Source organism: Pseudogemmobacter hezensis (genome assembly GCF_013155295.1).
GTDB classification, from domain to species: domain Bacteria; phylum Pseudomonadota; class Alphaproteobacteria; order Rhodobacterales; family Rhodobacteraceae; genus Pseudogemmobacter; species Pseudogemmobacter hezensis.
This window is the reverse complement of the sequence record NZ_JABJXT010000009.1, coordinates 114,482-201,239: the sequence shown is the minus strand read 5'-3', so window position 1 is coordinate 201,239 and position 86,758 is coordinate 114,482. Positions and strand designations below refer to the sequence as shown.

Below are 86,758 nucleotides of genomic sequence, written 5' to 3'. Positions count from 1 at the left end.
CTTCATTGTCGAGAACCAAGCGCACAGCGCGCTCGCGAACCTCAGCGGAAAACTTGTTCGTCGTCTTGCTCATGATGCTCCATCCTACTCAGGAGTTGGAGCCTCCGGCAAACCCGGTGCGGTTCAGTTGATAGATCACCTCTTCTCTGAGGCTGATTATCGCCGACTCTATGTGGAAATCGATGCTGAAAACCAAGCATCGGTGAGACTCATCGAACGCCTGGGTTTTGTCCGGGAAGGTTACCTGCGCCAGCACGAAGTGACGCACAAGGGGCTGTGTGATATGCTCATTTATGGCCTTCTGCGTAACGAGTGGTTGGCAATGAAAGGTTAACCCTCGAATGGCAGCTTTGCGGGACGAAGCAGACGGTCAGCGTTCAGTAGTCATTCAAAAATCGCGTGAGATCCGTGTTCGATATCGTCAAGAATTCTGGGTACTTCGTCGGCATCTGATCATATGTCCCAGACCATGTTAGATGCAGACAGAACACGTTCTGTCTGTCTTCAGGATCGAGAACCAGAACATCATCGTTCGCGCTACATTGCGCAATCACAACAAGCCTTTCCGAGACAGAGAAGAGAGGGTGCTGTGGACCGATTTCTCTTTTCAACTCCCTGGCTATGAGCTTTGACGCGACTTCGTCCGGGTAGAACCAGTCGCTGTTTTCAGGAATGCTTGGAAGCTCAAACGTCATTGTACGTTCCCACTCGTGGTGATCTGGCGCTGCTCTTATCACAAGTGACCGCTAAGGGCTCAAAGCGTCGAAGGGCCACCACATACAGATAAAGCCTCCCAGAACAGGAGGCTTTAACGTGTTTGATGGGTTTCAACGTGTCAGGCCCCGAGGCCTGGGCCCGCGCGCTCAGCCCTTCGCGTTCACCAGCGTATAGGTGCCCTGCCCCGAGAGGATGGTGCGGAAGCCGCCCGGCTCGTCGAGCGAGAATACGATGATCGGCAGGTCGTTGTCACGGGCCAGCGCAATCGCGGTCGCATCCATCACGCCGAGATGTTTCTCCAGCGCCTCGTCGTAAGAAACGGTCTCGTAGCGTTTGGCGTCAGAGTGTTTTTTCGGGTCTTTGTCATAAACGCCGTCGACCTTGGTGCCCTTGAACACCGCCTCACAGCCCATCTCATTGGCACGCAGCGTCGCCGCCGTGTCGGTGGTGAAATAGGGGTTTCCGGTGCCGGCGGCGAAGATGCAGACGCGTTTTTTCTCAAGGTGGCGCACGGCGCGGCGGCGGATATAGGGCTCGCAGACCTGATCCATCGGGATGGCCGAGATCACGCGGGTGAAAACGCCGATCTGCTCCAGCGCCGATTGCATGGCCAGCGCGTTCATCACGGTGGCGAGCATCCCCATATAGTCGGCGGTCGTGCGCTCCATCCCTTGTGCGGATCCGGCGAGGCCGCGGAAGATATTGCCGCCGCCGATCACCATACAGATCTCGACGCCCAGCTCCTGGACGGCTTTCACCTCTTGCGCGATGCGGGCGACGGTGGGCGGGTTCAGGCCAAAGCCCTGATCCCCCATCAGCGCCTCGCCCGAGATTTTCAGCATCACCCGCGAGTATTTAACGCCCGAGCCTGACATAGCTGATCCTGACACGGGTCCACCCGTAACTATCCCGGAAGCGGGCTTTGTGCTTGCGCTGGACATGGGAATCCCCTGGTCTTGTTCTGATTTTGAAATTGCGTGCAAAATGGTCGAAAAGCGGGGCGGGATCAACCGCTGATCTGCCGGGTAACCGCGCAAAACCGAAGCGCGGCGAAACCCCGCACACGGCCCCTCCATCGCCTCTTGCATCGCCTGCCGCATGGGGCGAAATCACTAGGACGCAGCAGCCAGATCATAGCCAGGACCGGGACCGACAACAGTGACAGACATAAGCGGGATCTCACGCGAATTGCCGGTGCTGATCGCAGGCCCGACCGCCAGCGGCAAATCCACCCTGGCGATGGAGATCGCGGCACGTGACGGGCGCGTGATCGTCAATGCCGATGCGCTGCAGGTCTATCAGTGCTGGCGGGTGCTGACCGCCCGCCCCTCGCTGGCCGATGAGGCCCAGGCACCGCATCTTCTTTATGGTCATATCGCGCCCGCGCAGGACTACTCGGTCGGCCACTGGCTGCGCGAGATCACCGCGCTGATGGAGCGGCCGATGGTGATCGTCGGCGGCACCGGGCTTTACTTTATGGCGCTGACCGAGGGGCTGGCAGAGGTGCCGCCCGTGCCGCCAGAGGTTCGGGCCGAGGCCGATCTTTTGCGCCAGCGGGACTATGCCGCAATGCTGGCGGGCCTTGATCCGCAGACCGCCGCCCGCATCGATCTGAACAATCCCGTCCGGGTGCAGCGCGCATGGGAGGTCTTGCGCAGTACCGGGCGCGGCCTGGCCGAATGGCAGGCCCGGACAGGCCCGGCGCTGATCCCGCGCCAGCGCGCCGAGGCGCTGGTGATCCGCCCGGAAACCGACTGGCTGAACGCGCGGATCGACAGGCGCTTTGATCTGATGCTGGCTGAGGGCGCCCTGGCCGAGGCCGAAGCGATGCGCGAAACATGGGAGCCTGGCCGCCCCTGGGCAAAGGCCATCGGCGCCCCCGAGCTGATCGCCCATCTTGAGGGCCATATGCCACTGGATCAGGCCGTCGCCAGCGCCAAACTGGCCAGCCGCCAATATGCCAAACGCCAGCGCAGCTGGTTTCGCAGCCGGATGCAGGACTGGCGGGCGATCAGCCTGCCCTGACGCCACTCGCCCCGGGGAATGGAACCAGGGGTGACGCGCAGGGCCAGGGACAGCGCCGGGGCCTGCACCGGGGCCTGCACCGGGACCCGCGCTGAAGGATGGATAACCGCTTTCAGGCGCAAAGATCCCAGCCGGGCTGGGCGGCGAAAAATTAACCTCAATGCCACATTTTTGCTTTTGAATTAACCGGGGCGGTGCTTACGCTGCAGCCATCGGCAGAAAAGATAAGAAGCAATGCAAGACTTTACCGCGATCTCCAACCTTCGTGTCCTCGCCATTCCGCGGCTTGCTGCCGCTGGCCGCTGGCGGGTAGAGGCGATGCGTTCCCTGTCTGAACCCTGCCTTTTGTGGTTCACCAAAGGCCAGGGCCGCATCACGGTCCAGGGGACGACGCGCGGCTATACCGCACATAATGTGGTCTTCATCCCGCCGGGCGTGATGCATGGCTTTGACGCGGGCCCCTCGGTTTTCGGCACGGCGGTGTTCTTTGGCCGCAACAGCACGCTGCCTTTGCCCGCCCAGCCGCAGCATCTGCGCATCCGCGAATCACACGCTCAGCATGAGATCAACACGCTGCTTGATTCGATCACCCGTGAGATGAACTCTGACATTCCGGCCCATGATCGGGCCACTTCGCATTATGTCGGGCTGCTTGGGGTGTGGCTTGAGCGCCAGATCAACCGCGCCGAGCCTGAGACTTTGCATCACGACGCCCCCCGCCGCCTGGCGGCCCGCTATGCGACCCTGCTGGAGCGTGAATTCCGCTCTGGCCTGGGGGTGGCCGATTTTGCGGCAAAGCTGAATGTGACGCCGACCCATCTCAGCCGCTGCTGCAAACAGGCCTGCGGCAAGCCTGCATCGGTGCTGCTGCAGGACCGCCGGATCTTCGAGGCGCAGCGGCTGCTGGCTGAAACGAAAATCCCGGTCGGCCATATCGCGGCCAGCCTGGGCTTTGCCTCGCCCGCCTATTTCACCCGCGCCTTCCACCATCTGACGGGGAAATCGCCGACCGCCTTCAGACGGGCGGCCTGACTGCCAGCCTGACAGCCCGCAAACAACCGGGTGAAATGGCTGGTCGATTGCGATCAGCCGCTGATCTGGCGGGCCAGGCGTGCGGCATTTGCCTTTGTGCGCCTGCGCACCGGGCGCAGCGCCGCCTCGGCCATGGCTGTGGGCGAGGCCCCTTTCATTGCAGCCGTCATCACCGCGACATGGGCCTCCTGCAAAGCCGCCAGCTTTTCAGAGATCATCCGCGCATTCTCATCGGGTGAGACGGGCCAGATCCCCATCATCCCGGCCATGCGCATGGCAATCACCGCCTGGGCCTCGGCCAGCATGACCGAACTGCGAAGCCCCAGCCGCATCATCTGCGACGGGCTGGGTGGCATGAAGGGAAACATTCCGGCTACCTCTTGCGATCTGCCGCAGGGGGCCACAGCGGCAAAAAGCCAGCGGCCTGCGTGCAAAGATGCAATCTAGACGCATGTTAGCGGGTGACAAGCGGCCAGACGCAAAAAAACGGGGGGAATTTTCATCCCCCCCGCGCATCTGTCGCAAATCTGCGCCGCATCGGGCGTCTTAACGCATCGTGCCAAAACTCTGTGCAGCAGCAGGCTGTCTCAACCTCAGCCTCAGATCAGAGCGCCTCGCCCTCGGCGGCATAGGTCACGCGCCCGCCGCAGATGGTCAGCGCAACCTGCACCGCGCCCAGCTGATCGGGGGGCACCGTCTCGGGGTCGGCCTGCAGCAGCACCAGATCCGCCGCCAGCCCCGGCACCAGACGCCCGGTGATATGGTCGGTATGCGCAGCCCAGGCCCCGCCCGCCGTATAGGCATGCAGCGTTTCCTCAAGGCTGAGGCGCTCATCGGTGCAATCCTCGCTGAACGGCACCCGCGTCACCGCCGCCTGGACCGAGCGCATCACCGCCACATCCGTCACCGCCCAGTCAGAGGCATAGGCGATCGGCGCGCCATTCTCTTTCAGCGTTTTATGCAGATAGGCATCGGGCCAGCGGGCAGCGCCAATATTGGTCAGCGTCGGCTCCATGCCGAAATCCATCGCGCCCGGCGGATGCGAGGGCTGCAGGCTGGCCACGATCCCCAGCACGCCCAGACGCGGCACATCGGCGCGGTCGATCAGCTCGATATGTTCAATGCGGTGGCGCGAGTCGCGCTTGCCGTTTTGCAGCTGCGCGACCTCATAACCGTCGATCACCGTGCGCACCGCGCCATCGCCAATCGCATGAACGGCGATCTGCAGCCCGCGGCGGTCGATCTCGGCGGCCAGCGGATTGAAGACCTCAGGCGGGAAGAGCGCCACCGATTTATGGCCGGGGATCAGCGGATAGTCGTTGATCATATAGGCGGTGCCGGAATCCAGCACCCCGTCCATGAACATCTTCACAAAGCCCGAACTCAGCCATTCGTCGTTGAAGCTGGTGGTCATCTCAACCGCGCGGTCAAGCTGGGCATGATCCATATTCGGCTTGTAATGGAAGGGCACTTTGACGCGGGCGATCAGCCGGCCCTCATCCTGCAGCTCGCGCAGGCATTCCAGCGTATAGCGATTGCCATCCATCATCACCATCGAAGTGATGCCGTATTTCGCGCAATGCTTCAGCCCGATCTCGAACTGATCCTTGTCCTGATCACGCTCGGCCTGGCTGGGTTTGGGATCGGGCTCGCCCCCGGTCGCAATGCCAAGGTTCAGCCGCCCGCGCCCGGCCAGCGCTACGATCCGGCTGAAGGCCTCAAATTCCAACAGCTCGCCGGTGGCCAGGCCGTCTTCGCCCATAACCACCTCATGGCCGGGCGAGGTTTCATAGCCGTTCAGCGTATCGGAAAGCTGCAGCGCCAGCGTATTGGCCCAGATGGTGTGATGGTCATGCGAGGTCATCGCAATCGGGCGGTCAGAGATGATGCGGTCAAGGTCATGGCGGGTCACGCCGCCCTCGATCATTGCATAATCGGCACCCTGCCCCATCAGGAACGGCAAATCCGGGTTGGCAGCCGCATAGGCCTGGAAGGCATCGCGCAGCGCGTCAAAGCCATGCACCTTGCCCAGCTGCAGATCGTAAAGCTCTGATCCGCCCAGCCCCAGATGCAGATGGCTTTCGACAAAGCCCGGCAAAAGCATCCGCCCACCCGCATCGACCACTTTCGTCGCGGGCCCTTTGCGGGTGATGACATCAGAGTTGCTGCCCACCGCCAGGATACGGCCTGCGGCAATCGCCACCGCCTCGGCACGGGGCTGGGCCTCATCCATGGTCAGGACTTTGGCATTGATGAAAATCAGATCGGCAGACATTTCGCTGGCTCCATGCGGCAGAAAGGCGGCCCGCTGCGGGCCGCCCTGGTCGGTTTATGCGCCTGTCGCGCCCCCAGGGGCGCGGGGGCGCTTATTTCATCAGCTCGGTCCAGATCGCGGTCATATATTCCTGGGCCTTGGGCGAGCAGGTCTGCAGGAAATGACCCGCCTTCATTGCCTCGGCCGGGATCTCGATCTCGGGCGCGCCTTTCATCTCTTCGGGCAGGAAAGGCTCGGATCCGGTGATGCCATTTGCGTATTTCGCATAGGCCGAGATCAGCGCGGCGTTTTCCGGTTCCATGATGAAGTTCAGGAAGTTATAGGCGCCCTCGGGGTTTTTCGCATCCGAGAGGATCGCAACCGAATCCATGAACAGCGGGAAGCCCTCTTTCGGATAGCCGAAATGCACATCCGGGTTGTTGATGCGCGAGCGCAGCGCCGCCCCGTTCCAGTAGACAGTCGCGCCCCAGTCATTGCTCGACATCTTTTCGGTCGCGCCGTAATCCATCGCGATCCAGTCCGGCTTGGCGGCGATCAGCGCGTCACGCACCTGTTTCAGCACCACCGGATCCTCGGAACAGGTCTCGCCGCCGAAATACCAGACCGCCATATTGACGATATCGTTCATCTCTGGCGTGACGTTGATCTTGCCTTTCAGCTCGTCCGGCACATCCAGCCACAGGGCCGAGGTGTTGATATCGCCGTCATAGACGGTTTTATTGACCATGATGCCGGTCGAGCCCCATTGCCACGGAACCGAGTTCTTGCGACCCGGATCCCATTCGACATCCTGCCATTCGGGGGCGATATTGCCGATATTCGACAGTTTCGAATGGTCGAGGTCAATGACCAGCCCCTCTTCGACGAAAATCGGCAGGTAGTTGGCCGAGGGAACCACCATGTCAAAGCCGTGGCCACCGGCGCGGATCTTGGCCAGCGCAGTGTCATTCGCGTCATAATCGGTGACGGTGACCTTGATGCCGGTTTCCGCCTCGAATTTCTTCAGCAGCTCGGGGTTGGTATAGTCACCCCAGTTGTAAAGCTGCAGCTCTTTGTCATTGGCGGCAGCAAAGCTGGCGGTGGCACAAAGCAGCGCCACTGTTCCCAGAAGTTTTTTCATCATCATCTCCCTGTAGAGGCTGTGTTTCCCGGCCTTATGGCCCGGTTTTTCTGTGGTTTAGTTTTTCTTGCGATTGATAAGCGAGAACCCGATCAGCAACAGAACAGTCAGCACCAGAAGCCCGGTCGAGATCGCATTGACCTCTGGCGTCAGCGTGCGACGCAACTGACCCAGCATATAGGTCGGCAGCGTATCCTGGCCTGCGGATTTGACAAACTCGGTGATCACCACGTCATCCAGGCTGATCACGAAAGCCAGCATCGCGCCTGCCGCAATACCCGGTGCCAGCAAAGGCAGCGTGACAAAGCGGAAGGTTTGCCAGGGATTGGCGTAAAGATCCGCCGCCGCCGATTCCAGCGAGAGGTCCATCCCCTCCAGCCGCGCGCGGATCGGCAGATAGGCGAAAGGCACACAAAAGGCCGAATGCGCCAGGATCAGATACCAAAGCCCCTGATAGCCGGTATAGGCCTTGATCACCCCGAACAGGATCATCAGCGCCACCGCGGTCACGATCTCTGGCACCATCAGCGGCTGGTTGATGAAAGCATAGATCGCGGTCTGGCCCCGAAAGGCTTTGCGCCTGGTGGTGGCCAGCGCCGCCATGGTTGCAACCACAGTTGCGATGAAACTGGCCGAGATGGCGATCTGCAATGACCGAAGCGCGGCAGCCTGAACCTGATCATTCTCCCATGCGTCGATATACCAGCGCCAGGAAAAGCCCTGCCATACCGAAAGCGTGCTGCCCGCATTGAACGAGTAAAAGACCAGCGTGCAGATCGGCAGATAAAGCGCCACAAAAACCAGCACAGCGGTGGTGGCAAAGCCAGGCAGGCGCGAAACCTCGAATGTTTTGTCAGCCATGGCTCTTGCCCCCTTTGGTGGCGGTGCGGACATAAAGGATCATCGCCAGCATCACCACCAGCAAGAGCGCCATCGAAAGCGCCGCACCCAGCGGCCAGTTGCGGCCCTGGCCGAATTGCAGCTCGATGAAATTGCCGATCATCATATTCTTGCCGCCCCCCAGCACGCGCGGCGTGACATAGGCCCCAAGCGACGGGATGAACACAAGGATCGAGCCCGCAATGATCCCCGGCTTCACAATCGGCAGCACCACATGGCGCAAGACCTGCAGGCGGCTGGCATAGAGGTCATAGCCCGCCTCCAGCAGCCGCATGTCAAAGCGGTCGATGGCGGCAAAAAGCGGCAGCACCATCAGCGGCAGATAGACATAGGCCATGCCGATCAGCACCGCCGTATCGGTATTCATAAGGCGGATCGGCGCGGAAATCAGCCCGATCCCTATCAGGGCTTTGTTCAGCAGACCTTCGTTGCGGATGATCTCTGTGATCGCAAAGGTGCGGATCAAAAGGTTGGTCCAGAAGGGGATGGTGATCAGGAACAGCCAGAAAGCGCGGGCTTTCGGCGGCCTTGTGGCGATGAACCAGGCGGTCGGAAAGCCCACCGCAAAGGTGATCAGCGTGGTCAGCAGCGAGATTTTGACCGAGCGCCAGAAGATCGTCAGATGCGCATCGGCCAAAACCAGATTGCCGTCATTGAAGATGTCGCGGGTGTAAAGAACGCCCAGCCAGGCCTCGGTCGAAAACTCCCACACGACGCCGCCGGTGGGGCCTTTGGTCAGGAAGGAATAGACCAGAACAATCAGCAAAGGGCCCGCTGCGGCGCAAAACAGCAAGATCAGCGCAGGGGCCGAAAGCGCCCAGGCATTGCGCGTCGAGCGGGCTTCAAGCAGGCGTTCGGCCTCGCTTTGGCCGGTGATAGCAGCCCCCGGTGTAGCAGCCATGACTCAGTCCTCCAGCAAGAGAACAGAGCCGGGCGCAAAGCGGATGCCGACTTTCGCGCCCTTTGCGATGCTGGCCTCGCCCGAGACGCCCGATTGCACGCAGGCCTCGATCTCGGATCCGTCCGGCAGCGCCAGCTGATAGTTCATATCGGTGCCGAAATAGACAGAGCCCAGTACCTCGGCCGGGATCGCGCCTGCCTCATCGGCCGCGGTGATCGTCACATGCTCGGGGCGCACCGCGAGCGTAACCGGACCGGACTTGCCCGCCGTATCTGCCGCGATCACCTGCCCCGAGGCCAGCTTGCCACCACCCGCCACCGCTGTGGCATTCAGGAAGTTGGTCTCGCCGATGAAAGAGGCGACAAAGCGGTTGCGCGGCTTTGTATAGATCTCACGCGGCGCGCCCAGCTGCTGGATCCTGCCCGCCGACATGACGGCGATGCGGTCTGACATGGTCAGCGCCTCTTCCTGGTCATGGGTGACGAAAACAAAGGTGATGCCGGTCTCGGTCTGCAGGCGCTTCAGCTCGACCTGCATCTCTTTGCGCAGCTTCAGATCCAGCGCGGAAAGCGGCTCATCCAGCAAGAGAACCTTCGGCCTTGGCGCCAGAGCGCGGGCCAGAGCAACCCGCTGTTGCTGGCCACCAGACAGCTGGCTGGTCTTGCGCCCGGCCATGGCCTCAAGTTTAACAAGCGCCAGCATCTCTTTGACAGTGCTGTCAATTTCAGCCTTGGCCACGCCCTTCATCTTCAGCCCAAAGCCGATATTCTCGGCCACGCTGAGATGCGGGAACAGCGCATAGGACTGGAAGACCGTATTCACCGCCCGCTGGTTTGGCGGCTGGCCGGTCACATCCTGACCATCAATCAGGATCTGCCCCGAGGACGGCATCTCAAACCCCGCAATCAGCCGCAAAAGCGTGGTCTTGCCACAGCCCGAGGGCCCCAGCAGCGTGAAAAACTCGCCGGTTTTGATTTCAACGCTGACATTGTCCAGCGCCCTGACCACGGTTTCGCCCTGACCGAAAGCCTTGATCACGTCTTTTGCCATAATGGCTGCAGTTTCCGTCAAACCAGCACCCCTGTGGTATGTTCGTCTTTTCGATTATTTTGATCATATTGTGAGAAGGCGGATCGGATGAGCAAGGAAAATCGCGGGTTGTGCCACATTTTCATCCATCATCTGCCCAATGCGCAGGCAATCAATGCCAAAACAGGGCAAAAGCACTGAATAGCAGGGTGTCCGGGCGGCGGGGCCACGCTTGCACGCCCAGCCCGCAGATATGCGGGGCAAAACTATACCCGGCTGCGGCAGATGCGCCTATTCGCGTTCGGGCGGCTTTCATCCGGCTGTATCTGATCCGCCAGAGGCCTGGTCCCCATTCCCTGGCAGGCGGCGATCGATCAGCGCGAAAAGCAGCGGGGCTGCGACGATCACGATGATGATTCTGACAACATGATGCAGCGCGACAAAGGCGACATCGGCATGGATCGCCAGCGCGATCAGCCCCATCTCGGTCAGCCCGCCCGGTGCCAGCGCCAGCATCGCCTGGGCGGGGCTGGTTCCGGTCAGAGCCTCCATCAACAGGCTGAACCCCAGGGCCACCGCCAGCACCAGAACCGTCGAGCCAAGGCTAAGCAGCCCCGCCCGCCGCAGCGCCACCACCGGCACGCCGCGAAACCTGCAGCCCAGCACGGTGCCCAGCAAGACCTGCGCCGCATTGACCAGAATGGCTGGCGGCGCTGCCTCGGAAATACCCGACAGATGCAGCGCGGCAGAAAGCGCCATCGGGCCCAGAAAACTGGGCGCAGGCCAGCGCAGACGATGGCCGATCAGGCTGCCCAGCACCGCCGCCACCAGCAAAAGCCCCGCCTCATGCCAGGCCGGAAAATCCCCCAGAGCACTGGCCCCCTGCCCGCCGACATCATGACCCAGGATCACCCGAAACCAGAGTGCTATCAGCGCGATAGTCACCACGATACGCAGGCTGTGAGCCAGGATCACAGGCTCTGGCCGGGCCCCTTTTGCCTCGGCCAGCTCGATCATTTCCGACAGGCCGCCCGGCATTCCGGCAAAAAACGCCGTGCGCCAGTCATAGCCGCCAAGATAGCGATACCAGGGCACAGTGATCAGCCCGATCACCAGCAGATAAAGCAGCAAAAGCGACAGGGTGCCGATCCAGGTGATCGCATGGCCCAGCACCTCGGGCGAAAAACGCGAACCCAGCAGCACCCCGATCACCGCAACCACCGCCGGGCGCATCATCCCCGGCCCATTCAGCGGCACGCCAGACACAGAGGCGATCATGGTGGAAAACAGCGCCCCCAGCATCCAGGGCAGGGGCAGGCCAAGCGCCCAGAAAACGCCGCCCCCCGCTGCTCCGAGGGCGATGGCGGGCAAGGTGGACAGGATGGCTTTCACTTACACAGGTCCGGCAGATGAAAAGGCAGATCAGGCCGCAGGCCCGGGCTGGCGGTTGTCAAAAGCGCGGGTGCAGGCCCAGGGCGCCAGGCCTGCCCGCAAAACGCACACAGAACCGCACGCAGGCTTGTGCCCGAAATCCTCAGCCACGGCGGATGGCAGCAACGGCAGAAGTCAGCTCATCCGGGGTGACGACGCGCGGAAAAAGGTTCAGCCCGACCAGATAGGCAGGCGTGCCCGGCAGCTGGAAGTAATCGGCCTGGGCGAGATTGCGGCTGATCAGCCCGTGCCACTTGTCTTGTTCTCGCGCAAAGGCCGCCAGCGCCGCCTCGGGATCGACACCGGCGGCACGCACCGCCTGATCCATCCCGGCCGCATCGACGCGCCGCCCTTTTCCGGCCATCAGCGCCTCATTGACCTGGGCATAACGCCCCAGCGAAACCGAGCCCAGGCCCAGCTGCACCCCGCGCAATGAAGTTTCCCCGAAAATCGGGAAGTCCTTCATGACGAGGCGCAGATTGCCGTCGCGCCGCACCAGATCCAGGAGGGCCGGGTGACCCTCGCGGCAAAAGGGGCATTGATAGTCGAAATACTCGACAATGGTGACATCGCCATCAGGGTTGCCCAGCACGGGCTGATCGGGGTCATGGGTGATGTCGCGCGGCGCCTCGCCCGGGATCATATCATCCGCCGCACCCTCAGCCTGCGCAACGGAGGGATGGGCCAGCAACAGCCCGCCCACCATTCCCACACCCATCCCTGCCCCAAGGCCTTTCAGGATCAGATCACGCCTTTGCATGGCTTTCTCCGTTTCGGCCCCGGACCTGCGCGGCTTAGTTCTGGCTGCTGGTATAGGGGCTGGTATAGGGGCTATCGGGGAAGCCGCCCGGATAGGCATAATTGCCCGAGGCCGCATCACCGGCATTCAGAGGCGCGGCGGAAACCGCGGTCGGATCCATGGTGGCAGGTGACGCGCCGCCGGCAAAAGAGGCCCCGCTATACGGCGTGGTCGTCGGCACAAAGGCCCCGAATGCGCCCGCGCTTTGTTCAGGCGACAGCACCAGAACCCTTGCGCCCCTCTGATAGGTGGCCGCCAGGTGGATCGCATCCTGATTGTACATGCGGATACAGCCCGCTGAGGTCGCATGACCGACCGAGGCCACCTCATTGGTGCCGTGAATGCGGTAATAGGTGTCGCGCCCGCCCCGGAACAGATAGATCGCACGCGCCCCCAGCGGGTTTTGCAGCCCGCCCGGCAGGCCGCCGGCATAGGCCGCATACATATCGGGACGGTCGCGGATCATATTGTCGGTCGGCCGCCAGCTGGGCCAGTTCCGCGCGTATTGAGCGACCGCCTCACCTTCGAACGACCGCCCCTGATCGCCAACCGCCACCCGGTAGCGCCGCGCCCGGTTGTTGCCCAGAATGAAATAGAGATAGCGCTGCCAGGGATCGACGATGATCGAGCCGGGCGGCTCGGTGATCGCCAGGTCCACTTCGCTGCGCACATTCTCAGGGATCAGATAGCGCGGCGGCACGGCCGGAATGGAAAAGCCATCGTCTTCGACAGCGGCATACATGGCCAGCACTTCGGGCGGCACATTGGCAGCCGGATCGGGCTGCACGGCGGAATCAGGAACCCGTGGTCCGCAAGCCGAGACGAGGCCCGACAATGTCATCAAAAGCGCCGTACGCCGGCCGACCACTACATCCATTCCACTGTCCTTTCGCGCCGGTGAAAGCCTGGTCTGACCCGGATCTGGCAGGATCCCGGGCTGCAATCCACCGACAATGCGCACTTCCCCAAAGGCCATACAGGATCTGCAAGCCATTGGCGTCATGCGCCATGATCCGCAGCCGCTGGTCAAGCCCCGCTCTTACACAGCTGCGCGAGAAAATGAAAGATCAGCGCCCTGCCCCCGGCAGCAGACCGCCTTTGCCCAGGGTTTGCGCCTGAGAAACAACCCGCAGCACGGATCACCTGCCCGCCCTGCAGATGAGGAGCGCCCCGGATAAAAGGGGCGCGGCGGCATTTCCCGCGCTGGATCATGGGGGCGCAGCGCTGATTCTGCCGGTCACAGGGCGCTGCCCCGCAGCCAGAAAACACCCCGGGCGAAACGTCACCCGGGGTGTTGCAAGGGGATACTCATCAGGCCCCAGGTCATGTGCTGGCCAGAATACCGGCGCGGCCAGAACACCGGCGGGACCAGAACCCCGGCTCGGCCAAAACACCGGCGGGGCCAAGGCATAAGCCGGGCCGGGGCCCGCTATATGCTCAGCCCAACACGCCACTGATCAATGCAGCGGCGACCAGGAGCACCAGAACCGAGGCCCCGATCAGGACATATTTCTCCAGGGGCGTTATCGGCTCTTCCTGAACCTGCGCTGAGACCACCCTGTCCTCGCCGGAAATCCAGGCCAGAATGGCGGGATCGAAACCGTTATAGATCATGGCTTTCTCCTTATCTTTCTGAGGTGTTCACGTCCTGCCAGGCTGCGGCCGGATTGGCGCTGAGGAAGGCGAATGCACCTTTCGGCGTCACCGTCAGCACCAGCACCGCAGCCATTGCGGTTGCCGCCAGCACCATTGCCCCCCGCCGTGGGGCCTGCGCGGCCGTCCGCCGTGCCACCTGCACGGAAGCATAGCGGGCCGGGCGACCGCCTTGGGCAGAGTGGCCTGCGGCAGGATGGTCACCGGGCGCGCGGGCAGCGCCTGGCTGCGATATGCCAATCGTCATGCCACAGCCCCTCTGGCGCCGCCAAAGCCGCGGCTATCGCTCCACCGCTCGGCACCGTCCCGCCCGGCCTGTCCTGGCGCCCTTCCCAGATGTGCTGCCGCCAGCCCGGCACTTGCAATGGCCGCCGGATAAGGGGCCTGCGCCTCGGCCAGCAGCTGGTTGCGCAGCTGACGCCCCTCTTCCCAGGGGCCAAACCCTGCCGCCGCATTCATATGGCCAACAAAGCCCAGATCCACGAGGTCCGCGCCCCAGGCCCGCGACAGCTGCGCGGCACGGGCAAAACTCATCCAGGGATCATTGCGGCTGGCCGCGACGATCACCGGCAGATCCAGCACAGCCTCAGGGATCGGGCCGAAGTGACCAATCCGATCCGCCCCCGCCGTTTCCGCCGGCGTCACCAGCAGCGCCCCCGCCACCCGCAGATGCGGCCATTGCGTCAGCACTCGCGAGATCAGCACCGCCCCCAGCGAGTGGCCGACAAGCACACAGTCAGGATGCGCCAGAATCATCGAGGCCAGTTCGACCTCCCAGACCGCCGCAACGGGGCGATGGGGATCGGACAGTTCAACCGTCAGCGCATGCGGGTCACGCGCCGCCCACCAATGTTGCCAATGCGGGGCGGCGGATCCGTCAAGGCCCGGAACGATAAGCGTATTGATCATTCTCCTGGTCCTTTCCTGCGGGTTGCAGAGATCAGCGACAGGCCGCCCTGCACCATCATCCCTGACGCCCTGCGCGGTTCACTGCGACAGAGATCAGGGCCTGATCAGCGCGGCCTGCAAGAAAAGACTATATGATTTATCGTGATTGAGATTCTAAAGACGGACCCCGGAACAGAATAGGATTCCCCCCTTGCACCGTCGTCAGCGCCGCTTTGCCCCGATCAGGCTACTGCCCCTTTGCGCAGAACCAGGCCCGCCGTCACGCGTCGCCGGGCGCAAAAGCCTGGGCATCTGCGCCATGATCATGATCGCAAAGCCGATGGTCGCCCAGCACCTCGATCACCCGGCAATCCCCGATCGTGCCATGGGCGCATTGGATCAGCATCCGCTCCAGCTCGGCCTCAAGGGCCTGCAGCCGCGAGATCCGCGCCCGCACCGCGGTCAGCTGCTGGCGGGCAATGCCATCCGCTGCGGCACATGATTGCCCCGGCTGATCTGACAGCGACAGCAGATCGCGGATCGCCTCAAGCGGGAAGCCAAGATCGCGCGAATGGCGGATGAAGCGCAGCCGATCCTCGGCGGCCTTGCCATAAAGCCGCTGATTTCCGGCAGAGCGCTCTGCCTCGGGCAGCATGCCGATCTGCTCATAATAACGGATGGTCGGCACCTTAACCCCGGTGCGCTGGCCCAGTTTTCCAATCGTCAGCATGATCGCCTCATATCTATACCTCTAAACGATATAGATATTGAGAGACGACAGACAAGACCCAGCCCCTCTGCCGGCTGTCTGCGGGGGCTGTATACCCGGTTTATTGCAACGCGCAGAGATACTTCTTTCCCGTGAAACTTATATGCGTTATATTTTCACCAGAAAGGACATATCATGCTCGCATTTCCGGCCTTCGCAATGGAGATCCCTGACCGCAGCCAGGTGCTGACCCGGGCCGCGCTGCGCTCGGCAGAGCGGCTTGGCCTGACTGCGCGGCAGTTTGCGCGGGTCATCGGCCTGTCGGAACCCAGCGTCTCGCGGCTGAAAAAGGGCATGGCTGGCATCGAAGAGGGCAGCAAAGCCTGGGAGCTGTCTGCGCTGCTGGTGCGGCTGTTTCGCGCGCTTGATGCGATTACCGGCGGCGATGAGGCGGTGGCGCGGGCCTGGATGGTGGCCGACAATCTGGCGCTGGGGGGCATCCCGGCAGAGAAAATCACATCGGTTCAGGGGCTTGTCGATGTCTGCACCTATCTCGACACCCGCCGCGCCCGGCTTTGAACTTACCGCCTGGAGCGGGCGGGCATGGCGTCTGGTCGAGGCGCAGCATCTGGTCTCGACGCTGAAGCTGGTCGACAGCCTGGCCGAACAGGCCATGCTTGAGGATATTCTTGAGACGACCAAGCCCGTTATGCCCGCCGCCTGCCAGGGGCTTGATTACCTGCTGGCGACGCCGTTTCGCTATCGCCCCTATCCGCATGGCTCGCGGTTTCGCCGCGCCGGGCTGACGCCTGGCGTCTGGTATGGGGCGGAAAAGGTGCAGACCGCGCTGGCCGAGATGGTCTTCTACCGTTTCCTCTTTTACGCCGAAAGCCCACAGACCCCCTTCCCCGATGGCCCCGCCGAATATACCGCCTTTGCGGCAAAACTGGCGACCGAACGCGCGCTGGATCTGACCACCGGGCCGCTGGCGGATGATCCGCGCTTTACGCATCTGAGCGATTACAGTCATTGCCAGGATCTGGCTGAGAGTGTTCGCGCCGCAGAGGGTGAGGTGATCCGCTACAGATCGCTGCGCGACCCGAAGGGCGATGCCAATCTGGCGGTGCTGAGCTGCACGGCCTTTGCGGCACCGGGTGTGCAGGACCGCCAGACCTGGCGCATCCGCCTTAGCGCAAGCGGCGCGATGGCGCTGCGCGAACATCCCCGCCAGGGCATCGACTACCCGCGCGACACCTTCAGCGCCGACCCCAGACTTGCCGTCATGAAATGGGACAGGCCCCGCGCGCGCTGAGGCCTGTCCAGAAGCGCATGCGCCCGCCGCTTATGCGGTGGCGCGTTTGGGCAGCACCCAGCCCGGGCGTGGGAAATGGCAGGTATAGCCATTCGGCTGACGCTCAAGATAGTCCTGATGCTCGGGCTCAGCCTCCCAGAAATCCGCGACGCGCTCGACCTCGGTCACCACAGGGCCGGGCCACAGACCCGAGGCATCGACATCTTTGATGGTGTCGATTGCGGTGGCCCGCTGCCCCTCATTCCCCCAGTAAATCGCCGAGCGGTAGCTGGGGCCGAGGTCATTGCCCTGGCGGTCAGGCGTGGTCGGGTCATGGATCTGGAAGAAAAACTCCAGCAGCTGGCGATAGCTGAGGCGGGCGGGATCAAAGATCACCTCGATCGCCTCGGCATGGCGGCCGTGGTTGCGATAGGTGGCATTGGGCACCTCGCCGCCGGTATAGCCGACGCGGGTGTCGATCACGCCAGGCAGGCGGCGGATCAGTTGCTGCATGCCCCAAAAGCAGCCCCCGGCAAGAACGGCACGTTCGGTTGTCATCGTGAATTCTCCTCTCTCAGAGGTTCAGGCTATCGGTGGTTCAGAGTATTGGTCAGTTCAGCGCCCCACACCGGGTTCAGGCTATCGGCATCCGCGTCTCGGCCATGGCAGCAAGCCAGCTGGCGCCATAGGGTGCGGCCTCATCGTCGAAGTCATAGCCCGCGTGGTGCAAAGGCGCGGTATTGCCATTGCCGAGGAAGATATAGGCCCCGGGCCGCGCCTGTAACATATAGCTGAAATCCTCAGCCGCCATCAAAGGAGCGACTGCCTCATCTACATTGGCACTGATCTGGCGAGCGGCAAGGGCGGCATAGCCGGTATTTGCCGCGTTGTTTTCGGTTACCGGATAGCCGCGGCGGAAATCAATCGCCACGCTTGCGCCATAGGTCGCAGCGACGCCCTCACAGATCTGGCGCAGACGGGCCTCGGCCATCTGGCGCACCTCTTCGTTCAGCGTGCGGATGGTGCCGCGCATCCGCACCTCTTGCGCCAGCACGTTATAGGCGCTGCTGTCGCTGGCAATCGTCGAGACAGAGACCACCGCCGATTGCAGCGGATCGGTATTGCGCGAGACGATGCTTTGCAGCGCCACCACCAGATGCGCCGCGACAAGCGTGGTATCAATCGCCTCATGGGGTTTGGCGGCATGGCCGCCGCGCCCGGTCAGGGTGATCGCAAACTCATCCGAGGCCGCCATGATCGCGCCGGGGCGAATGGCGAAATTGCCAACCGCGAGGCCGGGCATATTGTGCATGCCGTAGACCTCCTGGATGTTCCACCGCTCCATCAACCCGTCTTTGACCATGGCGAGGCCACCGCCGCCGCCCTCTTCGGCGGGCTGGAAGATGCAGATGACGGTGCCGTCGAAATTGCGGGTCTCGGCCAGGTATTTCGCCGCGCCCAGCAGCATGGCGGTATGGCCGTCATGGCCGCAGGCATGCATGATGCCGGGTGTCTCTGACGCGTAATCAACGCCGGTCTGTTCATGGATCGGCAGCGCATCCATATCGGCACGCAGGCCAATGACGCGGCCCTGGCTGTCCTGGCGGCCACGGATCACCGCCACCACGCCAGAGCGGCCAATCCCCTCGGTCACCTCATCGCAGCCAAAGGCGCGGCACAGCTCGGCCACGCGCGCGGCGGTGCGCGGCAGCTCATAGTTCAGCTCTGGGTGGCGGTGGAAATCCTGACGCCAGGCTTTGATCTCGGGGGCCAGTTCGGCGAAACGGTTTCTGACGGGCATAAGGCTCTCCTTCAGGGGCGAAACTGAACCTCTGAGGGGCGAAGGGCAAGCCCCCCTTATGCGCAGCACCCTGCCCTGGTGCGGAATGCGATGAATATCGAGGCGCTAAAGGCCGAGGGGCGCTAAAGGCTGCCGGCACTAAAGGCTGAGGGTCGTTAAAGGCTGGGGCCAGGCACCAGGACCGAGCCATCGCTGAAACGCGACAGCCGGAAGCGGCGCATGTCATGGCCGATTTCCTCGCCCAGCGTCAGGCTGGCGATCACCCGCCCCATGCCCGGCCCGATGCCGAAACCATGGCCGCAAAGCCCGGTGGCGATGATCAGCCCCGGCAGCTTTGGCGTGCGGTCGATGATCGGCACGATATCGGGCATGGTCTCAATCATGCCAGCCCAGGTGGCGGTCAGCCGTGGCTTGCCGATTTGCGGGAAGGCGGCGGCAAAGCGGTTTTGCATCCGTTCAAGCGCGCGCATATTCGGGCGCGGGTTCAGGATGCGCAGATTTTCAAAGGGCGAGACGCGATCGCCATCCAGCCTGCGCGGCGTGGACCAGGCATCGGGGAAGCCTTTGGGCGCCATTGGCCGCATCGCAGTTTGCCCGAAGGTGCGCCCCAGCAGCGGCCAATAGCTGCGCAACTCGCGGAAGGCATCGGGGCCGATGTAGAAATCGTTATGATCACCGGGGGCCAGCGTATAGCCGCCATCGGCGCGGCGGCGAAAGGCGAAATGGCGATCAACCGCAGCGCCCTGAAAAAGATCGGGCAAGGGCCCGGTCGCGGCGACAGAGGACAGCACCGAAAGCTGCGGAATGCTGACGCCATGGGCGCGCAGGAAAAGCCGGGACCATGCGCCTGCCGCGACGATCACCTGATCGCAGGCGATCCGCCCAGCCTCGGTCACCACGCCAGCAACCCGCCCGGCGGCCAGATCCAGACAGCGCACCGCGCAATGCTCACGGATCACCACCCCATCTGCCGCTGCCAGATCGGCGAAAAGCGACACCGCCGCCCAGGGCTCTGCCCGCGCATCAGAGGCCGTCCACAGCCCCCCGACCCAGCCCGCCTGTGACGTGGGCACAAGATCCGCCACCTCGCGCGCCGAAAGCATCCGGCTGTCAACGCCAGAGCCCGCGACCGAATCAAGCCAGGCCTGAAAGCCCGCCATATCGGCCTCCTGGTTGGCGAGATAAAGGACACCGCTTTGCCGAAAGCCCAGCCGCTCGCCCGTGCCAGAGGCGGATCCCGCCCCTGCCCCCGCGCCCAGTTCGGCCGCCAGCCCGCGCCAGAGCGCCAGGCTTTCCATCATGATCGGCAGCTCGGCCGGGTCACGGCCCTGCTGGCGGATCCAGCCCCAGTTGCGGCTGGATTGCTCGCCCGCGATCAGGCCCTTTTCGCAAAGAACCACCCGCTGGCCCTTTTTCGCAAGCGCCCGCGCCGTCATCACCCCGATGATGCCGCCACCGATCACCACCGTATCGCAGGCAGCAGGCAACACGGCCTGATGGCGCGGCAGAATGCCGTCATGAATGGGAAATGTCATAATTCGTCCCGCAACCCCAAGCGCTGTAAATCCCAAGTGCCGCAGATCAGGCAGCCGCCCCTAGTGGAAGCTTTTCCTGATCCGCCGCACCGCCAGCCAGACCAGCCCCAGCACTGGCAAAACCAGCCCCGCAGTCAACATCTCTTTCGACAGCCCCGCCATTATTCCCAGAGGATAAAGCGCATAAGAGGCCAGGCTGACCGCGTAATAGCTGATCGCCACCACCGAGAGCCCCTCAACCGTATGCTGCAAACGCAGCGCCAGATCGGCGCGGCGATCCATGCTTTCCAGAAGGCTTTGGTTCTGGGCGGCGCGATCAACATCGACGCGGGTGCGCAGCAGCTCGGCGGCGCGTTCGGCCCGCGTCGACAGCGTATCCAGCCGCACTGCCGCCGATTTCACCGTGCGCATCGCCGGATCATAGCGACGCATCATGAACTCGCCAAAGGTCTGCCGCCCTTCCAGCCGCTCTTCGCGCAAGACCTGGATGCGCTGATGCAGGATCGCCTCATAGGCCTGGGTCGCGCCAAAACGAAACGAGACCCGCACCGCCTGGCGCTCCAGCTCGGAAGAGATCGACAGCAGATCATGCAGCGCCGCCTCGGGCGCAGGCCCATTGCCGCCCGAGCTATCGAGCCCAGAGATCAGCGCCGAAAGACGCGGGTCCAGGCGATTCAGCTCTGCCGCGAGCTCTCGCGCCCGGATAAGCCCCAGCATTGAGACCGCGCGATAAACCTCAATCTCGCAGAGCCTTTGCACGATGCGCCCGACCCGCCTGCGCCCGGTGCCAGGGCGCACGAAGACCGCGAACCGCATATTCCCGGCCGGATCGATGCGGAAATCCCCCGCGATCACCGCCGCCCCATCGACCACTGTCGACAAAGCCAGGCTTTCGGGCACGAACCATTCCTCGGCCCGCGCATAGATGTCCTCTTTGCTGTCCGGCATCGTCTCAATCCGGATCAGGACCGAGGCAATGCGCCCGCCCGGCGCGGATGAGATCCAGTCCTCGGGAAACACTTCGGTCTCGACCGGGTCAAAGGGCCGCGCCGAGACGCCGGGCGTAAAGGCCGAATAGGTCACAAACTCGGTATGGCTTTCCCATTTCAGCTCTGAGCGGCCCAGGCTGCCCGAGAAATGCGTAGCCTCAGGCTGCGGATGGGCAGCACCATTGCGATCCAGCAGATCCAGCAGATGCGCGCGGTCGCGGCTGCGGTCACGGCCCGCCGCGTCCACAGGCTCTTTGAAGGCCATCATCACGGCGGTACAGGGCAGATCCAGCGCCGGAAAGGGCCGCGCATGCAGCTCATTCACCGTAGCATAGCGAAGCGGGTGGTCAGAAACAGGAGGCATGGTCACTCGCCATGGTTGCGATTTCATCGGGTTACGCCCGACCCCGGGGATGAGGCCAGCACAAAGCCCGCATACCAGGGTATGCGGGCAATCTGTTGCAACAAAGACAATGCGGGGGGACGTTCAGCGCGACATTCAGCCGCGGATCGTGCCATCCCCGGTCACCAGATATTTGAAACTGCACAATTGTTCGGCACCGACCGGACCACGCGCATGCATCTTCCCGGTGGCAATGCCGATCTCGCCGCCCATCCCGAACTCGCCCCCATCAGCGAATTGGGTCGAGGCATTGCGCATCAGGATCGCCGAATCGAGGCGCTGAAAGAAGCGGGCTGCCACCGCATCATCCTCGGTCAGCACAGATTCGGTGTGGTTCGAGCCATAGCGGCGAATATGCGCAATCGCCCCGTCAACGCCATCGACGATCTTCGCCGCGATGATCATATCAAGATATTCGCGCCCGAAATCATCGGCTTGCGCAGGAATGGTGCCGGGGATCGTCAGCAGATCGCCCTCGGTGCGCACCTCAACCCCCGCGGCCAGCAGATCCTCGATCAGCACCCCACCATGTTTGTCGTAAAACGCCCGGTCGATCAGCAGGCACTCGGCAGAGCCGCAGATCCCGGTGCGCCGGGTCTTGGCGTTCAGCACCACGCGCCGCGCTTTCTCCAGATCGGCCGCGCCATCGGCATAGACGTGGCAGATGCCTTCCAGATGCGCGAATACCGGCACCCGCGCCTCGGCCTGGACCAGACCGACCAGGCCCTTGCCGCCCCGCGGCACGATCACATCGATATAATCAACCGCCGTCAGCATGGCCTGAACCATGGCCCGGTCGCGCACGGGAACCAGCTGGATCGCAGCCTCGGGCAGGCCAGCGGTGCGCAGCCCCTCAACCATGGCCCCATGGATCGCCGCTGACGAATGAAAGCTTTCCGACCCACCGCGCAGGATCACCGCATTCCCGGCCTTCAGGCACAGCGCCCCGGCATCCGCCGTCACATTCGGACGGCTTTCATAAATCACGCCCACCACGCCCAAAGGCGTCGCCACCCGCTGGATGTGCAGACCATTGGGGCGATCCCATTCTGCCAGCACCCGCCCGACGGGATCGGGCTGGTCTGCGACATCGCGCAAAGCGCCCGCGATTGCCGCAACCCTGCCCGCATCAAGGCGCAGGCGATCCAGCATCGCAGGCGACAATCCCTTGCTTTCAGCGAATGCAATATCCTGCTGATTGGCCTCAAGAATTAGATCCGAGCGCGCCTCAACGGCCTCCGCCGCCCTGCGCAGCGCAAGGGCCTTCTGCTCTGGTGGGGCGAAAGCCAGCTCTGCCGCCGCATCGCGTGCAGCAGTTCCAATTCGCACCATCAAATCGGAAAACTGACCGTCCATAGCCTCACCCATTTCTGCGCCCCCTGCGCCCATTCATCTGTCCGAAAATATCCCGGGGGTTCCGGGGGCTGGCCCCCGGCGCCCGGAACCTGGCGCCCGACCAGATCACAGCACCATATCGTCGCGGTGCACCAGCGCCGCCCGGCCCTGATAGCCCAAAATCGCCTCTATCTCACCCGAGCGGTGGCCGGCAATCGCCCGCGCCTCATCCGATGTATAGCGAATAAGCCCTTTTCCAAGTGCCTCACCGGCAGGCCCCAGGATTCCCACCGGCTCGCCCCGGCCAAAGCGGCCCTCAACGGCGACCACGCCCGCAGGCAGCAGGCTTTTGCCCTGGCGCAGCGCTGTGACCGCGCCCGCATCAACCCGGATCCGGCCCTTTTCCTTCATCGCATTGATCCAGCGCTTCCGCGCGGCCTGAGGGTCGGCCTCAGCCACAAACCAGGTGCGATTCGCGCCCTCGGCCAGCGCTTTCAGCGGCCGCAGGGGCGAGCCCTCCATGATCGCCATGGCACAGCCGCCCGCAACAGCGGTCCTGGCGGCCATCAGCTTGGTTTTCATACCGCCCTTTGACAGACCCGAGATCGGATCCCCGGCCATCGCCTCTATCTCGGGCGTGATGTGATCGACCAGATCGAAACGATGCGCGGTCGGATCCTCTTTCGGATTGGCGGAATAGAAGCCATCGACATCCGACAGAAGGATCAGCTGATCCGCCCCCGCCGTCACCGCAATCTGCGCGGCCAGCCGGTCATTGTCGCCAAACCGGATCTCATCGGTGGCAACTGTGTCGTTTTCATTGACAATCGGCACCACGCCCAAGCCCAGCAATGTCTCCATCGTGGCGCGGCTGTTCAGATAGCGACGGCGGTCGGTGGTATCTTCCAGCGTGACCAGAATCTGCGCGGTGGTGATGCCATGCGGCGCCAGCACCTCTTCATAGGCGCGCGCCAGCCGGATCTGCCCCACCGCCGCCGCCGCCTGCGCCTGTTCCAGCGAGAGTTCTCCCGAGGCAGGCAGGCCCAGCACCATCCGCCCCAAAGCAATCGAGCCCGAGGAGACCAGCACCACCTGGGTGCCGCGCACCCGCGCCTCGGCCACATCCAGCGCCAGCGCCGAAAGCCAAGCCTGACGCAGCCCCTTTGCCCGGTCAACCAGCAGGGCCGAGCCGATCTTGATCACCAGCCGCCGTGCCGCCCGCACATCGGGGGCCTGCAGCATCGCTGCCTGGTTCAGGGCTGCCACGGCCCGGCTTCCTCTTCTTCAACCCCGGTCATGCGGATCTCGGCCATCAGGCCCCGCAGCACCTCGGAAATACCTTTTTGCGCCGCGCCAGAGATCACATAGACCGGGCCGCCAGAGGCTTTCTCCAGCGCCCTCCGCCGATCGGTGATCTGCTTGGCATCCATCGCATCGGTCTTGTTCAGCGCCAGAATGCGGGGTTTATCGCCCAGGATCTCGGAATAGGCCTCAAGCTCTTTCACAATGGTGCGGTAGTCTTTGGTGATCGTCGAGGATGTGCCATCGACCAGATGCAAAAGCACCTTGCAGCGCTCGACATGGGCGAGGAACTGCATCCCCAGCCCGCGCCCCTCTGACGCACCTTCAATCAGGCCCGGAATATCGGCCATCACAAATTCACGCCCGTCGATCCCCACCACGCCCAGGTTCGGCACCAGCGTCGTAAACGGATAATCAGCGATCTTGGGCCGCGCATTTGACACAGCCGCCAGAAAGGTCGACTTGCCAGCATTCGGCAGCCCCACCAGGCCCGCATCGGCGATCAGTTTCAGCCGCAGCCAGATCGTGCGCTCAACCCCTGGGATGCCAGGATTGGCCCGGTTGGGCGAGCGGTTGGTTGAGGATTTGAACTGCAGGTTGCCCCAGCCGCCATTGCCGCCCTGGGCCAGCAAAACCCGCTGGCCGGGCTCGGTCAGATCGGCGATCACCGTTTCCTCATCCTCATCAAGGATCTCGGTGCCCAGCGGCACTTTCAGCGTGATATCATCACCCGATTTGCCGGTTTTCTGGCTGCCCATGCCATGCTGGCCATTCTTAGCAAAGAAGTGCTGCTGATAACGGTAGTCGATCAGCGTGTTCAGCCCCTCGACCGCCTCGGCCCAGACCGAGCCGCCCCGCCCACCATCGCCGCCATCCGGCCCGCCGAATTCGATGAATTTCTCACGCCGGAACGAGACGCATCCTGCGCCACCGCCGCCCGAGCGGATATAGACTTTGGTCAGATCGAGAAATTTCATCGCAGCTTCTTTCCGAACCGCCGCATCGCGGCCACTCCCCGGCGATAAAGGAAAAGCGCCCCCACCTCAAGCAAGGCAAAAGCCGAAACCCGCGCCCCGCCCTTTCATCTGTCAAAAAATATCCCGGGGGAGAGGCCCGCCCGGGCCTCGGGGGCAGAGCCCCCTAACCAGCCCTCGGGGGCAGAGCCCCCAACCAACCCTCTGTGGCAGAGCCCCCCAATCAATCCCCCTCGGCAAGGCCCCCTCGGCAAGGCCCCTGCAGCAAGGCCCCCGCCCCCATCAGCCAGCCGGAACCCAGATCACATCAGAGATCCGCACCGCGCCCATCGCCAGCATCACCAGCCGGTCAAATCCAAGCGCACAGCCCGCCGCCGGTGGCATCAGCGACAGCGCGCTAAGGAAATCCTCATCAATCGGATAGCGCTCGCCATAAAGACGCGCCTTGATCTCCATCTCTTCCTCAAAACGCAGCCGCTGCTCGGCGGGATCGGTCAGCTCGCCAAAGCCATTGGCCAGCTCAACCCCGCAGGCATAGACCTCAAAGCGCTCGGCAAGTCGCGGATCGCCCGGCACACGCCGCGCCAGCGCCGCCTCAGAGGCCGGATAAAGATCCAGCACCGTCAGCTGCCCCATGCCCAGATGCGGCTCAACCCGCTCTGAGAGCACCCGGCTGAACAGATCCGACCAGCTCTCGCCCGGCATATGCCGGATCCCCGCCTGATCCATCTGCCCCGCCAGCGCCGCCGCATCGGTCACGCCTGCGGCATCCATCGTCGCCAGAAGATCGATCCCGGCATGGCGCGAAAAGGCTTCAGTCACCGAAATCCGCTGATAAGGCAGCGCCGGATCACAGTCCTTGCCGCGAAAATGAAAGCGCCGCCCATCCGCCGCCAGCCGCACCCAGGCGGCGATATCCTCCATCAGCCGGGTGTAATCCTCGCCGACACGATACCATTCCAGCATGGTGAACTCGGGCTCATGCAGGGGGCCGCGCTCACGGTTGCGCCAGACGTGCGAGAAGGCATGGATCCGCGTCTCCCCTGCCGCCAGCAGCCGCTTCATCGCAAATTCGGGCGAGGTGTGCAGATACATCTCGCGCCCCTGCCCGTCATCGCCGATTGCGGTGGTGCGAAAGGCATGCAGATGCGCCTCATTGCCGGGGCTGACCTGCAGGGCGGCGGGATCAACCTCGATAAAGCCCTGATCGGCCAGCCAGCCCCGGATCTGCGCCTGGATCCGGTTGCGCCCCAAAAGCAGCGCCCGCCGGTCCGCGTGACGCGAGGGCTGCCACCACTGATCTGCAGGCCCACGCCTGTCGCTGGCGCGGGCTGTTGGGGCCAGAGTGGCGGCCTGAGACGGGGTCTGATCGGTTTCGCGGCTCATTCTGGGCATTCCTGCTGGAAATCTGTCAAATCATGCGCTATGTGGCGCGGCAATCGCCACTCAGCAAGGCCCCGCGCCCTGCCCCCTGGCGCATCCGCATATCAAAGGATCACCACCCGTGAAAGTCATCGCCTCGTCGCTTCGCAAGGGCAATGTTGTTGAAGTGGACGGCAAGCTCTATGCCGTTCTCTCGGCCGAAACCTACCGCCCGGGCAAGGGCACGCCGACCACCTCTGTCGATATGCGCCGCATCTCGGACGGGGTGAAGGTCTCGGAACGCTGGAAAACCACCGACCAGGTCGAAAAGGCCACCGTGGATGAGCGCGACTATGACTTCCTCTATGAGGACAGCGAGGGCTTCCACTTCATGCAGCCCGAAAGCTATGAGCAGGTCGTGGTGACCGCTGACGTCATGGGCGACAGCAAGGTCTATCTGACCGAAGGCATGCGCTGCTATCTGAAAACCTTCGACGGCGCGCCGATCGCCATCGAAGTGCCGCAAAAGATCACCGTCGAGATCGCTGAGACCGAGCCGGTCGTCAAAGGCCAGACGGCCTCTTCGTCCTATAAGCCCGCGCTGACCACCTCGGGCCTGCGCGTCATGGTTCCCGCCCATATCGGCGCTGAAACCCGCATCGTCATCAATACCGATGACAATTCCTATGTGGAACGCGCCAAGGACTGACGCTCTGGGCTGTGGCTCTGGCCGCAGCTGTTCGGCACTGATAAGAAAAGGGCATGGCCGCCGGTCATGCCCTTTTTCATTCGCAGATCACCCCTTTGAAATGCCCTTCACTGCAAGGATCTTCCGATGACACGCCCCCCCTATCGCTGGCCCGATCCTGACCGCGACTATGCCAATGGCGATTTCATCGAAGGGGCCGATCTTTATGCGCAACGCTGGAAAGATCAGGCCCGCGCCTTCCGCGAAAGCCAGGGCGCACGGGCGACGGCGGGGCTGCGCTACGGTCAGGCAGAGCGCAATCTCTATGACCTGTTCCTTCCCGAGGGCGAGGCGAAGGGCACGGCTCTCTTCATCCATGGCGGCTGGTGGCTGGCCTTTGGCCGCGAATACTGGTCGCATCTGGCGGCAGGCCCGCTGGCGCATGGCTGGCGGGTGGTCATGCCATCCTATACGCTGGCCCCTCAGGCAAGGATCTCTGAAATCACCGCCGAAATGGTGCGCCTGACACGGCTGCTGCTGCGCGACTTTGCCGGCCCGCTGATCGCCACCGGCCATTCGGCGGGCGGCCATCTGGCGGCGCGGCTGGTGTGCAAGGACAATGACCTGCCCCTGGCCCGCGTGGTGCCGATCTCACCGCTGACCGAACTGGGCCCGGTGCTGGCGCTGCAAACCAATCAGACGCTGCAACTGACCGAGGCAGAGGCAGCCCGCGAAAGCCCGGCCCGCCATGCGCTGCGCCCCGGCACCAAAGCCCATATCCATATCGGCGCCGATGAGCGCCCGGCCTTCCTCGCTCAGGCGCGGATCCTGTCCGAGGAATGGGTCTGCCCCTGGAGCGCCGCCCCCGGCCGCCACCATTTCGATGTGATAGACGATCTGGCCGATCCGGGCTCCAGCCTGACAAACACGCTGCTTGCGCTGTAAAAACACCCGGCCAAAATCACCCGGCCAAAACACCTGGCCCGATCCACCGCCGCAGGAGGACAATATGCGCTATATTCTGGCCATTGATCAGGGGACGACCTCTTCCCGGGCGATCCTTTTCGACGAAAGCCTCACCCCTGTCGCCAGCGCAGGCCAGGAGATCACCCAGCATTTCCCCGCCCCCGGCCAGGTCGAGCATGACCCGGGCGATCTGTGGTCCTCGGTGCTGACCACCTGCCGGGCAGCCATCGCCAAAGCCGGGATCACGCCCAGCCAGATCGCCGCCATCGGCATCACCAATCAGCGCGAAACCACCCTTTTGTGGGACCGCGCCAGCGGCCGCCCCTTGCACAACGCGATCGTCTGGCAGGACCGCCGCACCGCAGATATCTGCAATGACCTGCGCGAGGCCGGGCATGAGCCGATGATCCAGGCCAAAAGCGGCCTGCTGGCTGATCCCTATTTCTCGGGCACCAAACTGAAATATCTGCTCGACACCATCCCCGGCGCGCGTGCGCGGGCAGAGCGCGGCGAGCTGGCCTTTGGCACCGTCGACAGCTGGCTGATCTGGAACCTGACCGCAGGCCGTGTGCATGCAACCGATGCCACCAATGCCTCGCGCAGCATGCTGCTGAATATCCGTGAAAACCGTTGGGATCCGGGGCTTTGCGATCTGCTCGGCATTCCCGCGGCACTTTTGCCCCAGGTGCAGGACTGTGCGGCTGACTACGGTGTGACCGACCCCGATCTCTTTGGCGCGGCGATCCCGATCCTTGCCGTCGCGGGCGATCAGCAGGCGGCGATGCTGGGCCAGGCCTGCTTTCAGCCGGGCATGATGAAGGCCACCTATGGCACCGGATGTTTCGCACTGCTGAACACGGGCGAGCGCTGCGTGGCCTCGGAAAACCGCCTGCTGACAACCATCGCATGGCGGCTGCAGGGGCGCACGACCTATGCGCTGGAGGGCTCGATCTTCATCGCGGGCGCGGTGGTGCAATGGCTGCGCGATGGGCTGCAGATCATCCCCGATGCCGCCAGCGCCGAGGCGCTTGCCCTGACCGCAGACCCCGCCCAGGAGGTGGTGCTGGTGCCCGCTTTCACCGGGCTGGGCGCGCCCTATTGGCGGCCCGACTGCCGGGGCGCGGTCTTTGGCCTGACCCGCAGCTCAGGCCAGGCCGAGATGGCCCGCGCCGCCCTCGAATCCGTCGGCTATCAGACCCGCGATCTGATCACCGCGATGCGTCGTGATATGGGGGGCGAAAGCGGTGGCAGCCTGCGCGTCGATGGCGGCATGAGCGCGTCAGACTGGACCATGCAGTTCCTGGCCGACATGATCGAACAGAGGGTCGAGCGCCCGCCCCTGACCGAGGCCACAGCACTCGGCGTGGCGATGCTTGCCGCGCTGCAGGCCGGGATCATCGCCGATCTGGACGCATGTGCCGCCGCCCGCCCGGCCGCCCGCTGCTTCACCCCGCAGATGTCCGCGCCCGAGCGTGAGGCGAAATATGCCCGCTGGTCCCGCGCCGTCACCGCAACACTCGCCTATTGAGGCCCCCGATGCAGTATCAGATCGAAGCGCCGCAGCGCATCCTCTTTGGCCGTGGCCAGGCCGCCCGCGCCCCCGCCCTGATAAGGGCCTTCGGCCCGCGCGGGCTGATCGTGCATGGCGCAAATCCGGCCCGCGCCGCCTGGCTGATCAGCGCCCTGCAGGGCTGCGAGCTGGCCACCCAGGCCATCGGCTCTGAACCAACGCTTGCCGATCTGACCGCCGCCCTGGATGCAGCCCGCCCGCATCGTCCCGACTGGGTGGCAGCCATCGGCGGCGGCGCGGCGCTGGATCTGGGCAAAGCGCTGGCCGCTCTGATCCCCGCGCCAGCGTGCCCGATGGACCATCTTGAAGTGGTCGGGCGCGGCCTGCCACTGACCGCAGCCCCCCTTCCCTTTATCGCGCTGCCGACCACCGCAGGCACCGGGGCCGAGGTCACCAAAAACGCAGTGATCGGCGTGCCGGATCATGGCCGCAAAGTCTCGCTGCGCGACCCCGCAATGCTGGCGCGGGTGGCCATCATCGATCCCGCGCTGACCGATTTCTGCCCACGCGAAGTGACGCTGACCTCAGGCCTCGACGCCATCACCCAGGTGATCGAGCCCTTCCTGTCCTCAAAAGCAACGCCCTATACCGATGCGATTACCCGCCCGGCACTTGCCCTCGGCCTGCCCGCGCTGATGCAGCTGATGAAGGGCGAGGACGCAAATGCCCGAGACACCATCGCCCATGTCAGCCTGACCGGCGGGCTGGCGCTGGCCAATGGCGGGCTTGGCGCGGTGCATGGTCTGGCGGGGGTGATTGGCGGCCGCCTCAACGCCCCGCATGGCGCGATCTGCGGCGCATTGCTGGGCCCGACGCTGCGCGCGAATGCGACTGCCACCGGGGGCACCCCTTTCGCCCCTCGCATGACCGAGGCTCTCAATGCCCTCGCCCCTGCCCTTGGCTGCACCGCCAAAGACACGCCCGAAGCCCTGAGCCAATGGGCCCATTCCGCAGGGCTGCCGCGCCTGAATTCCTTTGGCCTCAGCGCAGACCAGATCCCCGACATCGCAGCCGCCTCTGCGGCTTCCAGCTCGATGAAGGGCAACCCGGTGCCGCTGCCACCGCAAATCCTGGAAACCATTCTGCGCGCGGCTCTCTGATTTCATCTGTCCTTAAATTTCCCGGGGGCGCGGGGGCAGAGCCCCCGCTGCCGCGAATGAAAATGGCCGCCCCGAAGGGCGGCCATTTTCATTCGCAACACCTTTGCAACACCAAAGATCAGTCGATCAGCGGCAACAGCTGATCAATCGACTTCTTCGCATCACCATAGAACATCCGCGTATTGTCCTTGTAGAACAGCGGGTTCTCGATCCCGGAATAGCCGGTCCCCTGGCCGCGTTTCGACACAAACACCTGCCGCGCTTTCCAGACCTCAAGGACAGGCATGCCCGCGATGGGCGAGTTCGGATCTTCCTGCGCCGCCGGGTTCACGATGTCATTCGAACCGATAATGATCACCACGTCGGTCTCGGGGAAGTCCTCATTGATCTCGTCCATTTCCAGAACGATGTCATAGGGAACCTTCGCCTCAGCCAGCAGCACGTTCATATGCCCCGGCAGACGCCCTGCGACCGGGTGAATGGCGAAACGCACATTCTTGCCCTTGGCCCGCAGTTTCCGCGTCAGCTCGGACACCGATTGCTGGGCTTGCGCCACCGCCATGCCGTAGCCCGGCACGATGATCACCGAATCCGCGTCATTCAGCGCCGAGGCCACACCATCGGCATCAATCGCCACCTGCTCACCCGAGATCTCCATCGCCGGGCCGGTGGTGCCACCGAAGCCGCCCAGGATTACCGAGATGAACGAGCGGTTCATCGCCTTACACATGATGTAGCTCAGGATCGCACCAGACGAACCCACAAGCGCACCGACCACGATCAAAAGATCATTCGACAGCGAGAAACCAATCGCCGCCGCCGCCCAGCCGGAATAGCTGTTCAGCATCGAGACAACGACCGGCATATCGGCGCCGCCGATACCCATGATCAGGTGATAACCGATGAAGAGCGCCGCAATGGTCATCACCGCCAGCGCCCAGACCGAGCCCGTCTGCAGATAGACCGCCAGCATCACCAGCGAGAGCGCCGCAGCCGAGGCATTCAGCACATGACCGCCCGGCAGCTTTGCCGCTTTGCCATCGACCTTGCCCGCCAGTTTCCCAAAGGCAATGACCGAACCCGTAAAGGTGACCGCACCGATAAAGATCCCGAGGAAGGTCTCAACGCGCAGGATCGCAATCTCGGCCCCGGTCTTTTTCACAAGGCTGAGGAGGAAGTCAGACGGTGCCGTGCCAACCATCGCATGCAGCTCGGCCACCGCATTGGCATCACCCGATTTCGCGGCCTCAACCAAAAGCCCGAACATCTGCGGAAAGACCGTGTCGCCACCGGCAAGCATGCCGCTAAACTTCTGAAGCGCCGCATCCTTGATCGCAATCGCATGGCCCAGCTCGATATGGGTGTTAAAGCCGATGAACACCGCTGCCAGACCAACCAGGCTGTGCATCGCCGCCACCAGCTGCGGCATCTCGGTCATCTGAACACGGGTCGCAACAACCCAGCCGCCAACGCCGCCCACCAGGATCAGCAGGACGGAAAGCCACCAAAGCCCCGCGCCCGCGCCGCCCAGCGTGGCGACAATCGCCAGCGCCATGCCCGCAATCCCATACCAGACCGCGCGTTTCGCGCTTTCCTGATTGGACAGACCGCCCAGCGAGAGGATGAAAAGAACAGCCGCGACAACATAAGCGGCAGTCGTGAATCCAAGAGACATCTGTTTCCCCTCTCTCTTACGACTTCTGGAACATGGCGAGCATGCGCCGTGTCACGAGGAAACCACCGAAGATATTCACCCCGGCCATCAGCACCGAAAGCGCCCCCAGCACGATCACCAGCCAGTTGCCCGAGCCGATCTGCAGCAGCGCGCCCAGGATGATGATCGAGGAAATCGCATTGGTGATCGCCATCAGCGGCGTATGCAGCGAATGCGCCACATTCCAGATCACCTGGAAGCCGATGAAGCAGCTGAGCACGAAGACGATGAAGTGTGACATGAAGCTTGCAGGCGCGAAAAGACCCGCCAGCAGCAACAGCCCGCCCGAGATGGCGATCAGCGCCACCTGATTGCGGGTTTGTGCTTTGAAAGCAGCGGTTTCGGCGGCTTTCTTCTCTTCCGCTGTCAGCTCTTTCGCGGCCTCTTTCGGCTTTTGCGCCGCAATCGCCTGGATTTTCGGCGGCGGTGGCGGATAGGTGATCTCACCCGCTTTGGTCACCGTCGCGCCACGGATCACGTCATCTTCCATATTATGGTTGATGACGCCGTCTTTACCCGGTGTAAGATCGGCCAGCATGTGGCGGATATTGTTCGAATAAAGGTTCGAGGCCTGGGTCGCCATCCGCGAAGGGAAGTCGGTATAGCCAACAATCGTCACGCCGTTGTCGGTGACGATCTTCTGGTCAGGCACGGTCAGATCGCAGTTGCCGCCACGCTCGGCCGCAAGGTCGATGATGACCGAGCCGCGCTTCATCAGCCCGACCATGTCTTCGGTCCAGAGCTTCGGCGCCGGACGGCCCGGGATCAGCGCGGTGGTGATGACGATGTCAATCTCCGGTGCCAACTCGCGGAACTTCTTCAGCTGCGCTTCGCGGAACTCAGGCGAGGACGGCGCCGCATAGCCGCCGGTCGCCGCGCCATCGGTCTGGGTCTCGGTGAAATCGAGGAACACAAATTCCGCGCCCATCGAGTTGATCTGCTCGGCCACTTCGGGGCGCACATCAAAGGCATAGGTGATCGCACCCAGCGAAACGCTGGCACCGATCGCCGCCAGACCCGCGACGCCCGCGCCCACCACCAGCACCCTGGCCGGCGGCACCTTGCCCGCTGCCGTCACCTGGCCGGTGAAAAAGCGCGGGAAGTTGTTCGCGGCCTCGATCACGGCGCGATAGCCCGCGATATTGGCCATGGAGGACAGCGCGTCCATCTTCTGCGCCCGGCTGATGCGCGGCACCATATCCATGGCGACAGCGGTCACGCCTTTGGCTTTCGCCTGTTCCAGCAGCTCGGGGTTCTGGGCGGGCCAGAAGAACGAGATCAGCGTCTCGCCCTCATGCAGCAGATCCAGTTCCGCAGGCTCTGGCCCGCGCACCTTCACCACCACATCGGCCGCATCCGCGACCTCTTTCGCCGAGGCCAGAACGGTAACGCCAGCGGCAGTATAGGCCGCATCGGTATAGCCCGCATTCGCGCCGGCCCCCGCCTCGATCAGGCAGCTATGGCCCAGCTTTTGCAGCTGCAGCGCGGAATCCGGTGTCATAGCGACACGGTTTTCCCCCGCGAAGGTTTCTTTTATGGCACCAATCTTCAAAACAGCGTTTCCCCCTTCATCTGAGCAGGCGTGCCCCCGCATAACATCACGCACGAAAATTACACCACATCATTTCACATGAGAATTTTCTTGCGCGACACTTTGGCGCAGGATCACGAATACGTAATCTCGGGCGGACAATTCCCTCAGCCACCGGAAAGTGCAAGCGCTTTGCGACACTTTCGGGGTTAAAAACGCCCGCCGCTTTGGGCGGCCCCCGGCTGTTTGCGCTATCATCGGTGTCAGGGGCCAGGGCGCACCGCCAAGACCGCGCTCTCTGGCGCTTGCTGCTGCGACGTGCAAAGTTTGCGGGCAGAAACAGCCTGGGCCAGATCCTGCCCCCAATCACGATCACCGCCCGCACGATCAGCGCCGAAACGATCCGCGCCCGCATCAGACGGGCCCAGAAGCCAGCACCACCAAAGGGAGACCCGCATGAGCACCGATTTCAAAGCAACAAAGGCGATGTTCGACCTGCCAGAGGGGCTGATCTATCTGGACGGCAACTCTCTGGGCCCGCTTCCGAAGACCGTGGCCCCCCGGGTGGCGCAGACCATCACCGCCGAATGGGGCCAGATGCTGATCCGCGCCTGGAATGAGGCGAAATGGATGGAGATGCCTTTGCGCGTCGGCGACCGGATCGCGCGGCTGGTGGGGGCAGAGCCCGGCTCTGTGGTGATGGGCGATACGCTTTCGATCAAGGTCTGGCAGGCGCTGGCCTCGGCGCTGGAAATGGTGCCCGGGCGTGGGGTGATCCTGTCAGATAACGGCAATTTCCCCTCGGATCTCTATATAGCCCAGGGGCTGACCGGCATGCTGGGTGCCGATTACAGCCTGCGCGTGGTCGATCCAGAGGCGGTCTTTGACGCCATCGACGAAACCGTCGCCGTGGTGATGATCACCGAGACCGATTATCGCACGGGACGCCGTCATGACATGGCGGCGCTGGCCCGCAAGGCGCATGAAAAGGGCGCGCTGCTGGTCTGGGATCTGGCGCATTCGGCAGGTGCTTTCCCGGTGCATCTGGCGCGTGACGGGGCCGATTTCGCGGTCGGCTGCACCTATAAATACCTCAATTCCGGCCCCGGCGGCCCGGCCTTCATCTATGTCGCGCCCCGCCACCAGGAGCGCGCACTCCCCGCCCTTTCCGGCTGGATGGGCCATGCTGCGCCCTTTGCCTTTGACCTCGACTATCGTCCTGCCACCGGGGTCGAGCGGATGCGCGTCGGCACGCCGCCGATCCTTGCGCTGGCGGCGCTGGATGCCGCGCTCGATGTCTGGGACAATGTCGATATGGAAGACCTGCGCCGCGTCTCGCTGGACCTGCAGGACGCCTTTATCGCAGGCGTCAGCGCCAATTGCCCGGACCTCGCGCTTGCCAACCCGCCCGAGCGCGAAGCCCGCAGCAGCCAGGTCAGCTTTGCCCATCCCGAGGGCTATGCCATCATGCAGGCGCTGATCGCGCATGGGGTGATCGGCGATTTCCGCGCCCCCGATATCATGCGCTTTGGCTTCACGCCGCTTTACATCGATCTTGATGATGTGGCGCAGGCAGTGGCGATCCTGACCAGGATCATGCGTGACCGGATCTGGGACCGCCCCGAATACCGCGTCCGCGCCAAAGTTACCTGAGGGCCGCTGCCTGCTGTTTACGCATCAGAAACCGGCCTGGCGATAAAATGCCGATCCGCACGGGTGATTCTCACGAAGCTGTCATCACTTCACAGTGTCTGACAGCCGAGAGGTCTTGACGTAAGCCGCGCCCTCGCCCACTGAGCAGGAACGGGAAACGGTCGGCACCGCTTCGGTCCGGCACAGATTTCTGATGACACCAACTTCTGTGACCAACTGTGAGATCCAGATGCACATGACCGGAATTGCCGCACCTCTGGGCAAAATCCTGAGAAAAACCTCGCTGCTGGCGCTGGCCGGCGCGCTCGCGCTCAGTGCCTGCGTCGAGACGACAACCACTGCCGGCACCGACAAAGCCGCCCCCCAGCTGATCGACCAGCCAGAGATCGTCACCGATGCGACGATCTACGCCGCGCGTTCCGACGGCACCTATACCGTTCCGGCGCTTCCTGTGGATCAGATCCCGGCCGCCTATCGCCGCCAGGTCGTCGATTACCCCAGCGACCTGCCGCCGGGCACCATCGTGATCGACCCGACGCCGCGCTTCCTTTACTATGTGCTCGGCAAGGGCAAAGCGCTGCGCTACGGCATCGCAGTCGGCGCAGAGGGCTTTGGCTGGTCGGGCGAATCCATCGTCTCGAACAAGCGCCAATGGCCAACCTGGACGCCCCCTGCCGAGATGATCGCGCGCAAGCCCAGCCTTGAGAAATGGCGCAAAGGCCAGCCCGGTGGCCCGACCAACCCGCTGGGGTCGCGGGCGATCTATCTGACCTCGAACGGGCGCGATTATGGCTATCGCATCCACGGCACCCCGGAATGGAAGACCATCGGTCGCAACGCCTCTTCTGGCTGCTTCCGGATGATCAACCAGGACGTCATGGACCTTTATGAGCGCGTCAAAGGCGGCGAGCGGGTGATCACCCTGACCGCAAGCGGCCAGATGCCGACCGGGCTGAACATTCCCAAGCCCGTCGCTCCGAAGAAAGCGGCTGTGAAGAAGCCCGAGGCTACGCCTGCAGTGCCGCAGATGATCGGCCCGGTTCTGCCAGGCACCGAGCCTGCAACCGTCACACCTGCAGCAGTCACGCCCGCACCGGCGGCAACGACTCCGGCTGCTCCGGCGACCGGCGCGACCCCGGCGGATGCAACGCCTCCGGCCGGCAACAGCGCAGCAGATGCCGCGCCCGCCACCGCCAGCCCGGCGGCAGCCGCCCCCGAGGTTGCGGCACCTGCGGCGACCACGCCTGCACCTGCAGCTCCGGCAGTGACGGCCCCTGTGGTGCCCGCTCCTGCAGCAACGGCGCCCGCTAACTGACCGCCCAGACTGACCGCGCTGCCGGAACAACAGTCAGCAGGAACAGGAACAAAAGGCCGCCCCAGGGGCGGCCTTTTTCAATGTGATCCGCGCCGTAAGGTGCGGATTGGGCCACAACGCCATCCCTGAACGCCATCCCAGAGCGTCATGATGGATCAGGCGAATGCCATTGCGCAGATTGGCTTTCAGACAGGCATTCACACGGGCCTTTTCGTGCCCCCCTGCGCGCCCGGATCTCAGGCCGTAAAGGCGGCCCCGATGCCCACAAACTCACCTGCCGCCTCACGCCTCGCCTTATCGCGCACCCAGGTCCGCGCGGCCGCGCCAAAGGCCTCGAACAGCGGGCGCGAGACCGGATCCTCGCAGGCATGCCATTCGGGATGCCACTGCACCGCCAGTGTAAAGCCCGGCGCATCCTTCACATAGATCGCCTCTGGCGTGCCATCGGGCGCGACGCCATCAATCACGATGCCCTTTCCGGGCCGGTTTATCCCCTGCCCATGCAGCGAGTTGGTCATCACCTCACGCGCCCCCAAAAGGCGGTGGAAAACGCCGCCCTCGGTCAGAGTGACCGGATGGCGCAGCGCGAATTGCTCTTCCAGGCTGCCCGCAGGGGGCATGCGATGATTCATCCGCCCCGGCAAATCCCGGATCTCGGGCCAGAGGCTGCCGCCCATGGCGACATTGATTTCCTGAAAGCCACGGCAGATGCCGAAAACCGGCTGTCCACGCGCCACACAAGCCCGGATCAGCGGCAGGGTGATCGCGTCCCGCGCCCGGTCAAAGGCGCCATGGGCCGCAGTCTCGGCCTCGCCATATTCTGACGGATGCACATTGGGCCGCCCGCCGGTCAGCAAAAACCCATCGCATTGCGCCAGCAGATCCCCGAGTTGCACGATACGGGGATCGGCGGGGATGATCATCGGCAAAACGCCAGAGACACGCGCCAATGCCTCGGTATTGATGACACCGCTGCCATGGATCGCATAGCGGTTGTCAATGTCATGCGGATTGGCAATCACCCCGATCAAAGGGCGGCGCAGGCCAGTCTCAAAGCCAGGATCAGGCATGTTTCATTCCAGAACAGATCCGGGGGCAAAACGGCCCCTTGCAACAAAGAATAATGCGCGAATAGCAGGGTTTGAACACGCCGCACATGCACAACCGCCAAAGCCTGGCTGCACATCAGCACCCAGCCGCGGATTTTTCCCGGTTTTCACCGCAGCGTGACTTGCCTTCCCGCAACTGGAAGGCCGGACACTCTGCGGATCGGACACTCGCATGCAATATGTATCACAAAGGCTCCGAAATCCGGGGCTCCGGCATTACAGGGAAATCAGACCATGATCAGAACATCTCGCATATCCGTCAGGCTGGCCGCATACAGCATCGCTTTCGCCGCCACCGTTGCAGCCACCATGACAACGCCTGTCGCCGCCGAAGAAATGCCTGCAATGGATCACTCGGCCCATGGCGCATCGGCCGCCGCCCCAGACGCCGCAGGCGCTGCAACCGCCGCCTATGAGGCCGCAGCCGCCGCGATGCACGGCGAGATGATGATCCCCTACAGCGGCGATGCCGATGTTGATTTCATTCGCGGCATGATCCCCCACCACGAAGGGGCCGTCGCAATGGCGCAGATCGTGCTGGAACATGGCAAAGATCCAGAGGTGCGCAAACTGGCAGAAGAGATCATCCGCGCCCAGGAAAGCGAGATCAGCTGGATGAAAGCCTGGCTTGCCCAAAACGCCCCCGGTGAATGAGAAATCACGCCCGCCAGCCTGCCCTGGCAGCCAGGCCTGGCTTCAGGGGCTGACATGGCTGCGCCCGCGATAATTTCCCGGGGCCACCTGGCCGTCAGAGAACGGGCGGGAAACCGCCCGTGGCCGCACTCTGTTCTTCAAGGCTCTTGCCGCAACGCGCGCGCCCGCTGAGAGAGAGCATAAGTTCAGCCTTCGCTGTCTGACAGGCACGAGGGCGACGGCGCTTCCCGATCTTCGGAGATCAGAACTTCGGGGACCAGATCTTCGGGGCCCCCATTTGGGGAACCCGATCTTAGGGAGGCGATCTTTTGGTGAATTCTGCAGTCAGGGCACCGGCCTCTCCGACGGGTGTGGCCGTGCACTGCGGGTTACAGTAACGAGTATGTGGGGTAAAAGTGGCAACAGCAGGTAAGCATCCCGCAAATTCGCCCGAAGACAAAGCAGCGCCGCCCGCTTTGCAGCCACTGCATCCTGTTCCCGATTCTGCTTCCGGCTCTGCCCCCGCGCGGGCAGATACCTGCCCCGAGGGCGAGGGCGAAGCAGCGACGGAAACCAGAGCCGAAAATGGGGGCAGCACAGACAGCCTGTCTGGAGCGGTATCCGGCGCTGTCATGGGCGGCGTAACAGCGCGCAATAGAGATCCTGATACGGGTGCCAAACCTTCCGCCGGACGCCCAGCCGATCAGGCCCCCCCATCTGATCCCGCATCTGCCCCCCCGTCTGATCATAACGCGCGCCCCGGGCTGACGGCGGTTCTGGAACACCTGGCCCGCGACCCGATACGCGAGCGGATCTCGGTGGGGGATATGCTGGAAACCATGCGCAGCCGCGCCTTCGGGGCCATGTTGCTGGTCTTTGCCTTCCCCAATATCCTGCCAACGCCCCCTGGCGTTGCCGGCATCCTGGGCATGCCGCTGATCTTCCTTTCGGCGCAAATGATGCTGGGCCGCCAGCCCTGGCTGCCTGAATTCATAACCAAACGCTCGATGGAGCGCAGCTCTTTTGCCGCCATGGTCACCCGTGTCACCCCCTGGCTGCGTCGCGCCGAGGCCCTGATGCACCCGCGTCTGACAGCCCTGTCCAGCCCCCGCGCTCAGCAGGGCCTGGGCCTTGTATGCCTGATCCTGGCGATCGCCCTGGCCTTGCCGATCCCATTCGCCAATCTGGCCCCCGCCGCCGCGATCTCGGTTCTGGGGCTGGGCATTTTGCAGCGCGACGGGTTGTGGATCACCCTTGGCCTGCTGGGCGGGGTGGTGGCGGTTGGATGGGTGGCAAGCCTTGGCTATGCGCTGGTCTGGTCTGCCCTTTTCGCGGTCGACACCGCGTTCTGAGCGCCCCGCAAAGCCGCATTCCGCCATCATCGCAGCCCCCGGACCTCTGTGAAAACGCAGCCCGGGCTTGAGCCGGGGGCCGGGCTCAGATACATCGGCACGACGCCAAAGGAGATGTGCGAGCCCATGCAAAGCGGCCCAGCCCCCGACCACGCGCCCAACCACGCCCCCGCGCAAGACCGGACCGCCGAATCTGCGGTGGATCAGCCCCGGAAACGCAGCCGTCTGTTTGCAATGACCGAGGCCTCGGTCCAGCCGGTGCCCGCGGGGCAGGAAGGCCAGCTCTTCCGGCGCTTTTGGCGCGATTTCCTGCGCAAACGCGCCGGGCTGATGCTTTTGACCATGCTGGTCTCAGCGCTGGAAGGCTCGACGCTGGGGCTGTTGTCCTGGATGCTCGAGCCGCTTTTCGACGAGGTTTTCGCCTCACGTTCCGGCGAGGCGCTGATCTGGGTCGGGCTGGGGATCCTGGCGCTTTTCGTGTTCCGGGCCCTGACCTCGATCCTTGGGCGCTGGCTGATGGCCATCGTCAATCAAAACAACGCCGCCGAGATGCAGGTGGCGCTTTTGCGGCATCTGCTGACGCTGGATGGCGACTTTTACCAGAAAAACCCGCCCGGCAGCCTGATCGAGCGCGTCCAGGGCGATACCATCGCCGCCCAGGCCACCACCCAGCTGGTGATCGCCGGGATCGGCCGCGACCTTGTGGCGCTGATCGGCCTTTTCGTCGTCGCACTGATGATCGACCTGCACTGGACGCTGGTGGCGCTGGTCGGCACGCCGCTTCTGCTGCTGCCCGCCCTGGCCTTGCAACGCTATATCCGCCGCAAAACCGGGCAGATGCGGGCGGAATCCAGCATGCGCGCCACCCGGCTGGACGAGATCTTCCACGGCATCCAGCAGGTCAAACTGAACCGGATGGAAGCCTATCAAAGCAGCCGCTTTGGCGTGATCGTTGACCGCATCCGCCGCGCCGAGATCAAATCGGTGCTGGGCCGCGCCACCATGCCCGCCCTGGTCGATGTGGTCACCGGCATCGGCTTTTTCGCCGTGCTTTTGCTGGGCGGCAGCGAAGTGGTCGCGGGCGAGCGCACCACCGGCGAATTCATGGCCTTTTTCACCGCCATGGCGCTGACCTTCCAGCCGATCCGGCGTCTTTCCGAACTGGCGGGCCAGCGGCAGATCGCGCTTGCCTCGCTCGACCGCATCTATGCGCTTTTCGACACGCGGCCCAGGGCGCAGCGCCCGGCCGTCAGCACCGCCCGCCCCGATCACCTGCCGCCAGAGATCCGCTTTGACAACGTCTCTTTCGCCTATGACGAGACCCCGGTTCTGCAAGATCTCAGCTTTGTCGCTCCGGCGGGCAAGGTCACGGCCCTGGTCGGGGCCTCGGGTGCGGGGAAATCGACGATCTTCCACCTGCTGACCGCGCTTGCCGTGCCGCAATCGGGGCGGATCCTGATCGGCGGCGCGGAAACCGACGCCATGAGCCTTGCAGATCAGCGCAGGCTCTTTGCCGCCGTCAGCCAGGAGGCCGCGCTTTTCGACGAAAGCCTGCGCGAAAACCTGATCCTTGGCCGCGACACCATCACGCCCGCGCAGCTGGAGCACGCGCTGGAAGACGCCAATGTCGCCGAGTTCCTGGCGCGCCTGCCGCAGGGGATCGACGCCTCGGCCGGGCCACGCGGCTCGGCGCTGTCGGGCGGGCAGCGGCAGCGGGTGGCGATTGCACGGGCGCTGCTGGCGGATGCGCCGGTGCTTTTGCTGGATGAGGCAACCTCGGCGCTGGATGCGGCATCCGAGCAGGCGGTAACAGCGGCGCTGGCCCGCGCCCAGGCCGGGCGCACCACCCTGGTGATCGCCCACCGCCTGGCAACCGTGCGCGAGGCCGACAATATCCTTGTCATGGATCAGGGGCGGCTGGCCGAAGAGGGCACGCATGAGGCGCTGCTGGCCAAAGGCGGCATCTATGCCCGCCTCTATGCGCTGCAGTTCCGCGACTGACGGGGTTCGGCCCACAGGCATGAAACCCGAAGGCCTGAGACCAAAAGACATGGGATAAGAGGCCAGCGACTGGCAGCTTTGCCCATTCTGCCCCTTTCCCCCGGCAAGGCAGCGGCCCATATTCCAGGGGCCGCCCGACAATACCCTTTCAGACCGGATCCATGTGATGACCCAGACCAGCCAGACCACCGACCGCAGGATCCTGAAGATCGAAGGCGCAGATGCAGTCACCTTCCTGCAGGGCCTTGTCAGCAATGACGTGTTGCCGCTGGCAAAGGCCCCGGGCCTTGTCTGGGCGGCGCTGCTGACGCCGCAGGGCAAGTATCTGGCGGATTTCTTCATCATCCGCCGCCCCGGCGACCCCGAGGGGCTTTTGTTCCTCGACATCCATGCGGATCTGGCGCCCCAGGTGCAGCGCCTGCTGACGCTTTACAAGCTGCGCGCCGCCGTCACGATCAGCGCCGCAGAGCTGCAGCTGCAACGCGGCACGGGGCCCGCACCCGAAGGCGCCCTGCCCGATCCCCGGCATGAGGCGCTTGGCTGGCGGCTCTATACCGAAAACCTGCCCGATACGCTGCCGCAACCCCCCGATCAAAGCCCCGATTGGGATGCGATCCGCCTTGCGCATCTGATCCCCGAATACCCCAATGAGCTGCAGCCGAACGAGACCTTCATCCTGGAACAGGGGTTCGAGCGTCTGCACGGCGTTAACTTCCGCAAAGGCTGCTATGTCGGCCAGGAGGTCACCGCCCGCATGAAGCATAAGACAGAGCTGCGTAAAGGTCTGGTGCGGCTGGAAATCAGTGGCACCGCCGCCCCCGGCACGCCGATCACCCTGTCCGACGGGCGCGAGGCCGGGCGGCTGGGCACCAGCCATAATGGCAAGGCGCTGGCGCATATGCGCTTTGATCGTATGGGCGGCCCACTGATCGCAGGAGAGGCGCAACTGCAGGCCGAGGCGGGCTGACAGGCTGGCGGGCTGACAGGCAGGCTGGCTGACGGGCAGGCTGGCAGGCGGGTTGCCCGGCTGCCGGGCGGGGCAACCCGCCCCCGCCGGGGCCGTTCGGGCCGCCCTGGACCGACCAGAACAGCCCCGATCCTGGCCAAAGGCATCTTTCCATAAGACAGGCAAGGCGGAAACGCTGCAACCTGGGCGGTGAAAGCTTGAAAACCTTCTGTCCTGCCCTATATTTTGGCGATGCCCCCCCTATGTGACACCCATATTATGTGGCTTTTGTTTCACTCCATGCTAAAAACGCATAGCAGGCATTCCAAACGGGACTGCCCGAATCGTGATCCAGGCGTTACAAGCGGCAGGCGACCCGGCAACGACCCAAAAAATACCAAGGATGTGCGTGATGCTCGATTCTATTGATAGTACGGCTTTCAACTTCGAGCAGGGTCAGCGCGCTCGCAAACTCTTCGCTGCTGTGGTCCTTGCCGCTCTCGACGACGCGATCGCCGATGACAAGAAATATGGCAACGGCCCTGAGCAGATCGCCCGCTGGGCGCGGTCGCGCGACGGCCGTGAGGTTCTGTCCTGTGCAGGCATCGACCCCAATGAGCGCGTCGTCAAAGGCCTGATGGAATTCGTCGGCAAAGGCATCCGCACCTCGGTCGCGCTGAGCCGCGAAGAATCCGAGCGCCGCGCGGCGCTGGAAACCGATCAGGCCGAAGCAGCCTGATCCAGCGGCATCAGACTGTCGAAAAGAACGCCCCATCCGGGGCGTTTTCTTTTGGCTTCATGGCTTTCATGCCAAAGCGCCGAAGCAAACTTTCAGCGGGCTGCATGCCCCTCTGGTATCATCTGGCGGCAGATCTTTCGCAGATCCTTAACGGCCCTGGGCCAGCCTGATCGGCGCATCACATCGAGCGCCAGGCTCTGCCGATGCGGAAACTGCCAGAAAGCCTGGCAACGACAGCGAGGCCCGCATCCAGCCAGGCAGCCTGCAGCGCAGTAAAATGTGGCACAACAGGATGGTGCAGGCAACGCGGCGGCAGGCCGTGTGACGAAGGCGGCCAGCCCGCCGCTGTCAGTCCGCCGCTGTCAGTCCGCAGCGGTCAGTCCAGGTCGCGGGTGGCAATCGCCATATTGACCTCATGCCGGACCAGCTTGCGCACATTGCGGGTAATACGCTCACCCAGAGAGCCTGCCAGTTCTTCACGGATGATCATGCGCACAAGATCGCGCAGAAAGTCTTCGTCGATCAGGGTCGCCTGCGCGTCCTCATCCGGTGTCGCTGCCCTATCTGCTGGATGGGCCTCATCACGGTCGGCTGCGGCGGGCGCGGACCTGTTCAGCACCTCGGTAATCTCAGCCTCGGCGCGGTCCGCCCAGGCCCGGGCCAATGGATCATCCGACACAGCACGAGCCGTTTTCGGCGCAGGCGAAATGCGCCCGGCAACCTTGCCTGCAGCCTGCGCTGCATCAGCTTGGGCTTTCACGGGCTGGGCTTTCACGGGCTGATCGCCGCCTCCGTCTGTGATGCTGGCGTCACTGGTCATGCTGCCCGCCCATGGATCGCCGTCCTGCGCCCAGTCGACCACCGGTATCGACGCCAGGGCGATACCTGCGGCAGGATCGTCACTGGGGGCTGTCAGCGCGTCATGGGGCACAGCCGGGGCAGGATCTGCGCCAAAGCCGCTGTCTGCGTCTTTGAAATCCGAATCCTCATAGCCTTCGGCATAATGCGCCTGGCCCAGCGGCGCGGCCTCACCGAAAAAGACCTGAGCGGCAGCCTCTGAGAAACCAGGAGCAATCGCATCTGCCGCAACAGCACCCGCCCCCGCTGTTCTCCCCGGCGGCGGCATATCAGCCTCAGCCTCAGGATGTTCGGGCACGACACGCAAAGAGGGCGTAAGCAACAGCTTATCGACCGCTGCGGCATTGGTCGGCGGCTTCAGCGTCGGGCGCAGCTCTGCAGAAACCAGCCTGCGAATAGAGGAGAGAACAGTCTCAATCTCACGCGTCGTAAGTGGTTCTGACATGATGCCTGCCCGTCTTTCGCTCTTCTTTGCGCTTAGTCTATCGCCAGAATGCCCGCCAGACAAGGAATGCCGATAAAACGCAACCAGGGGCTGCCGGGGGAATAGCGGCAAATTGCCGGCAATTCGCTTCAAAAGTGGCCGATCCAAATGAAAATCGGCGCGGTCTCCCGCGCCGATTTCTGCTTTCAACGCTCTGCCGGAACTCTCTTAACGCTCTGTCAGACAGCCTCGGCCCGCTGTGATCAGTTATTGCCGCGCTTCAGGATCCGGTCGAGCTTTTTGCCCTGCACCGAAGTCGTGGGCGCATTCTTAACCGCATTGTAATAGGCTGCCGGGTCATAGGTGGGGATGCCAAGGTTCAGATGCTCGGCGGTCAGCAGGCCCATGCCCGCCAGGATCTGATAGATCCCATAGTAGCGGTTCGCCTCGGCCTCAAGCCGCGAGGCCCGGGCATTCAGCAGATCCTGTTCTGCATCCAGCACATCCAGCGTGGTCCGGGCACCAAGTGCGGCCTCTTCGCGCACACCGTCAAAAGCGGCCTGTGCGGCAACGATCTGCTGGCGCGAAGCCTCGATCGAGGCGCTGTAGACATCCAGCATCGCCCAGAGCGTGCCGATATTTTGCTCGATCTGCACGACGGTCTGGCGCAGCGCTGAACGCGAGGCCTCTTTCTGCGCAACCGCACGGCGATACTGGGCCGAAAGGCTGCCACCGGCATAGATGGTCTGGTTCAGGTTCAGGCTGACGCTGCCCCCCAGCGTGTCCGAGTCGTTGCGCAGGCCAGGGGCCTCGCTGCGGCTGGCGCTGACGCCCGCACTCAGGCCCAGCGTCGGCTTCATCGCGGCCTCGGCCAGGGCAACGTTCAGGTCAGAGACCTTCACCGAATGCTGCGACTGGCGGATGGTCGGATGGGTGCTGACCGCAACCTTGCGGGCCTCTTCCATCGAGCGGCCAATGGCCGGGCTTTTGGGCAGCGCGGCCAGGCGGCCCGGATAGGCCCCGGTTGCTGCCTTATAGGTTTCACGCGCGACTTTCAGATCGCCCTCAGCCGCCGCCAGATTGGCGCGCGAGGCCGCCAGCGCCGCCTCGGCAATCGAGACATCGGTGCGGGTGATCTCACCGACCTCGAACCGATCTTCAGCAGCACGCAGTTCCTGGGTGATCAGCCGCACATTCGACTGACGCAGCGCCACGATCTCACCCTGCAGGCGCACCTGAACATAGGCCCGCACGGCTGCCAGCAGCACGTCCTGCTCGACCGAGACCAGCGCCTGGCGGGTCGCCATGACGTTTTCACGCGCGATCTCCAGCGAGATGGCCCGACGCCCGAAGTCCATCAGCGTCAGCGTCACGCTAAGCTCAAACGAGGCGCTGAAATTCTTCGACCAGGACGAGACCGGCAGCACCTGGCCCAGAACGTTCGAGGTATAGCCCGAGCTGTCAGAATAGCTGGACCCGGCCCGAACCGCATAGGCCACAACCGGGCGCAGCGAGGCCATTGCGATCGCCGCATCCTCATCTGCCGCCCGCAGCACCGCCTGGTTCTGCGCCATGAGATTTGAGTTCCGATAGGCCGCAATCAGCGCATCGGCCAGGGTCTCGGCCTTGGCCGGCAGCGTGGTCACCGCCGCCGCTACGCTGATCGTCACCACCTTTAGCCAGTTGCGCATCTTTATCCGTCCTGTCTGCTCGTGTGCGGCGAGCCGGGGCTTATCTCCGGTCCCGCGCCGTTTCTTCCTTCCCCTGTCACAGGGTGAAGGTTTTTTCTTTCGTAAATCCAGGCAAAACCGGGGCAGCCGCATTAAAAGCAAAGCGCCAGTCGATCCGGCCATCGGTTTTCAGCCCGTGTTTCACGGTGCCAAGCGCCCCGGTCATCACCACCGCAACGATCCGGCCGCCTTCTTTCAGCTGCGCGGTCAGCGCCTCAGGCAGCTCTTCAATCGCGCCGCTGATCACGATGGCATCATAGGGCGCATATTTGGCCGCACCTGCAGCCAGGGGCCCTTGGACGACAACCACATTGTCAACGCCATCAGCCGCAAGGATCCGCTCGGCCTCAGTGGCAAGCGCCGGATCCTCTTCAAGCGCGACCACGGTCTGCACCAGGCGCGCCAGCAGGGCGCTGGAATAGCCAAGCCCTGCCCCCACATCCAGCACCAGATCGCCCGGGCCAATCTCAAGCGCCTCGATCATTTTCGCAAATGTGCGCGGCTCAAGCAGCACCCGGTCAGCGCCCAAGCCGACATGCGCGCCGATATAGGCGGCGTCACGCTTGTCTGCGGGCACATAGTTCTCACGCGGAACATGCAGCATCGCATCAATAATAGGAAATTTGGTCACGTCTGACGGCCGGACCTGCGTATCGACCATGGTCATGCGGAGGGAGGCGAAGTCGCTCATTCTGAACCCTGCGGTTTAGTTCTGTTCATAGATGCCCTGAACGCAGCCCGAAAGCAACGCCGGCCCTGCAGTCTTTTGCCCTGGACCGCGCGATTTTGCCATAGAGTAAACGCCTGTTGCGTAAACGCCGCAACGATGAGGATCCGTCGTAACTTTGTGCGTAATATCGTGGCAAAGCGCCACTTCCACAAATGGGGCAAACAGGTCCCGACAGGAAAGCTGCTTTCGACAGCCATTCGCCGCAGCAAAAGGCCAGCGCGCCTGTGACAAGAGAGCCCGTCTTATGCGCCCTGCCCTCTGGGGCTGGCGCTCTGCACGGCGGCAGGCAGCCCGGGCCGATCAGCCGCCAATCAGTCGTCGATCAGCCGCCAATCAGCCAAGGATCGCCTTCACATAAGCTTTGGTTTCCGCGAAGGGCGGAATGCCACCATGTTTCTCAACCGCGCCCGGCCCGGCATTATAGGCCGCAAGCGCCAGATCCCAGCTGCCGAATTTCTTATGCATCATCCGCAGATAGCGGGCGCCGCCCTCAAGATTTTGTTTTGGGTCATCGATGTCGACGCCCAAAAGCTTTGCCGTGCCCGGCATCAGCTGCGCCAGACCCGTGGCGCCCTTGTGGCTGACGGCGCGGGCGTTCCAGCCGCTTTCCTGCTGCACAAGGCGCAGGAACAGATCCTCGGGCACGCCATGTTTGCGGGCAACGCTGCGGGCATGTTCGAGATGCTCGCCCTTGTAGCGGCCATTGTAGCGCGGCACCTTCCCGTCCGAGGCGACGTCGGTTTTCCCGTCCTTATCGGTCTTGTAATTCGGCTTCAGCTTTGCCGAGCCCGAATATTGCTTTGCCAGCTTGCCATCCAGCAGCGCAGTCTGCGATTCGAAAACGGCGTTGCGGGATTTGCTGGATCCGTGCAGCTTCAGCGGCTCGGCCATCAGCGGCGCGGCAGACAGCGCCAGTGCAAACCCCACAGCCCCGAAAACAGCCCCGAAAGCGGCCAGTTTCGCAGCGGGATTCGCAGAGGAAACCGAAAGAGCCGACACTTTCAGCCCGACGGCTGTCCTGAACCGAAATGTCATAGATAAACCGTCCACAGCCACTGTTGCGCCGCGGACAATAGCGCCTGGCACCGCTTCGGGCCAGCCGTTATTCGCCACCCTGCCCCGCCCCCCTGGCAAAACCTCGCCGATCGCGCCGCAAGAGCGCCCCCAGGCGACCTGAGCAGCACGTTGAACGACAAGCCCGCAGCACCTGCAGGAGACTGTGCATCGGTGCCTGGCATACCCGCGGGGCATATCTGGCGGGGCATATCTGGCGGACATATACGGAAACGCCTGTTGCCGGTAAATCAAGCGGATGAATCGAGGATATCACGCTCCGATCACCACAGCCCGGTTGCGACAGGAGGGCTGAAACCGTAGAAGCGTGCCTCAACGGATTGTTAAGCGAGAATCTGGCACAGCTGTGGCGGGGCCGGAAATTCAGAGCCGCATATTCAGAAATCACCCAAGGTCGGAGGCGCGTATGGCGGGATCGGTCAACAAAGTCATCATTATCGGCAATCTCGGCCGTGACCCGGAAGTGCGCAGCTTCCCCAATGGCGGCAAGGTCTGCAACCTGCGGATCGCCACCTCGGAAACCTGGCGCGACCGCAACTCGGGCGAGCGCAAAGAGCGCACCGAATGGCACTCGGTCGCCATTTTCTCAGAGCCGCTGGCCAAAATCGCCGAGCAGTATCTGCGCAAAGGCTCGACCGTTTACATCGAGGGCGCGCTGGAAACCCGCAAATGGCAGGACCAGTCGGGCCAGGACCGCTACTCGACCGAGATCGTGCTGCGTCCCTTCTCGGGCAACCTGACGCTGCTGGGCGGGCGCGGTGAAGGCGGCGGCGGCCAGGGTGGCGGCGGCGGCAATTATGGCGACGACTATGGCAACCAGGGTGGCGGCTACGGCGGCCAGGGCGGCGGCTATGGCGGCGGTGGCGACAGCTATGGCAGCGGCAATTCGGGCGGTGGCAATTCCGGCGCCCGGCGCGGCGGTCAGGGCGGCGGTCAGGGCGGCAACTCTGACATGGATGACGAAATCCCGTTCTGAGCAATCTGGCGGCAGGAAAGCGATTTCCTGCCCCGCGCTTTGCCACCACTTCTCTGGCACTTCTCTGGCACTTCTCTGGATCAGGCCTGCAACCCGCAGGCCCGCCGCAAGGCAGGGCCAGTAAAGGCAGGGCCAGCAAAGGCAGAGCCAGTATCAGACCAGACACACCTGCCGCCCGATCCGGCAGGTGTTTTCACAGCTGAACAGACCTGTCACAGCAGCTCAGCCTCTGATCAGGGCCCAAACCTGGCCGTTTTGCGTCACTCCTGTCAGGTGCCGCTCAAAGCCGGCGCTGATCTTTCCGCATCTGGACCTCACGCGCCTGATCCCTATATTACCCCCTGAATTACCCCCCTGACCTCTCAGACCGGGACCATTGAAATGGACACGACCGAAGCCGAAGGCGCACCGCTGATCGCGCCCTCCTCTACCGACCACCCGCTTTACGAGCAGGTCGCCGATGCCTGCCGCACGGTCTTTGACCCAGAGATCCCGGTAAATATCTTCGATCTTGGCCTCGTCTATACGATCACCATCAGCGATGAGAACGCGGTGAAGATCATCATGACCCTGACCGCGCCAGGCTGTCCGGTCGCGGGCGAGATGCCGGGCTGGGTGCAAGAGGCGGTCGAGGCCACACCCGGCGTGCGTGATGTTGAGGTCGAGATGACCTTCGATCCGCCCTGGGGGATGGAGATGATGTCAGACGAGGCACGGCTGGAACTGGGCTTCATGTAAGCCCGGCCGCGCACGACGCCCCGCGCAGCCAGCCCCCGCGCAGCCAGCCACAGAGCGCGGGCTTTGGCATGGCGGCTCTTGAATGGTGGGGGCATGCGGATTACCTTTGCCCCAGAAGAAGGATTTCCATCATGTTCGGCATCCCCGGCAAGGCCGCTGTCTCGATCACCCCTGCTGCGGCAAAGCAAATCGCCCGCCTGATGGCGCGTGACGGCAATCAGGGCCTGCGCATCGGCGTCAAAAAGGGCGGCTGTGCGGGGATGGAATACACGATGGATTACGTCCGTGAGGTCAACCCGCTGGACGAGGTGGTCGAGCAGGAAGGCGCGCGCGTGCTGATCGCGCCCATGGCGCAGATGTTCCTGATCGGCACTGAAATCGACTATGAGACCAGCCTGCTCGAGTCGAAATTCGTGTTCCGCAACCCCAATGTCGCCGAAGCCTGCGGTTGCGGCGAATCGATCCGCTTTAACGAGCCCGCCGCCGGCAGCCCCGGCGCGTAACCCTACGCCATAGCACGGGGAAGTCGCGGTGATGTCACCGGGCGCAGGCTTCGCCTGCCCGGTCCTGATGTGATCACTGGCACAGAGGCCACCAGCGCCTCTGCGCCATTGCACCGCCCCCTGGAATTTGCGACCACTGTCCCGGCATGACCCGGGAGAGAGACGATGCGCAAACTGGCAGCAGGCAACTGGAAAATGAATGGCACCGGCCCGGCAATCGCCGAGGCAGAGGCGTTGATCGCGGCCCATCCGTCCGCCCCCTGTGACATCCTGATCTGCCCCCCTGCCACGCTTTTGTCGCGTCTGAGTGCGGCGGCCCAGGGATCAGCGCTGCTGACGGGGGGCCAGGACTGCCATACGGCGGCATCGGGGGCGCATACCGGCGATATTTCCGCGCAGATGCTGAAAGAGGCGGGTGCCTCCTATGTGATCCTTGGCCATTCCGAGCGGCGCGCAGATCACGGGGAAACCAGCGCTCTGGTTGCCGCCAAAACCCGTGCCGCCTGGGAGAATGGCCTGATCGCCGTGGTCTGCGTCGGCGAAACCGGGGCCGAGCGTGATGCGGGCCGCACCCTTGATGTGATCGCCAGCCAGCTGCAGGACTCGCTGCCCGATGGCCTGAGCGGTGCAAATACCGTCATCGCCTATGAGCCGGTCTGGGCCATCGGCACCGGGCGCATCCCCACGCTGGAACAGATCGCCGAAGTGCATGATTTCATGTCGAAAACCCTGAGCGCCCGATTTGGCGACGCCTCGGGTGGGCTGCGACTGCTTTATGGCGGCTCGGTCAAGCCCTCAAACGCTGCCGAGATCTTTGCCATCCCCAATCTGCATGGGGCCCTGGTCGGCGGGGCCAGCCTGAAGGCCAGCGAATTCGGCGCAATCGTCGCAGCGCTTTCCGCATCCTGAACGCCACTCCTGGCCTGAACATCCCCGGGGGCCTGCCCTCGGGATGCCACCCCGCGCCCGGCAGGTTCGGGCGCAAAGCGTCGCGGCCAGAACAGTTGCCGCGCCGCGCCCATGCAAGGCTGAGCATATGACAAGCGCTGCCCCCCAAATCGCGCCAGCCTCTGGCCCATCCTCGGATCCGTCGCCGAACCCCTCTCTGCCGGGCGGACGGCTGCTGTCCGGCCACCTGATCTGCATGGCCTCGATGATGGCCTGGGCGGCGGGCCTGCCTGCGGCAGAGTTCCTGATCCCGATCATGCCCTCTGACCAGCTGGGCGCGGTGCGGATCAGCCTGGCGGCGCTGGTGCTGCTGCCGGTCTGGCTGCTGTCTGACGGGCTGCGGGCGGTTTTGCGCGCCGACTGGCTGCGCGGGATCATGGTCGGATCGCTGATCGGCATTGCCGCCTGGTTCCTGATCATGGGTCAGGCGGCGGGCGGGCCTGTGACAGCTGCAGTCATCACCGCAGCAATGCCGGTGGTGGCCATCACGCTTGAGGTGCTGTTTGACGGAAGGCGGCTAAGCACACGTCTGCTGGCCGGGATCGCGCTTTCGATGGCAGGCGGCGTGATGGCGCTGGATTTTTCGGGCGGCGGCGGCAATGTGGCCCTGGGGGCCCTGTTTTGCGGTGGCTCGGTTCTGCTATACACGCTGGGCTCCAGGCTGACAGTCACCGCCTTCCCGCAGCTTTCGCTGGTCGGGCGCACCGCGCTGACCATGACAGGGGCGGCGATTTCGATGCTGCTGGTGGCGCTGGCCAATCTGGCCCTGGGGGCGCCGCTGGCAGACCCCGCGCTTTGGGGCCTGCGCGAGGTGATTTCGCTGTGCCTTTTCGCAATCGGCGGCCTGGCACTGTGCCAGCTTTTGTGGATCGTGGCGATCAACCGGATCGGCATCGGCATGTCGTCTTTGCACACCAATGCCTCGCCGTTTTATGTGATGATCATCATGTTCCTCTGGCTTTCGGCGCCCTGGAACTGGCTGCAGGCGGGCGCGGCGGCGCTGGTTGCCCTGGGGGTGCTGATCGCGCAGGGAATTATCCCCCTGCCCCGGCTTAAATCCCGCAGATAAGCCAATATATTCAAACAGATTTCAGCGCAAAATCTCAGACCGGCAGCACCGTTGTCGATTTGATCTCTTCCATGCTCAGAAGGGCTGTGACGTTGTAGATTTTCACCTCGGAAATCAGCGCCTGATAGAATTCATCATAGGCGCGGGCATTCTTCACCCGCACCTTCAGGATGTAATCGATATCCCCCGCCAGGCGATGCGCCTCCAGCACCTCAGGGCGCTCGCGCAGCGCCTGGAGGAATTTGCGCTGCCAGTCGGCCTCATGTTCCGAGGTGCGGATCAGCACGAAGAAACAGGCCTCAAGCCCCAGGGCCTCGGCATCAAGAATGACCGTCTGGCGCGAGATCACGCCCTGCTCTTTCATGCGCCGGATCCGGTTCCAGACCGGGGTCTTGGAAGAGCCCACTTTGCGGGCAATTTCATCCAGCGACTGCTCTGCATCCTGTTGCAGTTCGGACAGGATTTTCCGGTCCAGATCGTCCAGCGCGGCTGCCATTCCTGATTTCCCCCAAGCCTTGGAACTGCGTTCCACTCCGCTGCAGTATCGGAACAATCTTCCTTATCTGCAAGAGGATCTGGCCCGACAATGGGAAAAAGTCCTATATTATCGGCAGAGTATTTGCTACCAGCCCGTCACCGTTATTCGTCAAAGCCAGCACAAAGCCATGTCACACGCCCGCGCAGACAGACCCGAGCTTTCGACCGTGATCTTCGCGGGCGCAGGCCCCGGTGCAGCCGACCATCTGACGCTGGGCGTTTTGCGCGCCATCGAGGCGGCGGATGTGGTGATCCATGATCGCCTCGTCGGGCCAGAGGTTCTGGCGCTGATCCCCGCGCATGTGCGCCGGATCGATGTTGGCAAAGAGGGCTTTGGCCCTTCGGCGGCGCAAAGCGATATCAACAGCGTCCTGGTCACCACCGCCCTTTCGGGCGCAAAGGTCGTGCGGCTGAAAGGCGGCGATCCGGGGATCTTTGCCCGCCTTGACGAAGAGATCGAGGCGCTGAGCGCCCATGGTCTTGGCTTTCACATCCTGCCCGGCCTTTCCACGGCGCCTGTCGCGGCGGCGGCGATTGGCCAGGCGCTGACCAAACGCGGGCGCAATGCCAGCCTGCGCATCCTGACCGGCCATGACATCGACGGTTTCGCCGAACAGGACTGGCGCGGTCTTGCCCGCGAAGGCGAGGTTGCCGCGATCTATATGGGCAAGAAATCGGCCCGCTTCATCCAGGGGCGTCTGCTGATGCATGGCGCCCGCTCCGAGACCCCGGTGACGCTGGTGGAAAACGCCTCGCGCCCCGATCAGCGCATCCACGCAGGCGTGCTGGCCGATCTGCCCGCGCTTGCCGCCTGTTGTCAGGGCCCTGCGATCATTCTCTTTGGCCTCGCCCCCCGCGCTGCCATTTCCGCAATTCATACGATCGAGGAGGCCCGCGCATGAGCCGCCGCTTCACCCCCAAAGTTGTCACCGCCAACCGCCTGCGTGAGGGCGATGTGGTCTATCTGGCGGCCGATGACCGCTGGACCCTGGTTCATCACGAGGCAGAGCTGATCGAGGATGAGGCCCATGCCCAGCTTCGCCTGCTGCATGCCAATGCCCAGGGCAATCTGATTGTCGGCGCCTATCTGGCCGATGCGAAAGCGGGACCGAACGGCCCCGAACCCACCCATTTCCGTGAGGCGTTCCGCACGCGCGGCCCCTCAAACTACCACCACGGGAAACAGGCAGATCTCGATCATGTATGATTACACCGATTTCGATGAGCGTTTCGTCCGCGAGCGCGTGGCGCAATTCTCGCAGCAGGTCGAGCGTCGGCTGGACGGCAGCCTGACCGAGGAAGAGTTCCGCCCCCTGCGGCTGATGAACGGGCTTTATCTGCAGCTGCACGCCTATATGCTGCGCGTCGCCATTCCCTATGGCACGCTGAATGCGCGCAAGATGCGGCAGCTGGCGATGATCGGCGCGAAATGGGACAAGGGTTACGGCCACTGGACCACGCGCCAGAACATCCAGTTCAACTGGCCGAAACTGCCCGATGTGCCCGCGATCCTGACCGCGCTGGCAGATGTCGGCATGCATGCGATCCAGACCTCTGGCAATACCGTCCGCAACGTCACGGCAGACCATTTCGCCGGCGCGGCCGCCGATGAAATCGCCGACCCCCGCGCCTATGCCGAGCTTCTGCGCCAATGGTCAACCGACCACCCCGAGTTCCAGTTCCTGCCGCGCAAGTTCAAGATCGCCATCACCGGCGCCACACATGACCGCGCGGTGATCCGCGCCCATGACATCGGCCTGCAGCTGGTGAAAAACGACGCGGGCGAGATCGGTTTTCGCGTGCTGGTTGGCGGTGGCCTTGGCCGCACGCCGCTGATCGGAATGGTGGTGCGCGAATATCTGCCCGAGGCGGATCTGCTGCCTTACGTCGAGGCGGTGCTTTCCGTCTACAACACGCTTGGCCGCCGCGACAACAAATACAAGGCGCGGATCAAGATCACCCTGCATGAGACCGGCAAGGAAGAGATCACCCGCCTTGTCGAGGAACGGTTTGAACAGCTCCGCCCGCTGTTCGGTGGCGCGGATCAGGCGCTGCTGGAGGATATCCAGGCCGCTTTCGCGCCGCCCGCCTTCCGCAATGCGCCGATTGACGCCTATAATGATTTCTACAAGGCCGATCCGGTGTTCCGCGCCTGGGCCGATACCAACCTCGCCGCGCATAAGAACGATCAATATGCAATCGTGACGATTTCGGTGAAGGAACAGGGCAAAACGCCGGGCGACCAGACCTCGGAACAAATGGAGCTGATCGCCGATCTGGCCGAGAAATACGGCCATGACGATATCCGCATCAGCCACGAGCAAAACGTGATCCTGCCGCATGTCCATAAGGGCGACCTGCCCGCGCTTCATGCGGCGCTGGTCCAGGGCGGCATTGCCACCGCCAATGTCGGGCTGATTTCCGACATCATCGCCTGCCCCGGCATGGATTACTGCGCCCTGGCCACGGCGCGTTCAATCCCGGTGGCGCAAGAGATTGCGATGCGCTTCAAAGAGCTGGATCTGGAACATGAGATCGGGCCGCTGAAGATCAAGATCTCGGGCTGCATCAATGCCTGCGGTCACCACCATGTCGGCCATATCGGCATTCTCGGCCTCGACCGTGCGGGCGTTGAGAACTACCAGATCACGCTGGGCGGATCAGGGGCCGAGGACGCGCATATCGGTGACAAGACCGGCCCGGGCTTTGCCTATGATCAGGTTGTGCCTGCGGTTGAGCGCATTGTGCGGGCCTATCTGGCCGAGCGCCAGGGCCCGGAAGAAACCTTCCTCGACGCCTTCCGCCGCCTCGGGATGGAGCCGTTCAAAGCCGCCCTCTACGAGACCGGAGATGCGAAGGATGCCGCGTGACCTGAATGCCTTTCCGGTCGCAGACCGGGTGGCGGCGCTGAACGCGCGCTACAAACACCATTCCGCCCATGCGGTTCTGGAACACGCGCTGCAGGATGAAGACCTGGGCCGGGTGGCGCTGGTCTCATCCTTTGGGGCGGAATCGGTGGTGCTTTTGCATCTGGTGTCGCTGCTGGCTCCGGAAACCCCGGTGTTGTTTGTCGATACGAGGATGCTCTTCAAAGAAACGCTGGATTATCAGCGCGAGCTGGCCGAAAAGCTGGATCTTTGCGATATCCGCACCATCCGCGCCAATCCGAACCGGCTGAACTTTGAGGATCCCGACAATACACTGCACCTCTACAGCACCGATTCCTGCTGCAATGTCCGCAAGGTAGAGCCGCTGGAACGCGCGCTGAAACCCTTTGACGGCTGGATCACCGGCAGGAAACGCTTTCAGAACTCGGACCGCGGCACGCTGGACTTCTTCGAGAATGAGGGCGATTTCCGCATCAAGGTGAACCCGCTCGCCCATTGGGGCCGCGAGGATCTGGAAGAATATATCGTCAACAACAACCTGCCGCGCCATCCTCTGGTTGCGAAAGGCTACCCCTCGATTGGCTGCGCGCCTTGCACAAGCCCCGTAAAACCAGGCGAGGATCCCCGTTCCGGCCGCTGGCGCGGCCAGCAGAAAACCGAATGCGGCATCCATTTTGTGGGTGGAAAACCGGTGCGCAGCACCAGCGAGAGCGCGGCATGAGAGGAACCGATTTCTTGCAAGAAATCGGCCCGGTTCCTTTTAAGGAACCGGATCACCGTCTGATGACCCGTTCAGCACAAAGGACCGAGATATGAGCATTATCGTTACCGATGCCGGATTCGCGCCGGCCCCCGAGCGCCAAATCCCTGCTCTGGCTGATCTGAGCGACCAGGATCAGGCCGTCGATCTGTCGAATGCCGACGACCCCGAGGCTTTGGTCCCGCATCTTTCCCGACTGCAGCTGATCCGCGTCGCTTTTCCCGCCTTTTCCGATGGGCGCGCTTTCACCATTGCGCGCCGTCTGCGCATGCTGGGATATAAGGGGCAGCTGCTTGCACTTGGCCCGGTAATCTCGGATCAATACGCCATGTGTCGCCGTGTCGGCTTTGACGGGGTCGAGATCCCCGATGAGATCGCCGCCCGCCAGCCGGAAGAGCAATGGAAGTTTCGCGCCAACTGGACGGCGCATGACTATCAAAGCCGCCTGCGCGCCTGACAGGACATAGAAATTCATGCGGGATACGCGCCTTTTCCCGGCGCCTCTGCCTGCCTCAGACCAGACCCTGCCCGTCCATCGGGCCAGCCGGAGCCCAGATATGACCGAGACCACCGCCACCACAGAACGCCCTGCCAAGCCGCATCTTCCCGATGCACAGACCGTTACCTCGGTGAAGCACTGGTCGGATCGTCTGTTCTCATTTCGGGTGACACGCCCGCAAAGCCTGCGCTTTCGCTCGGGCGAGTTTGTGATGATCGGGCTGATGGGCGACAACGGCAAACCCCTGCTGCGCGCCTATTCGATCGCCTCGCCCGCCTGGGATGAAGAGCTGGAGTTCTACTCGATCAAGGTGCCCGAGGGGCCGCTGACCTCAAAGCTGCAGCATATCAGCACCGGCGATCAGATCATCCTGCGCCCCAAGCCCGTCGGCACCCTGGTTCATGACGCGCTGCTGCCCGGCAAGCGGCTTTGGCTGCTGGCAACAGGCACTGGCTTTGCCCCCTTCGCCTCGCTTCTGCGCGAGCCCGAAACCTGGGAGAAATACGACCAGGTCATCATGATGCACACCTGCCGCGAGAACATCGAGCTGGAATACGGTCGGGTTCTGGTCGAGGGGCTGAAAGAGGATCCGCTGATCGGTGAGCTGATCGGCGACAAGCTGCTTTATTACCCCACCGCCACACGTGAGGAATCGCGCTATCAGGGTCGAATCACTGACAATCTGAACTCGGGCAAGGTCTTTGCCGATCTGGGCCTGCCGAAGATGAACCCGGAAGAAGACCGCGCCATGGTCTGTGGCTCGCTGGCGTTCAACGTCGATGTAAAAACGACGCTGGAAAGCTTTGGCCTTGAAGAAGGGGCGAATTCAGATCCGAAGCAATTCGTGGTCGAGAAGGCCTTTGTCGGTGAAGGCATCTGATCGGCACGCGCCGGATCATCACCTGATCATCAATCGATCTGCCAAAACCGCCCCGGATCGGGGCGGTTTCTTTTTGCCCTGTGGCCCAGCCCCGGCAGCCATGCCGTCCCACCGCCGGTATAAGAAAACGCGGCAAGGCCCGGGGCCCTGCCGCGTGTTTATTGCAAATGCCGGTACCGCAAAATGCACGGCCACGGCTTTTACGCCATTCTGATCGCCCGCCCTATCCGGCCCACAGTTTCAGACCGGATCAGGCGGGCGAAAACAGCCTTAAAGACCAAGAGCGGTGCGGACCTGGGCCAGCACGCTGGCAACCAGTGCCGGGTTGGACTTCGCCCCTTCGACTGCGTTTTTCAGCAGGGTCTTGGTGGTCGCATCCAGTGCAGAAGCGTCGATCAGCGCCGTTACTTTGGCGGCATCGAAATTGGCCGGATCCAGAGCAGCAGCCGCATCGGGTGCCGCAGCAGGCTCGGTCGTCGTTGCAGGAGCAGCCTCAGTCGTGGCTTCCGGAGCAGTTTCCGGGGCGGCAGTTTCCGGGGCAGCAGTTGACGGGGCAGCAGCTTCCGGCGTGGTTGCCGGGGCAGCCTCGGTCGTGGTGCCGGTCACAGCTTCGGTTGCAGTGTCGAGTGCTTCTTCGGTGGCGGTCGCTGCCGATTCTACAGCACCGCTGACAGCCTCACCAGCAGTGGCCGCAGCCTCGCCCGTGGCGGTAACAGCGCCATCGACGGCTTCGGCAGCGGTGTTTGCAGCAGTCTCAGCCGTCTCGGTCACAGCCTCGGCAGCATCGTTAAGCGCTGCGGCGCCGGCATCAACAGTTTCTTCAGCGGCGGTGGCCACCTCTGATGCGGTCTCGGTTGCGGTGGTGGTTGCGGTCTCGGCAGCCTCTTTCACAGCTGCCGTTGCGTCATCAACCGCAGCGTCGGTTGCGGCTGCAGCGGCGTCGGCTGCTTTTTTGGCTTCTGCTTCGGCCTGCGCTGCGGCTTCCTGCTCTGGCTTATATTTGAACTGGTAGTAGCCGCCCGCCGCCAACAAGACGACGATGGCACCGAGGATTACGCTTCTGTTCATGATAAATCTCCCATTGCCGGAAAAAAGCCCGGATGGGGCGGATATGCCAGCATCAGGGCAGGTTGAAAAGTCATCGGGCGGAAAGCATGACAAAAACCGGAGGTTTCCGCGCAAAATCGCTGCCCTGCGCCTGTCGCCCGGCGCTTGAAAGCCAGCGCTTTCAGGAGTAAGTTCGCCCCGACTTTCACCTGAGAAGGAAATACTACCATAGGACGCAGACCCCACAACGCCCCGCCGCAACGTGAAACCGGCCCGCGCGTCAATGATCGCATTCGCGCCCCCGAGATCCGTCTGATCGGCGCCGATGGCGAAAATGTCGGTGTTGTCACGCCGGCCCGTGCACTGGCAATGGCCGAAGAGGCCGGGCTTGATCTGGTTGAGATCTCTCCGAATGCTGTGCCACCGGTCTGCAAGATCATGGATTTCGGCAAGTTCAAATACGAGACCCAAAAGCGCGAAGCCGAGGCCCGTAAGAAGCAAAAGATCATCGAGATCAAGGAAATCAAGTTCCGTCCTGGCACGGACGAACATGATTACCAGGTCAAGATGCGCTCTGTGCTGAAATTCCTGGGCGAAGGCGACAAGGTCAAAGTGACACTGCGCTTTCGGGGCCGCGAGATGGCGCACCAACAGCTGGGCCTTGAGCTTTTGAACCGGGTTGCCGCCGATGTAGGCGATCTGGGCAAGGTCGAAAGCATGCCAAAGCTGGAAGGCCGCCAGATGGTGATGATGATCGGGCCGAAATAAGCGCCCGCCCGAAATAAGCGCCCGCAAAACCACGCAAATCCAAAAGACCCGCCCATTGGGCGGGTCTTTTTCTATGTGCCGCAGGCCAGTGCTGCAACTCAGCGCCGGGATACCACAGCCAGGCAATGTGCCACTGTCCGGCTATGCGCCACCGTCCGGCAATGCAAAGGCCCGCCCCGGAATGCCGGTGCGGGCCTTTCTTTGGCACATCACGCTTTGATTACAAAGCGATACGGCGGGCATCCTCACGCTGGCGGGTCAGCTCTTCGGCGACAAGGAAGGCCAGCTCCAGCGATTGCGAGGCATTCAGACGCGGGTCACAGGCGGTGTGATAGCGATCGGCCAGGTTCTCATCCGAGACGGCGCGCAGGCCCCCGGTGCATTCGGTCACATCCTGGCCGGTCATCTCGAAATGGACGCCCGCCGGAACGGTGCCCTCGGCTTTGTGGATGGCGAAGAACTCGCGCACCTCACGCAGCACAGATTCAAAGGGCCGGGTCTTATAGCCCGAGGCCGCCTTGATCGTATTGCCGTGCATCGGATCGCAGGACCAGACGACATTTGCCCCCTCTGCCTGCACGGTCTGGATCAGGCGCGGCAGGTGATCGCCCACCTTGCCCGCGCCAAAGCGCGCGATCAGGGTCAGACGGCCCGGCTCATTCTCCGGGTTCAGCTTTGCCATCAGCACCTTCAGGTCTTCAGCCGTGGTCGAGGGGCCGCATTTCAGCCCGATCGGGTTCAGCACACCACGGCAGAACTCAACATGCGCGCCATCGGGCTGACGGGTGCGATCCCCGATCCAGATCATATGGCCCGAGCCCGCCACCGGCTGCCCCGAGATCGAATCGATGCGGCAAAGCGCCTCTTCATATTCCAGCAGCAGCGCCTCATGGCTGGTGTAGAAATCGACCTGGCTCAGCTGATGCGCGGTCTCGGAATTGACCCCGGCTGCATTCATGAAATCAAGCGCATCCGAGATCCGCGCCGCCATGGCGCGATATTGCTCGGCCTTGTCCTGATCGGCAAAGCCCAGGGTCCAGGAATGCACCCGGTGAATATCGGCGAACCCGCCGGTGGAAAAGGCGCGCAGCAGGTTCAAAGAGGCCGCAGCCTGGGTATAGGCCTGCAGCATGCGGTTCGGATCCGCGACCCGCGCCTCGGGCGTTGCCTCAAAACCGTTGATGATATCGCCCTTGTAAGAGGGCATCTCGACGCCGTTGATCACCTCGGTCGGGGCCGAGCGCGGCTTGGCAAACTGCCCCGCCATCCGGCCCACCTTGATCACCGGAACTTTCGCGCCCCAGGTCAGCACCACCGCCATTTGCAGCATCACGCGGAAGGTGTCGCGGATATTGTCGGCGCTGAATTCTGCAAAGCTTTCCGCGCAGTCACCGCCCTGCAAGAGGAAGGCCTTGCCCTCAGCCGCCAGCGCCAGCTGCTTTTTCAGCCGCCGCGCCTCGCCTGCGAAAACCAGCGGCGGGTATTTGGACAGCTGGGCCTCAACACCATGCAGCGCTGCCGCATCGGGGTAATCGGGCATCTGGATCCTGGGCAGAGCACGCCAGTCGCTTTTCTTCCAACCGTGCTGCATATTTTTTGCCTCGCCCATAATCGTCCTCCGAACGGTCAAACCCGCGCTGACAGCGGTAACATATGCTGCATATACGTGTTGCGCGTGCCAGATGCAAAGAGCCAGCACGCAACGAGATCCGGTCCGGGCCAACCGCAATCATGCCCAGGGCCATCTGGCAGATCGCGCCAGGCCCGGCCCGGCCGAGGCACGGATAAGAACATGCCCCTTATGCAGACGCGCAATTTGCAGCAAACGTCCTGCGTCAGGTTATCACATCAGGAGAGGTTCGTCCGGTAAAGCCCTGAATATCCGCGATTTTATGCGCCGCTTTAATAACATCTGCCAAAGCGGATTGCGGATCCTCATTCAGCCCATCCGGCCCCTGACTATAGGCCTCAAGATAAAGCCGCAGCGTTGCGCCCTCGGTTCCGGTGCCCGACAGCCGATAAACCGCCCGCGTGCCTTCACCAAAAATCACCCGCACCCCCTGCTTTTGCGACGATGAGCCATCGACCGGATCGTGATAGGCGAAATCATCGGCCTCACTGACGGTAAGCCCGGCAAACGTCTGACCTGGAAGGGTTTTCAGCCTTTCACGCAGAGCGGCAAACATCTGATCTGCGCGGGTGGAATCAACCCCCTCAAAATCGTGGCGGGAATAATAATTGCGGCCGTATTTCTGAAAATGCGCCGCCAGAATTTCGGAAACGCTTTCTTTGCGCACCGCCAGGATATTCAGCCACAAAAGCACCGCCCAAAGCCCGTCTTTTTCGCGGACATGGTCTGATCCGGTGCCGAAGCTTTCCTCGCCGCAGATGGTGACGCGGCCCGCATCCAGCAGATTTCCAAAGAATTTCCAGCCGGTCGGCGTCTCATAGGCCCCGACACCAAGGCCCGCCGCCACCCGGTCGACCGCGCCAGAGGTTGGCATTGACCGCGCCACCCCCTTCAGCCCTGCCTTATAGCCCGGCGCCAAATGGATATTGGCCGCCAGCACCGCCAGGCTGTCCGAGGGCGAGACATAGATCCCGCGCCCGACCACCATATTGCGATCCCCATCCCCATCCGAGGCCGCACCGAAATCGGGCGCATTCTCGCCCATCATCTCTTCCATCAGATCAGAGGCCCAGGTCGGGTTCGGATCGGGGTGCATGCCGCCAAAATCAGGCAGCGGTTCGGCATTGATCACGGTGCCGGGGGCCGCGCCGAGGCGGGTCTCGAAAATCTCACGCGCATAGGGGCCGGTGACCGCGCACATCGAGTCCATCCGCATTCTGAAACCCGCTTTAAAAAGGGCGCGGATTGCATTGAAATCAAACAGGGTTTCCATCAGGTCAGCATAGTCAGCGACCGGATCGGTCACATCGATACGCATCCCGCCCAGCTGATGGCTTCCGGGCCTGCTGAGATCGACGTCTTCGGCCTCAAAAATATGATATTCGCTGATCTCGCAGCTGCGGGCGAACATCGCCTCGGTCACCGCCTCTGGGGCTGGGCCGCCATTGGGCATGTTGAATTTGACGCCGAAATCCTCATCAGGGCCGCCGGGGTTATGACTGGCCGACATGATGATGCCACCATCGGTTTTATTCAGCCGGATCAAATGGCTGGCCGCCGGAGTTGACAGGATCGCATTCTGCCCGACGATCACCCGCGCCGCGCCATTCGCCGCCGCCATGCGCAAGATCACCTGCGCCGCCCGGTCGTTGAAATAGCGCCCGTCGCCGCCCAGGACAAAGGTCTTGCCCTCGGCCCCGACCACATCGAAGAGCGACTGGATAAAATTCTCCAGGTAGTGGTGCCCCATAAAGATCCGCGTTTTCTTGCGCAGCCCGCTGGTGCCCGGCTTTTGCCCGGCAATCGGCGACGTAGAGATGGTGGACTTCATCGGCTCTCTCCTGCAAATTCCGGCCTGGCGGCTGTGTCGCGGCCTGACCAATCACTCCCCGGAAGCAGCTGGAATCATTACCAGAACCGAATCCGCCGGAACCATCTCCGGTATGGTGCCAGCTGTCAGTTCCGGGCGGGTGGTGTCAAGGACCAGCTGCCAGCCCTGGCGTAAAGGCGGCATCACCAGCGGCTGCGCGGGGCCACGGTTGAAAATCATATAGACGGGATCGCTGTCGGGCGATCCGCCCTCAGCTGCCATGCGCAGCTCAAGCCCCAGGCAGCGAAAGCCGGGATCCTGCCAGTCCTGCGAGCTGGGCTCTTGCCCATCGGCGCGGCGCCAGATCACCTCGCGGATGCCGTCTGCGCGGGTCTTGCCATGCAGGAACCGATGCTGGCGCAGCACCGGATGCGCCCGCCTCAGCGCCGCCAGCCGCGCCACAAAGGTGCTAAGGCCCGTATCGGCCTGGCCCCAGTCGGTCCAGGTGATCGGGTTGTCCTGGGCATAGGCATTGTTGTTGCCGCCCTGGCTGCGACCGATCTCATCGCCCATCAGCCACATCGGCACCCCTTGCGACAAAAACAGCGTCGCCAGCAGGTTGCGTTTGCGCAGTGCCCTGGCCGCCAGAATTTGCGGGTCGTCACTGGGCCCCTCGATACCGAAATTGTCGGAATGGTTGTCATTATGGCCATCACGATTGCCCTCGCCATTGGCCTCATTGTGCTTTTCCCGATAGCTGACAAGGTCTTGCAGGGTAAAGCCGTCATGGCTGGTCAGGAAATTCACCGAGGCCGTCGCAGGTTTCCCCGCATGGTCAAACAGCCCGGCCGAGCCCAGAAGCCGCTCGGCCAGGTCGGCGGTCTGGCCGGGATCGCCCAGCCAAAAGCGCCGCAGGCCATCGCGGTAACGGTCGTTCCACTCACTGAAAACCGCCGGGAAAGCGCCCAGCTGATAGCCGCCCGGGCCGATATCCCAGGGCTCGGCAATCAGTTTCACCCGCGCCAGCACGGGGTCCTGGCGCAGCGCATCCAGAAAGCCCGCGCCGGGGTCAAAACCATCCGCCTCACGCGCAAGCACGGTGGCCAGATCAAAGCGGAAACCATCGACCAGCCCCACCTCGACCCAATAGCGCAGCGCATCCATCACCAGGCGCAGCACCATCGGATGGGTCAGATCCAGCGTATTTCCGGTGCCCGCGTCATTGGCGTAATGGCGCCCGCCGACCAGCCGATAATAGCTGGCATTGTCCAGCCCGCGCAGCGAGAGATGCGGACCATGCTCGTCGCTTTCGGCCGAGTGGTTGAAGACCACGTCCAGGATCACCTCGATTCCCGCCGCATGCAGGTGTTGAACCATGACGCGAAAGGCCGCGATGCCACCAGGGCCGGTATAGCGCGGCTCGGGCGTGAACCAGTTCAGCGTGTTGTAGCCCCAGTAATTGCGCAGGCCCCGGGTGGCCAGAAAACGTTCATCCAGCGTGGCCTGGACGGGCAGAAACTCAACCGCGGTCACGCCGCAGCGCTTCAGATGGCCGATGATGTGGTCAGAGGCAAAACCCGCGCAGGTGCCGCGCTGATCCTCGGGGATGCCGGGGTGCAGCATGGTCGCGCCGCGCAGATGCGCCTCGCAGATCACGCTCTCGGCCAGGGAATACAGCGGCTGATAAGGGGTTGCGGCGGGCGGCGCGGTGACCACCGATTTCGGGATAAAGGCGGCACTGTCGCGGGTATCAAAGCTGAGATCAGCGGCCGGATCGCCCGCGATATAGCCGAAAACCGCGTCATCCCAGCTAAAGCTGCCATGCAGCGCCCGCGCCCAGGGGTCGATCAGCAGCTTATGGGGGTTGAAGCGATGCCCGGCCTCGGGCGCCCAGGGGCCGTGGGCGCGCAGGCCGTAAAGCGTGCCCTCTGCCAGACCCGCCACCTGCATATGCCAGATATCGCCGCTGCGTTCAGAAAAAGGCAGCCGCGCCTCTTCGCGCTGCCCGTCGGGCGAGAAAAGGCACAGCTCGATCATGGTGGCATTCGCGGAAAAGACCGCGAAATTCACCCCGCCGGGCACAAGGTTTGCGCCCATAGGCCAGGGTCTGCCGGGTAAGATCACGCTCACGCGCGAAGCCCCTGATAAAGCGCGGCATAGGCGCGGGCGGATTCGGTCCAGCTGTTGTCCTGGGCCATGGCGGCGCGGCGCATCTTTGCCCAGGTGGGGCGGTCGGCGTAAAGCCGGATCAGCTGGCGCAGCGCCTGCGAGAGGGCCAGCGCATCGGTCGGCCAGAAGGTGATCCCGGTCGCCACCCCGGCCGAAAGTGCGGCAGGCGAGGCATGGATCACCGTATCCGCCAGCCCCCCCACCGCCGCCACCAAGGGCAGCGTGCCATAGCGCAGCCCGTACATCTGGGTCAGCCCGCATGGCTCAAACCGTGAGGGCACAAGCACCGCATCGCCGCCCTGGAACATGCGGTGGCTCAGCCCCTCATCATAGCCGATCCTGACCGCCACGCGGCCCGGAAACTGCGCGGCCAAAGCCTGCATCTGCGCCTCGGCCCAGGGATCGCCAGAGCCAAGCACCGCCAGCCCGCCCCCGGCGGCGATGAAATCAGGCAGCGCGGCGGGCAACAGATCGACCCCTTTCTGATCGGTCAGCCGCGAGACCAGCACTGCCAGCGGCCCGGGCACCGAGAGGCCGAACTCAGCCTCAAGCGCCGCCCGCGCCTTTGCCTTACCCGCCATGGCCCGCGCCGAATAGGGATTTTGCGCCTCGGCCTCGGGCGACCAGAGGGCGGTGTCGATGCCGTTCAGGATGCCGGAAACGACGCCCGCGCGGGCCGCAATCACGCCCTCAAGGCCCAGGCCATAGGCAGGGCGCATCAGCTCGGCCGCGTAATTGGGCGAGACGGTGATGATCCGGTCAGCGAAGACCAGCCCGGCCTTCAGCGATGAAAGCCCGCCGTAATACTCCAGCGCATCGGCATGGAAGGCAGAGGCAGGCAGCCGCAGATCGCCCAGCAGCGCCGCAGGCGCATGGCCCTGGAAGGCGATGTTATGCACCGTCATCACCGAGGCACAACCGCCCGCGCCATGCAGCGCCAGATAGGCCGGGGCAAAGCCCGCCTGCCAGTCATGCGCGTGCAACACGTCAGGCTTCCAAAGCGCCGCGCCTGCACGGGCGCCAGGCTCTGCCACGCCCTCGCGCCCGATCCGCGCCCCGATCCAGGAAAGCGCCGCGAAACGCTGGGCATTGTCACCAAAATCGCCGCCCGAACCATTGTAAGGCCCGCCGTCGCGGTCAAAAAGATGCGGCGCATCCAGCAGATACAGCGACAGCCCGCCGCTTTCGCCCGCATAGACCCGGCCCGGACCACCCCAGAGATCATCCTCACGCATTACCTCGGCAAAGCCGCCGCCTTTGGCAAGCAAAGGGCGGAGACTGCGATAGGCGGGTAAGAGAACCCGCATCTCCCAGCCCTCGGCGGCCAGAGCTGCGGGCAAGGCCCCCACCACATCGGCCAGCCCGCCGGTCTTGACCAAAGGCACCGCCTCTGAGGCCACTGACAAAACCCGACCGCCCATGCTGACCTCTTTTCCTCTGTTTCAACCCGTCTGATACCGCAGACTTCTGCCCGCCGGTCATCCGTTCAGATCATGCTGGCGCGGCGGTCCAGCATGGCCTGGGTGACCAGCACCACGCCGCCCTCGCTGCGGCGAAACCAGCGCGCGTCCTCATCAGGGTCATGGCCGACGACCAGCCCCTCGGGGATCATCACCCCGGAATCAATCACACAATTCCGCAGCTCGGCCCTGCGACCAATATCGACCCGCGGCAGCGCCACCACATGTTCCAGCACCGACCAGCTATGCGCCCGACACCCCGTGAACAAAAGCGAATTGCGCACCTCTGACCCCGAGACGATGCAATCGCCCGAGACCAGCGAGGAAATCGCCTGGCCCCGCCGCCCGTCCTCATCATGGATGAATTTCGCGGGCGGAACGATCTCGGCATAGGTCCAGATCGGCCAGTCGCGGTCGTAAAGATCCAGCTTCGGCACGAATTCGGTCAGGTCGATATTGGCCTGCCAATAGGCATCCAGGGTGCCGACGTCGCGCCAATAGGGCTCATCCTCGATCCCCGTGGTCACGCAGCTGTCGGCGAAGCGATGCGCCATCGCCTTGCCGCCCTTCACAATCGCCGGGATCAGGTCATTGCCGAAATCATGGCTGGAATTGCTGTCGACAACATCGCGCAACAAGAGATCGCGCAGGAAAGCCCAGTCGAAAACATAGATCCCCATTGAGGCCAGCGCATTCGCCTCATCCCCCGGGATCCCGGGCGGCGCATCGGGCTTTTCCAGAAAATCGGTGATCCGCATCTGGCTGTCGACCGCCATGACCCCAAAGGCCGAGGCCTCTTCACGCGGCACCGTCAGGCAGCCGATGGTCACATCCGCCCCGGTATCGACATGCTGTTGCAGCATGACCTCATAATCCATCTTGTAGATGTGATCCCCGGCCAGGATCACTACATATTGGACATTATAGCTGTCGATGATGTCGATATTCTGCGCCACCGCATCGGCGGTGCCGCGATACCAGTTCACCTCATCCATGCGCTGGCTGGCGGGCAGCACGTCGAGGTATTCGTTGCGCTCGGCGCGAAAAAAGCTCCAGCCGCGCTGGACATGGCGGATCAGGCTGTGGGCCTTGTATTGGGTGGCAATCGCCATCTTGCGGATGCCCGAGTTCAGCGCGTTGGAAAGCGCAAAGTCGATGATCCGCTGCTTGCCGCCGAAATAAACCGCCGGTTTCGCCCGCCTGTCGGTCAGCTCTTTCAGCCTGGATCCCCGCCCCCCCGCCAGCACGAAAGCCATGGCCTGGGCAGACAGTCTCTTGTTCACTCTTGCCTTCATGATCCCCTCCCCAGGGTGACTTTTACAGACCCCCTTCCGCGCGGTGCGGAAGGCTCACTCTTTCTCATGCACCAGAAAAACCGCGCTAAGCGGTGGCAGCACCACCATCCCAGAGGCAGGCATGCCATGCGCCCCCTCATTCCCGGCCAGCACCACGCCCAGATTGCCCAGATTGCCGCCGCCATAGCGCTGGCTGTCACTGTTCAGCGCCTCGCGCCAGCGCCCCTTTGCGGGCAGGCCAAGGCGGATCTGACGCTCGACCGGGGTCATGTTCACGGCCACCACCACCGGCGCATCATCCGCCTTGCCAAAGCGTGCCCAGGCAAAGACCGAGGCCTCTGCCTCATCGGCCAGGATCCATGAAAACCCTTCGGGACGGCTGTCATGCAGATGCAGCGCGGGCGTGGCGCGGTAGAGGTGGTTCAGATCACGGACCCAGGCCTGAACGCCCTGATGCGCCGCCACACCTTCCAGATCCCAGTCGAGGCCGCGATCATGGCTCCATTCGCGGCCCTGGGCGAAATCCTGGCCCATGAACAAGAGCTTCTTGCCCGGATGCCCCCACATAAAGCCGTAAAACGCCCGCAGATTGGCAAAAGCCTGCGCCCCCTCGCCCGGCATCTTGCCGATCATCGAGCCCTTGCCATGCACCACCTCATCATGGCTGATCGGCAGGATGAAATTCTCGCTATAGGCATAGCTTGAGGCAAAGGTCATCTTATTGTGGTGAAAGCGGCGGTAAACCGGGTCCAGCCGCATGTAATCAAGGCTGTCATTCATCCAGCCCATGTTCCACTTGAAGCCGAAGCCCAGACCGCCCCGATCCACCGGCCGCGACACGCCGGGGAAACTGGTCGATTCCTCGGCCGCCGTCAGCGCCCAGGGGCAATGGCCGTAAACGGCGCTGTTCATCGCCTGCAGCATGGCGATGGCCTCATAATTCTCACGCCCGCCATCCCTGTTCGGCACCCACTGCCCCACCTCACGCGAGTAGTCGCGGTACAGCATCGAGGCCACCGCATCGACGCGCAGCCCATCGGCACCGTAGACCTCCAGCCAGTAAAGCGCGTTTGAGATCAGATAGTTCGAGACCTCGGCCCGGCCATAATTGTAGATCAGCGTGTTCCAGTCCTGGTGAAAACCTTCCTTCGGATCCTGGTGTTCATAAAGCGCGGTGCCGTCAAAACGGCCAAGGCCATGCGGATCGGTCGGGAAATGGCCCGGCACCCAGTCCAGAATCACCCCGATGCCGCGCTGATGCGCAAGGGCGATAAAGGCGCGGAATTCATCCGGGGTGCCATGGCGCACGGTGGGCGCAAAAAGGCCAATCGGCTGGTAACCCCATGATCCGTCAAAGGGAAACTCCGAGATCGGCAGCAGTTCGATATGGGTGTAGCCCATCCATTCGACATAGCCGAGCAGCTGCTCGCCCAGCTCTGCCCAGGACAGAAACCGCCCGCCCGGCCCGCGCCGCCACGAGCCGCTGTGAACCTCATAGATCGAGATCGGCGCATCAACCGAATTGCGCAGGCCGCGATGCGTCAGCCAGTCGCCCTCAGTATCTGCGCCTCGATTTCCTTCCCGGCTCTCCTCCCGGTGCTCTTCCGGCAGCCGACGCAACACGCTGGCATTGCGCGGCGGATGTTCCGAATCAAAACCGACCGGATCAGCCTTCAGCGGCAGGATCACACCGTCTGCGGCGCGGATCTCATATTTATAGCTTTCCCCCTCAGCCAGCGCGGGGATGAAAATCTCCCATATCCCGGTGGCACCGCGTTTGCGCATCACATGGCGGCGACCGTCCCAGGTGTTGAAGCCCCCCACGACCGAGACCCGTTCGGCATTCGGGGCCCAGACCGCGAAATGCGCGCCGTCCACGCCCTCATGCGTGATCAGATGCCCGCCAAGCGCCTGCCACAGCCTTTGATGCTGCCCCTGACCCAGCAGATATTCGTCCAGCTCGCCCAGCACCGGGCCAAAGGAATAGGGATCTTTGAAAGACCAGGACCAGCCTGCCCCCTCGGCCCGCAAGAGATAGCCAGACCATCCTGGCAGGTCACAGGTAAAGAAACCGGAAACGCCGGGCCAGGCACGGGCAGAAAATTCGCCATCCGGCGTTTCAACGATCAGCCGCTCCGCGTCGGGGACAAAGGCGGCCAGCGTCCAGCCGCCCTGATGCTGATGCAGGCCCAGAATGGAAAACGGATCGGCATGCCGACCTGCGGCAATCGCGCGGGCATCTTCGTCTCGCGGCCATCCTGCACCCATAGCGGGCCTTTCCCTGGTTCTTTCACAGCCCCCTGCAGCGTTGCAAAGGGCCGCCCCGGCTTACAATGCCGATTTCACATCCCATACATCATTCATGTAGCCACGAATTGTCCGGTCAGACGAGAAAAATCCGCTGCGCGCCGTGTTCAGCGCCGCCATGCGGGTCCAGCGGTCGCGGTCGGCGAAGGCCGCGTCCACCTGCGCCTGGGCCGCGTGATAGGCGGCGAAATCGGACGAGACGAGGAAATAGTCATGGTTCCAGACGCCATGGACGATGCCGTGATAGCGGTCCGTCTGCCCCGGTGAAAAGCGCCCCTCGGCCACCATCTGCAGCGCGTCCTGCAACTCCTGGCTGGCCTCAATGGCGCGGCGTTCATGCTCGGGTTCTTTGCGGCGCTGGATCACCTCTTCGGCGGTCAGACCGAAAAGGAAGAAGTTCTCAGCGCCAACCTCTTGCAATATCTCGACATTCGCGCCGTCGAGCGTGCCGATGGTTGGCGCGCCGTTCATCATGAATTTCATATTGCCGGTGCCCGAGGCCTCTTTGCCCGCGGTCGAGATCTGCTCGGACAGATCCGCCGCCGGAACCAGCCATTCCGCCATCGAGACATTGTAATTCGGCGGGTAAACCACTTTCAGAAGATCGCCGGTTTTCGGATCATTATTAATGATTTGCGCGGCGTCATTGATAAGCCGGATGATCTCTTTCGCCACAGCATAGCCAGGCGCGGCCTTGCCGCCGAAGATCTTGACGCGCGGCACCGGGTCTTTGATCACGCCCTCGCGCAGCTTGTGCCAATGGGCGATGGTTTCCAGAATGTTCAGCAGCTGGCGCTTATATTCATGGATGCGCTTGACCTGCACATCGAACATCGCATCGGGGGAAACCCTGATGCCATAGGCCTCGCCGATCTTATTGGCGACGCGGATCTTGTTCTTGCGCTTGGCCTCATGGAAGGCCTGGCGGAAGCCCGCGTCCCCGACATGCGGCTCCAGCCCTTTCAGCCGGTCGAGATCGTCCTCCCAGCCCTCGCCGATGGTCTCGGTGATCAGGCCCGCAAGCGGACGGTTGCACATCTTCAGCCAGCGGCGCGGCGTTACACCATTGGTTTCATTGATGATCCGGCCCGGATGCAGGGCGTTCAGCTCGGGGAAGAGGTTCTTCTTCACCAGTTCCGAATGTAGCGCCGACACGCCATTCACCTTATGCGAGGTGATGAAGGCCAGCTCACCCATCCGCACCTCATGGTGCTTGACGATGCCGATATAATGCGGCGGATTGTAGGTCTCGCGGTGCCAGGTGTCGATCCGCTCGACGATCTGCATATGGCGCGGCAGCACATTGCCGAAGGTAAAGGTCGCCCAGCGTTCCAGTGCCTCGGGCAGCAGCGTGTGGTTCGTGTAGCCCAGACAGCCCTGGGCCGTTTCCAGCGCATCGGCAAAGCCCATGCCATGTTCATCGGTCAGCAGACGGATCAGTTCCGGCCCAGCAATCGCCGGATGGGTGTCGTTCATCTGAATGGCGACATGTTTGGGAAGATCGCGCAGGTTGCTGTTTGCGCTGAGGAAACGGCGAATGATGTCCTGCAGCGCCGCCGAGGTCAGCAGGAACTCCTGCTTCAGCCGCAGCTCTTTGCCCTGATAGGTGGTGTCGTCGGGGTAAAGCACGCGGCTCAGCGTCCGCGCAAGCGCCTCCGGCTCTGCCGCCGCCGCGTAGTCACCGCGGTTGAAACGCTCCAGATCGAATTGCGTGGTCGGTTTCGCTGCCCAAAGGCGCAGCGTATTGGCCCATTTTCCCTGCCAGCCGATCACCGGCGTATCATGCGCCTCGGCCAGAACCGTCTCGCCCGGGGTCCAGATCTGGCGGCCGTCTTTGGTGGTGACCTCGCCCTTGAAACCGATCAGATAGGCGCTTTCGGGGCGCGGAAACTCCCATGGGTGGGCCTGGCTCAGCCAGTCTTCCGGCGTCTCGACCTGGCGGCCGCCCTCAAACAGCTGGCGGAAGAGGCCATGCTCATAGCGGATGCCGTAGCCATAGGCCGGGCAGCCCACCGTCGCCATGCTCTCCATGAAGCACGCCGCCAGCCGGCCAAGCCCGCCATTTCCAAGTGCTGCGTCCGGCTCATTGCCGATAAGCTGGCGCAGATCCATGCCGACCGCCCGCATTGCCTCATCGGCCTTGTCGTAAAGACCCAGATTGACCATCGCATCTTCCAGCAGACGGCCGATCAGAAACTCCATCGACAGATAGCAGACCCGCTTGTGGCCTTGCGCCCAGGTCTTGCGGGTCGAGGCGAACCAGGGCCCCACAATCCTGTCGCGCACCGCATAAGACAGCGCCATCCGCCAGTCATAGAGGCTGGCATTCGGCGCATCTTTACCCAGCGTAAAGGTCAAATGGCGCAGGATGTCGGTGGCAAGATCTGCGGGAAGAAGTTCGCTTACGGGAAAGCCAGTAGTGAGGGAGGGGCTGGAGTCGGTCACCTGGGAATACCTGTCTCGCTGTGCTGTCTGCACCATTTGAACAGCTGCCCGCCAATGCGCAATGCTGCATCTGCATATCGGTCACTTTCCCCACTGCCAGGCAGGTTCTGACTGCCTGAGAAAAAGGCATATCTGATCTATGTCATGGCGCGAGGGTCTTTTGGCCCCGAAAATCAGGGGAATTAACCTATTGATAAAAACATTCGGAGATCCGGCCCATGCATTTGACCATGCGAACCAGCCTTGCCATGAAAACATTGATGTTCTGTGCAGCAAATCCGGATCGCATCGTGCGGCGGGCTGAAATCGCCAGGGCCTGCAACGCCTCTGAGAATCATCTCGCACAGGTGATCTATCTACTGGCCCAGCAGGGGTTTCTGAAAACCATTCGCGGCAGATCAGGCGGGCTGACCCTGGCCCGCGCCCCGGCAGATATCAGCGTCGGCGAGGTCTTTCGCAAGTTCGAGCGTGTTCTGGCCTTCAGCGACTGCATCGGCCCCAACGAGAACACCAGTGAGAGCCCGAGAGAGAGCAACTGCCCGCTGGCAGGCAGCTGCCGCCTGACCTGCGTGCTGAATGAGGCGCTGGATGCCTTTTATTCGCGTCTTGACGCAGCCTCGCTGGCCGAGCTGGTCAATGGCAATCATCCGCTGCTGGAAAAGCTGCGGGTCGCCTAGACAGGCCGCGCGGCCAAAGTGCGGGCAGGCCCGGGGGGAACGCCGGGCCCTCAGCCGCTTTTGGCGATGACCCCGATCTGGCGCAGCGCCTGATCAAGGGCACGATCACGTCCGTCATCCGAGCCAGCCGCCGTCGCGCAAATAGCGTCAAAGCGGTGCCGCAGCTGCTTTTTTTCTTCGCCCTTGCAGTCGTTCCAGGGCCGCCCCTGCAGCCCCATCACCAGGACGTAATAGCTGATGAAATGCGGGCGGGCCCCCGAGGCCAGCAGCCGCGCATAGCCCGCATCCGCCCCAAGCGCACGCAGCTGATCCGCGCTGTTGACGCCCGCACGGGCAAAGGCCGCCTCGCTGGCGGGGCCAAGATTGGGAATGGAAGACACCGGATCGCTCATAGCAGCATTCTTTCAGCGCGGCCCGGGCATCGCAAGCGGCCATGACATGGCAGGCGGCCAGGGCATGGCAGGCGGCCTAAGTATCGCCACGCGGTTTGACAGGCAAAGCCCCGAAATATGGCCGAAACCTGGAAGGGCAGCCAAGCCCCCCTGCCCGCAAGCCATATCCGCAAGCCGTGCCAGAAATGCGTGAAAAAAAGCCCTGCTCGGCACAGCACCATCAGGCCAGAACCGTCCAGCCCTGACAGAAAAAAGGGGCCAACCCTGCGGCTGCCCCCTGGCTGTTCATGGCCGATCCGGCCCTGCTATGCGCGGCAAGCCGCCATTCCCAAACAAACCACAACGGACCCTCAGGGCCGCCATAGCGCCGGGAAACCGGCCCAATATCTCGCGCGTCCCAATATCACACACGCCCCGGGGATAGACCGGAACGCGGCCCGGACCTCAGATTGAGGCCCAGTCGGTGAAGATGGTTTTGCTGCCCTGCTGCTGCGGCGGCACTGCGCCGCTTTGCTGCTGCTGTTGCTGCGGTGCGGGGGATTGGCTTCCACCCTGCTGTGATTGCTGCTTCGTCGCCATTTTTACTGCTCCACGGGGAACTGTTACCTTTCGCCTCATCTGCGCTTTGCCAAGCGGTTACACAAGTGCCTGTTTCAGCACCAATCCGATGAGAATGTTCACATGTGCGAGATTGGCCACAGAAGAACGCCTTTTTCTTATGAATTTAAGGCGATTTATACCAGCCAGAGCTTTGGCATGCGCCCGGTTTGCCCGGCCCAAAGCAGCTGTGCCGCCATCCTGCGGCACAGCAACGGCTTGTCTGTCAGAACGGCTTGTCTGTCAGATCAGTCCAGCCTGGTGGCGGTGAAACCAACCTCATCCAGCGCAGCGATTGCAGCCTCGGGCGTGGCCCCCTCGATACGGACGCGTTTTGCAGCCAGATCCACCTCGACCTCAGTCGAAATCGGCTTCAGCGCCGCCTCGACAGAGGCTTTGCAGTGGCCGCAGGTCATTTCAGGAACGGAAAGCGTGCTCATGGTGTTCTCCTTTTCTGCTGCCGATATGCGGATTCCAGCTACGGGAAGGTCAAGACCCCGGCCCGTAAAAATTTTGCCCCCACAAATACGCGCAGCCGCCACGGCATTTCTGCTGCATCCGGGGGGCCGATCATCTGCAGAACAGGCCTTGACCTTCCGGTGACTGGAAGCATCATATGTTATCCCCGAAAGGGAAATCATCATGACCTCAGCATCCCAGACCCCCGCCCAGCCCCCCGTCGCACCCTCCGTTGCACCCGCAAAGGCCGCCGCGCCAGATGCGGCCGATCCGATCAGCGCCCGCCTGCAGCTGCAGGGGATGAGCTGCGCCTCCTGCACGGCGCGGGTGGAAAAGGCGCTTTTGCGCATCCCCGGCGTCGAAGAGGCCCAGGCCAATTTCGGCACCGGCGAGGCGCGACTGCGCTATCGCGCCCCTGCCGATCAGACGCAGATCAGCGAAGCGCTGGCGAAGATCGGCTATCCGGTGAAGGAAACCACAGTCGAGCTGTCGGTCGAAGGGATGACCTGCGCCTCCTGCACAGGCCGGGTCGAGCGGGTGCTGAAAGCCCAGCCCGGCGTGATCTCGGCTGAGGTCAATCTTGCCACCCGCCGCGCGCGAGTGCAGCTGTCAGCGCCGCGCGATCCGGCCCTGCTGGCCCAGGCGGTGACGAAAGCAGGCTATAAGGCGGTGCCGCTGGACACCGCCTCCCCCTATGACCCGGCCCATGATGAGCGCCAGCTGTGGCGCGATACAGCGCTGGCAGCCGCGCTGACGCTGCCGGTTTTCATCACTGAAATGGGTGGCCATCTGATCCCGGCCTTCCACCACTGGCTTTTGGGCACGATCGGCCAGCAGCCGCTTTGGATCATGCAATTCGTGCTGGCAAGTCTTACTCTCGCGCTGCCGGGGCGGCGGTTCTTCCAGAAGGGCGTGCCGGCCTTGCTGCGCGGTGCCCCGGATATGAACAGCCTGGTGGCGCTCGGGACTTTTGCGGCCTGGTCTTACTCGGTGCTGGTGCTCTTTGCGCCGGGGCTGTTCCCGGCCAATGCGCGGGCGGTCTATTTTGAGGCGGCGGCGGTGATCGTCGCGCTGATCCTTGCCGGTCGCGCGATGGAGGCGCGGGCGCGTGGCCGGGCGGGCGCGGCGATTGCCAGCCTGATCGGGCTGCAGCCCAAAACCGCAAGGCTGGAGGATGGCCGCGAGGTTCCGGTCGCGGATCTTCTGCCCGGCATGCGGGTTGCGCTTCGCGCGGGCGAGCGGGTTCCGGTTGACGGCCAGGTGATCTCGGGCACCTCGGCGGTCGATGAAAGCATGCTGACGGGCGAGCCGCTGCCGGTTGCGAAAGCGGCGGGGGATCCGGTGACGGGCGGCACGATCAACGGCAATGGCGCGCTGGTGGTGACGGTGGGCGCGGTCGGCGCCGATACCGTTCTGGCGCGCATCACCGCGATGGTGGAAGAGGCCCAGGGCTCGAAACTGCCGGTCGAGGCGCTGATCGACCGCGTGACGATGTGGTTCGTGCCCGCCGTTCTGGCGGTGGCCGTGGTGACGGTTGGGCTTTGGCTGGCTTTTACGGGCGATGTGGCGCGGGCGCTGGTCGCGGGTGTCTCGGTGCTGATCATCGCCTGCCCCTGCGCGATGGGGCTGGCGACGCCGGTCTCGATCCTGGTGGGCACCGGCCGGGCGGCGCAGATGGGCGTGTTGTTCCGCCGCGGCGAGGCGCTGCAGCGCCTGTCCGACCAGCGCCATATCTCTTTTGACAAGACCGGCACCCTGACCGAGGGCCGCCCGCAGGTGGTCTCGGTTGAGGGGCCCGCAGAGGTGCTGGCGCTGGCCGCCGCGGTCGAGCGCGGCAGCGATCACCCCCTGGCCGCTGCAATCCTGACGGCTGCCGCCACAACATCCGAGGCAACAGATCAGGCCACAGATCAGGTCGCAGATCAGGTCGCAGATCAGGCCACCGACTTCGTCACCCGCCCCGGCTATGGGATCGAGGCCAATGTGGGGGGGCGGCGCATCGGCCTTGGCGCAGCGCGGATGTTCGACCATGTTCCGCCAGCACTTGAGGCCAGCGCCGCGAAGGCCGCAGAGCAAGGAGAAAGCCTTGTTTTCGTGGCGAAAGACGCCGAGGTGATCGGGCTGATCCGGGTTGCAGACCAGCTGAAACCGAATACGCCGCGTGCGATTTCGGTTCTGAAAGAGATGGGGATCACCCCGGCGATGATCTCGGGCGATACCGAGGCCGCTGCCCGCCATGTGGCGGCGCGGATCGGGATCGAAGAGGTGCATGCCGGGGTTCTGCCTGCGGGCAAGCAACAGATCATCGCGCAGATCGGCGGCGCTTTTGTCGGCGATGGCATCAATGATGCGCCTGCGCTGGCGGCGGCGGCGGTCGGGATCTCGATGGGATCGGGCACCGATGTGGCCATAGAGGCGGGTGATGTGGTGCTGATGCGCTCGGATCCGCTGGCGGTGGCTTCGGCGGTCAGGATCAGCCGCGCGGTCATGCGCAATATCCGCGAAAACCTGGTCTGGGCCTTTGGCTATAACACGGCGCTGATCCCGGTTGCGGCGGGGGCCCTGGTGCCCTTTGGCGGACCACAGCTGTCGCCGATGCTGGCGGCGGGGGCGATGGCGCTGTCCTCGGTCTTTGTGCTGTCAAACGCGCTGCGGCTGCGCTTTGTGAAGGATGTGAAATGAACATCAAGGATGTCGCCGCCCGCTCGGGCCTTCCGGCAAAAACCATCCGCTATTATGAAGAGATCGGTCTGATCCGGCCTTTGCGGGCGGCAAATGGCTACCGGGCCTTTCGGGAAAGCGACCTGCACAAGCTGGCCTTTCTGGGGCGCGCCAGGTCGCTTGGCTTCACGATCGAGGAATGCCGGGCGCTGCTGGCCCTATATGAGGACGAGACCCGGGCCAGCGCCGATGTCAAAGCGCTGGCAGAGCGCCATCTTGACCAGATCGCGGCAAAAATCCGCGAGCTGGAGGATATGCAAAAGACCCTCTCGGACCTGGTCCATGCCTGCGCCGGCGATCACCGCCCCGACTGCCCGATCTTAAGCGGGCTGGCAGGAACCGATCAGAAAGACTGCTGCGCATAAAGAAAAGGGCGCACCCCGAAACGGTGGTGCGCCCAAATTCCTTCAAAGGAATTTGCCCGAAATCTTCAAAGATTTCGGTTTCCCCTGATCAGCCGACCAGCTCGAGGCCGGAGAAGAAGAATGCGATCTCACGAGCAGCCGATTCCGGGCTGTCCGAGCCGTGGACCGAATTTTCGCCTTTCGAGAGCGCGAACTCTTTGCGGATGGTGCCCTCATCGGCCGCTGCCGGATCGGTTGCGCCCATCACTTCGCGGTTTTTCGCAATCGCGCCTTCGCCTTCCAGAACCTGCAGAACCACCGGCTCGGAAATCATGAACGAGACCAGCTCGCCATAGAAGGGGCGCTCTTTGTGCTCGGCATAGAATTCGCCAGCCTGGGCTGCGGTCAGCTGCACGCGCTTGGATGCGACAACGCGCAGGCCTGCTTCTTCGAATTTTGCAACGATCTTGCCGGTCAGGTTGCGCTTGGTGGCATCGGGCTTGATGATCGAGAAAGTGCGCTCAAGGGCCATGGGGCTCTCCAATATCTGGGGGCCGCAGATCCGGCCCGTGTGTGGCCGCGCTGCTAGCATGGGAATGTGACAAAGAAAAGTGGGCGCGAAAAATGCCGCTCTTGTGTGACGCCCGGATTTTCTGCAGCTTTATTCTCTGCTGCTCTGGCCTCAGTCTTTCAGCAATTCGCGCAGCCGTGCTTCTTCCTCATCTGTCAGGCGGCTGACCGGCCCCGGCCCCGCCAATGCACGGCGACGCAACACGAACCAGCTGCCGCCAAGCGCCAGCACCAGCGCCGCCGGGCCCGAGAGCCAGAGCACCCAGTCCCAGCCGCTGAGCCGGGGGTTGAACAGCACGAACTCGCCATAGCGGGCGATCACGAAGTCGATCACCTCGTCATTGCTGTCGCCCGCCACCAGCCGCTCGCGGATGATCAGGCGCAGATCGCGGCTGATCGGCGCATTGGAATCGTCGATATTCTCGCCCTGGCAGACCGGACAGCGGATCTCACGGCTGATCATGCGGGCGCGGGCCTCAAGGCCGGGATCGGCGAGGATCTCATCGGGCTGCACCGCCAGTGCCTCGGTTGCCGCCAGCGGCGTCAGCAACAGCGCCATCGCAAGGAAACAGGAACGGATCATTCGGCTGGCACCTCTTTTCCACGCGGGCGTGCCGATTTCGCGCCTGCCGGGGCGACCCGGTAGCGCCGATCGCTGAGGCTGAACAGACCGCCAAGCGCCATCAGCGCGCAGCCCGCCCAAAGCCAGTTGGCAAAGGGCTCGATATAGGCGCGCACCGCCCAGCCACCGTTTTCCTGCGGGTCGCCGATCACCAGGTAGATGTCGCGCAGCCAGCCGTAATCAATGCCGGCCTCGGTCGTGGGCATGCCCTGGACCGGGTAAGAGCGTTTCTCGGGGTAAAGCGTCACCACCTGGGCACCGCCGCGCCGCACCACCATCTCGGCCATGGTCGAGATGTAATTCGGCCCACGCTCGGCCCGCACATCGGCCAGCTGCACGCTGTAAGGCCCAAGTGCGAAACTGTCGCCCGGCGCGACCACGGCGATCACCTCGACCTTCCAGGCCAGCATCGCCGAGACCGAAAACACCACCACGCCCATCCCGGCATGGGCAATCGCCTTGCCCCATTCGGCCCGCGGCAGATGGCGCAGACGGCCCAGCCGACCAGCCAAAGGCGTTCCCTCGCGCCCGGAACGTGACCACAGATCGGCCAACGACCCGAACACGACCCAGGCCCCCAGCATCACCCCAATCGGCCCAAGCGCCGAGCGCCCGGTCTGCACCGCCCAGATCAGCGCCAGAACCGCCATCCCCAGCACGATCAGCGGCACGCGCCGCCGGATCAGCTGCGGCACCCGCGCCCAAAGAAGCGCCAGCCCCAGCCCTGCGCCCACCAGAACCAGCAGCGCAATCATGCCCTGCCCCTGGGTGATCGCCACCGACAAAAGCCCGACCGCCAGCGCCGCCAGTGCCGCAGGCGCCAGCAGCCCCAGCACCCGCCCGGGATCCCCGCGCTTCCAGGCCAGCATCGCACCCAGCGGCAGGATCAGCGCCAGCGCCACGAAGAACGGCGTGAAGGCCGCGTTGAAAAACGGCTCGCCCACCGACATGACGCGGCCCAGCAGCAGTTCGGCAAAAAGCGGCCACATGGTGCCGATGAAGACGACGAAAGCCCCCACCGCCAGCAGGATATTATTGGCCACCAGCGCAGATTCACGCGAGACCAGCCCGAATACGCCCCTGGCCTGCATCGCCCCCGCCCGAGCCGCAAAAAGCGTCAGCCCGCCGCCGGTGAAAAAGCCCAGGATCATCAGGATGAAGATGCCGCGCTCGGGGTCCGAGGCGAAACTATGCACGCTGGTGATGACGCCAGAGCGCACGATGAACGTCCCGATCAGCGAGAAGCCAAAGGCCAGGATCGCCAGCAGGATCGTCCAGCTTTTCAGGCTTTCGCGTTTTTCAACCACGATGGCCGAATGCAGCAGCGCCGCCGCTAGAAGCCAGGGCATGAAGCTGGCGTTTTCCACCGGATCCCAGAACCAGAAGCCGCCCCAGCCCAGCTCATAATAGGCCCACCAGGAGCCAAGCGCGATGCCGATGGTCAAAAACACCCAGGCCGCCAGCGTCCAGGGCCGCACCCACCGCGCCCAGGCGGCGTCGACCCGCCCGCCGATCAGCGCCGCAATCGCAAAGCTGAAGGACATCGAAAGCCCGACATAGCCCAGGTAAAGAAACGGCGGGTGGAAGGCGAGACCGGGGTCCTGCAACAGCGGATTGAGATCGCGCCCGTCCATCGGCGGCATCTCCATACGCAAAAACGGGTTTGAGGTGAAAAGCATAAAGGCCAGAAACGCCACGCCGACAGAGCCCTGCACCGCAATCACCCGCGCCCGCAGACGCGCGGGCAGCGCCCCGCCGAACCAGGCAGCCGAGGCCCCGAACAGCGCCAGAATCAGCGTCCACAAGAGCAGCGATCCCTCATGATTGCCCCAGGTGCCCGAGATTTTATAAAGCATCGGCTTCAGCGTATGCGAATTGCTGACCACCAGCGCCACCGAGAAATCCGAGGTCACAAAGGCCCAGGTCAGCACGCCAAAGGCAAAGGCAATCAGCGCGAATTGCACCACTGCCGCGGGCTCGGCCACGGCCATCAGCACAGGCCGCCCGCGCCAGGCGCCCCAAAGCGGCAAAATCGTCTGCACCAGCGCCACCATCAGCGCAAGGATAAGGGCAAAATGCCCCAGCTCGATCAACATCTGGCTCTCCCCATATCGCGGCCAGTGTAACCGGGGCTGCGCCCGGCTCCAATGGGCTGCGGCAAATCGGTTATGCGCCTATCGGTCGCGGCGCGGGCTGCGAGTGGGCCGTAGTGGGCTGGATTGCCCGATCCGGCACGGCTAAGCTGGGGCGAAAGTGAAACCAGTTTGCCGAAGGTGACCCTATGACCCGCACCATTCTGATCGGAGCCCCGGTTGATTCGGGCCAGCGCCGCCCCGGCTGTCTGATGGGGCCCGCCGCCTACCGCGTGGCGGGGCTGGCCCGTGAAATCGCCTCTGAGGCGCATCAGGTCGAGGATCGCGGCGATCTGCATCACGGCCCCCTGCCCGAGGTTACCTGCGCCAATCCCGCCGTCGACCAGATGCGCGAGACCGTCGCCTGGACCCAGGTGCTGAAGGCGGCGGTGCATCAGGCGCTGCAAGATGGCGGCTTTCCGATCATCATGGGCGGCGATCACTCGCTGGCGCTTGGCACGGTTGCGGGGGCTGCGGCCTGGGCCGAAGAGGCCGGGCGGCCGCTGTTCCTTTTGTGGCTGGACGCGCATTCCGATTTCCACACGCCCCTGACCACCACCAGCGGCAATCTGCACGGCACCCCCCTTGCCTATATCAACGGGCGCGAGGGCTTTGAGGGCTTCCCGCCCTTCCCCCGCCCGGTGCCCGCCGAGCGGATCTGCATGTTCGGCATCCGATCCGTCGATCCGGCCGAGCAGGCCGCGATGCAGGAGCGCGACATCCAGATCAACGATATGCGGGTGATCGACGAGCGCGGCATCGTCGCCCCCCTGCGCGACTTCCTGGAACGGGTAAGCGCGGCAGATGGCATGCTGCATGTCAGCCTGGATGTCGATTTCCTTGACCCCTCTATCGCACCCGCCGTCGGCACCACCGTGCCGGGCGGCACCACCTTCCGCGAGGCGCATCTGGTGATGGAGCTGCTCCATGAAAGCGGGCTGGTGACCTCGCTCGATCTGGTCGAGCTGAACCCCTATCTCGATGATCGCGGCATGACGACGCGGCTGATGGTGGATCTGGTCGGCTCGCTGATGGGCAAGAAGGTGTTCGACCGCCCCACCAGGGCCAAATAAGCACCGAACAGGTAAACGCGGGGCCCTGGCTGATCTGCGGCAGATCAGAGATCGCGGTAATCGTGCAGCCCCCCCTGCGGATCTGTCACAAGCCAGCGGCCCGGGCCTTCCTCTTGCAGGTAGTCGGGGCCGATTGGCACTTTGCCATGGCCACCGGGGATATCCAGCACATAGGTCGGCAGCGCGGTGCCGGAAATGCGGCCCCGCAAGGCGGCCATGATCGCCTGTCCCTCACGAATGGTCAGGCGAAAATGGCCGGTGCCTTTGGCCAGATCGGGGTGATGCAGGTAATAGGGTTTGACGCGGTTGCGGATCAGCGCCCGGAAAAGCTGCTCCAGCAGGTCCGGCTCGGCATTCACGCCCTTCAGCAGCACGGTTTGCGACAAAAGCGGCACGCCTGCGCGGGTCAGGCGGCGAAAGGCGGCCTCAGCCGCAGGGGTAATTTCATCGGCGTGATTGGTATGCACCACCAGCCAGACCGCAGGCCGGATCTGCATCGCCTGCACCAGATCATCGGTGATCCGCTCTGGCGCGACCACCGGGATGCGGGTGTGAAAGCGGATCACCTGCACGCTGGGGATCTCTGACAACCGCGCCAGCATATCGGCCAATCTGCGCCGCGACAGGGTCAGCGGATCGCCCCCGGTCAGAATCACCTCCCATATCTGCGGGTGGTCGCGCAGATAGGCCAGCACGCGCAGAAACTCATCCTCGGCCAGCTGCCCGGTCTCGCCCACCGCCTCACGCCGAAAGCAAAAGCGGCAATAGACCTCACAGGTCTGGGTCGCATGCAGGATCACCCGGTCGGGGTAGCGATGCGTCAGCCCCTGGACCGGGCGATGCGCGTCATCGCCAATCGGATCGACCAGCTCTTCGGGCAGGATGTTCAGCTCTCGCGCGTCGGGCAGGAACTGGGCCAGCACGCCCTCTGCCCCCTTTTGCTGCATCGCGGGGCTGATGCGGATGCGAAATGCCTCCCCGACCTCGGTCAGCACCCTGCGCCCGGCGGCATCGACCAGGCCATCCCGGATCAGCCCGTCGACGCCGGTGATCGCCCGGGCGGGCAAAGCGCCTTGCACGGATGAAGCGCCTTGCACGGGCGCGGCGCTTTGGATGGGCGATGCGCTTTGCATGGGCGAGGCGCTTTGGATAGGCGAGGCGCCTGGCGTCAGATCTTGCGGTGATGGCGGGGACTGATCAGTCATAGCCTGGCTGATACCCTGCCCGCGCCCGTCCGGCAAGAAAGCCGCGCCAGTTCAGCCAAAGCTATGCCGAGAGCCTGCGCCGCGCAGCCGGGCCAATCACCCGGTGATGGGAAGAACGGGCCGAATGCAGCGGCCCCGCGATAGCCTCAGGCCGTCGGAAAAGTCGTGTCGCGTCATCCATTTGTCTCCTGTCAGCTGACCTGTCTTTTTATCGCCGGGAGAAGTGAATATTTCCTCAACAATATCAGTGATCTGCCGCACTCTGGCCAGGACTGTCGCCAGCAGCCGCCCCCGGCCATTGCGCCCCATGGCTGGTATGGTGTAACTTCATCCCAACTAAATGCGGGTGAGCGTCAGGTATCCTGAAATCCCCGGCCGTGACAAAGAAGGCGCAACGTGTCAGACACTCCGGAAGATATTGAAAACGCAGGTGAAACCCCTGAAAAGCCGGTCTATGACGGGCCCCAGGTCGATATCACCCAGGAGATGCGCACCGCCTATCTCGATTATGCGATGTCGGTCATTGTCAGCCGTGCGATCCCCGATCTGCGCGACGGGCTGAAGCCGGTGCACCGCCGCGTGCTGTTTGCTATGCACGAAAGCAACAACGGCCATGACAAGCCCTATCGCAAATCGGCCCGCCCGGTCGGCGATACGATGGGGAAATACCACCCGCATGGCGATGCATCGATCTATGACGCGCTGGTGCGGATGGCGCAGCCCTTTAGCATGTCGCTGAAACTCCTTGATGGACAAGGGAATTTCGGCTCGATGGATGGCGATCCGCCAGCCGCGATGCGCTATACCGAAGTGCGGATGGACAAGCCCGCCGCCTATCTTCTGGCCGATATCGACAAGGAAACCGTCGATTTTCAGGACAATTACGACGGTAAGGACCGCGAGCCGACCGTTCTGCCCGCCCGCTATCCCAATATGCTGGTTAATGGCACCGAGGGTATCGCCGTCGGCATGGCCACCCGCATCCCGCCCCACAACCTGGGTGAGGTGATCGACGCCACGCTTGCCGTGATAGAAAACCCGGATATCTCCATGGAATCGCTCATGGAAATCGTTCCGGCGCCAGACTTCCCGACCGGGGGCATGATCCTTGGCCGCTCGGGCGCGCGGAAGGCCTATCTTGAGGGGCGCGGCTCGGTCATCATCCGGGCCATCACCCATGTCGAAGAGCTGCGCAAGGACCGCTGGGCGATCATCGTCGATGAGATCCCCTATCAGGTGAACAAGGCCGCGATGATCGAAAAGATCGCCGAGGCCGTGCGCGACAAGCGGATCGAGGGCATCGCCTCGGTCGCCGACGAATCCGACCGCGTCGGCGTGCGTGTGGTGATCGAGCTGAAACGCGATGCCACGCCCGATGTTGTGCTGAACCAGCTGTGGCGCTTCTCGCCGATGCAGGTGCATTTCGGTTGCAATATGCTGGCGCTGGTCGGCGGCAGACCCGAAGTGCTGACCCTGCGCGATTTCCTCAGCCATTTCATCACCTTCCGCGAGGAAGTTGTCGCGCGCCGCACCGCATTTGAACTTCGCAAGGCACGTGAGCGCAGCCATATCCTGTGTGGTCTGGCGGTGGCCGTCTCGAATGTCGATGAGATCGTGGCGACGATCCGCAGCTCGGCCGACCCGGCCGAGGCCCGCGAGCGGCTGATGACCCGGCGCTGGCCCGCCCATGACATTGCGGGCTATATCCGGCTGATCGACGACCCCAGCCATACGATGAACGACGACGGCACCTATAACCTCTCTGAGGTTCAGGCCCGCGCGATCCTTGAGCTGCGTCTGCAGCGCCTGACGGCGATGGGCGTGCGTGAGGTCACCGACGAGCTGGAAGAACTGGCCGCTAAGATCAAGGATTACCTCGATATTCTCTCATCGCGCGAGCGGATCATGGCGATCATCTCGGAAGAGCTGACCGAGGTGAAAACCCTCTTCGCCGTGCCGCGCCGCACCCAGATCGCAGATTGGGAAGGCGATATGGATGACGAGGATCTGATCGAGCGCGAGGATATGGTCGTGACCATCACCTCGGGCGGCTATATCAAGCGCACCCCGCTGGCCGAGTTCCGCCAACAGAACCGTGGTGGCAAGGGTCTGTCCTCGATGCAGACCAAGGAAGACGATGTCGTCACCACGCTTTTCGTAGCAAATACACATACCTGGCTGCTGTTCTTCACAACGACCGGCATGGTCTATAAGCTGAAAACCTGGCGTCTGCCGGTGGCGGGCCGCAATGCCAAAGGCAAGGCGCTGGTCAATATCCTGCCCATCGAGCCCGGCGTCTCCATCGCCGCGCTGATGCCCGTGGATGTGCCCGAGGCCGAATGGGACAAGCTGCAGATCGTCTTTGCAACCTCGGATGGGGATGTGCGCCAGAACGATCTGTCGGACTTCACCAATGTCATGCGCAATGGCAAGATTGCCATGAAACTGCCTGATAACGTTACACTTGTGAACGCGGCAATCGCCGATGAGAATGACGATGTCATGCTGGTTACCGCCTCTGGCCGGGCGATCCGTTTCCCCACGACAGAGATCCGCGTCTTTAAATCCCGCGGCTCGACGGGGGTGCGCGGCATCCGCCTGAACGGCGAGGACAAGGTCGTCTCGATGTCGAT

The 86,758-nt window shown here is 63.3% G+C and carries 79 protein-coding genes (1 of these 79 only partly in view); 33 read left to right on the top strand and 46 right to left on the bottom strand.

What is annotated here, in order from left to right; genetic code table 11:
* A partial coding sequence (locus HOY34_RS12270) for a GNAT family N-acetyltransferase (protein ID WP_172363230.1) occupies positions 1–334 on the top strand: 334 nt, incomplete at its 5' end.
* A gap of 43 nt (positions 335–377) precedes the next feature.
* Here the strand turns inward: HOY34_RS12270 and HOY34_RS12265 are convergent.
* Both HOY34_RS12265 and pyrH read right to left on the bottom strand, forming a co-directional pair.
* The gene (locus HOY34_RS12265; RefSeq protein ID WP_172363228.1) at positions 378–695 is read right to left on the bottom strand and encodes a hypothetical protein; all 318 of its coding nucleotides are present in this window, start codon (positions 693–695) and stop codon (positions 378–380) included.
* A 168-nt stretch (positions 696–863) separates the two neighbouring features.
* Complete coding sequence (pyrH, locus tag HOY34_RS12260; protein ID WP_172363226.1) at positions 864–1,592, bottom strand: UMP kinase; 729 nt, start codon at positions 1,590–1,592, stop codon at positions 864–866.
* Between the two features lie 283 nt (positions 1,593–1,875).
* On the opposite strand from pyrH, the gene miaA reads away from it, so the two are divergent.
* Together miaA and HOY34_RS12250 are read left to right on the top strand one after the other, a co-directional pair.
* Positions 1,876–2,742 carry a tRNA (adenosine(37)-N6)-dimethylallyltransferase MiaA gene (gene miaA / locus HOY34_RS12255; RefSeq protein WP_172363224.1) on the top strand — a complete coding sequence of 289 codons (867 nt, stop codon included), beginning with the start codon at positions 1,876–1,878 and terminating at the stop codon, positions 2,740–2,742.
* A gap of 234 nt (positions 2,743–2,976) precedes the next feature.
* Positions 2,977–3,774: an AraC family transcriptional regulator gene (locus tag HOY34_RS12250; RefSeq protein WP_172363222.1), complete on the top strand. Its 798-nt coding sequence runs from the start codon at positions 2,977–2,979 to the stop codon at positions 3,772–3,774.
* A 53-nt stretch (positions 3,775–3,827) separates the two neighbouring features.
* Here HOY34_RS12250 and HOY34_RS12245 read toward each other — a convergent pair whose 3' ends face one another.
* The 13 genes from HOY34_RS12245 to HOY34_RS12185 form a co-directional block, all read right to left on the bottom strand.
* Positions 3,828–4,142: an antifreeze protein gene (locus tag HOY34_RS12245; RefSeq protein WP_172363220.1), complete on the bottom strand. Its 315-nt coding sequence runs from the start codon at positions 4,140–4,142 to the stop codon at positions 3,828–3,830.
* A gap of 236 nt (positions 4,143–4,378) precedes the next feature.
* On the bottom strand, positions 4,379–6,049 hold the full coding sequence (locus HOY34_RS12240) for an amidohydrolase (RefSeq protein WP_172363218.1): 1,671 nt from the start codon (positions 6,047–6,049) through the stop codon (positions 4,379–4,381).
* A gap of 91 nt (positions 6,050–6,140) precedes the next feature.
* Positions 6,141–7,169, bottom strand: a complete 1,029-nt coding sequence (locus HOY34_RS12235; RefSeq protein ID WP_172363216.1) for an extracellular solute-binding protein — start codon at positions 7,167–7,169, stop codon at positions 6,141–6,143.
* A gap of 57 nt (positions 7,170–7,226) precedes the next feature.
* Positions 7,227–8,030, bottom strand: coding sequence for an ABC transporter permease (locus tag HOY34_RS12230; protein WP_172363214.1), 804 nt, complete (start codon positions 8,028–8,030; stop codon positions 7,227–7,229).
* A complete protein-coding gene (locus tag HOY34_RS12225; RefSeq protein WP_172363212.1) occupies positions 8,023–8,970 on the bottom strand; it encodes an ABC transporter permease in 948 nt (315 codons plus the stop codon). The genes HOY34_RS12230 and HOY34_RS12225 overlap by 8 nt, the downstream gene beginning before the upstream one ends.
* 3 nt (positions 8,971–8,973) lie before the next feature.
* A complete protein-coding gene (locus tag HOY34_RS12220) occupies positions 8,974–10,020 on the bottom strand; it encodes an ABC transporter ATP-binding protein (protein ID WP_436645199.1) in 1,047 nt (348 codons plus the stop codon).
* Positions 10,021–10,311: 291 nt separating this feature from the next.
* Positions 10,312–11,391 carry an AbrB family transcriptional regulator gene (locus HOY34_RS12215; RefSeq protein WP_216654726.1) on the bottom strand — a complete coding sequence of 360 codons (1,080 nt, stop codon included), beginning with the start codon at positions 11,389–11,391 and terminating at the stop codon, positions 10,312–10,314.
* A gap of 142 nt (positions 11,392–11,533) precedes the next feature.
* Entirely contained in the window at positions 11,534–12,190 is a 657-nt protein-coding gene (locus HOY34_RS12210) for a thioredoxin domain-containing protein (RefSeq protein WP_172363208.1), read from the bottom strand.
* Between the two features lie 34 nt (positions 12,191–12,224).
* On the bottom strand, positions 12,225–13,106 hold the full coding sequence (locus tag HOY34_RS12205) for a L,D-transpeptidase (protein WP_253944409.1): 882 nt from the start codon (positions 13,104–13,106) through the stop codon (positions 12,225–12,227).
* A 560-nt stretch (positions 13,107–13,666) separates the two neighbouring features.
* Positions 13,667–13,843, bottom strand: a complete 177-nt coding sequence (locus HOY34_RS12200) for a hypothetical protein (protein WP_172363206.1) — start codon at positions 13,841–13,843, stop codon at positions 13,667–13,669.
* 10 nt (positions 13,844–13,853) lie between these two features.
* The gene (locus HOY34_RS12195; protein WP_172363204.1) at positions 13,854–14,129 is read right to left on the bottom strand and encodes a hypothetical protein; all 276 of its coding nucleotides are present in this window, start codon (positions 14,127–14,129) and stop codon (positions 13,854–13,856) included.
* Positions 14,126–14,791 (bottom strand): RBBP9/YdeN family alpha/beta hydrolase, encoded by a 666-nt coding sequence (locus HOY34_RS12190; protein ID WP_172363202.1) that lies wholly within the window; start codon positions 14,789–14,791, stop codon positions 14,126–14,128. The genes HOY34_RS12195 and HOY34_RS12190 overlap by 4 nt, the downstream gene beginning before the upstream one ends.
* A gap of 259 nt (positions 14,792–15,050) precedes the next feature.
* Positions 15,051–15,500, bottom strand: coding sequence for a MerR family transcriptional regulator (locus tag HOY34_RS12185; RefSeq protein WP_172363200.1), 450 nt, complete (start codon positions 15,498–15,500; stop codon positions 15,051–15,053).
* A 174-nt stretch (positions 15,501–15,674) separates the two neighbouring features.
* Here HOY34_RS12185 and HOY34_RS12180 point away from each other — a divergent pair, with 174 nt between their 5' ends.
* Complete coding sequence (locus tag HOY34_RS12180) at positions 15,675–16,058, top strand: MbcA/ParS/Xre antitoxin family protein (RefSeq protein WP_172363199.1); 384 nt, start codon at positions 15,675–15,677, stop codon at positions 16,056–16,058.
* Positions 16,018–16,791, top strand: coding sequence for an RES family NAD+ phosphorylase (locus tag HOY34_RS12175; RefSeq protein WP_172363197.1), 774 nt, complete (start codon positions 16,018–16,020; stop codon positions 16,789–16,791). The genes HOY34_RS12180 and HOY34_RS12175 overlap by 41 nt, the downstream gene beginning before the upstream one ends.
* Positions 16,792–16,821: 30 nt before the next feature.
* On the opposite strand, the gene msrA is transcribed toward HOY34_RS12175, so the two are convergent.
* From msrA to epmA, 8 genes are all read right to left on the bottom strand, one after another.
* Positions 16,822–17,328, bottom strand: a complete 507-nt coding sequence (msrA, locus tag HOY34_RS12170; RefSeq protein WP_172363195.1) for a peptide-methionine (S)-S-oxide reductase MsrA — start codon at positions 17,326–17,328, stop codon at positions 16,822–16,824.
* Positions 17,329–17,404: 76 nt separating this feature from the next.
* A complete protein-coding gene (locus HOY34_RS12165) occupies positions 17,405–18,571 on the bottom strand; it encodes a M20 aminoacylase family protein (RefSeq protein WP_172363193.1) in 1,167 nt (388 codons plus the stop codon).
* A 155-nt stretch (positions 18,572–18,726) separates the two neighbouring features.
* Complete coding sequence (locus tag HOY34_RS12160; RefSeq protein ID WP_172363191.1) at positions 18,727–20,106, bottom strand: NAD(P)/FAD-dependent oxidoreductase; 1,380 nt, start codon at positions 20,104–20,106, stop codon at positions 18,727–18,729.
* A gap of 60 nt (positions 20,107–20,166) precedes the next feature.
* Complete coding sequence (locus tag HOY34_RS12155; protein WP_172363189.1) at positions 20,167–21,459, bottom strand: DUF3422 family protein; 1,293 nt, start codon at positions 21,457–21,459, stop codon at positions 20,167–20,169.
* Between the two features lie 135 nt (positions 21,460–21,594).
* Positions 21,595–22,854 (bottom strand): glutamate-5-semialdehyde dehydrogenase, encoded by a 1,260-nt coding sequence (locus HOY34_RS12150; RefSeq protein WP_172363250.1) that lies wholly within the window; start codon positions 22,852–22,854, stop codon positions 21,595–21,597.
* Between the two features lie 105 nt (positions 22,855–22,959).
* Positions 22,960–24,075: a glutamate 5-kinase gene (proB, locus tag HOY34_RS12145; protein ID WP_172363249.1), complete on the bottom strand. Its 1,116-nt coding sequence runs from the start codon at positions 24,073–24,075 to the stop codon at positions 22,960–22,962.
* An 11-nt stretch (positions 24,076–24,086) separates the two neighbouring features.
* Positions 24,087–25,112 (bottom strand): GTPase ObgE, encoded by a 1,026-nt coding sequence (gene obgE, locus HOY34_RS12140; protein WP_172363187.1) that lies wholly within the window; start codon positions 25,110–25,112, stop codon positions 24,087–24,089.
* Positions 25,113–25,391: 279 nt separating this feature from the next.
* The gene (gene epmA / locus HOY34_RS12135; RefSeq protein ID WP_172363185.1) at positions 25,392–26,495 is read right to left on the bottom strand and encodes an EF-P lysine aminoacylase EpmA; all 1,104 of its coding nucleotides are present in this window, start codon (positions 26,493–26,495) and stop codon (positions 25,392–25,394) included.
* Between the two features lie 118 nt (positions 26,496–26,613).
* On the opposite strand from epmA, the gene efp reads away from it, so the two are divergent.
* From efp to HOY34_RS12115, 4 genes are all read left to right on the top strand, one after another.
* On the top strand, positions 26,614–27,180 hold the full coding sequence (efp, locus tag HOY34_RS12130) for an elongation factor P (protein WP_172363183.1): 567 nt from the start codon (positions 26,614–26,616) through the stop codon (positions 27,178–27,180).
* Between the two features lie 126 nt (positions 27,181–27,306).
* The gene (locus tag HOY34_RS12125; RefSeq protein ID WP_172363181.1) at positions 27,307–28,104 is read left to right on the top strand and encodes a hormone-sensitive lipase; all 798 of its coding nucleotides are present in this window, start codon (positions 27,307–27,309) and stop codon (positions 28,102–28,104) included.
* 64 nt (positions 28,105–28,168) lie between these two features.
* Entirely contained in the window at positions 28,169–29,653 is a 1,485-nt protein-coding gene (glpK, locus tag HOY34_RS12120) for a glycerol kinase GlpK (RefSeq protein ID WP_172363179.1), read from the top strand.
* 8 nt (positions 29,654–29,661) lie between these two features.
* Complete coding sequence (locus HOY34_RS12115) at positions 29,662–30,795, top strand: iron-containing alcohol dehydrogenase (protein ID WP_172363177.1); 1,134 nt, start codon at positions 29,662–29,664, stop codon at positions 30,793–30,795.
* A gap of 118 nt (positions 30,796–30,913) precedes the next feature.
* Here HOY34_RS12115 and HOY34_RS12110 read toward each other — a convergent pair whose 3' ends face one another.
* Positions 30,914–32,470, bottom strand: a complete 1,557-nt coding sequence (locus HOY34_RS12110; protein WP_172363175.1) for an NAD(P)(+) transhydrogenase (Re/Si-specific) subunit beta — start codon at positions 32,468–32,470, stop codon at positions 30,914–30,916.
* Between the two features lie 16 nt (positions 32,471–32,486).
* On the bottom strand, positions 32,487–34,061 hold the full coding sequence (locus HOY34_RS12105) for a Re/Si-specific NAD(P)(+) transhydrogenase subunit alpha (RefSeq protein WP_172363173.1): 1,575 nt from the start codon (positions 34,059–34,061) through the stop codon (positions 32,487–32,489).
* A gap of 435 nt (positions 34,062–34,496) precedes the next feature.
* Here HOY34_RS12105 and kynU point away from each other — a divergent pair, with 435 nt between their 5' ends.
* Positions 34,497–35,693, top strand: a complete 1,197-nt coding sequence (gene kynU, locus HOY34_RS12100) for a kynureninase (RefSeq protein WP_172363171.1) — start codon at positions 34,497–34,499, stop codon at positions 35,691–35,693.
* Positions 35,694–35,886: 193 nt separating this feature from the next.
* Positions 35,887–37,008 (top strand): L,D-transpeptidase, encoded by a 1,122-nt coding sequence (locus tag HOY34_RS12095; protein WP_253944407.1) that lies wholly within the window; start codon positions 35,887–35,889, stop codon positions 37,006–37,008.
* A 236-nt stretch (positions 37,009–37,244) separates the two neighbouring features.
* Here the strand turns inward: HOY34_RS12095 and HOY34_RS12090 are convergent, their stop codons facing one another.
* Positions 37,245–38,051: a gamma-glutamyl-gamma-aminobutyrate hydrolase family protein gene (locus tag HOY34_RS12090; protein WP_172363247.1), complete on the bottom strand. Its 807-nt coding sequence runs from the start codon at positions 38,049–38,051 to the stop codon at positions 37,245–37,247.
* A 300-nt stretch (positions 38,052–38,351) separates the two neighbouring features.
* Between HOY34_RS12090 and copM the strand changes: the two genes are divergently transcribed.
* The 5 genes from copM (at position 38,352) to HOY34_RS12065 (ending at position 43,788) form a co-directional block, all read left to right on the top strand.
* Positions 38,352–38,771: a CopM family metallochaperone gene (copM, locus tag HOY34_RS12085; RefSeq protein ID WP_301538900.1), complete on the top strand. Its 420-nt coding sequence runs from the start codon at positions 38,352–38,354 to the stop codon at positions 38,769–38,771.
* A gap of 611 nt (positions 38,772–39,382) precedes the next feature.
* On the top strand, positions 39,383–40,102 hold the full coding sequence (locus HOY34_RS12080) for an exopolysaccharide biosynthesis protein (RefSeq protein WP_172363169.1): 720 nt from the start codon (positions 39,383–39,385) through the stop codon (positions 40,100–40,102).
* A gap of 234 nt (positions 40,103–40,336) precedes the next feature.
* Positions 40,337–42,103 (top strand): ABC transporter ATP-binding protein, encoded by a 1,767-nt coding sequence (locus HOY34_RS12075; protein ID WP_172363243.1) that lies wholly within the window; start codon positions 40,337–40,339, stop codon positions 42,101–42,103.
* Between the two features lie 166 nt (positions 42,104–42,269).
* Positions 42,270–43,070 carry a CAF17-like 4Fe-4S cluster assembly/insertion protein YgfZ gene (gene ygfZ, locus HOY34_RS12070; RefSeq protein ID WP_172363167.1) on the top strand — a complete coding sequence of 267 codons (801 nt, stop codon included), beginning with the start codon at positions 42,270–42,272 and terminating at the stop codon, positions 43,068–43,070.
* A gap of 391 nt (positions 43,071–43,461) precedes the next feature.
* Entirely contained in the window at positions 43,462–43,788 is a 327-nt protein-coding gene (locus tag HOY34_RS12065; RefSeq protein ID WP_172363165.1) for a DUF6280 family protein, read from the top strand.
* Between the two features lie 376 nt (positions 43,789–44,164).
* Here the strand turns inward: HOY34_RS12065 and HOY34_RS12060 are convergent, their stop codons facing one another.
* From HOY34_RS12060 to HOY34_RS22110, 4 genes are all read right to left on the bottom strand, one after another.
* Entirely contained in the window at positions 44,165–45,091 is a 927-nt protein-coding gene (locus tag HOY34_RS12060; protein ID WP_172363163.1) for a hypothetical protein, read from the bottom strand.
* A gap of 242 nt (positions 45,092–45,333) precedes the next feature.
* A complete protein-coding gene (locus HOY34_RS12055) occupies positions 45,334–46,761 on the bottom strand; it encodes a TolC family outer membrane protein (RefSeq protein WP_172363161.1) in 1,428 nt (475 codons plus the stop codon).
* A gap of 76 nt (positions 46,762–46,837) precedes the next feature.
* The gene (locus tag HOY34_RS12050) at positions 46,838–47,491 is read right to left on the bottom strand and encodes a protein-L-isoaspartate O-methyltransferase family protein (protein WP_172363159.1); all 654 of its coding nucleotides are present in this window, start codon (positions 47,489–47,491) and stop codon (positions 46,838–46,840) included.
* 372 nt (positions 47,492–47,863) lie between these two features.
* Positions 47,864–48,421: a lytic transglycosylase domain-containing protein gene (locus HOY34_RS22110; protein WP_253944421.1), complete on the bottom strand. Its 558-nt coding sequence runs from the start codon at positions 48,419–48,421 to the stop codon at positions 47,864–47,866.
* Positions 48,422–49,010: 589 nt separating this feature from the next.
* Here HOY34_RS22110 and ssb point away from each other — a divergent pair.
* From ssb to HOY34_RS12020, 5 genes are all read left to right on the top strand, one after another.
* Entirely contained in the window at positions 49,011–49,580 is a 570-nt protein-coding gene (gene ssb / locus HOY34_RS12040) for a single-stranded DNA-binding protein (protein ID WP_172363155.1), read from the top strand.
* Positions 49,581–49,961: 381 nt separating this feature from the next.
* Positions 49,962–50,318 (top strand): SUF system Fe-S cluster assembly protein, encoded by a 357-nt coding sequence (locus HOY34_RS12035; RefSeq protein ID WP_172363153.1) that lies wholly within the window; start codon positions 49,962–49,964, stop codon positions 50,316–50,318.
* Positions 50,319–50,449: 131 nt separating this feature from the next.
* Positions 50,450–50,821: a HesB/IscA family protein gene (locus HOY34_RS12030; protein WP_172363151.1), complete on the top strand. Its 372-nt coding sequence runs from the start codon at positions 50,450–50,452 to the stop codon at positions 50,819–50,821.
* Between the two features lie 165 nt (positions 50,822–50,986).
* Complete coding sequence (tpiA, locus tag HOY34_RS12025) at positions 50,987–51,730, top strand: triose-phosphate isomerase (RefSeq protein WP_172363149.1); 744 nt, start codon at positions 50,987–50,989, stop codon at positions 51,728–51,730.
* Positions 51,731–51,857: 127 nt separating this feature from the next.
* A complete protein-coding gene (locus tag HOY34_RS12020) occupies positions 51,858–52,838 on the top strand; it encodes a DMT family transporter (RefSeq protein ID WP_172363147.1) in 981 nt (326 codons plus the stop codon).
* A gap of 34 nt (positions 52,839–52,872) precedes the next feature.
* Here the strand turns inward: HOY34_RS12020 and HOY34_RS12015 are convergent, their stop codons facing one another.
* The gene (locus tag HOY34_RS12015; RefSeq protein WP_172363145.1) at positions 52,873–53,334 is read right to left on the bottom strand and encodes an Lrp/AsnC family transcriptional regulator; all 462 of its coding nucleotides are present in this window, start codon (positions 53,332–53,334) and stop codon (positions 52,873–52,875) included.
* Between the two features lie 169 nt (positions 53,335–53,503).
* Between HOY34_RS12015 and cobA the strand changes: the two genes are divergently transcribed.
* From cobA to HOY34_RS11985, 6 genes are all read left to right on the top strand, one after another.
* On the top strand, positions 53,504–54,277 hold the full coding sequence (cobA, locus tag HOY34_RS12010; RefSeq protein ID WP_172363143.1) for a uroporphyrinogen-III C-methyltransferase: 774 nt from the start codon (positions 53,504–53,506) through the stop codon (positions 54,275–54,277).
* The gene (locus HOY34_RS12005; RefSeq protein WP_172363141.1) at positions 54,274–54,582 is read left to right on the top strand and encodes a DUF2849 domain-containing protein; all 309 of its coding nucleotides are present in this window, start codon (positions 54,274–54,276) and stop codon (positions 54,580–54,582) included. Before cobA ends, HOY34_RS12005 begins: the two co-directional genes overlap by 4 nt.
* Positions 54,575–56,245 (top strand): nitrite/sulfite reductase, encoded by a 1,671-nt coding sequence (locus tag HOY34_RS12000; RefSeq protein ID WP_172363139.1) that lies wholly within the window; start codon positions 54,575–54,577, stop codon positions 56,243–56,245. Before HOY34_RS12005 ends, HOY34_RS12000 begins: the two co-directional genes overlap by 8 nt.
* A complete protein-coding gene (locus HOY34_RS11995) occupies positions 56,235–56,984 on the top strand; it encodes a phosphoadenylyl-sulfate reductase (RefSeq protein ID WP_172363137.1) in 750 nt (249 codons plus the stop codon). The genes HOY34_RS12000 and HOY34_RS11995 overlap by 11 nt, the downstream gene beginning before the upstream one ends.
* 91 nt (positions 56,985–57,075) lie before the next feature.
* Positions 57,076–57,480, top strand: a complete 405-nt coding sequence (locus HOY34_RS11990; protein WP_172363135.1) for a DUF934 domain-containing protein — start codon at positions 57,076–57,078, stop codon at positions 57,478–57,480.
* A 100-nt stretch (positions 57,481–57,580) separates the two neighbouring features.
* Positions 57,581–58,402: a ferredoxin--NADP reductase gene (locus HOY34_RS11985; RefSeq protein ID WP_172363133.1), complete on the top strand. Its 822-nt coding sequence runs from the start codon at positions 57,581–57,583 to the stop codon at positions 58,400–58,402.
* Positions 58,403–58,672: 270 nt separating this feature from the next.
* On the opposite strand, the gene HOY34_RS11980 is transcribed toward HOY34_RS11985, so the two are convergent.
* Positions 58,673–59,470: a translation initiation factor 3 gene (locus HOY34_RS11980; RefSeq protein ID WP_172363131.1), complete on the bottom strand. Its 798-nt coding sequence runs from the start codon at positions 59,468–59,470 to the stop codon at positions 58,673–58,675.
* A 207-nt stretch (positions 59,471–59,677) separates the two neighbouring features.
* Here HOY34_RS11980 and infC point away from each other — a divergent pair, with 207 nt between their 5' ends.
* Positions 59,678–60,217 carry a translation initiation factor IF-3 gene (gene infC / locus HOY34_RS11975; protein ID WP_172363241.1) on the top strand — a complete coding sequence of 180 codons (540 nt, stop codon included), beginning with the start codon at positions 59,678–59,680 and terminating at the stop codon, positions 60,215–60,217.
* Between the two features lie 220 nt (positions 60,218–60,437).
* Here infC and HOY34_RS11970 read toward each other — a convergent pair whose 3' ends face one another.
* The 7 genes from HOY34_RS11970 to HOY34_RS11940 all read right to left on the bottom strand — a co-directional run bounded on the left by HOY34_RS11970 (position 60,438) and on the right by HOY34_RS11940 (position 73,333).
* Positions 60,438–61,808 (bottom strand): class II 3-deoxy-7-phosphoheptulonate synthase, encoded by a 1,371-nt coding sequence (locus tag HOY34_RS11970; protein WP_172363239.1) that lies wholly within the window; start codon positions 61,806–61,808, stop codon positions 60,438–60,440.
* Positions 61,809–62,052: 244 nt separating this feature from the next.
* Positions 62,053–63,678 carry an alpha-D-glucose phosphate-specific phosphoglucomutase gene (locus HOY34_RS11965; protein ID WP_172363129.1) on the bottom strand — a complete coding sequence of 542 codons (1,626 nt, stop codon included), beginning with the start codon at positions 63,676–63,678 and terminating at the stop codon, positions 62,053–62,055.
* Between the two features lie 51 nt (positions 63,679–63,729).
* Positions 63,730–65,787, bottom strand: coding sequence for a glycogen debranching protein GlgX (gene glgX / locus HOY34_RS11960; RefSeq protein WP_366926953.1), 2,058 nt, complete (start codon positions 65,785–65,787; stop codon positions 63,730–63,732).
* A complete protein-coding gene (glgA, locus tag HOY34_RS11955) occupies positions 65,784–67,247 on the bottom strand; it encodes a glycogen synthase GlgA (RefSeq protein WP_172363125.1) in 1,464 nt (487 codons plus the stop codon). The genes glgX and glgA overlap by 4 nt, the downstream gene beginning before the upstream one ends.
* Before the next feature lie 65 nt (positions 67,248–67,312).
* Entirely contained in the window at positions 67,313–68,581 is a 1,269-nt protein-coding gene (gene glgC / locus HOY34_RS11950; protein ID WP_172363123.1) for a glucose-1-phosphate adenylyltransferase, read from the bottom strand.
* Positions 68,582–68,635: 54 nt separating this feature from the next.
* Entirely contained in the window at positions 68,636–70,849 is a 2,214-nt protein-coding gene (glgB, locus tag HOY34_RS11945; RefSeq protein WP_172363121.1) for a 1,4-alpha-glucan branching protein GlgB, read from the bottom strand.
* 60 nt (positions 70,850–70,909) lie between these two features.
* Positions 70,910–73,333, bottom strand: coding sequence for a glycogen/starch/alpha-glucan phosphorylase (locus HOY34_RS11940; RefSeq protein ID WP_366926952.1), 2,424 nt, complete (start codon positions 73,331–73,333; stop codon positions 70,910–70,912).
* Positions 73,334–73,551: 218 nt separating this feature from the next.
* Between HOY34_RS11940 and HOY34_RS11935 the strand changes: the two genes are divergently transcribed.
* The gene (locus tag HOY34_RS11935; RefSeq protein ID WP_172363117.1) at positions 73,552–74,010 is read left to right on the top strand and encodes an RrF2 family transcriptional regulator; all 459 of its coding nucleotides are present in this window, start codon (positions 73,552–73,554) and stop codon (positions 74,008–74,010) included.
* Positions 74,011–74,060: 50 nt separating this feature from the next.
* On the opposite strand, the gene HOY34_RS11930 is transcribed toward HOY34_RS11935, so the two are convergent.
* The 3 genes from HOY34_RS11930 to HOY34_RS11925 form a co-directional block, all read right to left on the bottom strand.
* A complete protein-coding gene (locus HOY34_RS11930) occupies positions 74,061–74,402 on the bottom strand; it encodes a TfoX/Sxy family protein (RefSeq protein WP_172363115.1) in 342 nt (113 codons plus the stop codon).
* Positions 74,403–74,846: 444 nt separating this feature from the next.
* Positions 74,847–74,981, bottom strand: a complete 135-nt coding sequence (locus HOY34_RS22325; protein WP_301538899.1) for a hypothetical protein — start codon at positions 74,979–74,981, stop codon at positions 74,847–74,849.
* A 266-nt stretch (positions 74,982–75,247) separates the two neighbouring features.
* Positions 75,248–75,439: a heavy-metal-associated domain-containing protein gene (locus HOY34_RS11925; RefSeq protein WP_172363113.1), complete on the bottom strand. Its 192-nt coding sequence runs from the start codon at positions 75,437–75,439 to the stop codon at positions 75,248–75,250.
* 202 nt (positions 75,440–75,641) lie between these two features.
* Between HOY34_RS11925 and HOY34_RS11920 the strand changes: the two genes are divergently transcribed.
* On the top strand, positions 75,642–78,140 hold the full coding sequence (locus HOY34_RS11920) for a heavy metal translocating P-type ATPase (protein WP_172363111.1): 2,499 nt from the start codon (positions 75,642–75,644) through the stop codon (positions 78,138–78,140).
* Positions 78,137–78,544 carry a Cu(I)-responsive transcriptional regulator gene (gene cueR, locus HOY34_RS11915; protein ID WP_172363109.1) on the top strand — a complete coding sequence of 136 codons (408 nt, stop codon included), beginning with the start codon at positions 78,137–78,139 and terminating at the stop codon, positions 78,542–78,544. The genes HOY34_RS11920 and cueR overlap by 4 nt, the downstream gene beginning before the upstream one ends.
* Positions 78,545–78,632: 88 nt before the next feature.
* Here the strand turns inward: cueR and ndk are convergent, their stop codons facing one another.
* From ndk to HOY34_RS11900, 3 genes are all read right to left on the bottom strand, one after another.
* Positions 78,633–79,055, bottom strand: a complete 423-nt coding sequence (ndk, locus tag HOY34_RS11910) for a nucleoside-diphosphate kinase (RefSeq protein ID WP_172363107.1) — start codon at positions 79,053–79,055, stop codon at positions 78,633–78,635.
* 150 nt (positions 79,056–79,205) lie between these two features.
* Entirely contained in the window at positions 79,206–79,676 is a 471-nt protein-coding gene (locus HOY34_RS11905; protein WP_172363105.1) for a cytochrome c-type biogenesis protein, read from the bottom strand.
* Positions 79,673–81,811, bottom strand: coding sequence for a heme lyase CcmF/NrfE family subunit (locus HOY34_RS11900; protein ID WP_172363103.1), 2,139 nt, complete (start codon positions 81,809–81,811; stop codon positions 79,673–79,675). The genes HOY34_RS11905 and HOY34_RS11900 overlap by 4 nt, the downstream gene beginning before the upstream one ends.
* 185 nt (positions 81,812–81,996) lie before the next feature.
* Between HOY34_RS11900 and rocF the strand changes: the two genes are divergently transcribed.
* Positions 81,997–82,920 carry an arginase gene (gene rocF / locus HOY34_RS11895; RefSeq protein WP_172363101.1) on the top strand — a complete coding sequence of 308 codons (924 nt, stop codon included), beginning with the start codon at positions 81,997–81,999 and terminating at the stop codon, positions 82,918–82,920.
* A gap of 44 nt (positions 82,921–82,964) precedes the next feature.
* Here rocF and HOY34_RS11890 read toward each other — a convergent pair whose 3' ends face one another.
* The gene (locus tag HOY34_RS11890; protein WP_172363099.1) at positions 82,965–84,053 is read right to left on the bottom strand and encodes a lysine-2,3-aminomutase-like protein; all 1,089 of its coding nucleotides are present in this window, start codon (positions 84,051–84,053) and stop codon (positions 82,965–82,967) included.
* A gap of 468 nt (positions 84,054–84,521) precedes the next feature.
* Here HOY34_RS11890 and gyrA point away from each other — a divergent pair, with 468 nt between their 5' ends.
* A protein-coding gene (gyrA, locus tag HOY34_RS11885) for a DNA gyrase subunit A (protein ID WP_172363091.1) crosses the window boundary here: on the top strand, positions 84,522–86,758 show its 5' portion. The gene runs 529 nt beyond the window's last position; only the first 2,237 of its 2,766 coding nucleotides appear in the window; the start codon lies at positions 84,522–84,524; its stop codon lies off the right edge, out of view.

Bases quoted from the DNA above. Each gene is read 5' to 3' on its own strand.
- HOY34_RS12265 (WP_172363228.1), bottom strand. From the start codon at position 695: ATGACGTTTGAGCTTCCAAGCATTCCTGAAAACAGCGACTGGTTCTAC.
- pyrH (WP_172363226.1), bottom strand. From the start codon at position 1,592: ATGTCAGGCTCGGGCGTTAAATACTCGCGGGTGATGCTGAAAATCTCG.
- HOY34_RS12250 (WP_172363222.1), top strand. From the start codon at position 2,977: ATGCAAGACTTTACCGCGATCTCCAACCTTCGTGTCCTCGCCATTCCG.
- HOY34_RS12245 (WP_172363220.1), bottom strand. From the start codon at position 4,142: ATGTTTCCCTTCATGCCACCCAGCCCGTCGCAGATGATGCGGCTGGGG.
- HOY34_RS12240 (WP_172363218.1), bottom strand. From the start codon at position 6,049: ATGTCTGCCGATCTGATTTTCATCAATGCCAAAGTCCTGACCATGGAT.
- HOY34_RS12235 (WP_172363216.1), bottom strand. From the start codon at position 7,169: ATGAAAAAACTTCTGGGAACAGTGGCGCTGCTTTGTGCCACCGCCAGC.
- HOY34_RS12230 (WP_172363214.1), bottom strand. From the start codon at position 8,030: ATGGCTGACAAAACATTCGAGGTTTCGCGCCTGCCTGGCTTTGCCACC.
- HOY34_RS12225 (WP_172363212.1), bottom strand. From the start codon at position 8,970: ATGGCTGCTACACCGGGGGCTGCTATCACCGGCCAAAGCGAGGCCGAA.
- HOY34_RS12220 (WP_436645199.1), bottom strand. From the start codon at position 10,020: ATGGCAAAAGACGTGATCAAGGCTTTCGGTCAGGGCGAAACCGTGGTC.
- HOY34_RS12210 (WP_172363208.1), bottom strand. From the start codon at position 12,190: ATGCAAAGGCGTGATCTGATCCTGAAAGGCCTTGGGGCAGGGATGGGT.
- HOY34_RS12205 (WP_253944409.1), bottom strand. From the start codon at position 13,106: ATGGATGTAGTGGTCGGCCGGCGTACGGCGCTTTTGATGACATTGTCG.
- HOY34_RS12200 (WP_172363206.1), bottom strand. From the start codon at position 13,843: ATGATCTATAACGGTTTCGATCCCGCCATTCTGGCCTGGATTTCCGGC.
- HOY34_RS12195 (WP_172363204.1), bottom strand. From the start codon at position 14,129: ATGACGATTGGCATATCGCAGCCAGGCGCTGCCCGCGCGCCCGGTGAC.
- HOY34_RS12190 (WP_172363202.1), bottom strand. From the start codon at position 14,791: ATGATCAATACGCTTATCGTTCCGGGCCTTGACGGATCCGCCGCCCCG.
- HOY34_RS12185 (WP_172363200.1), bottom strand. From the start codon at position 15,500: ATGCTGACGATTGGAAAACTGGGCCAGCGCACCGGGGTTAAGGTGCCG.
- HOY34_RS12180 (WP_172363199.1), top strand. From the start codon at position 15,675: ATGCTCGCATTTCCGGCCTTCGCAATGGAGATCCCTGACCGCAGCCAG.
- HOY34_RS12175 (WP_172363197.1), top strand. From the start codon at position 16,018: ATGTCTGCACCTATCTCGACACCCGCCGCGCCCGGCTTTGAACTTACC.
- msrA (WP_172363195.1), bottom strand. From the start codon at position 17,328: ATGACAACCGAACGTGCCGTTCTTGCCGGGGGCTGCTTTTGGGGCATG.
- HOY34_RS12165 (WP_172363193.1), bottom strand. From the start codon at position 18,571: ATGCCCGTCAGAAACCGTTTCGCCGAACTGGCCCCCGAGATCAAAGCC.
- HOY34_RS12160 (WP_172363191.1), bottom strand. From the start codon at position 20,106: ATGACATTTCCCATTCATGACGGCATTCTGCCGCGCCATCAGGCCGTG.
- HOY34_RS12155 (WP_172363189.1), bottom strand. From the start codon at position 21,459: ATGCCTCCTGTTTCTGACCACCCGCTTCGCTATGCTACGGTGAATGAG.
- HOY34_RS12150 (WP_172363250.1), bottom strand. From the start codon at position 22,854: ATGGACGGTCAGTTTTCCGATTTGATGGTGCGAATTGGAACTGCTGCA.
- proB (WP_172363249.1), bottom strand. From the start codon at position 24,075: ATGCTGCAGGCCCCCGATGTGCGGGCGGCACGGCGGCTGGTGATCAAG.
- obgE (WP_172363187.1), bottom strand. From the start codon at position 25,112: ATGAAATTTCTCGATCTGACCAAAGTCTATATCCGCTCGGGCGGCGGT.
- epmA (WP_172363185.1), bottom strand. From the start codon at position 26,495: ATGAGCCGCGAAACCGATCAGACCCCGTCTCAGGCCGCCACTCTGGCC.
- HOY34_RS12125 (WP_172363181.1), top strand. From the start codon at position 27,307: ATGACACGCCCCCCCTATCGCTGGCCCGATCCTGACCGCGACTATGCC.
- glpK (WP_172363179.1), top strand. From the start codon at position 28,169: ATGCGCTATATTCTGGCCATTGATCAGGGGACGACCTCTTCCCGGGCG.
- HOY34_RS12115 (WP_172363177.1), top strand. From the start codon at position 29,662: ATGCAGTATCAGATCGAAGCGCCGCAGCGCATCCTCTTTGGCCGTGGC.
- HOY34_RS12110 (WP_172363175.1), bottom strand. From the start codon at position 32,470: ATGTCTCTTGGATTCACGACTGCCGCTTATGTTGTCGCGGCTGTTCTT.
- kynU (WP_172363171.1), top strand. From the start codon at position 34,497: ATGAGCACCGATTTCAAAGCAACAAAGGCGATGTTCGACCTGCCAGAG.
- HOY34_RS12095 (WP_253944407.1), top strand. From the start codon at position 35,887: ATGACACCAACTTCTGTGACCAACTGTGAGATCCAGATGCACATGACC.
- copM (WP_301538900.1), top strand. From the start codon at position 38,352: ATGATCAGAACATCTCGCATATCCGTCAGGCTGGCCGCATACAGCATC.
- HOY34_RS12080 (WP_172363169.1), top strand. From the start codon at position 39,383: ATGGGCGGCGTAACAGCGCGCAATAGAGATCCTGATACGGGTGCCAAA.
- HOY34_RS12075 (WP_172363243.1), top strand. From the start codon at position 40,337: ATGACCGAGGCCTCGGTCCAGCCGGTGCCCGCGGGGCAGGAAGGCCAG.
- ygfZ (WP_172363167.1), top strand. From the start codon at position 42,270: ATGACCCAGACCAGCCAGACCACCGACCGCAGGATCCTGAAGATCGAA.
- HOY34_RS12065 (WP_172363165.1), top strand. From the start codon at position 43,462: ATGCTCGATTCTATTGATAGTACGGCTTTCAACTTCGAGCAGGGTCAG.
- HOY34_RS12060 (WP_172363163.1), bottom strand. From the start codon at position 45,091: ATGTCAGAACCACTTACGACGCGTGAGATTGAGACTGTTCTCTCCTCT.
- HOY34_RS12055 (WP_172363161.1), bottom strand. From the start codon at position 46,761: ATGCGCAACTGGCTAAAGGTGGTGACGATCAGCGTAGCGGCGGCGGTG.
- HOY34_RS12050 (WP_172363159.1), bottom strand. From the start codon at position 47,491: ATGAGCGACTTCGCCTCCCTCCGCATGACCATGGTCGATACGCAGGTC.
- HOY34_RS22110 (WP_253944421.1), bottom strand. From the start codon at position 48,421: ATGGCCGAGCCGCTGAAGCTGCACGGATCCAGCAAATCCCGCAACGCC.
- ssb (WP_172363155.1), top strand. From the start codon at position 49,011: ATGGCGGGATCGGTCAACAAAGTCATCATTATCGGCAATCTCGGCCGT.
- HOY34_RS12035 (WP_172363153.1), top strand. From the start codon at position 49,962: ATGGACACGACCGAAGCCGAAGGCGCACCGCTGATCGCGCCCTCCTCT.
- HOY34_RS12030 (WP_172363151.1), top strand. From the start codon at position 50,450: ATGTTCGGCATCCCCGGCAAGGCCGCTGTCTCGATCACCCCTGCTGCG.
- tpiA (WP_172363149.1), top strand. From the start codon at position 50,987: ATGCGCAAACTGGCAGCAGGCAACTGGAAAATGAATGGCACCGGCCCG.
- HOY34_RS12020 (WP_172363147.1), top strand. From the start codon at position 51,858: ATGACAAGCGCTGCCCCCCAAATCGCGCCAGCCTCTGGCCCATCCTCG.
- HOY34_RS12015 (WP_172363145.1), bottom strand. From the start codon at position 53,334: ATGGCAGCCGCGCTGGACGATCTGGACCGGAAAATCCTGTCCGAACTG.
- cobA (WP_172363143.1), top strand. From the start codon at position 53,504: ATGTCACACGCCCGCGCAGACAGACCCGAGCTTTCGACCGTGATCTTC.
- HOY34_RS12005 (WP_172363141.1), top strand. From the start codon at position 54,274: ATGAGCCGCCGCTTCACCCCCAAAGTTGTCACCGCCAACCGCCTGCGT.
- HOY34_RS12000 (WP_172363139.1), top strand. From the start codon at position 54,575: ATGTATGATTACACCGATTTCGATGAGCGTTTCGTCCGCGAGCGCGTG.
- HOY34_RS11995 (WP_172363137.1), top strand. From the start codon at position 56,235: ATGCCGCGTGACCTGAATGCCTTTCCGGTCGCAGACCGGGTGGCGGCG.
- HOY34_RS11990 (WP_172363135.1), top strand. From the start codon at position 57,076: ATGAGCATTATCGTTACCGATGCCGGATTCGCGCCGGCCCCCGAGCGC.
- HOY34_RS11985 (WP_172363133.1), top strand. From the start codon at position 57,581: ATGACCGAGACCACCGCCACCACAGAACGCCCTGCCAAGCCGCATCTT.
- HOY34_RS11980 (WP_172363131.1), bottom strand. From the start codon at position 59,470: ATGAACAGAAGCGTAATCCTCGGTGCCATCGTCGTCTTGTTGGCGGCG.
- HOY34_RS11970 (WP_172363239.1), bottom strand. From the start codon at position 61,808: ATGCAGCACGGTTGGAAGAAAAGCGACTGGCGTGCTCTGCCCAGGATC.
- HOY34_RS11965 (WP_172363129.1), bottom strand. From the start codon at position 63,678: ATGAAGTCCACCATCTCTACGTCGCCGATTGCCGGGCAAAAGCCGGGC.
- glgA (WP_172363125.1), bottom strand. From the start codon at position 67,247: ATGGGCGGTCGGGTTTTGTCAGTGGCCTCAGAGGCGGTGCCTTTGGTC.
- glgC (WP_172363123.1), bottom strand. From the start codon at position 68,581: ATGAAGGCAAGAGTGAACAAGAGACTGTCTGCCCAGGCCATGGCTTTC.
- glgB (WP_172363121.1), bottom strand. From the start codon at position 70,849: ATGGGTGCAGGATGGCCGCGAGACGAAGATGCCCGCGCGATTGCCGCA.
- HOY34_RS11935 (WP_172363117.1), top strand. From the start codon at position 73,552: ATGCATTTGACCATGCGAACCAGCCTTGCCATGAAAACATTGATGTTC.
- HOY34_RS11930 (WP_172363115.1), bottom strand. From the start codon at position 74,402: ATGAGCGATCCGGTGTCTTCCATTCCCAATCTTGGCCCCGCCAGCGAG.
- HOY34_RS22325 (WP_301538899.1), bottom strand. From the start codon at position 74,981: ATGGCGACGAAGCAGCAATCACAGCAGGGTGGAAGCCAATCCCCCGCA.
- HOY34_RS11925 (WP_172363113.1), bottom strand. From the start codon at position 75,439: ATGAGCACGCTTTCCGTTCCTGAAATGACCTGCGGCCACTGCAAAGCC.
- HOY34_RS11920 (WP_172363111.1), top strand. From the start codon at position 75,642: ATGACCTCAGCATCCCAGACCCCCGCCCAGCCCCCCGTCGCACCCTCC.
- cueR (WP_172363109.1), top strand. From the start codon at position 78,137: ATGAACATCAAGGATGTCGCCGCCCGCTCGGGCCTTCCGGCAAAAACC.
- ndk (WP_172363107.1), bottom strand. From the start codon at position 79,055: ATGGCCCTTGAGCGCACTTTCTCGATCATCAAGCCCGATGCCACCAAG.
- HOY34_RS11905 (WP_172363105.1), bottom strand. From the start codon at position 79,676: ATGATCCGTTCCTGTTTCCTTGCGATGGCGCTGTTGCTGACGCCGCTG.
- HOY34_RS11900 (WP_172363103.1), bottom strand. From the start codon at position 81,811: ATGTTGATCGAGCTGGGGCATTTTGCCCTTATCCTTGCGCTGATGGTG.
- rocF (WP_172363101.1), top strand. From the start codon at position 81,997: ATGACCCGCACCATTCTGATCGGAGCCCCGGTTGATTCGGGCCAGCGC.
- HOY34_RS11890 (WP_172363099.1), bottom strand. From the start codon at position 84,053: ATGCAAAGCGCATCGCCCATCCAAAGCGCCGCGCCCGTGCAAGGCGCT.